The 114,538-nt window shown below is 62.1% G+C and carries 109 protein-coding genes and 4 pseudogenes (1 of these 113 cut by a window edge); 70 read left to right on the top strand and 43 right to left on the bottom strand.

The window, feature by feature from the left end:
• A partial coding sequence (locus tag NKI25_RS14485) for a hypothetical protein (RefSeq protein WP_352998637.1) occupies positions 1-586 on the top strand: 586 nt, incomplete at its 5' end.
• Positions 587-958: 372 nt separating this feature from the next.
• On the opposite strand, the pseudogene NKI25_RS14490 reads toward NKI25_RS14485, so the two are convergent.
• From NKI25_RS14490 to NKI25_RS14500, 3 genes and pseudogenes are all read right to left on the bottom strand, one after another.
• Positions 959-1,735: pseudogene (locus NKI25_RS14490) on the bottom strand (adenylate/guanylate cyclase domain-containing protein); the annotation flags it as partial.
• A gap of 395 nt (positions 1,736-2,130) precedes the next feature.
• The gene (locus NKI25_RS14495; protein ID WP_352998638.1) at positions 2,131-3,888 is read right to left on the bottom strand and encodes an adenylate/guanylate cyclase domain-containing protein; all 1,758 of its coding nucleotides are present in this window, start codon (positions 3,886-3,888) and stop codon (positions 2,131-2,133) included.
• 294 nt (positions 3,889-4,182) lie between these two features.
• Positions 4,183-5,298 (bottom strand): hypothetical protein, encoded by a 1,116-nt coding sequence (locus NKI25_RS14500; RefSeq protein WP_352592441.1) that lies wholly within the window; start codon positions 5,296-5,298, stop codon positions 4,183-4,185.
• A gap of 521 nt (positions 5,299-5,819) precedes the next feature.
• Between NKI25_RS14500 and NKI25_RS14505 the strand changes: the two genes are divergently transcribed.
• From NKI25_RS14505 to NKI25_RS14565, 13 genes are all read left to right on the top strand, one after another.
• Positions 5,820-6,947, top strand: coding sequence for a transporter substrate-binding protein (locus NKI25_RS14505; protein WP_352592444.1), 1,128 nt, complete (start codon positions 5,820-5,822; stop codon positions 6,945-6,947).
• Positions 6,944-7,546, top strand: coding sequence for an ANTAR domain-containing response regulator (locus NKI25_RS14510; RefSeq protein WP_352455770.1), 603 nt, complete (start codon positions 6,944-6,946; stop codon positions 7,544-7,546). Before NKI25_RS14505 ends, NKI25_RS14510 begins: the two co-directional genes overlap by 4 nt.
• A 19-nt stretch (positions 7,547-7,565) precedes the next feature.
• Positions 7,566-8,432, top strand: a complete 867-nt coding sequence (locus tag NKI25_RS14515) for an ABC transporter permease (RefSeq protein WP_198023515.1) — start codon at positions 7,566-7,568, stop codon at positions 8,430-8,432.
• Positions 8,429-9,349: an ABC transporter permease gene (locus NKI25_RS14520; RefSeq protein ID WP_352592449.1), complete on the top strand. Its 921-nt coding sequence runs from the start codon at positions 8,429-8,431 to the stop codon at positions 9,347-9,349. Before NKI25_RS14515 ends, NKI25_RS14520 begins: the two co-directional genes overlap by 4 nt.
• A 32-nt stretch (positions 9,350-9,381) precedes the next feature.
• The gene (locus NKI25_RS14525) at positions 9,382-11,025 is read left to right on the top strand and encodes an ABC transporter substrate-binding protein (RefSeq protein WP_352622875.1); all 1,644 of its coding nucleotides are present in this window, start codon (positions 9,382-9,384) and stop codon (positions 11,023-11,025) included.
• Positions 11,015-11,959 carry an acetamidase/formamidase family protein gene (locus tag NKI25_RS14530; RefSeq protein ID WP_352592455.1) on the top strand — a complete coding sequence of 315 codons (945 nt, stop codon included), beginning with the start codon at positions 11,015-11,017 and terminating at the stop codon, positions 11,957-11,959. The genes NKI25_RS14525 and NKI25_RS14530 overlap by 11 nt, the downstream gene beginning before the upstream one ends.
• A complete protein-coding gene (locus NKI25_RS14535; protein WP_352592458.1) occupies positions 11,956-13,752 on the top strand; it encodes an ABC transporter ATP-binding protein in 1,797 nt (598 codons plus the stop codon). The genes NKI25_RS14530 and NKI25_RS14535 overlap by 4 nt, the downstream gene beginning before the upstream one ends.
• A 204-nt stretch (positions 13,753-13,956) precedes the next feature.
• Complete coding sequence (locus NKI25_RS14540; RefSeq protein ID WP_352592460.1) at positions 13,957-14,841, top strand: dihydrodipicolinate synthase family protein; 885 nt, start codon at positions 13,957-13,959, stop codon at positions 14,839-14,841.
• Between the two features lie 39 nt (positions 14,842-14,880).
• Positions 14,881-15,540, top strand: coding sequence for a GntR family transcriptional regulator (locus NKI25_RS14545; protein WP_023674176.1), 660 nt, complete (start codon positions 14,881-14,883; stop codon positions 15,538-15,540).
• 61 nt (positions 15,541-15,601) lie between these two features.
• The gene (locus NKI25_RS14550; protein WP_023674177.1) at positions 15,602-16,939 is read left to right on the top strand and encodes an extracellular solute-binding protein; all 1,338 of its coding nucleotides are present in this window, start codon (positions 15,602-15,604) and stop codon (positions 16,937-16,939) included.
• 35 nt (positions 16,940-16,974) lie between these two features.
• On the top strand, positions 16,975-17,877 hold the full coding sequence (locus tag NKI25_RS14555) for a carbohydrate ABC transporter permease (RefSeq protein ID WP_352592669.1): 903 nt from the start codon (positions 16,975-16,977) through the stop codon (positions 17,875-17,877).
• A complete protein-coding gene (locus NKI25_RS14560; protein ID WP_352998639.1) occupies positions 17,878-18,699 on the top strand; it encodes a carbohydrate ABC transporter permease in 822 nt (273 codons plus the stop codon).
• 40 nt (positions 18,700-18,739) lie between these two features.
• On the top strand, positions 18,740-19,798 hold the full coding sequence (locus tag NKI25_RS14565) for an ABC transporter ATP-binding protein (protein WP_352592463.1): 1,059 nt from the start codon (positions 18,740-18,742) through the stop codon (positions 19,796-19,798).
• Between the two features lie 28 nt (positions 19,799-19,826).
• Here NKI25_RS14565 and NKI25_RS14570 read toward each other — a convergent pair whose 3' ends face one another.
• Both NKI25_RS14570 and NKI25_RS14575 read right to left on the bottom strand, forming a co-directional pair.
• Positions 19,827-20,900 (bottom strand): Gfo/Idh/MocA family protein, encoded by a 1,074-nt coding sequence (locus NKI25_RS14570; RefSeq protein WP_502896945.1) that lies wholly within the window; start codon positions 20,898-20,900, stop codon positions 19,827-19,829.
• Positions 20,901-20,960: 60 nt separating this feature from the next.
• Entirely contained in the window at positions 20,961-21,617 is a 657-nt protein-coding gene (locus NKI25_RS14575) for a GntR family transcriptional regulator (RefSeq protein ID WP_352592469.1), read from the bottom strand.
• 225 nt (positions 21,618-21,842) lie between these two features.
• On the opposite strand from NKI25_RS14575, the gene NKI25_RS14580 reads away from it, so the two are divergent.
• On the top strand, positions 21,843-23,000 hold the full coding sequence (locus tag NKI25_RS14580) for an LLM class flavin-dependent oxidoreductase (RefSeq protein WP_352592472.1): 1,158 nt from the start codon (positions 21,843-21,845) through the stop codon (positions 22,998-23,000).
• Complete coding sequence (locus NKI25_RS14585; protein WP_023674185.1) at positions 23,000-23,482, top strand: flavin reductase family protein; 483 nt, start codon at positions 23,000-23,002, stop codon at positions 23,480-23,482. The genes NKI25_RS14580 and NKI25_RS14585 overlap by 1 nt, the downstream gene beginning before the upstream one ends.
• On the opposite strand, the gene NKI25_RS14590 is transcribed toward NKI25_RS14585, so the two are convergent.
• Entirely contained in the window at positions 23,467-24,534 is a 1,068-nt protein-coding gene (locus tag NKI25_RS14590; RefSeq protein ID WP_352455781.1) for a LacI family DNA-binding transcriptional regulator, read from the bottom strand. The genes NKI25_RS14585 and NKI25_RS14590 overlap by 16 nt on opposite strands.
• A 110-nt stretch (positions 24,535-24,644) precedes the next feature.
• On the opposite strand from NKI25_RS14590, the gene bglB reads away from it, so the two are divergent.
• From bglB to NKI25_RS14715, 25 genes and pseudogenes are all read left to right on the top strand, one after another.
• A complete protein-coding gene (gene bglB / locus NKI25_RS14595) occupies positions 24,645-25,745 on the top strand; it encodes a beta-galactosidase BglB (protein WP_352592475.1) in 1,101 nt (366 codons plus the stop codon).
• Positions 25,742-26,575 (top strand): 5-dehydro-4-deoxy-D-glucuronate isomerase, encoded by an 834-nt coding sequence (gene kduI / locus NKI25_RS14600; protein ID WP_051406061.1) that lies wholly within the window; start codon positions 25,742-25,744, stop codon positions 26,573-26,575. Before bglB ends, kduI begins: the two co-directional genes overlap by 4 nt.
• Positions 26,572-29,091, top strand: coding sequence for a hypothetical protein (locus NKI25_RS14605; protein ID WP_502896944.1), 2,520 nt, complete (start codon positions 26,572-26,574; stop codon positions 29,089-29,091). The genes kduI and NKI25_RS14605 overlap by 4 nt, the downstream gene beginning before the upstream one ends.
• An 89-nt stretch (positions 29,092-29,180) precedes the next feature.
• On the top strand, positions 29,181-30,449 hold the full coding sequence (locus tag NKI25_RS14610) for an ABC transporter substrate-binding protein (protein WP_352786834.1): 1,269 nt from the start codon (positions 29,181-29,183) through the stop codon (positions 30,447-30,449).
• Entirely contained in the window at positions 30,446-31,468 is a 1,023-nt protein-coding gene (locus NKI25_RS14615; protein WP_502896943.1) for a carbohydrate ABC transporter permease, read from the top strand. Before NKI25_RS14610 ends, NKI25_RS14615 begins: the two co-directional genes overlap by 4 nt.
• Positions 31,465-32,517 carry a carbohydrate ABC transporter permease gene (locus NKI25_RS14620; RefSeq protein ID WP_023674192.1) on the top strand — a complete coding sequence of 351 codons (1,053 nt, stop codon included), beginning with the start codon at positions 31,465-31,467 and terminating at the stop codon, positions 32,515-32,517. The genes NKI25_RS14615 and NKI25_RS14620 overlap by 4 nt, the downstream gene beginning before the upstream one ends.
• Positions 32,518-32,524: 7 nt before the next feature.
• On the top strand, positions 32,525-33,613 hold the full coding sequence (locus NKI25_RS14625; RefSeq protein WP_352592481.1) for an ABC transporter ATP-binding protein: 1,089 nt from the start codon (positions 32,525-32,527) through the stop codon (positions 33,611-33,613).
• 248 nt (positions 33,614-33,861) lie between these two features.
• Entirely contained in the window at positions 33,862-34,560 is a 699-nt protein-coding gene (locus tag NKI25_RS14630; RefSeq protein ID WP_352592484.1) for an MFS transporter, read from the top strand.
• Positions 34,561-34,867: 307 nt separating this feature from the next.
• Positions 34,868-37,996, top strand: coding sequence for a PAS domain-containing protein (locus NKI25_RS14635; protein WP_352592487.1), 3,129 nt, complete (start codon positions 34,868-34,870; stop codon positions 37,994-37,996).
• Positions 37,997-38,370: 374 nt separating this feature from the next.
• The gene (locus NKI25_RS14640) at positions 38,371-41,205 is read left to right on the top strand and encodes a sensor histidine kinase (RefSeq protein ID WP_352592675.1); all 2,835 of its coding nucleotides are present in this window, start codon (positions 38,371-38,373) and stop codon (positions 41,203-41,205) included.
• Positions 41,205-41,846 (top strand): response regulator transcription factor, encoded by a 642-nt coding sequence (locus NKI25_RS14645; RefSeq protein ID WP_352622879.1) that lies wholly within the window; start codon positions 41,205-41,207, stop codon positions 41,844-41,846. Before NKI25_RS14640 ends, NKI25_RS14645 begins: the two co-directional genes overlap by 1 nt.
• A 2-nt stretch (positions 41,847-41,848) precedes the next feature.
• Complete coding sequence (locus NKI25_RS14650) at positions 41,849-42,238, top strand: response regulator (RefSeq protein ID WP_023716983.1); 390 nt, start codon at positions 41,849-41,851, stop codon at positions 42,236-42,238.
• Complete coding sequence (locus NKI25_RS14655; protein WP_031211078.1) at positions 42,228-42,911, top strand: response regulator transcription factor; 684 nt, start codon at positions 42,228-42,230, stop codon at positions 42,909-42,911. The genes NKI25_RS14650 and NKI25_RS14655 overlap by 11 nt, the downstream gene beginning before the upstream one ends.
• Before the next feature lie 560 nt (positions 42,912-43,471).
• Positions 43,472-44,452, top strand: coding sequence for an alpha/beta fold hydrolase (locus NKI25_RS14660; protein ID WP_502897380.1), 981 nt, complete (start codon positions 43,472-43,474; stop codon positions 44,450-44,452).
• A 50-nt stretch (positions 44,453-44,502) separates the two neighbouring features.
• Positions 44,503-44,865: a hypothetical protein gene (locus tag NKI25_RS14665; protein WP_352592493.1), complete on the top strand. Its 363-nt coding sequence runs from the start codon at positions 44,503-44,505 to the stop codon at positions 44,863-44,865.
• Between the two features lie 91 nt (positions 44,866-44,956).
• A pseudogene (locus NKI25_RS14670) lies at positions 44,957-45,717 on the top strand (glucose 1-dehydrogenase).
• A 436-nt stretch (positions 45,718-46,153) separates the two neighbouring features.
• Positions 46,154-46,945 carry an alpha/beta fold hydrolase gene (locus NKI25_RS14675; protein WP_352592496.1) on the top strand — a complete coding sequence of 264 codons (792 nt, stop codon included), beginning with the start codon at positions 46,154-46,156 and terminating at the stop codon, positions 46,943-46,945.
• A 67-nt stretch (positions 46,946-47,012) separates the two neighbouring features.
• Positions 47,013-47,771 (top strand): SDR family oxidoreductase, encoded by a 759-nt coding sequence (locus NKI25_RS14680; protein ID WP_023674205.1) that lies wholly within the window; start codon positions 47,013-47,015, stop codon positions 47,769-47,771.
• A 46-nt stretch (positions 47,772-47,817) separates the two neighbouring features.
• The gene (locus NKI25_RS14685; RefSeq protein WP_352455791.1) at positions 47,818-48,219 is read left to right on the top strand and encodes a cupin domain-containing protein; all 402 of its coding nucleotides are present in this window, start codon (positions 47,818-47,820) and stop codon (positions 48,217-48,219) included.
• A gap of 51 nt (positions 48,220-48,270) precedes the next feature.
• Complete coding sequence (locus NKI25_RS14690; protein WP_352455792.1) at positions 48,271-48,918, top strand: HD domain-containing protein; 648 nt, start codon at positions 48,271-48,273, stop codon at positions 48,916-48,918.
• A gap of 266 nt (positions 48,919-49,184) precedes the next feature.
• The gene (locus tag NKI25_RS14695) at positions 49,185-49,706 is read left to right on the top strand and encodes a carboxymuconolactone decarboxylase family protein (protein ID WP_352592499.1); all 522 of its coding nucleotides are present in this window, start codon (positions 49,185-49,187) and stop codon (positions 49,704-49,706) included.
• A gap of 137 nt (positions 49,707-49,843) precedes the next feature.
• Entirely contained in the window at positions 49,844-50,281 is a 438-nt protein-coding gene (locus tag NKI25_RS14700) for a CBS domain-containing protein (protein WP_352592502.1), read from the top strand.
• A gap of 128 nt (positions 50,282-50,409) precedes the next feature.
• Positions 50,410-51,144, top strand: a complete 735-nt coding sequence (locus NKI25_RS14705; protein ID WP_352592505.1) for a sensor histidine kinase — start codon at positions 50,410-50,412, stop codon at positions 51,142-51,144.
• A gap of 54 nt (positions 51,145-51,198) precedes the next feature.
• The gene (locus tag NKI25_RS14710; protein WP_023674211.1) at positions 51,199-51,480 is read left to right on the top strand and encodes a GNAT family N-acetyltransferase; all 282 of its coding nucleotides are present in this window, start codon (positions 51,199-51,201) and stop codon (positions 51,478-51,480) included.
• A 41-nt stretch (positions 51,481-51,521) separates the two neighbouring features.
• Positions 51,522-51,953, top strand: a complete 432-nt coding sequence (locus tag NKI25_RS14715; RefSeq protein WP_352592508.1) for a DUF1810 domain-containing protein — start codon at positions 51,522-51,524, stop codon at positions 51,951-51,953.
• A gap of 67 nt (positions 51,954-52,020) precedes the next feature.
• Here NKI25_RS14715 and NKI25_RS36445 read toward each other — a convergent pair.
• The 4 genes and pseudogenes from NKI25_RS36445 to petA all read right to left on the bottom strand — a co-directional run bounded on the left by NKI25_RS36445 (position 52,021) and on the right by petA (position 56,102).
• Positions 52,021-52,746, bottom strand: a pseudogene (locus NKI25_RS36445) (pirin family protein).
• Between the two features lie 26 nt (positions 52,747-52,772).
• Positions 52,773-54,290 carry a mechanosensitive ion channel family protein gene (locus NKI25_RS14730; protein WP_352622866.1) on the bottom strand — a complete coding sequence of 506 codons (1,518 nt, stop codon included), beginning with the start codon at positions 54,288-54,290 and terminating at the stop codon, positions 52,773-52,775.
• 23 nt (positions 54,291-54,313) lie between these two features.
• The gene (locus NKI25_RS14735) at positions 54,314-55,609 is read right to left on the bottom strand and encodes a cytochrome b (protein WP_352622865.1); all 1,296 of its coding nucleotides are present in this window, start codon (positions 55,607-55,609) and stop codon (positions 54,314-54,316) included.
• Positions 55,610-55,625: 16 nt separating this feature from the next.
• A complete protein-coding gene (gene petA / locus NKI25_RS14740; RefSeq protein WP_352592517.1) occupies positions 55,626-56,102 on the bottom strand; it encodes a ubiquinol-cytochrome c reductase iron-sulfur subunit in 477 nt (158 codons plus the stop codon).
• Positions 56,103-56,566: 464 nt separating this feature from the next.
• Here petA and NKI25_RS14745 point away from each other — a divergent pair, with 464 nt between their 5' ends.
• The 10 genes from NKI25_RS14745 to NKI25_RS14790 all read left to right on the top strand — a co-directional run bounded on the left by NKI25_RS14745 (position 56,567) and on the right by NKI25_RS14790 (position 66,664).
• On the top strand, positions 56,567-57,151 hold the full coding sequence (locus NKI25_RS14745; protein ID WP_352592520.1) for a glutathione binding-like protein: 585 nt from the start codon (positions 56,567-56,569) through the stop codon (positions 57,149-57,151).
• A 338-nt stretch (positions 57,152-57,489) separates the two neighbouring features.
• A complete protein-coding gene (locus NKI25_RS14750) occupies positions 57,490-58,545 on the top strand; it encodes an alpha/beta fold hydrolase (RefSeq protein WP_352998640.1) in 1,056 nt (351 codons plus the stop codon).
• A 182-nt stretch (positions 58,546-58,727) separates the two neighbouring features.
• Complete coding sequence (dgoD, locus tag NKI25_RS14755; RefSeq protein WP_352592526.1) at positions 58,728-59,900, top strand: galactonate dehydratase; 1,173 nt, start codon at positions 58,728-58,730, stop codon at positions 59,898-59,900.
• Between the two features lie 5 nt (positions 59,901-59,905).
• Complete coding sequence (locus NKI25_RS14760; protein ID WP_352592529.1) at positions 59,906-60,682, top strand: SDR family oxidoreductase; 777 nt, start codon at positions 59,906-59,908, stop codon at positions 60,680-60,682.
• Between the two features lie 30 nt (positions 60,683-60,712).
• A complete protein-coding gene (locus NKI25_RS14765) occupies positions 60,713-61,696 on the top strand; it encodes a substrate-binding domain-containing protein (protein ID WP_023674245.1) in 984 nt (327 codons plus the stop codon).
• Between the two features lie 97 nt (positions 61,697-61,793).
• Positions 61,794-63,314 carry a sugar ABC transporter ATP-binding protein gene (locus NKI25_RS14770; protein ID WP_352592536.1) on the top strand — a complete coding sequence of 507 codons (1,521 nt, stop codon included), beginning with the start codon at positions 61,794-61,796 and terminating at the stop codon, positions 63,312-63,314.
• Positions 63,315-63,367: 53 nt separating this feature from the next.
• Positions 63,368-64,312, top strand: coding sequence for an ABC transporter permease (locus NKI25_RS14775; protein ID WP_352592539.1), 945 nt, complete (start codon positions 63,368-63,370; stop codon positions 64,310-64,312).
• A 2-nt stretch (positions 64,313-64,314) separates the two neighbouring features.
• Positions 64,315-65,115, top strand: a complete 801-nt coding sequence (locus NKI25_RS14780; protein ID WP_245274602.1) for a FadR/GntR family transcriptional regulator — start codon at positions 64,315-64,317, stop codon at positions 65,113-65,115.
• Between the two features lie 5 nt (positions 65,116-65,120).
• Positions 65,121-65,996, top strand: a complete 876-nt coding sequence (locus NKI25_RS14785) for an aldose 1-epimerase (protein ID WP_352592545.1) — start codon at positions 65,121-65,123, stop codon at positions 65,994-65,996.
• Between the two features lie 203 nt (positions 65,997-66,199).
• Positions 66,200-66,664 (top strand): cupin domain-containing protein, encoded by a 465-nt coding sequence (locus tag NKI25_RS14790; RefSeq protein WP_352592548.1) that lies wholly within the window; start codon positions 66,200-66,202, stop codon positions 66,662-66,664.
• Between the two features lie 65 nt (positions 66,665-66,729).
• Here the strand turns inward: NKI25_RS14790 and NKI25_RS14795 are convergent, their stop codons facing one another.
• The 6 genes from NKI25_RS14795 to NKI25_RS14820 form a co-directional block, all read right to left on the bottom strand.
• Positions 66,730-67,233, bottom strand: a complete 504-nt coding sequence (locus tag NKI25_RS14795; RefSeq protein WP_352592551.1) for a sarcosine oxidase subunit gamma — start codon at positions 67,231-67,233, stop codon at positions 66,730-66,732.
• The gene (locus NKI25_RS14800) at positions 67,226-70,180 is read right to left on the bottom strand and encodes a sarcosine oxidase subunit alpha family protein (RefSeq protein WP_352592554.1); all 2,955 of its coding nucleotides are present in this window, start codon (positions 70,178-70,180) and stop codon (positions 67,226-67,228) included. Before NKI25_RS14800 ends, NKI25_RS14795 begins: the two co-directional genes overlap by 8 nt.
• Positions 70,177-70,458, bottom strand: coding sequence for a sarcosine oxidase subunit delta (locus tag NKI25_RS14805; RefSeq protein ID WP_352622860.1), 282 nt, complete (start codon positions 70,456-70,458; stop codon positions 70,177-70,179). Before NKI25_RS14805 ends, NKI25_RS14800 begins: the two co-directional genes overlap by 4 nt.
• Before the next feature lie 13 nt (positions 70,459-70,471).
• Positions 70,472-71,728: a sarcosine oxidase subunit beta family protein gene (locus NKI25_RS14810; protein ID WP_352592560.1), complete on the bottom strand. Its 1,257-nt coding sequence runs from the start codon at positions 71,726-71,728 to the stop codon at positions 70,472-70,474.
• A gap of 10 nt (positions 71,729-71,738) precedes the next feature.
• On the bottom strand, positions 71,739-72,887 hold the full coding sequence (locus NKI25_RS14815; protein ID WP_352592563.1) for a M24 family metallopeptidase: 1,149 nt from the start codon (positions 72,885-72,887) through the stop codon (positions 71,739-71,741).
• A 75-nt stretch (positions 72,888-72,962) separates the two neighbouring features.
• Complete coding sequence (locus tag NKI25_RS14820; RefSeq protein ID WP_352592566.1) at positions 72,963-74,153, bottom strand: M24 family metallopeptidase; 1,191 nt, start codon at positions 74,151-74,153, stop codon at positions 72,963-72,965.
• 237 nt (positions 74,154-74,390) lie between these two features.
• Between NKI25_RS14820 and ehuB the strand changes: the two genes are divergently transcribed.
• The 5 genes from ehuB to NKI25_RS14845 are packed head-to-tail and all read left to right on the top strand — an operon-like array spanning position 74,391 to position 78,202.
• Positions 74,391-75,260, top strand: a complete 870-nt coding sequence (ehuB, locus tag NKI25_RS14825; RefSeq protein WP_352592569.1) for an ectoine/hydroxyectoine ABC transporter substrate-binding protein EhuB — start codon at positions 74,391-74,393, stop codon at positions 75,258-75,260.
• A gap of 53 nt (positions 75,261-75,313) precedes the next feature.
• A complete protein-coding gene (gene ehuC / locus NKI25_RS14830) occupies positions 75,314-76,042 on the top strand; it encodes an ectoine/hydroxyectoine ABC transporter permease subunit EhuC (protein ID WP_352592572.1) in 729 nt (242 codons plus the stop codon).
• On the top strand, positions 76,039-76,698 hold the full coding sequence (ehuD, locus tag NKI25_RS14835; RefSeq protein ID WP_023674259.1) for an ectoine/hydroxyectoine ABC transporter permease subunit EhuD: 660 nt from the start codon (positions 76,039-76,041) through the stop codon (positions 76,696-76,698). The genes ehuC and ehuD overlap by 4 nt, the downstream gene beginning before the upstream one ends.
• Positions 76,695-77,474 carry an ectoine/hydroxyectoine ABC transporter ATP-binding protein EhuA gene (ehuA, locus tag NKI25_RS14840; protein ID WP_023717024.1) on the top strand — a complete coding sequence of 260 codons (780 nt, stop codon included), beginning with the start codon at positions 76,695-76,697 and terminating at the stop codon, positions 77,472-77,474. The genes ehuD and ehuA overlap by 4 nt, the downstream gene beginning before the upstream one ends.
• Positions 77,471-78,202: a GntR family transcriptional regulator gene (locus tag NKI25_RS14845; protein ID WP_023674261.1), complete on the top strand. Its 732-nt coding sequence runs from the start codon at positions 77,471-77,473 to the stop codon at positions 78,200-78,202. Before ehuA ends, NKI25_RS14845 begins: the two co-directional genes overlap by 4 nt.
• 124 nt (positions 78,203-78,326) lie before the next feature.
• On the opposite strand, the gene NKI25_RS14850 is transcribed toward NKI25_RS14845, so the two are convergent.
• On the bottom strand, positions 78,327-78,758 hold the full coding sequence (locus NKI25_RS14850; protein WP_352644437.1) for a VOC family protein: 432 nt from the start codon (positions 78,756-78,758) through the stop codon (positions 78,327-78,329).
• A 110-nt stretch (positions 78,759-78,868) separates the two neighbouring features.
• Positions 78,869-79,639, bottom strand: a complete 771-nt coding sequence (locus NKI25_RS14855; protein ID WP_031211106.1) for a helix-turn-helix domain-containing protein — start codon at positions 79,637-79,639, stop codon at positions 78,869-78,871.
• 290 nt (positions 79,640-79,929) lie between these two features.
• Here NKI25_RS14855 and NKI25_RS14860 point away from each other — a divergent pair, with 290 nt between their 5' ends.
• Entirely contained in the window at positions 79,930-80,292 is a 363-nt protein-coding gene (locus NKI25_RS14860; protein WP_031211108.1) for a VOC family protein, read from the top strand.
• Positions 80,289-80,654 (top strand): DoxX family protein, encoded by a 366-nt coding sequence (locus NKI25_RS14865; protein WP_023674265.1) that lies wholly within the window; start codon positions 80,289-80,291, stop codon positions 80,652-80,654. The genes NKI25_RS14860 and NKI25_RS14865 overlap by 4 nt, the downstream gene beginning before the upstream one ends.
• Before the next feature lie 374 nt (positions 80,655-81,028).
• Here the strand turns inward: NKI25_RS14865 and NKI25_RS14870 are convergent, their stop codons facing one another.
• Together NKI25_RS14870 and NKI25_RS14875 are read right to left on the bottom strand one after the other, a co-directional pair.
• A complete protein-coding gene (locus NKI25_RS14870; RefSeq protein ID WP_031211109.1) occupies positions 81,029-81,421 on the bottom strand; it encodes a GFA family protein in 393 nt (130 codons plus the stop codon).
• A gap of 167 nt (positions 81,422-81,588) precedes the next feature.
• Positions 81,589-82,437 carry a beta-keto acid cleavage family enzyme gene (locus NKI25_RS14875; RefSeq protein WP_352998641.1) on the bottom strand — a complete coding sequence of 283 codons (849 nt, stop codon included), beginning with the start codon at positions 82,435-82,437 and terminating at the stop codon, positions 81,589-81,591.
• A 96-nt stretch (positions 82,438-82,533) separates the two neighbouring features.
• Here NKI25_RS14875 and NKI25_RS14880 point away from each other — a divergent pair, with 96 nt between their 5' ends.
• The 10 genes from NKI25_RS14880 to NKI25_RS14925 all read left to right on the top strand — a co-directional run bounded on the left by NKI25_RS14880 (position 82,534) and on the right by NKI25_RS14925 (position 94,532).
• Entirely contained in the window at positions 82,534-83,439 is a 906-nt protein-coding gene (locus NKI25_RS14880) for a MurR/RpiR family transcriptional regulator (RefSeq protein ID WP_352622858.1), read from the top strand.
• Positions 83,436-84,767 carry an aspartate aminotransferase family protein gene (locus NKI25_RS14885; protein WP_352592595.1) on the top strand — a complete coding sequence of 444 codons (1,332 nt, stop codon included), beginning with the start codon at positions 83,436-83,438 and terminating at the stop codon, positions 84,765-84,767. Before NKI25_RS14880 ends, NKI25_RS14885 begins: the two co-directional genes overlap by 4 nt.
• A 95-nt stretch (positions 84,768-84,862) precedes the next feature.
• A complete protein-coding gene (locus NKI25_RS14890; protein WP_352592598.1) occupies positions 84,863-85,816 on the top strand; it encodes a TAXI family TRAP transporter solute-binding subunit in 954 nt (317 codons plus the stop codon).
• Positions 85,817-85,872: 56 nt separating this feature from the next.
• Positions 85,873-88,473, top strand: a complete 2,601-nt coding sequence (locus NKI25_RS14895) for a TRAP transporter permease (RefSeq protein WP_352622856.1) — start codon at positions 85,873-85,875, stop codon at positions 88,471-88,473.
• Between the two features lie 88 nt (positions 88,474-88,561).
• Complete coding sequence (locus NKI25_RS14900) at positions 88,562-89,467, top strand: DMT family transporter (RefSeq protein ID WP_352592604.1); 906 nt, start codon at positions 88,562-88,564, stop codon at positions 89,465-89,467.
• A 147-nt stretch (positions 89,468-89,614) separates the two neighbouring features.
• On the top strand, positions 89,615-90,334 hold the full coding sequence (locus tag NKI25_RS14905; protein ID WP_352452148.1) for a FadR/GntR family transcriptional regulator: 720 nt from the start codon (positions 89,615-89,617) through the stop codon (positions 90,332-90,334).
• A gap of 51 nt (positions 90,335-90,385) precedes the next feature.
• Positions 90,386-91,360 (top strand): sialic acid TRAP transporter substrate-binding protein SiaP, encoded by a 975-nt coding sequence (locus tag NKI25_RS14910; protein ID WP_023717039.1) that lies wholly within the window; start codon positions 90,386-90,388, stop codon positions 91,358-91,360.
• Positions 91,361-91,503: 143 nt separating this feature from the next.
• Positions 91,504-92,076, top strand: coding sequence for a TRAP transporter small permease (locus tag NKI25_RS14915; RefSeq protein ID WP_352455843.1), 573 nt, complete (start codon positions 91,504-91,506; stop codon positions 92,074-92,076).
• A gap of 3 nt (positions 92,077-92,079) precedes the next feature.
• The gene (locus NKI25_RS14920) at positions 92,080-93,486 is read left to right on the top strand and encodes a TRAP transporter large permease (protein ID WP_352622855.1); all 1,407 of its coding nucleotides are present in this window, start codon (positions 92,080-92,082) and stop codon (positions 93,484-93,486) included.
• Positions 93,483-94,532: an L-idonate 5-dehydrogenase gene (locus tag NKI25_RS14925; protein ID WP_352786855.1), complete on the top strand. Its 1,050-nt coding sequence runs from the start codon at positions 93,483-93,485 to the stop codon at positions 94,530-94,532. The genes NKI25_RS14920 and NKI25_RS14925 overlap by 4 nt, the downstream gene beginning before the upstream one ends.
• A 189-nt stretch (positions 94,533-94,721) precedes the next feature.
• On the opposite strand, the gene NKI25_RS14930 is transcribed toward NKI25_RS14925, so the two are convergent.
• The 12 genes from NKI25_RS14930 to NKI25_RS14985 form a co-directional block, all read right to left on the bottom strand.
• Positions 94,722-95,030 carry a type II toxin-antitoxin system RelE/ParE family toxin gene (locus NKI25_RS14930; protein ID WP_352592611.1) on the bottom strand — a complete coding sequence of 103 codons (309 nt, stop codon included), beginning with the start codon at positions 95,028-95,030 and terminating at the stop codon, positions 94,722-94,724.
• Entirely contained in the window at positions 95,027-95,287 is a 261-nt protein-coding gene (locus tag NKI25_RS14935) for a CopG family ribbon-helix-helix protein (protein WP_352452153.1), read from the bottom strand. Before NKI25_RS14935 ends, NKI25_RS14930 begins: the two co-directional genes overlap by 4 nt.
• Before the next feature lie 56 nt (positions 95,288-95,343).
• Positions 95,344-95,679, bottom strand: coding sequence for an ABC transporter permease family protein (locus tag NKI25_RS14940; RefSeq protein WP_352786856.1), 336 nt, complete (start codon positions 95,677-95,679; stop codon positions 95,344-95,346).
• Positions 95,680-95,738: 59 nt separating this feature from the next.
• A complete protein-coding gene (locus tag NKI25_RS14945; protein WP_352998642.1) occupies positions 95,739-97,481 on the bottom strand; it encodes a relaxase/mobilization nuclease domain-containing protein in 1,743 nt (580 codons plus the stop codon).
• Complete coding sequence (locus NKI25_RS14950) at positions 97,478-97,729, bottom strand: hypothetical protein (RefSeq protein WP_156937256.1); 252 nt, start codon at positions 97,727-97,729, stop codon at positions 97,478-97,480. Before NKI25_RS14950 ends, NKI25_RS14945 begins: the two co-directional genes overlap by 4 nt.
• Entirely contained in the window at positions 97,726-98,772 is a 1,047-nt protein-coding gene (locus NKI25_RS14955; protein WP_352592620.1) for a lytic transglycosylase domain-containing protein, read from the bottom strand. Before NKI25_RS14955 ends, NKI25_RS14950 begins: the two co-directional genes overlap by 4 nt.
• Before the next feature lie 4 nt (positions 98,773-98,776).
• A complete protein-coding gene (locus tag NKI25_RS14960) occupies positions 98,777-99,103 on the bottom strand; it encodes a DUF736 domain-containing protein (RefSeq protein ID WP_352592622.1) in 327 nt (108 codons plus the stop codon).
• A gap of 44 nt (positions 99,104-99,147) precedes the next feature.
• A complete protein-coding gene (locus NKI25_RS14965; RefSeq protein ID WP_352592625.1) occupies positions 99,148-99,708 on the bottom strand; it encodes a S26 family signal peptidase in 561 nt (186 codons plus the stop codon).
• Between the two features lie 438 nt (positions 99,709-100,146).
• Positions 100,147-100,437 carry a helix-turn-helix transcriptional regulator gene (locus tag NKI25_RS14970; RefSeq protein WP_352576619.1) on the bottom strand — a complete coding sequence of 97 codons (291 nt, stop codon included), beginning with the start codon at positions 100,435-100,437 and terminating at the stop codon, positions 100,147-100,149.
• Between the two features lie 114 nt (positions 100,438-100,551).
• Positions 100,552-101,076, bottom strand: coding sequence for a DUF2285 domain-containing protein (locus tag NKI25_RS14975; protein WP_352452158.1), 525 nt, complete (start codon positions 101,074-101,076; stop codon positions 100,552-100,554).
• A gap of 46 nt (positions 101,077-101,122) precedes the next feature.
• Positions 101,123-101,308, bottom strand: a complete 186-nt coding sequence (locus tag NKI25_RS14980; protein ID WP_352455880.1) for a transcriptional regulator domain-containing protein — start codon at positions 101,306-101,308, stop codon at positions 101,123-101,125.
• A gap of 167 nt (positions 101,309-101,475) precedes the next feature.
• A complete protein-coding gene (locus NKI25_RS14985) occupies positions 101,476-101,754 on the bottom strand; it encodes a DNA -binding domain-containing protein (protein ID WP_023674289.1) in 279 nt (92 codons plus the stop codon).
• 126 nt (positions 101,755-101,880) lie between these two features.
• On the opposite strand from NKI25_RS14985, the gene NKI25_RS14990 reads away from it, so the two are divergent.
• Entirely contained in the window at positions 101,881-102,096 is a 216-nt protein-coding gene (locus tag NKI25_RS14990) for a helix-turn-helix domain-containing protein (protein ID WP_023674290.1), read from the top strand.
• 192 nt (positions 102,097-102,288) lie between these two features.
• Here NKI25_RS14990 and NKI25_RS14995 read toward each other — a convergent pair whose 3' ends face one another.
• The 5 genes and pseudogenes from NKI25_RS14995 to NKI25_RS15015 all read right to left on the bottom strand — a co-directional run bounded on the left by NKI25_RS14995 (position 102,289) and on the right by NKI25_RS15015 (position 106,074).
• A complete protein-coding gene (locus NKI25_RS14995) occupies positions 102,289-102,618 on the bottom strand; it encodes a DUF736 domain-containing protein (protein ID WP_023674291.1) in 330 nt (109 codons plus the stop codon).
• Positions 102,619-102,813: 195 nt separating this feature from the next.
• Positions 102,814-103,053 carry a hypothetical protein gene (locus NKI25_RS15000; protein WP_352786857.1) on the bottom strand — a complete coding sequence of 80 codons (240 nt, stop codon included), beginning with the start codon at positions 103,051-103,053 and terminating at the stop codon, positions 102,814-102,816.
• Positions 103,054-103,466: 413 nt separating this feature from the next.
• Positions 103,467-104,402 (bottom strand): SLOG family protein, encoded by a 936-nt coding sequence (locus tag NKI25_RS15005; protein WP_352592630.1) that lies wholly within the window; start codon positions 104,400-104,402, stop codon positions 103,467-103,469.
• 313 nt (positions 104,403-104,715) lie between these two features.
• Positions 104,716-105,763 (bottom strand): annotated as a pseudogene (locus NKI25_RS15010) (DUF7146 domain-containing protein).
• Positions 105,763-106,074, bottom strand: coding sequence for a hypothetical protein (locus NKI25_RS15015; RefSeq protein ID WP_352592633.1), 312 nt, complete (start codon positions 106,072-106,074; stop codon positions 105,763-105,765). Before NKI25_RS15015 ends, NKI25_RS15010 begins: the two are co-directional and overlap by 1 nt.
• A gap of 958 nt (positions 106,075-107,032) precedes the next feature.
• Here NKI25_RS15015 and NKI25_RS15020 point away from each other — a divergent pair.
• Positions 107,033-108,304 (top strand): tyrosine-type recombinase/integrase, encoded by a 1,272-nt coding sequence (locus NKI25_RS15020; RefSeq protein WP_352622847.1) that lies wholly within the window; start codon positions 107,033-107,035, stop codon positions 108,302-108,304.
• Between the two features lie 546 nt (positions 108,305-108,850).
• Here the strand turns inward: NKI25_RS15020 and NKI25_RS15025 are convergent.
• The 6 genes from NKI25_RS15025 to NKI25_RS15050 form a co-directional block, all read right to left on the bottom strand.
• Positions 108,851-109,918 (bottom strand): ABC transporter ATP-binding protein, encoded by a 1,068-nt coding sequence (locus NKI25_RS15025; protein ID WP_352592639.1) that lies wholly within the window; start codon positions 109,916-109,918, stop codon positions 108,851-108,853.
• Positions 109,918-110,706, bottom strand: a complete 789-nt coding sequence (locus NKI25_RS15030; RefSeq protein WP_352622846.1) for an ABC transporter permease — start codon at positions 110,704-110,706, stop codon at positions 109,918-109,920. The genes NKI25_RS15025 and NKI25_RS15030 overlap by 1 nt, the downstream gene beginning before the upstream one ends.
• The gene (locus tag NKI25_RS15035; RefSeq protein WP_352622845.1) at positions 110,706-111,575 is read right to left on the bottom strand and encodes an ABC transporter permease; all 870 of its coding nucleotides are present in this window, start codon (positions 111,573-111,575) and stop codon (positions 110,706-110,708) included. Before NKI25_RS15035 ends, NKI25_RS15030 begins: the two co-directional genes overlap by 1 nt.
• A 67-nt stretch (positions 111,576-111,642) precedes the next feature.
• Positions 111,643-112,704 carry an ABC transporter substrate-binding protein gene (locus NKI25_RS15040; RefSeq protein WP_352592645.1) on the bottom strand — a complete coding sequence of 354 codons (1,062 nt, stop codon included), beginning with the start codon at positions 112,702-112,704 and terminating at the stop codon, positions 111,643-111,645.
• Between the two features lie 39 nt (positions 112,705-112,743).
• Positions 112,744-113,730, bottom strand: coding sequence for a PfkB family carbohydrate kinase (locus NKI25_RS15045; protein WP_352592648.1), 987 nt, complete (start codon positions 113,728-113,730; stop codon positions 112,744-112,746).
• A protein-coding gene (locus NKI25_RS15050) for an ADP-ribosylglycohydrolase family protein (RefSeq protein WP_352845221.1) crosses the window boundary here: on the bottom strand, positions 113,727-114,538 show its 3' portion. The gene runs 247 nt beyond the window's last position; 812 of the gene's 1,059 nt are visible here — the last part of the coding sequence; its start codon lies off the right edge, out of view; the stop codon is at positions 113,727-113,729. Before NKI25_RS15050 ends, NKI25_RS15045 begins: the two co-directional genes overlap by 4 nt.

The raw sequence follows: 114,538 nt of genomic DNA on the forward strand, positions 1-114,538 counted from the left end.
TCAGAAAGAGCTGGCAGATCCCATTATCTCCCGACTGGTCTGGCCAACAGACAATGTCTGCACCTACAATAACCTGGTGATCAAAAACGCCACCGCAAATCTCGTTCCCGGCACTTTTTGTGGAGGGCTCACTCTATCGGTCGGAGCGGTGGTCAATCTTGCCGCGGGAACGTATGTTATCAGGACGGGAGGGCTTTCGCTCTCCTCCGGCGCGGTTCTCGATGCAGCTGACGGTACCACCATCGTTCTACTCGACGATCAGGCCACCACCACAATGCAGGCCGGCGCCAAGCTACGCCTGACGGCGCCGACCAGCGGCCCGTGGATGGGGATCGCGCTAGCTCAAAAACCCCAAGGCGTGGAGAGAACCTCCACGCTCATTGGCGGTGGCGATACAGATCTAGGCGGTATAGTCTATCTGCCGTCACAAAAGCTTTTTCTTACAGGTGGCGGTGCATTGTCGACCGACAGTAAGCCTCGCATCTTTGTGGTCAACCGGATCGAGATGAACGGCAATGGCTCAATTTATCTTGCTGGCGCAAGTGCCTTATTGACAACGAATTCTGCAACGAGACTGATGAAATGAACTTGGCTATAGCCAGCGCAGTGTTGTGAGACAGACTGCATTTGAGGTTCGCTTGCTTCCGTGTTGGACGGATCGAGCGACTGACCCGCGGCCCGAATTGAGGTGCGCCCCTCAGCCTCGCTCGATCATGGGGACCTAAGTTTGACCTGGCTGCGCAATGGTCCGGGTGCAGACGGCGGCTGCGTGTCATGTGATTTCGGAGTGGTGAAGTAGCCGCGTTACCTACGCGCCCGGCAATTGGATGGGCAGGGGTCCTAAGAGGAAACAGGCGGCGAAATGGGGCAATGTATTTCTCTAGGGCTGCCGGTTGGTAGACCCGACGCCGCCGACGCGCATATGATTTTCCACGATCCGTGCACCGGGCACACCTGATCCCCGCCCCCGAGTCACCTTGCGGATATCCGGCGCCTTGCCCTTGTAGGCGAAAGAGGAATTCCGGGCGATCACGAAAAGGCCCGAGACCTTTGAGAGATCGGTGATGATGTCCTCCGTGATGCCGTCGGCGAAATAGCCCTGCTCCGGGTCGCCGGACATGTTGTCGAAGGGCAGGACGGCTATCGACGGCTTTGCCGGAAGCCGCGGCTGGGCTTCGACGGCAGCCTTGACGGCACCGTCCGCGCGGTTCGGCGACCAGGTCCAGATATGCACCGGGCGCTCGATGTTCTTGACCTCGTGATGGCCGCTGTCGACGAAATCGACCCCGATGCGGCCGTGCAGATGTTCGCGAACGCCATCCGAAATCGCCACGCCCCCAAGATCGGCGAGCGTCTCGAGGCGGGCGGCCACATTGACCCCGTCGCCGTAGAGATCGCTGTCGTCGACCATCACGTCGCCGAGGTTGACGCCGACGCGAAGCACGATGACGCGGTCCGGCGGCACGTTTTCGTTGGCGGCGGCCATGGCCTGCTGAAGGGCGGTGGCGCATTCGACGGCGTTGACGGCGCTGCCGAACTCGACGAACACGCCGTCGCCGGTCCGCTTGAAGACACGGCCCTGATGGCGTTTGACAAGCGGCTCCAGCACATCCTTCCACCGCGCCATGAGCTGCGTGTGCGTAGCCGTTTCGTCGCGCTCCATGAGCCGGCTGTAGCCGACCACGTCAGCGGCCAAAATGGCAGCAAGCCGGCGTCGGATGGATTCGTTGGCCATATGCAAGGGCGCCTTCCTTGCACCCATTGGTCAAACTTTACTGGCGTCTTGCTTCCAAGTCTATTCGGCTTGAAGCTGGCCTTGGTTGACATCCAGCGTTCATTGCAGTGCGCGCAAACCTCCGCTTGTGTGGCGCGTTTTCCCGTTGAAGGGACGGATCGGAATTTCCGCTCTCCACCACCCCAGCCAGCCTTTCGACGCTCGTTTCTGGCGTTCTGCGGCTCAGGTGTTTGAACCAGGGACGCGCCAGGAGCGGAAGCTTAGCAGGGGTCACGCCAGCGCCGAGTTAGCGCTACGAAGCAGACCTTCAGCCTGTGCCGGAAGCGGGGCCCGGCTTACCAAGTGGCATATCCAGGAAGCGCGTCCCCCTCCTCAGCTCGGCACCGTTTTCGGCTCTACGCTATACCTGCGCGACGAGCCCCTTCCTTAATCGCAGCGAGGGCCAGAGGATTGGTGACGGGATAGGTTCGGATGAAGTTCTCGACGGTGAACCTTGGAAACTCGACGGCAATCCGCCTGGCGATCGACTGCGCCTGCGCCGGCTCTTCGAGCAGCGCGTGACACAGGGCACGGAACATCAGAGTGACGGGAATATCCGGCGGACTTTGGCGCAGCGACGACAGACTGTCGGCATAGCGACCGGCGACGAACCGCGCCCGGGCGAGCTGCGCGTAGTACCAACTCGGAGCCTGCGGATTGAGGCGAAGCGCCCGTTCGGCAAGAGCACAGCCTTCTTCCGGATTTCCACACACGAGAGCTCGGCTTGAGGCAAGCATCGACAGCACATCGGCGTCATTGGGTGCCAGGGCCAGCGCCCGGTCGTATTCCTCTGCGGCCCCGCTGATATCGCCGCCAATGGCGCGGAGAGCGCCCATGTAAAGGCGCGTCATCGGATCGGTAGGGTCGAGCGCCAGAGCCTTTTCCACGCATTCTCGCCAGCGCTCGACCGAAGCGGCTGAATCTGGCGTGAAGGCATTGAAGGCATCGACCGCATGTGCCAATCCCAACGTCATCCAGGCCCGCGCGAAGCCGGGGTCGAGTTCCACGGCGCGGGACAGCATGCGTATGGCTTCTGCCCTCGCATCGGTCGTGAATCTGTCGTGCAGTTCCACCCCGAGTAGATAGCAGTCGTAAGCACCCAGGCTCGAGGGAGGCTTCCGCCGAGCCACCTCACGCCCGAGATTGGCGAGCTTGCCGAAAGTGCCTGCCAGGGCATTGATGACGTTCTGTGTGATGCTGTCCTGCATGAGAAAAAAATCATCGGTCGACTCGTCGAACCGCGCCGACCAAAGGTTGGCTCCGGTCCGGGTGTGGACCAGCTGCACCGCGACGCGGACACGCTGTCCGATCGCCTGGAGGGTGCCTTCCAGCAGGTAATCGGCGTTCAGTTCCCGTCCAACCGAGCGTGTGTCGCTCGCCCGTCCCCGATAGGACTGCATGGTCTGGCGCGAAATGACCGCAAGGTCGGGATAGCGCGCTAGGTCGCCGACCATGTCGGCCGACAGGCCGTCTGCCAGCCGCCTCCAGCCGTCGTCGGCGCTCAGGTTTTCGAACGGCAAAACCGCAATTACCGGCGGCTTACTGTTGTCGCCGGCAGAAAGGCCTGGTTTGGCACCGACGATCTTGCCCGCAGTAGCGGGGTCGATCAAGACACGGTACACGCGAACAGGTTCGGCGATACTTTTCATTTTCTGCACGCCGAGTGAGGCAAAGCCGATCGGCACCTTTCCCCTCACATGGTCGCAGGCGGTGGCGGAAATCGCGATTCCTCCAGGTTCCGCCAGCCCTTGCAGCCGATCGGCGATGTTCACCGCATCGCCGTGGATGTCGTCACCCTCAACCATAACATCGCCCAGATTGATGCCGATGCGGAAATCAAGCCGCCGTTCTGGCTGCGTGAGAACGTTCACCTCCGCCTTCCGTTGCTGGATTTCGACCGCGCAGCGTAGGGCGTCGACCACACTGTGGAACTCGACCAGCATCCCATCTCCCATGGTTTTCACCAGGCGACCATGGTGCGCAGCGATCCTTGGCTCGAATACTTCGTTCAGGTCGGTTCGGAAAAGCGCACGCGTACCCTCGTCGTCGATCTGGCTCAAGCGGCCATAGCCGACGACATCGGCAATCAGGACGGCTGCGAGATGACGTTCCATCCCTCAATCCTTCGCGGATTGTTACCCGCTTTCCAAGCTTACAGCAGGTCGCAGGTTGATGCCATTGCCGCCGCCCTTGAAAGACAGCTTTTCGGGTCTGTGTACCTGCTGCATGAGAGCCCGAATGTCGGACAAGGGTCAGATCGCGTCATGCGACGCTCCCAACTGGATGACGGCAAAGGGTCGAACTCGGTCGTTCAGAGTGATTGGGTTTTGACCCAAGCATTTTGCAGCCAAGTGGAACGCGGCTAAAACAAATAGATAGAGCGGGATTGAACTTGAACGCATCCCGCCTCAGCTGAAGCGGCTACCGATCAGCCGGCTCCACTGCTCGCCCGCAAGCCCGTTCAGAAAGACTTGCGAGTTCTTCATCGCGTCCAAAAGCTCTGGATCACGTGAATGTACCACCGTTGAGGCAACGGTCAGGAAAGCAATGCGTCGTCCAAGCATCGCCTCCAGAAGTGCAGGTTGAATGCGTCCGCGCAGGCCGCTGACGCCGCGCGTGGCGGCGTGATCGATCAGGCAGTCAATCACCGGGCCCGCCTGGCCGGGGAGGGCGAAGATTTGCAGCACGCGACCAATTTCATACTTTCGTGCGTAATAGGCGAAAGCGCCGACATTGGTGCCGACTGGCGACGTCACACAAACGTAGACAAGCTCGCCCAGATCCGGTTTTTGTGCCGCATCGGTCAGGATGTGGTCGAGTTGGTCTTCCGTCCATTCCGGGCGCAGGGCGAATTGAGCGGTAAACGGTTCGATGAGCCTGGCAAATGCGTGGCTGTCGATTTCGGATGTACGAAATGCTCCGTGGCCTGCCCCGTCCACCGCCACACCCGACCAGCGTCGTTCGCTGGACGTCATCCTTCTGCAGTAAAATCGGTCGACTGTACGCGCCAGCGGATTGAGCATTCGCGCAAGCGCCATGCGATTGGCGGAAAGGCTGAGCATGAAGGCCGCGGGGCGCATCACGCGGACCCAGTCAAGGCTGTATTGCGGCAGGACCACGCCGCGCAGCCGGGTCCACAATTTCACGGAAATATCGTTGGCCGTCTCGCTGAAGGAGATGTCCTGCGGACCATCCAGGTAAGCTTTCAGCAAGCGGGCGCCGGCCAGCGGGTCGTGCTCATGGTCCTCGACCATGAGCGAGCTACAGATGGCCGCGCGTAGTTGTCGGCCGTTGAACGTCATCGGCAGGACGTGGACGCCGACAAATCCGGAGACGCGACCGGCGTCGTTGACATGGACAAGCGACCGGAGGTTGTCTGCGCAACCGGGCGCATCCAGATAAAACCGTTTCATGTATTCCACGAGAGAGGCCGGCGCTTCGGTCCTCTCCTTCAACAGCACGCGCTGAAACATGTTCGCAACTGCCGGGAGGTCGGCGCCTTGCAAGGCGCGAATGACGCTCAAGCCCGGCTCCCGCCACCAAAGTCCCATCCACCGAGCTTTCGGGCCAAGGCGACGCGAGGCACGAGAACATCGGGCGCGCGTTCCAACTCGACGCCCATGAAGCCGTGCAACCTCGGCCAGTTGCGATCGCCCCGGTGACAGAACGGAGTGCTGAATTGCTGCGGCAAGGTGGAACCCTTTGCTTGACCGACGAAAAACCGGCGTCATTGCTGCTAGCAGATTCAGGTAAACCGATATTAAAGTCGTTGCTTTGAATGGTAGCGAACCGGGTTTGTCCGGCCCCATCCTGGACATCAGCAATTTTGGTTCCTGGCGGACTCTACACGACCAGCGGCATGAGTTGCGTGCTCCGCGCCGAACCGTTTCGGCTGGCCAAAGTTTCGCGTGGCGGCTCTTGACTGGGAGCGCGGGCGTAATACGGTGAGGACAAATACCGGCTCTGACCGCCGGGCGGCAAGAATGCCTCGTATGCTCTCGCCTGGCGGCGGTGGCTGCGGGGCATTGTCATTTTGAGGCATTGCTTGAAACGGCATATCGAGATCGGCATTCTCTATTCGCGGTCCGGCAACTACCAGCTGGTGTCCGAATCCTGCCGTGCGGGTGCGATGAACGCCATGGCCGACGTCAACGCCGATCCCGCTATCCCATTCGAATTCATCCCGATCGAGCGCGACCCGCAGGGCAACATCGATCGCTATGCAAGCGGCTGCGCGGACATTCTCGCCAACAGCGGCGCGCGTCACATCATTGGCTGCGTCACCTCGTGGAGCCGCAAGGAGGTCATTCCAATCCTGGAGAGGGCAGGCGGCACGCTGTGGTACGCCTGCCCGTACGAGGGCTTCGAAGCCAACGAGCATGTCGTCTACACACACGCCTGCCCCAATCAGCATCTCGTACCGCTGCTTGCCTATGTCGTGCCTCGTTTCGCCGCCGACGGCTTCCTGCTCGGTTCCAACTACATCTGGGGTTGGGAGACCAACCGCGTGGCGCGCGACCTGATTGCGGACGCTGGCGGCAAGGTGCTGGGCGAACGCTATCTGCCGCTCGGCGAGGTCGATGTTGCGCGGCTGATCGCGGAGATACAGGCGACGAGACCTGATTTCATTCTGAATAATCTCATCGGCCCTTCTTCTTATGCCTTCATCGCTGCGTATGCGGAGCTTGGCCGGCGCGACCCGCATTTCAGGCCGGAGCGTTGCCCGATCCTGTCCTGCAATCTCACGGAATGCGAATTGCCGGCGCTCAACGGGGCAGGCGATGGCCACCTTTCCGTTGGGCCCTATTTTCACGACATCTCGGGGGCGGATCGCCGTGCGGCTCCAGTGCCTTCCGTCATGCCGGCCTCATCGTTCGAGGCGGCGGCTTATGCCTCGGTGCGCATGCTCGCCGAGATCCTCACCCGCAACCCCGGTGCACAATGGACGGACCTTCCCAAGGTCTTTACCGAAACGTCATTTCGAACGCCACTGGGCGACATCGCCATCGACCCGCAAACCCAGCATGCTACCTTGCCGGTGCTAATCGGACGTATCGATGGAACATCGTTCAAAACGGTCACGCTGACGAAGGGCGTGGCACCCGATCCCTACCTTTCCCGCTATGACCGGACGGAGACGTTCGGGCGGCCACGCCTGCGGGTGGTGTCGTGAGCAAGATGGCGCGTATCCCGAACCTTGGAGGCGCTAGGGCTTTTGTCCTGCATCGTCCACATCCGACCGTGCAGGCGATCACAAGGCAATTGTCGGCCATCGGCCTTGAGGCGATTGGCTTTTGGCCGGAACTGCCGGCCGAAGCCTTGGCGGCGGACTTCGTCTTCTTCGACGTCGATCTCGGCTTTGACGAACAATTTCCGTGGAAGCCGGGCGAGGCACCGATGCCGCTAATAGCACTGATCGGCTCCGAGGCGCCGGGGCGCGTCGAATGGGCATTGTCGCACAAGGCCGATGCGCAGTTGCTGAAACCGGTCGGCAATGCCGGCGTCTATAGCGCGCTTTTGATCGCAAGGCAGAGTTTCGAGGCGCGCAAGCTTCTGGCCAGCGAGATTGCCTCGCTTCGTCAGCGGGTCGCGGAGCGCCAGACCATCGTACGCGCGGTGGAGGTCTTGTCGAAGGGCGCCGAGGACGGCCGTGCCTATGCGCAGCTCCGCTCGCTGGCGATGAGCTGGCAAATCAGTGTCGAGGAAGCCGCGCGCAGGATCGTGGCGATGACACAAGAAGAAGGCGACGATGACCAATCCGATCGCGCCTGAGCTTTCGGCCGCCGGGCGTATGCCAGCCAAGCCTCGCGCCGGCGTCTGGCGACGTCTGCTAAAACGGCCTCTCGCTTTACTCGGCCTCGGGATTATTGCCGTTGTCTTGGCCGGCGCCATTCTTGCACCGTGGCTGACAGGCTACGATCCAAACGAGCAGATGTTCGACGGGCTCACGCTTGAAGGCGCACCACTGCCGCCGGGGGCCCAATTCTGGCTGGGCACCGACCTGCTTGGCCGCGACCTGCTGACCCGTCTCCTTTTCGGCGCGCGCACGTCGCTGATCATCGGCATCGTCGCCAATGGCGTGGCGCTTCTGATCGGCACGTTGGTCGGCATCACGGCCGGCTATTTCCGCGGCTGGATCGGCAGCGCGCTTATGCGTTTCACCGATTTGATGATGGCTTTCCCGGCGCTGCTGCTCGCCATCTGCCTGGCGGCGGTGCTCCAGCCGAGCCTATGGATCGTCGCCATGGTGATCGCATTGGTGAACTGGGTGCAGACCGCCCGCGTCATCTACACCGAGACAAGTTCGCTCTCCGAGCGCGAGTTCATCGATGCCGAGCGCACCATCGGCGCAAGCGCCCCGCGCATCCTGTTTCGTCATATCCTGCCGCACCTTTTGCCGACGATCATCGTCTGGGGCACGCTCGGCATCTCGACGACGGTGCTTCTTGAAGCGACGCTCAGCTATCTCGGCATCGGCGTGCAACCGCCGACTGCTTCCTGGGGCAACATCATCTTCGAAAACCAAACCTATTTTCAGGCAGCGCCCTGGCTGGTTTTCTTTCCGGGTGCGGCGATCCTGGCGCTGGCGCTAGCCTTTAACCTGGTCGGCGATGCGCTGCGCGACATCCTCGATCCGACGCAAAGGGGGCGGGCATGATCGCCTATCTCGGCCGCCGCGTTGTCCAGTCCGTGCTCATCTTGCTCGGCGTCTCCCTGATCACCTTTGCGTTGCTCTATCTGCTGCCCGCCGATCCCGTCCGCCAGATCGCCGGCCGCAGCGCCACGCCCGAGACGGTCGAAAACATCCGCCGGCAGCTCGGCCTCGATCAGCCCTTCGTCGTCCAGTACTGGCACTATCTGATCAGTCTGCTCAGCGGCGATCTGGGGCGCTCCTACATCCAGCGCTCGGAGGTCACGGAGCTTATCGTCTCGCGGCTGCCGGCAAGCCTGCTGCTGATGCTCGGCGCAATTGCCTGCGAAGTCGTGATCGGGCTGACGATGGGCCTCATCGCCGCCGTCAAGCGTGGCACCGCCACTGACCAGTCGCTGATGGTCGCCTCCTTCGTCGGCGTCTCGGCGCCGCAATTCGTCGTCGGCCTGCTGCTGCTTTATGTGTTCGCGGTGCGGCTCGGCTGGTTCCCGATCGGCGGTTACGGCACCTGGCGTCATCTGGTGCTGCCATCGCTGACCATGGGAATTCTCGGTGCCGGCTGGTACGCCCGCATGATGCGCTCGTCGATGATCGACGTGCTGCGCCAGGATTACGTGCGTACCGCGCGTGCCAAGGGTCTTACACGCAGCGCCATTATCTTCCGGCACGCGCTGCCCAACGCCATCCTGCCGGTCATCGCCATGATCGGCATCGACATCGGCATCTTCATGGGCGGCATCGTGGTTGTCGAAAGCGTGTTCGGCTGGCCAGGCATCGGCCAGCTAGCCTGGCAGGCCATTCAGCGCATCGATATTCCGATCATCATGGGGGTCACCCTGGTTTCGGCCTTTGCCATCGTGCTCGGCAATCTCCTGGCCGACACTGTCGCACCGTTCATCGATCCACGCATCAAGCTCAGATGAAAACCAAGAAAACCAGAGAAAGGGAACATGACATGAGAAAATATCTGATATCGACCGTGGCGGCATCGGCGCTTGCGCTGGTGCTTGGCATGACAAGCGTACGCGCCGAAGACGCCGTCGATCCGAATGCCAAGCAGGGCGGCGCGATCACCATCACCTACAAGGACGACGTCGCCACGCTCGATCCGGCCATCGGCTATGACTGGCAGAACTGGTCGATGATCAAGAGCCTGTTCGACGGGCTGATGGACTACGAGCCGGGCACCACCAACCTGCGGCCCGACCTTGCCGAGAGCTACGAGATTGCGCCCGACGGCAAGACCTTCACCTTCAAGCTGCGCCACGGAGTGAAGTTCCACAATGGCCGCGAGATGACCGCCGACGACGTGAAATATTCGCTCGATCGGGTCACCAATCCAAAGACACAGAGCCCGGGCGCCGGCTTCTTCGGCTCGATCAAAGGCTATGACGACGTCGCTGCCGGCAAGGCGGAAAGCCTGGCGGGCATAACCGTCGTCGATCCCTACACGATCAAGTTCGAGCTGACCCGGCCCGACGCCACCTTCCTGCATGTCATGGCGATCAACTTCTCGCATGTCGTGCCGAAGGAAGAAGTCGAAAAATACGGTGCGGACTTCGGCAAACATCCGGTCGGAACCGGCGCCTTCAAGCTCGCCGAATGGACGCTCGGCCAGCGCGTGGTCTTCGAGCGCAACCCGGATTACTGGCACAAGGGTCTGCCGCATCTCGACAAGATCACCTTTGAGATCGGCCAGGAGCCGATCGTGGCGCTGCTGCGGCTCCAGAAAGGCGAGATCGACGTTCCCGGCGACGGCATTCCGCCGGCGAAATTCCAGGAGGTGATGGCCGATCCCGAGCAGAAGGCCCGTGTCGTCGAGGGCGGCCAGTTGCACACCGGCTATATCACCATGAATACCACCATGGCGCCCTTCGACAACGTGAAGGTGCGGCAGGCGGTCAACATGGCGATCAACAAGGACCGCATCGTCCAGCTGATCAACAACCGTGCGGTGCCGGCCAATCAGCCGTTGCCGCCGTCGATGCCCGGCTATGACAAGGCATTCAAGGGCTATCCCTATGACGTGGCCAAGGCCAAGGCCTTGCTTGCCGAGGCCGGGCATCCCGACGGATTTGACACGCAGCTGTTTGCCATGAACACCGATCCCAACCCGCGCATCGCGCAGGCCATTCAGCAGGATCTGGCGGCGGTCGGCATCAAGGCCGGCATCCAATCGCTCGCGCAGGCCAACGTCATCGCCGCCGGCGGCGACAAGGCCGGTGCGCCGATGATCTGGTCCGGCGGCATGGCCTGGATCGCCGACTTCCCCGATCCGTCGAACTTCTACGGCCCGATCCTCGGCTGCGCTGGTGCCGTCCCGGGCGGCTGGAACTGGTCGTGGTATTGCAACAAGGAGCTCGACGCCAAGGCGGCCGAAGCCGACTCCATCGTCGACCCGGCCAAGGCTGGCGACCGCGCCAAGATGTGGAGCGAGATCTACGGCAAGATCATGGAAGACGCGCCCTGGGCACCGGTCTTCAACGAGCAGCGGTTCACCATGAAATCAACCCGCATGGGTGGCGCCGACAACCTCTATGTCGACCCGGTCCACATCCCGATCAACTACGACAATGTGTATGTGACCGATGTGCAATAACTGCGACTACACCATCCACGGGCGCCACCATCATTTCGGCTGGGACAATTCCTTTGTCCCGACCGAACGGGTGGCGCCAGGGTCGACGATCGAGTTCCAGTGCCTGGACTCGTCCGGCGGGCAGCTGACGATGGAGAGCACCGTCGACGACGTTGCTTTGCTCGACTTTGCCAAGGTGAACCCGGTCACTGGGCCAATCTATGTCGACGGGGCAGAACCGGGCGATGCCCTGAAAATCACCATCGAGGCGTTCAAGCCGTCAGGCTTCGGCTGGACGGCGAACATCCCGGGATTCGGTCTGTTGGCGGATGACTTCTCTCAACCGGCACTGAATATCTGGAAGTACGACGCCGCCTCGCTCGAACCGGCGCTGTTCGGCAAGAGCGGCCGGGTGCCGCTCAAGCCCTTCGCCGGCACCATCGGCAATGCCCCGGCTGAGCCGGGTCTGCATTCGGTGGTCCCGCCGCGGCGCGTGGGCGGCAATCTGGACATCCGTGATCTCGCCGCCGGCACGGTTCTCTACCTCCCTGTGGAGGTCGCGGGCGCGTTGTTCTCGGTCGGCGACACGCACGCCGCGCAAGGCGATGGCGAGGTCTGCGGCACGGCGATCGAGAGCCCCATGAACGCCGTGCTGACGCTCGATCTGGTCAAGGATGCACGGCTGCGGACGCCGCGTTTCACAACGCCCGGTCCGGTGTCGCGGCATCTCGACGCCAAGGGCTACGAGGTGACAACCGGTATCGGGCCGGATCTGATGGACGGCGCCAGGAGCGCCGTTTCCCAGATGATCGACCTGCTCTCCGGCCGCTACGGCATGGATCCGGTAGATGCCTATATGCTCGTCTCGGTTTGCGGTGACCTGCGCATCAGCGAGATCGTCGACATGCCCAACTGGGTGGTTTCGTTCTACTTCCCCCGCTGCGTCTTTGAATGAAGGTGGAGGACATCAAACGATCCGGGCAGGCCGCCGCGGAGAGTGGCTCTGTCAGACCGGTACTCAGCGTCTCAGGTCTGAGCGTCGCCGTGCGCGGCGAGGAGGGCGAGCGCGACGTCGTTTCCGACCTGACATTCGGCCTGATGCGCGGCGAAACGCTTTGCATCGCCGGCGAGTCCGGTTCCGGCAAGTCGATGACGGCGCTGGCCATCATGGGCTTGCTGCCGCAGCCGGCGGCACGCATCGGATCAGGCTCCATCCGGCTCGGCAATCAGGATCTCGCGGCTCTCAGCGAGAGCGGCATGCGCCGCATCCGCGGCGACCGTATTGCCATGATCTTTCAGGAACCGATGACATCGCTCAATCCGGTTCTGTCCATTGGGCGGCAGCTCACGGAGGCGATCGAGGCACACACCTCGCTGTCGCGCTCCAACTCGCGGCTGAGGGCGCTCGAGGCGCTGAAGGCAGTCCGAATTCCGGATGCCGAACGGCGGCTCGAGCACTATCCGCACGAACTGTCAGGCGGCATGCGCCAGCGCGTGATGATTGCCATGGCTCTGGCCCTGAACCCGGACGTGCTGATCGCCGATGAGCCGACGACCGCCCTCGATGTTACGGTTCAGGGCGAGGTGCTGGAGCTGCTGCGCGACCTCCAGCGCGAGCACGGCACCAGCGTCATCCTGATCACGCACGACATGGGCGTCGTCGCCGAGATGGCGGACCGCGTCATCATCATGCGCGATGGCCGGATGATCGAGCAGGGCAGGGCGGCTGACATCTTCAATCGCCCGCAGGCCGACTATACACGCGAGCTTCTGGCCGCCGTGCCGCGTATCGGCGGCGGACGGACGGCCGAAGGCCGACAAGATGCCGCCAACATGCCGGCCGAGCTTGTATCTGTCAGCGATCTTCACGTCCGCTTCGACCTGCACGGCGGCTTCTTCGGCCGCGTTGACCGCAGGGTGCACGCGGTCGAAGGCGTGAGTTTCTCGATCGCGCCGCACGAAACCCTGTCGCTGGTCGGCGAATCGGGCTGCGGCAAGTCGACGACGGCCAAGGCGATCGCCGGACTAGTGCCTTTCACCGGCAGCATTTCAATCGGCGGCCACGACCTGTCGGCGCTCAGCCGCAAGGAGCGCAAGGCTGTCCGCCGCAATGTGCAGATGATCTTTCAGGATCCCTTCGCGTCCCTCGACCCGCGCATGCGGGTCGGCGATCTCGTCGCCGAGCCTCTGCTGATCCACGGCCTCGGCGACAGAGAGCAACGGCATGCCCAGATCGCCGCCCTGTTCGAACGCGTCGGCCTCTCCGCTGACCAGATGGAGCGCTATCCCCACGAATTCTCCGGCGGGCAGCGCCAGCGAATCTGCATTGCACGGGCGCTGGCGCTGCGACCAAAGCTGATCATTGCCGACGAGAGCGTCTCTGCTCTCGACGTGTCGGTGCAGGCGCGCGTGCTAAGATTGCTGAAGGAGCTGCAGCGCGAATTCGGCGTCGCATATCTCTTCATCTCGCACGACATGGCGGTGGTCGAGAACATCTCCGATCGCGTGGCGGTAATGTATCTGGGGCAGATCGTCGAGATGGGCACCCGCGACCAGATCTTCTCCAACCCGCGCCATCCTTACACAAAGCGGCTGATCGAAGCCGTTCCGGTTCCCGATCCAGGCCGGCGCCGCGCCAGGTTCGCCCGTTTGGACAGCGAAATTCCAAGCGCTGTGCGACGCATCGGTGACGAGCCCCGGAAACTCAAGCTCGAAGATGTTGGCGACGGCCACCTCGTCGCCACTTGACCGAGCTTAGGCTGCCTCGTCCAGCCAATCCCGCAGAGGCTCGGGGACAGCTGCATATGTGATGTTCGAGCGGCGGAAAATGATCGGCGATGGCGCTGCCGCGGCAGCGCCGTTCGGCGATGCCGAGTTGGCAAGATCACCCGTTTACATCTGACATGTTAGCGTGCTAACGCTACGTCCACATGGATTTCAACGGAGATCGCATTGGCTTCCCGCTTTGGTCTTTCGGTTGCCCTGACCACACCCTTCGACCCGTCGGGGCAGATAGCGCTCGCGCCGATGATCGCGCATGCCCGAGCCTGCCTTGGCGCCGGCTGCAGCAGCGCGACGCTGTTCGGCACCACCGGCGAAGGAGCCTCGGTCGGCACCGACGAGCGACGGATCGTCACCGAGGCCATGCTGGCGGCCGGTATTCCGCCACATCAGCTCGTCGCCGGAGTGCTGGTCGATGCAGCCGAAGATGCCGCCGATCAGGCCCGGCACGCTTTGCAGCGCGGCGTTCGCAACATTCTGCTCGCTCCGCCGAGCTACTTCAAGAATGTCGGCGAGGACGGGCTGTTCGGATGGTTTTCCGCCGTCTTCACCGCACTCGGTCCGCTGGCGCGCGACGTGCTGCTCTATAACATCCCCTCAGTCACCATGGTGCCGCTCCCGCTTGGGCTGATCGGCCGGCTGCGCGCCGCTTTTCCCGCTGTGGTGGCCGGGGTGAAGGATTCCGGCGGGGACTGGAGCTACAGTGAGGCGCTGCTTGAGGCGCACGGCGATCTGGTGATCCTCATCGGCGACGAACGGCATCTGGCGAGAAGCGTGCGCCGTGGCGGACAGGGCGCGATTTCCGGCATGGCTAATTTTGTTACCGGCGAAATCCGGGCAATGGTCGAAAACGGGGGCGACGACCCACGCGTCGAAGACTTCGTGCTCGAATTGCTCAAATACCCGGTCACGCCGGCGGTGAAGGTCATGGTCGCGCGCAAGACCGGCGACGAGCGCTGGCTGGCGGTCCGCCCGCCCCTAGAGGCGATCGATCCGCAGGGACAGCGGCAGCTTGCCGCTGCCTACGACAGGCTGTTTGCGACAGAGGCGGCCTGACCGACAAGGCTGGGCTGACCGACAAGGAAGCGAGCTGAAGTGGAAGACGGCAGCGAACCGATCACTCTCCGGGAGAAGGCCTATGCCAGCTTCACGCGGCATTTGCTGGCCCGCGATCTGCGGCCGGGGCAGTTCGTGTCACAGCGCGAACTGGTCGCTTTCACCGGGCTGCCGCTGGGTGCCATTCGTGAGATCGTCCCGCGCCTCGAGGCCGAGGGATTGCTGACCACCATCCCGCAGCGCGGCATGCAGATCGCGCATATCGATATCAATCTGATCCGCGAGGCGTTTCAGTTTCGGTTGTTCATGGAACGCGAGGCAGTGGCGCTATTCACGACCAGCGCTTCTGATGCCGAACTTGCCCGCATGCGGCGCGAACATGAAGAGATGCTGGCTCAAGCTCTCGGGCAGGCGCCGACGCCGGAAATGGAAGCCAAGGCCCAGAACATCGACTGGGCGATGCACGACACCTTCATCAATGCGCTCGGCAACGAGATTATCGCCAAGGCCTATCTGGTCAACTCGGTGAAAATCCGGCTGATCCACCAGGAGCGTTTCCGCATCGACGGTCGTGTGGTGCCGGTGATGCGCGAACATTTGGCGGTCATCGAAGCCATGGAGAGCCGCAATCCGCAAAAAGCGGTTGAAGCGATCAGTCTGCATATCGACAATGCGCGCCGGCTGGCGCTCCAGATCTGAGGAAATATAGCCGCGCCGCGGTTCGCGGCGCATCCACAACGACAGCAACCGGGAGGAAGAAATGTCGTCCAATCTGTTCAACCCAACCAGGAGGCAACTCCTTGCCGGAACCGCGGCGCTAACCGCTGCCGGCCTTGTGGGGCTTCGCCCCGGCTTTGCCGCAGGCGTTGACTGGAAACGCTTTGCCGGGACGACGCTTGACGTCAATCTGGTGAAAAGCCCGCGCAGCGACACCATCCTGAAATATCTCGCCGAGTTCGAGGAACTGACCGGCATCAAGGTCAATGCCGAGGCAACGCCCGAGCAGCAGCAGCGCCAGAAGACGGTGATCGAGTTGAGCTCGGGCAAGCCGAGCTTCGACGTCGTGCATCTGAGCTACCACGTGCAGAAGCGCCAGTTCGAGAAGGGTGGCTGGCTGGCCGACATCGCCGGCTATCTCGCCGATCCGTCGCTCACCGACCCGGCGCTGGTCGAAAGCGACTTCGCCGAAGCCGGCATGCTGTTTGCCAAGGACGGCCAGGGCGTGCTGCGCTCGCTACCGTTCTCGGTGGACTACTGGATCCTGTATTGGAACAAGGAGCTGTTCGAGGCCAAGGGCCTCAAATACCCAGAGACCTTCGAGCAACTGGTGGCAGCCGCCGAAGCGCTGACCGACCCCTCGACCAATACATACGGCTTCGTCGCCCGCGGGCTCAAGAACGCAAACACGCCGGTGTGGACGTCGCTGATGCTCGGCTACGACATGACGCCGCTAGATGACAAGGGCAAGCTGCGCACCGAGGCTCCCGAGGCGATCGAGGCGGCCGCGCTCTATCAAAGATTGATGACCAAGTCCGCCCCTCCGGGCGTTACCGGGTTCAACTGGGCCGAAGCACAGTCGGCCTTCCTGCAGGGCAAGATCGGCATGTGGCTCGACGGCGTGGGCTTTGCCCCGCCGATGGAAAATCCGGAAAAATCGAGGGTGGTCGGCAAGGTCGGTTACGGCGTGATGCCCAAGGGTCCCAAGGCGCATGCCTCGGGCACCTTCGGCGACGGGATTGGCGTTACCGCCGCCAGCGAGAAGAAGGAGGCTGCCTATCTGTTCTGCCAGTGGGCGGTATCGCCAACCATGGGTGCACGGCTGTTGCAGGCCGGGGCCGGCGTTCCGTTCCGCAAATCCGTGCTGGAGGATCCCAAGGTGCGTGAAGGCGTCACCATGCCGGCAAGCTGGCTTGATGCCGTGGTCGGCTCGGGCAATATCAGTCGGCTGGCACTGCCGGTCATCATCCCCGTCACGGAATTCCGCGACATTTATGGCGTGGCGTTGACCAACATGATTGCCGGCGCCGATCCAGCCGCGGAGCTGAAGAAGGCCACCGAACAGTTCCAGCCGGTTCTCGACAGGAGCGAGCAGGGCTGATGTCGGCCACCACCCCAGAACAGACCGGGGTGACGATGCCGGTTATCGACGGGAGCCAGACGATCCGGCTGGCTCCCAACTACTGGCCTTTCGTTGTCCCCGCACTCGTCGTCGTCGGCGCCGTCATCGTTTTCCCCTGGGCTTTCACCCTGTGGATGAGCGTCAATCGCTGGACGCTCGGCCAGTCGCGGAGCTTTGCCGGGATGGAAAACTATCTCCGCCTGGCCAGCGACCCACGTTTCTGGGAATCCCTTGTTCATACGTTGACCTACACTTTCCTCTCGGTTGCAGCGCCGATGCTGCTGGGCACTCTGGCCGCCCTGATCTTCGATGCCAGGTTTCCGCTGCGCGGCTTGCTACGCGGCGTCTTCGTCATGCCGATGATGGCGACACCCGTTGCCGTCGCACTGGTTTGGACAATGATGTTCCATCCTCAGCTTGGCGTGCTCAACTACCTGCTGTCGCTGGTCGGCATCCCGGCTCAGGAATGGATATTCAACGCCAACACGGTCATCCCGTCGCTGGTTGGGGTCGAGACCTGGCAGTGGACGCCGCTGGTCATGCTGATCGTGCTTGGCGGGCTGGCCTCGGTGCCGCGCGAGCCCTTCGAAAGCGCCGAGATCGACGGCGCCAATGCCTGGCAGCAATTCCGCTATCTCACTCTGCCGATGATCGCGCCGTTCCTGATGATCGCGGTCATCATCCGCACCATCGATGCGCTGAAGAGCTTCGACATCATCTACGCGATGACCCAGGGCGGGCCGGGAACGGCGTCGGAGACCATCAACATCTATCTCTACAACACCGCCTTCTCCTACTACGATATCGGCTACGGCTCGGCCATGGCCGTGGTGTTCTTCATTGTCATCGTGGCCCTGTCGTTTGTCCTGCTGATGCTGCGCCAACGCTCGCAGTGGATCGATACGGAGGGCAAATAGATGAGTTCACGGCTGCTCAACCAGATCGGTCTGTTTTTCGCTGCCCTGGTTTTCGTTTCGCCGGCGATCCTGTTCTTCCTCTGGATGATCTCGCTGTCGCTGAAATTCGAGATCGACAACGGTGCCTATCCGCCGATCCTGATCCCCGAACGCTTCGCCTGGTCGAACTATGTAAAGGTGTTCGAGGAGAACAATTTCCTGCTCTATCTCTGGAATTCGGTTCTGGTGACCGGCACGGCGACCTTGCTGGCGCTGCTGATCGGCGTACCGGCCGGCTATGGCATCGCACGGCTCAAGGCGCAACGATCGGCGGTCGTCATCATGATCGCCCGCATGACGCCTGGGCTATCCTATCTCATCCCGCTGTTTCTGCTGTTCCAATGGATCGGGATACTCGGCACGCTGTGGCCGCAGATCATCATCCATCTGGTGGTGACGGTGCCGATCGTGGTGTGGGTGATGATCGGCTATTTCGAGACCACGCCGATGGAACTGGAAGAGGCGGCCAACATCGACGGCGCCAGCTCCTGGCAGGTTTTCCGGCTGGTTGCCCTGCCCATCGCCAAGCCGGGCATCGTCGTCGCCTTCATCCTGTCCGTGATCTTCTCGTGGAACAATTTCGTCTTCGGCGTGGTGCTCGCCAGCCGTGAGACGCGCACACTCCCGGTCGCCGTCTACAACATGCTGTCCTACGAGCAGGTCAGCTGGGGGCCGCTCGCCGCGGCGGCGCTGGTGGTGACGTTGCCGGTGCTGATCCTGACCATGTTCGCGCAAAGGCAGATCGTCGCGGGGCTGACCGCCGGCGCCGTCAAGGGCGGCTGAGGGCGCGTCCTGACATCACTCTTTTTCCAGGAAAGATCCAATGGCATCGGTAACAATCAACAACGTGCAGAAGGCCTTCGGGGCCACCAAGATCATTCACGACGTCAGCGTCGACATCGCCGACGGCGAATTCGTCATCCTGGTCGGCCCGTCGGGATGCGGAAAATCGACGCTGCTGCGCATGATCGCAGGCCTTGAGACGATCTCCGGCGGGAAGATCGCCATCGGCGAGCGTATGGTCAACAATCTGCGGGCACGGGACAGGAACATCGCCATGGTGTTCCAGAATTATGCGCTCTATCCGCATATGACTGTGGCCGACAATATGGGCTTTGCCCTCAAGATCAAGAGAGCCGATCCGGCCGACACCGTTGGCCGGGTCCGGAAGGCAGCCGGCATCCTCGGCCTGGAAAAGCTGCTTGACCGCTATCCGCGCCAGCTTTCGGGCGGCCAGCGCCAGCGCGTCGCCATGGGCCGCGCGATCGTACGCGACCCACAGGTCTTCCTGTTCGACGAGCCGCTCTCCAACCTCGATGCCAAATTGCGCGTCCAGATGCGCGGCGAGATCAAGGCCCTGCACCAGCGGCTGGGTACCACGACGATCTATGTCACGCACGACCAGATCGAGGCCATGACGATGGCCGACAAGATCGTCGTGCTGCATGACGGCCTGGTCGAGCAGATCGGCGCGCCGCTGGACCTCTACGACCATCCGGCCAACCTCTTCGTTGCCGGTTTCATCGGCTCGCCCGCCATGAACTTCATCGCCGGCCGCATCGAGGAGGGCGTGTTCCGCAGCGCCGGCGGGTTGGTCCTGCCGTTGCCGGAAGGCGCCCAGCCGGCGGATACCGCAGGACGCGAACTCGTCTACGGCATTCGCCCGGAACATATCCGGGCAACCGGGCAGGGCGTGCCGGGCACGATCACGCTTCTCGAGGCGACAGGCTCGGAAATCTTCGCCAGCGTCGACTGCTCCGGTGAAGAAATCTCCTGCCTCTTCCGAGAAAGGCTTGCGCTCAAGCAAGGCGAAGGGGTGCGGATCGAGATCGACCGCGCATGTGCGCATCTGTTCGACGCAGCAACCGGTCGGCGCATCTGACTCGGTGGTCCGGTAATGCGTCGTCGGCCTAGGTCGGCAACGCGAATTCACCGGCGAGTTCGATGGCGCGGCCTTCGCGGGCCGATCTCTGGGCGGCAACACCCATGACGACGGCCCACCAGCCGTCTTGCAAGGTCACTTCCACCTTGCCTTGTCCGCGCACCGCAGCGGTGAAGCGGGCGTGCTCGAAATAGGTCGAACCGTTATGGTCGCCTGCCTCGAGCAGCCGGGGGTCGACGGGAATCTCCAGCAGTCGTGGTCCAGGCGGATTGCGCGGACTAACGATCAACTGGGGCACTGGCGCAGGGCCAAGGTGGGTCGGCCAGAAACGGCCTGGTCCGGGCACCAGACATTCGATCTTTCCGTCGCCGCCGACAGCGCAGAGTTCCTCCTGGTAGCGGCTGCCCTCGGCAAACATGCACAGTTCCAGCATGGCGCGCGCGCCGCTCGCGAAATCAACCAGCACATAGCCATGGTCAAGGATATCCGGCCTCTCACCGCCATAGCGTTCGTCGAGATGGTTTACGGCCTGTCCAGCGCTCGCCATCACGCGGACGGGGTCCGATCCGAGGATCAGCCGCATCAGGTCGAAGAAGTGGCAGCACTTCTCGACGAACGTGCCGCCGGTGTTGCGGTTGAAGCGGTTCCAGTCGCCGACCTTGGCCAGAAACGGGAAGCGGTGCTCGCGGATCGTCAGCATGCGGATGCCGCCGGTGGCGTGGCGCGCCTGCTCGACGAATAGGGCGACGGGGGGCATATAGCGATATTCCATAGCCACCCAGACGAGCGGAAGCCGAGCTTTCAACGCCGCGATCAGCCCCTCGTCGGCGCCCTCGGTGAAGAGCGGCTTTTCCACCAGTACCGGCAGTGGTCGAAGCGCGGCGATCTGCTCCATCTGACCGAGGTGCTGGTGGTTGGGGCTGGCGATCAAGACGCAGTCCACCTCATCCATGGCCAGCAGTTCGGCGATCGATGCCGCCGATCGCGCGCCCGACGCCGTCGCCAGCGACGCCGCCAACATGCCGGGGTCCGGCTCGACGATCGCGGCCACATGCGCGTCGGGCAACAGAGCGATATTGCGGATATGCTCGCGGCCCATCATGCCGCAGCCGATGATGCCGTAGCCGATCGATGATCTGGTCACGCTGCGTCTTCCTCCGGCCTATCTGAAACGCGTGACGTACCGCGCCGCGCCCGGATCGAACCAGCTGCGGGAATATTCCGCGCTGGCGCCGTCGCCAGCCCAGGCGATACGTTCTATGAACCCCACGACCGTCCCCGGCGGTGGCCTGAATTCGAGCGGGGCCCAGTCCGGCGCGGGTGCGACGGCAACATGGTCTTCGGCGCGAACGATCGAAAAGCCGAGCGCGAGCCGGTAGTGGAGATAGAGGGATTCCGACAAATCCTCGCGCTTGAGCCGCTCGGCGCGGCTGACGTCCAGCCAGATCTCCTCGACCGCGGCCGGCTCGCCGTCGAGCCGCCGCAGCCGGCGTATACGGTGGGCTTCGCCGGCGCTGCCGAATTGCGGCATGTCGGCGGGCTTGCGCAGTCGCTCGACGGACAGCACGTCGGCGCTCGGCAGGCCGCCGCCGCCGATACGCTCCAGGCGAAAGAAAGCATAGACCCCGAGCAGGTCGCCGCGCGCCCGCACATAGTTACCCGAGCCCTGGATGCGGTCGAGAAGGCCCTTTTCGGTCAAATCTGCCAGCGCCCGCCTGAGCGTGCCGACGGCAATCCCGAGGCTCGCGGCCATCTCGCGCTCGGGCGGCAGCCGCGCCCCGTCGGCCAGCCGTCCGGCCGCGATTTCGCGGATCAGCATTTCGCTGGTCTGCAAGTGCACAGGCAAGGGCCCGCGCATCTGGCTGGATCGGTGGCCGGGGTCCGCCCTTGTCAAATGCATCCGGTGTCCAATCGCATCCCGGTTTCGGGTTTGGCTCAAATTGATCCAGTATTGATCTACACCAAAACGAATGCTAAGCAAGCCCTATTCGCAGCTCCGGACCTCTTTGAAGAATGGCCCGGGCTTCTTTTTTGAAGAGTGGCAATGAGCATCGTCCCAATCACCTCGCCGGATCTCGATGCAGCCGAAGTCTCGTGGTTCGCCGCACTCTGCTCGGACGACTATCGCTATCTCGGTGTGCCGCACGGCGCGTTGCGCTCGAGCTGGGCGCATTGCTCCGAGATCGTGAAGACGTCCGAGGAACTAGGTTTCCGCAACATCTTGTGTCCGTCGTCCTATCAGGTCGGCCAAGACACGCTGAGCTTCGTAGCCGGCTGCGCGCCGATCACCTCGAAGATCAATCTGCTCGCCGCTGTGCGCTGCGGCGAGATGCAGCCGATCATGCTGGCGCGCACGATTGCGACGCTGGATCACATGCTGGAAGGCCGGCTGACGGTGAACATCATTTCGTCTGACTTTCCGGGCGAGACGGCCGACAGCGCCTACCGTTATCAGCGTTCGCGCGAGGTTGTGCAGATCCTGCGCCAGGCCTGGACCAGGGACAGCATCGATTTCGAGGGCGAGGTCTATCGCTACAAAGGACTCTCGACGGCGCCAGCGAAGCCCTATCAGCAAAATGGCGGCCCGCTGCTCTATTTCGGCGGTTATTCGCCCGACGCGCTCGAGCTTTGCGCCGAACAGTGCGATGTCTACCTGATGTGGCCGGAAACCAGGGAGGAACTTGCCGGCCGCATGAAGGCCGTCCACGAACGCGCCGAGCGCCATGGGCGGACGCTCGACTACGGCCTGCGCGTCCACATGATCGTGCGCGATACCGAGGCCGAGGCAAAGGAATATGCCCGGGAGCTGGTTTCGAAGCTGGACGACGAGCAGGGCAGGGCGATCCGCGAGCGCGCGCTCGACGCCCGATCGCTCGGCGTATCGCACCAAGCCAGGAACCGCCAGATCGCCGATGCCGAAGGCTATGTCGAGCCGCATCTGTGGACGGGCGTCGGGCGGGCGCGCTCTGGTTGCGGCGCGGCGCTCGTGGGCTCGGCCGATCAGGTTCTGTCGGAAATCGAGACGTATATGAAGATGGGGATCCGCGCCTTCATCTTTTCCGGCTACCCGCATCTCCACGAGGCGCGTCATTTCGGCACCAAGGTGCTGCCCCAGCTCAAGACATGCTCGCTCCCGCACGCCTATGGCCGTGTGCCGGAACGGACCCCGGCGACACCATTGGGAACGGGGGAGCGTCGCTGATGGAGCATGTCGTGTGCGATCCACGCCTTTTGCGCAATGCCTTCGGGCGCTTCGCCACCGGCGTCACGGTCGTCACCACCGGCACGGCCGACGGCCCGGTCGCAATCACTGCCAACAGCTTCTCATCCGTGTCGCTCGATCCGCCGCTGGTGCTCTGGTCGATCGGCCGCCACTCGCGCCGGTTCGAAGCCTTCGCCAATTCCGCGCACTACGCCATTCACGTGCTGGCGGAAGATCAAATCGATCTGTGCTGGCGTTTTTCGAAGTCGGGGACGGACTTTGCCGATCTTGACCTGTCGTGGAGCGAGCACGGCGTGCCATTGCTGCCGCGCGCACTGGCGCGGTTCGAATGCAGCGTCGCCGACCGCTTCCCGGCTGGCGACCATATGATCCTGCTTGGACGTGTCCTTGAACTGCAGACGCAAGAGGGTTTGCCGCTGCTCTTTGCTGGCGGCAAGTCGCGCGCTCAAGAGGCCAGTTGATGACCGCCGGCGCCGCTTCGGGCTGGTGCCGTCGACTGGCGCACCACGAGATTGCAGGCAAGTTCGACGCGACGCGGCGGCGACCCCGAATGGGCCATATCGTCGAGCAGCAGGCTAAGCGCCGCCGATCCGATCTCGCGCATGGGAATGTGCATCGCCGTCAGCGGCGGGTTGCAGAAGGCAGCGAGCGGCAAGTCGTCCATACCGACCACGGACACATCGCCAGGCACCGAATATCCGGCCTCCTGGACGCCGGCGATGGCACCAAACGCCAAGCTGTCGCCGGCCGTCAGCACGGCGGTGAAATCGAGGCCACGGGCCGCGATGCGCTCGGTCACGGCCCTGCTCGCAAGTTCCGGCAGCCAGTCCTGCACCTCAACCACGAAGTCGTCGAAGCCGGCAATTCCGGCTGTGATCAGCGCGTCGCGCCAACCTTCGTAGCGCCGCTCGATCGTGCGCCGGCCACGCCGCATCAGGAACAGGATGCGGCGGTGGCCGAGGCCGATCAGATGCTGCGCCGCAAGCATGGCGGCAGAGCGATTGCAGGGCGTCACGCTCGAATGGCGCATCGAGGGATCGTCGCCGTTGACGAGCACGATCGGCTTGGCGAATCCGGCTGTCAGCGTCAGCACATCGTCATCGTCCAGCGTCAGAAACAGGCAGCCGGCGACGCTGTCGTCGCGCTCGGATTCACGCAGCAGCGCGATTTCGTCCTCGGGCGCCGAAACCGGCCGGGTCACGAGTTCGACGCCCAGCAACCGGGCGCGCTCGTTGAGTCCATCAAGGACATGGTAGGTGAACTGATTGCGGGCACTGTCCACCATTGCCACGCTGCTTGCGGCCAGGATGACCTTGCGGCCGGCAACCGAGGCGGGAATGGCATAGTTCATCGACTTCGCCGTTTCGATGATCCTGGTGCGAAGCTCGTCCCTCACGCCGCCGACGCCGCTCAGCGCACGGGAGGCGGTGCTGACCGACACGCCGCAACGCGCCGCTATCTCTTCAAGTCGAATGCGGCGGCTGGGGCGGCCGCGCTTGCCCTGGATATTCATCCGCTCCGTCACCTCCGGCAAAGTCATCCGATTAATGCAAAAAATTTTCAGATTGCGCAAGAAAAATGGCTGTGAAACAGTTCCGATGAAGCGGGAGAACGGGAGGAGTGATGCCGCTATCGGCCGAACGCCTGAATTCCGTGCTTGCCAGCCTTGTGGCCGGCATGACCGGCTTGCGTCATGACGGGCGGTTCCATGAGCCGAATCTCGACGGCACGCCGGGCGACTATGTCAGCTTCGACAGCTGGGAATGGCCGCAAGGCGTCGGGCTCTACGGGCTGATTCGGCTGTGGGCGCAGACCGGCGACGATCGGCTGCTGCAGACGATCGAGGCCTGGTACGACCGACGCATCGCTGCCGGTCTCCCTGCGATGAACGTCAACACCACCGCGCCCCTTTTGGCGCTAAGCGAATTGTGGCGGCGCCGGCGCCAGCCGCGCTTCGAGCCGGTGCTGCGCGAATGGGCCGAGCGGGTGGCCACCGCCTTGCCACGGACGCCCGAAGGCGGTTTCCAGCATGATGTTTCGGACCGGGTCAACGACGACGAATTGTGGGACGACACGCTGTTCATGGTGGCGCTGTTCCTCGCATCCTACGGCCAGGCTGCCGGCCAGCGTCGCTTCGTCGAGGAAGCAGAAAGGCAATTCCTGGTCCACGCCCGTTATCTCGCTGACCCGGCATCAGGGCTGTGGTTTCACGGCTGGACGTTCGCGGGACGGCACAATTTCGCCCGCGCGCGTTGGGCGAGAGGCAATGCCTGGATTACCGTCGGCATCCTGGAACTGGTGGAGTTCGCCGAAATTGCACCTTCGGTCCGGGCCTATCTGCTCGGCGTGCTGGACACGCAGATCAACGCCCTGCTCGAGGTGCAGGCAGGTTCGGGCGCATGGCACACTCTGCTCGACGACCCGACATCTTACGAGGAGATTTCCGCCACGGCCGGCTTCGGTTACGGGTTGATGAAGGCCGCGCGGCTCGGAATCGGCTCGACAGAGTGCCGTGCCGCCGGCCTCCGCGCCTTGGAAGCCGTGGTAGCCAACATCGATGACAAAGGTGTGGTGGCGAACGTGTCCTATGGCACACGCATGGGCGCCGACCTGCAGTTCTATCGCGATATACCCATCCATCCGACGGGCTACGGGCAGGCGCTGGCCATTCTGTGCCTGACCGAAGGGGCGCGTCATCTGCAGTCGAAGGTGGAGGCGGCATGATGCGGACGCTCTATGGCGCGTCGCCGGGCGATATTGCCGGCATGGACACGGACCGGCTGAGGGCCGAGTTCCTCGTCGACGGCTTGTTCCGGCCTGGCGCGATCGAATTCGTCTACACCCATGTCGACCGCATGATCGTCGGTGGCGCGGTGCCGCTGGCCAACCCGCTGGCATTCGGCGACGGGGCCGAAGTCGGCACCCCGCTCTTCTTTGACGCGCGCGAGATGGGCATCGCCAATCTCGGCGGCAATGGCACGGTCGCGGTGGACGGCCGGCGCTTTCACGTGGCTAACCGCGACATCGTCTATGTCGGACGCGGAGCGCGTGAGGTGACGCTGGAGAGCGACGATCCGGAGAGGCCGGCACGCTTCTACATGAACTCGGTGCCGGCTGGCGCCGATATTGCGCACCGTCTCATCGTCAGCAGCGAAGCCAGGCCGCTTGTGCTCGGCGAGGAGGCCCGTGCGAACAGGCGCACGCTGCGTATGTACATCCATCCCGAAGTGGCCCCGTCCTGCCTCTTGCTGATGGGGATCACCGACCTCGCGCCGGGCAGTGTGTGGAACACCATGCCGCCGCATCTGCATGAGCGGCGCATGGAAGCTTATTGCTATTTCGACCTCGCCGAGGCCGACCGTGTAATCCATCTGATGGGCCGGCCAGACAAGACGCGCCACCTGATGGTCGCTGACGGCGACGTCGTCCTGTCGCCTGCCTGGTCTATCCATATGGGTGCCGGCACCGGCCCTTATGCCTTCGTCTGGGGCATGACCGGCGAGAACCAGGCCTACACCGATGTCGATCCAGTTGCCGTGAAGGATTTGCGATGAGCGAGGCCGCGCAAAGCGTTCGGACGGATTTTACGCTGCGCCGGCCGCTCATGGCGGGGCAGCCAATCGTCTATTGGCGGCTCGGGTCTATCGCCGAGCAACGCTACGACGTGGCCGACCAGCCCATGCAAGGCGAGATGGATCCCTTCTTCTTCCTGACCAAGCACAAGAATTTCATTCCCCACGAATATCCGTGCCGCACGCAGTTCGCAGCGGAACGACGCGGCAAGCGACCACAGGTCAGCGCCGAATTCGGCGCCGAGCGCATCTGGCTGCCCTTCGCCTCGCCGCGCATCGACCTATCGGGCTTCTGGTTCCGGCCGACGGTGCTTGGAACCTGGGCCGAGACCACCATCGAGGCTGCCTCGACTGGCGAGGCGCTGGTGCGGCTGCGCACATGCGGCGGCGCCACACTCTTTGCCAATGGCGAGGAAGCCGGCTGGATGGCGCCCTACGGCCGCAATCTGGAAAGTGCCGAGCACTTCAAGATCGCGCTGCGGGCCGGCCGTAACGACATTCGCGTGTGGTTCGACGATCTCGCCGAGCGCGACGCCCGCTACTATTTCCAGCTCGATTATCTATCCGGTCCGGCTGCTTCGGTGGCACTGCGGATCGAAGTCGAGAGCGGCGTTGCCGATGCGATAGAAGCAGCCCTTGACGACATGCATTTCGACCGTCCCGCCTATGACGGCGGCGAGGTGGCGCTCGTCACCGGGGTGGCCCTGCCGCGCGACGCGCAAGTCGAGATCGAGATCGAAGGCGATTTCATGTCGATCGAGACGCCGGTGCGCTTCGCCTTCGATCTGCCGGCGGGCCAGACGCGGCTGCCGATCGCCGATACCGAGCAGCTGCCGGCCGACTTTCGCCATTTCAAGGTGGCGCTGACGGTCGCAGACCATGCCGTATCGCGTGTCTTCGGCGTCGAGATATGCCACACGCGCCGTCAGGGCGATGCGCCGGAAACGCTTACCGCGCGTATAGATGAAGCCCTGCGCGAGGTCGCCGGTCACGCCGAGGCCGATACGGTGCGCGCGCTGGCGCGCCTGGCGATCGGACAGCAGGGCGCCGAGACCGACGCCATGATCTCCGGCACGCTGCCGGCGATCGAGGATTGTCACGATTGCGCCGACTTCATCCTGGTGCCGCTGCTGTGGTGCCGCAAGGCCTATGGCGATCGGCTGGAAGCGAGCCTGCGCGCGCGCGTCGACAACGCCATCCTCGGCTATCGCTACTGGATGGACGAGCCCGGCAATGATGTGCAGTGGTACTTCTCCGAGAACCACGCGCTGCTCTTCCACACCGCCGCCTATATTGCCGGGGGCCTGTTGCCTGATGTGCGGTTCGTGCGGTCGGGCCGCCTTGGCCGCGAACAGTCCGCGGTTGGAGCAGCGCGTGTACGCGCCTGGCTCGACCATTTCGAGGCATGGGAGATGGCCGAGTTCAACTCGGCGCCTTATTTCCCGATCGACCTCAAGGGCCTGTGCGCGCTCTACGCGCTGGCCCCGGACAAGGACATCGCCGAACGTGCCGGCAAGGCAATCATACGCCTGCTTGAACTCGTCGCCCGCTCGGCGCATCGCGGCATCCTCACCGGGGCGCAGGGCCGCTCCTATGAGCACACGCTGCGCGCCGCGTGTTCCCTGGAATTATCCGGCATCTGCCGCATGCTTTGGGGCAAGGGCAACTACGGCATGCGCTTTCACGCGCTGCCGCAGCTGGCACTCTGCCTGCGGGATCACGATTTGAGCGTTCCGGACGGGTTGGCAGCCATTGCTTCCCTCACCGACGATACGGCGTGGGAATGGACTTTTGCGCAGGGACAAAATCGCTTCGCGCGGCTCTACCACTACAAGACGCGCGACCATGCGATGGGCAGCGCCGCTGGCTACCGCTGGAACCAATGGGGTTATCAGGAGACCGTCATTCACGCCCGGCTGGGCAAGAATCCGGATGCGCAGATCTGGATCAACCACCCCGGCGAAGTGCTGCAGTCGGGATATGGCAGACCATCATATTGGGGTGGCTCAGGCACGTTGCCCCGCCTTCACCAATACCGCGACCTCGCCGTCGTCAGCTTCTCCTGCTCGGATGAACAGCCCGACTTCACGCACGCCTGGTTTCCCGTACGTGCCTTCGATGCCGTGCAAGTGGGTGGCGATCGGGCGTTCGCGCAATCGGGCGACGCCTTCGTCATGCTGAAGACGGATGTTCCGCTCACGCAGGTAGTGGCCGGCCCGACGGCCGGCAACGAGTTGCGGGCGGCGGGACGCAGGACGACATGGATCATTCGCCTCGGTGACCGGAATGCCAATCGGCCGGCCCTCGACGCCTGGACTGCCGTTTTTGGGGACCTGTCGGTGCGGTCGGGTCCCGACGGCGAGTTGATCGTCGAGGATCCGGAATACGGCACGGTGCATTTCCTCGCCGACGCAAGGATCGTGGCTGAGGGACGTACACTCGATCCGGCCAACTGGACCGTGCGCGGTGAGGCGATGCGCATGAAGCACAGAGAGTAGGGAGGAGATCGGCTGCGACGCTCAAGAGGAGGAGGGCGTAGCAGGCTTGAACCATCGGGGCGCCGCCCCGCTAAAGGAGGAGACGAAGCATGAATAAGACCCGCACTTTGCTGGCCGCGCTATCGGTCAGCCTGCTCGCATCGACCAGCGCGTTTGCCGGCGACGTGCGCATCATGTGGTATTCGGACGGTGTCGAGGGCGATGTCATCCAGGACATTCTGAACCGCTTCATGAAGGACAATCCCGACATCCACGTCACGCTCGACAACGTCGCCTACAAGGTGATCCAGGAGCAGTTGCCCATCCAGCTCGAAGCCGGCCAGGGTCCGGACATCGCCCGCGTCACAAACATCAAGGAGCTTGCCCAGCACTGGCTCGATCTCAGGCCACTGGTGGCCGATCCGAAATATTGGGAGGACAATTTCGCTGACACGCTGGACTGGATGCGCCCCGACGGCTCCAACGCCATCCCGGGTTTCATGACCCAGCTCACGCTCACCGGCGGCTTCGCCAACAAGACGCTGTTCGAACAGGCCGGCGTGCCGCTGCCCGGTGACAAGGCGACCTGGGACGACTGGATCAACGCCGCCGCCGAGGTGGCGAAGAGCCAGCAGCTTCCGGCTGCCTTCGCCATCGACCGTTCCGGTCACCGCATTTCGGGCCCGAATGTCTCCTTCGGAGCGAACTATATCGGCCCCGATGGCATGCCGGCGAAAGTGGACGACGGCACCAAGGCTTTCGTCGGCGGGCTCGTCGACTGGACCGCCAAGGGCCTGATGCTGAAGGATACCTGGGTTTCGGCGGCAGGCTCGACCTATCGCGCGGCCGCCGACGACTTCATCAACGCCCAGATCCCGTTTTATTATTCGGGCAGCTGGCAGGTCGCCAATCTATCGACCAAGATCGGCGATAGTTTCGACTGGGTGGCGACCGGTTCGCCTTGCGGTACCGCAGGCTGTTCGGGCGTGAAGGGCGGCGCGGCGCTGGTCGCCATCAAATACACGAAGAATCCCAAGGACGTCGCCAAGGTCATGGATTATCTAGCCCGTGAAGACGTGGTAAAAGAGTTCAGCGAGCGCACACTGTTTCTGCCCGCGCACAAGGGCGTCGTAGACAAGGGCGGGCTGAAATGGGTCTCGGCCGACAAGAACGTCGGTCCGGCGCTCGACAAGTTCGTCAAGGCGGCGGGTGAAACCCTGCCGGCGGCCGATGCGCTGCCGCCGTGGAAGTGGGCCAACGCTTACTTCGCCGCGCTGGTGACGCGCGTCAGCCAGGTGATGGCCGGCGAGCTCAGCCTCGACGATGCCTGGGGCAGGATCGACCAGGATATCGCCGACAAGGTTGCCGAGGCGAAGTGACCGCCGCCGCGACACTGAAGGCATGGATTGGCGCCGCCCTCGCGGCGCCGGTCGTGTGGCTGGCGTCGATCGTCAACGTGCCGCTGAAGTTCTGGCAGCGAGCGACGGGCACCGGCGGCATGGCCGCGTTCTTCCTCGCCCCAAACATGGCGATCTTCGGCATTTTCGTCCTGGTGCCGATGATCATCAACTTTTTCTATTCGGCCACGTCGGGAACGGCCTACTTCCTGCAGGACCGAACCTATGTTGGGCTCGAGCAATATCAGCGCCTGCTCGATTGCGGCAACTACCTGGACACTGCCACTTGCCACGAGGATCTCTTCTGGAAGGCCGTGCACAATACCGGCCTGTTCGTCGTCGTGCAGGTGGCGCTGATGACGGTCGTGTCGATGGCGACAGCGTTGATCCTCAACCGCGAGATCGTCGGGCGCAGCTTCTGGCGCGCGGTGTTCTTCTTTCCGGTGCTGCTGTCGCCCGTCGTCACCGGCCTGATCTGGCGTTGGATCCTGCAGCGCCAGGGCCTGCTCAACCTGATCGTCCATGATCTGGGCGGCGAGCCGCACAATTGGCTGACAGACCGTTTCTGGGCTTTCACCGCCGCGGTCAGCGTTTCGGTTTGGGCACATATGGGCTTCTATACGCTGATCTTGCTTGCCGGATTGCAGGCGATCCCGCGCGACCTTTACGAAGCGGCCGAGATGGACGGCACGAAGCCGGCGCGGGTGTTCTGGCGCATCACGCTGCCGCTGCTGATGCCGAATCTGCTTGTCGTCATCGTACTGGCGCTGATCCGCGCTGTGCAGATCTTCGACGAAGTCTATGTGCTGACGGGTGGAGGGCCGGGAACCTCGACCCTCTATATCACGCAGTACATCTATGAGATCGGCTTCGCCTCCCTGCTGCGCAACCCGGGGCTGGCTTCGGCGGCTTCGATCCTGATGGGGTTGGTGCTGGTCGTGCTCACCTTGGTTCAGCTGCAGGTTGGACGCCGGGGTGAGCGGAAAGGAGCCCGCGAATGAGCGGCGTGATGACATTCCTGACCCGCCGGCGCGGCGGTCGCGGCTGGCACTGGACGGATATCGTGAGCTGGCTGTGGCTGCTCGGCGGCGTTGTCATCATGTTCGGCCCGGCCGTCTGGCTGGTGGGTTCGTCATTCAAGACGCCGGCACAGCTCGCCGAGTTCCCGCCGACCATAATGCCTTATGTCAGCCAACACGCGAGGGTCGAAGGCTACGACAAGCCGCTGACCCTCTACAGGGTGAAGTTGCCGGATGGTTCGACCAAGGTGCTGGCCGAGGTGCGGCGCATCGGCATCGTGGCGCAAATGGTGGATCCGCAGGCGCCGAACGATATCGTGAAGGTCAACATCGCCGACCGGCAGCCGGTGCGCGAAATCGGCTTCGCGACGGAGAATTACACCGAGCCCTTCGTCCATTTCGACTTCCTGCGCTATCTGCGCAATTCGGTTTTTGTGACGGCAATGGCAACGCTGATCACGCTGCTCACCAATTCGATGGCCGCCTTCGCCTTGTCGAAATACAAGTTCCGCGGTCGCGATCTGACGATGCTTGTGATCGTCGGTACGCTGATGGTGCCGCTGTCGGTCATCCTGGTGCCGCTCTATTCGGTTGTGGGCGCCGTCGGACTGCTCGATTCGCTGTGGGGCGTGATCTTGCCGACCGTGGCGACGCCAACCGGCGTCTTCCTGCTGCGCCAATATATGCTGACTATCCCCGACGAGCTGCTCGATGCGGCGCGCATGGACAACGCTTCCGAATGGCAGATCTACTGGCGCATCGTATTGCCGCTTGCAGCACCGGCGCTCGCCGTGCTGGCGATCTTCTCGGTCGTCTGGCGCTGGAACGACTTTCTGTGGCCGCTGGTGGTGCTGTCGCGCAAGGAACTCTACACACTCCAGGTCGGCCTCAACACCTATGCCGGCCAGCTAAACGTGCAGTGGCACTACATCCTGGCGATGACCGTGGTGACGATGATCCCCGTCGTCCTCGTCTTCGTCTTCCTGCAGCGTTACATCACTTCCGGCATTGCCGGCACCGGGCTGAAGTGAGGATGTCATGGGACGGATAACGCTGACCAACATTGATCGCGCTTACGGCAAGATGAAGATCTTGCACGGTATCAACCTCGACGTCGGTGACGGCGAGATGCTGGTCCTCGTCGGCCCGTCGGGTTGCGGCAAGTCCACGCTGCTGCGGTTGATTGCCGGGCTCGATCGGCCGACCGACGGCAAGGTCGAGATCGACGGGGTCGACGTCACCAACGTTTCGGCCGCGCAACGCGGTCTGGCGATGGTGTTCCAGTCTTACGCGCTCTACCCGCACATGAGCGTGCGCCAGAACCTCGCCTTCGGGCTTGAAAACATTCGTATGCCGAAGGCCGAGATCGACGCGCGGATCACGGAAGCGACGCGCATGCTGGAAATTGCTCCCTATCTAGACCGCCGGCCCGGTCAATTGTCGGGCGGCCAGAAGCAGCGCGTGGCGATCGGCCGTGCGGTGGTGCGCAATCCGACCGCCTTTCTGCTCGATGAACCGCTGTCCAACCTCGATGCCGAACTGCGCATCACCATGCGCGCTGAACTGGCGGGCCTGCACCGGCGGCTGGCAACCACGATGGTCTACGTCACCCATGACCAGATCGAGGCGATGACGCTGGCGGACCGCATCGTGGTCATGCGCTCGGGGCGGATCGAACAGGTCGGCCGGCCGCTCGATCTCTACAACGCGCCGGCCAACCTGTTCGTCGCCGGCTTCATCGGCGCGCCGCGGATGAACCTGCTGCCGGTGAAGGTGCGTTCGGCAAGCGGCGCCGAGGTGCGTGTCGAAGGTCCAGGCGGGCTGTCGGCCTCGATCGCCGCCGACGGGGTCGCGCTGAAACCGGGAGACGACGCGACGCTTGGCATCCGGCCACACGACATCCAACTTTCGAATGGCAGCAAGGGATCGGTGGAAGCGCGGGTAACGCTGGCCGAGGCGTTGGGACCGGAAACCGTTGTCCACGCCACCATTGCCGGCGACGGCAAACTTATCGCCGTTCTCAAGCAGCAGGGCGTTGAAACGCAAGGGCCGCCGATCAACCTCGCTCTGCCGCCGGAGCGCATGCATCTCTTCGATGCCGCCGGGCTGCGTGTCGCACCGCGTTAGCCGGCGGCAAGATAGCGGGTTGCTTTTCATGAACCGTCGCAACTGCGCACAGCGAACGCGTTGCGCGCTTGTCAAAATAGGTGAACGTTAAGACAACCGAACGCTTCAAGAGGGCGCCCTCTGCGATCATTGCTGCCAGGGTCTTCGGCAATACGGAGGTTCGCGCCGGCACGTTCGCGCGCCTGAATCCGGCTGACTGATAATACGACCTGTGCTGAGGTTCAGTACGAACTACCGATCAGGTTCTGTTGTCCGGCTTCGTCATCCAAAGGACCGGGATGCGCCCGATCACGCTTGCGCCATTTGGCATTCTGCTCTTCGCAGGCGCGATGTGGCTGCTGTCCGCTTCGACGAGCGGTAGCGGATCACCGGACCTGACCCTTGCTCTGCTGCTGCGAGGATTCGGCCTCGGCCTTCTGTTCGTGGCACTGACGCTGGTTACGCTGCAGGGCCTTGCCGCCAATGCGCTGCCGTTTGGCATCGGGCTATTCAACTTCGGCAAGCAGGTGGGCGGTCTGACCGGCACAGCCCTCTTGCAAACGTATATTGATCACCAGAATGTCCACAACCGGACGATACTGGCGTCCCACCTCGTCAATGGAGATCCAGCCGTAGACCAGCGCTTGAAAGCAACTGCGAACGCTCTGGCGAACAGTGTCGACAGCACTGCGGCGACAAAGGCCGCCCTGCCGCTGCTGCAGCGCGCGCTTGAGAAGCAGGTCGCCACGATCTCGTTCGACGAAGCTTTCTTCGCGCTCGTCCTGCTGTTCGCGGTCGCTGCGCCCTGTCTCATTCTGTCTCATTGTCGCCAAACAATTGCTCGGCCGCCAAGCCGCTCCGCAGAACTAAAACCGCGTCCACGCCCTATACTTTGGAACAGATGTATTGGTCGGGAGAGCCATCCAGATTATCTCATGAGCCGTGTTAACCGGACGAGACAGGGATGACGAATGCAGAGGTTTTTCCGGCTTCACTCTGCAGCCGACGAAGAGGCAGCCGAGCGTCTTACCTGTCCGGCTCGTATTCCCAGTGGTAGGTGTTGATGCATCGATCCGCGTCGCTCCTCGCGCGAGGCCATCGTTAGGGCCCCCCGTAGCGGCGATATCTCCGCGCAATGCATGGATTTCCATGAGATGCAGCCGAGGCATGGCGGAACTAGATTTAGGCGGTGAGTTCGCCTGTCCAGATATTGAAAACAAGTGCTATATCAAGCGCTGACCGTCCCCAGGCTTTTTTGTCCGACAGGAGAAGCCAATGACAGCAGCGTCCAACTCACTTGGCGAAATCGATCCCGAAGCAACGCTTGCGCTGCAAATCATCGAGAGCATGCCCGGCCACGCGTGGGCAGCCGATGCCGCCGGAAGATTCACCTATCTCAGCCCAAACACCCTGGCGTTCCTCGGCAACACGCATGAGGGTCTCAACACTTCCGAAGACGACGATGAGTTCGGCTGGCGTCGAGCCGTCCATCCCGACGATTATGATCCTGTAGCCGCCAGATGGCGGCATTGCCTCGAAACCGGCGATCCCTATGATACCGAGCATCGCCTGCGGCGCGCCGATGGCGTCTATCGCTGGTTTCGAAGCTCAGGACGACCATTTCGCGATAGCCAGGGGCGCATCGTTCAATGGTACGGCACGACAATAGACATTGAGGACCAGAAGCGGGCCGAGTCAGCATTGCGTGACCGGGAGCGGGAACTCTCGCAGCTCGTGGACATGGTCCCGAGTCACATCTGGCGGCTCGATCCCGACGGCGAGCCGATCTTCTTCAATGGGCGCATGGTCGACTTTCTCGGCCTCGATGTAGCGGATCTGGACCGACCGGGCATGAGCCGGCTGGCGGTGATGATACAGGCCGCCGTTCATCCGGACGACGCGGCAGCATTCGGCGATGCACTCCGTGGTTGCTTCGCTACCGGTGCGAGCTTCGCGATGCGCTATCGCCTGCGCCGTGCCGATGGCGTCTATCGCTGGATGTCGAGCCGGGCGGAGCCGATGCGCGATGACGCTGGCCGCATCGTCCAGTGGTACGGCCTCTGTCACGACATAGACGATCAGATGCACACCGAAGCGGCGTTGCGGCAGAGCGAGCAGCAACTTCAGCACATGATCGACGCGGTGCCGGTCCGCATCTGGAGTGTGATGCCGACCGGCGGGCCGGTCTACTTCAACAAGCGATACCAGGACCATTTCCGCTCCGTTATCGCGAACTTTGATGTGCTCGGCGAGCCGGGCATCGAAACGTTGCTGCACGAGGTGATTCATCCCGAAGATGCGCCCGAGGTGCAGCGCACGTTGTTGAGGTGTTTCGAAACTGGCGGCGGCTCCGCGATGCGGTTTCGCTGGCGCGAAAAAGACGGCACCTATCGCTGGGCTGAGTGTAGGGTCGAGCCGCGACGCGATGACGACGGAACGGTAGTGCAGTGGTACGGGGTTTCTCTCGACATCGACGATGAGGTGCGCGCGCAGGCGGCGTTGCGCAAAAGTGAGCGGCGCCTTCAGCAGCTGATCGACACCGTGCCCGCTTTGATCTGGAGTACGACACGGGAAGGGACGCCTTCCTACGTCAACAAACGGTTCACCGATGTAACCGGGGCCACGCTCCACGACATCACCGCCCCGGACGGCTCGCCGTCGCTGAGCGTGATCCATCCAGACGATATCGACACCGCACGGCAGGCGATCCGCCATTCATTCGCAACGGGCGTGCCTTACGTTCAGAGATATCGCCAGAGGCGGGCCGACGGCGGCTATCGCTGGACCGAGACTCGCGCCGAGCCGCTGCGCGACGAAGATGGCAGCATTCTCCAATGGTACGGCGTGAGCGTCGACATCCATGACCTGGTGACCACGCAAGCCGCGTTGCACGACCGGGAACGAGAGCTCTCGCAACTCGTCAACATGGTTCCGAGCTACCTCTGGCGGCTGTCTCCCAACGGTGAGCCGACCTTCTTCAACAAGCGCCTGATAGATTTTCTCGGCCTGGACATAGCGGACGCGGAAAAGCCGGACACGAGCCGGCTGGCGGCCTTCATTGCCACCGTCGTCCATCCCGACGATGCAGCCAGCCTGAGGGAAGCACTCGACAGCTGCTTTGCCACCGGCGAGCGATTCTTCATGAAGTATCGCCTGCGCCGTGCCGATGGCGTTTATCGTTGGATGGAGGGCCGTGCGGAGCCACTGCGGGACCAGGGTGGACGCATCGTCCAATGGTACGGCCTTACGCACGACATCGACGATCAGCTGCGCGTCGAAGAGGCGCTGCGCGAGAGAGAACGGGCTCTCTGGCAGCTAGTTGAAACGCTGCCGGCAATGATCGATTGCGCCGCGCCGGATGGCGAACCGATATATCGCAGCCAGCAGCTCCGCGAATTCCTCGGATACAATCTTGAGGAATTGGACGAAGCGGGAAAGTCCCGGCTGGCTGGCACACTCGACGCCGGTGTTCATCCCGACGACCTGACAGGTGTCAAAGAGAGATATGCCGATTGTCTGTCCACAGGCGAGCCGTATGCGCGACGGCACCGTCTGCGGCGCTTCGATGGTGAATATCGCTGGGTCGAGACGCGCGCCGCGCCGATGCGCAACGCTGAAGGCGCCATCGTGCAGTGGAACGTTATCTGCCTCGACATCGAAAATGAGATGCGGACACAAGAGGAGCTTCGGCTGGCACAAGAGAGACTTGCGCGTGCGAGCCAGGCGGCGAGCCTTGCCGAACTCTCCGCATCCATCGCTCATGAGGTGAACCAGCCGCTGGCCGCCATCGTCGCCAACTCCAACGCATGCCACCGTTGGCTGTCCGCCGAGCCCCCGAACGTCGAGCGCGCGAAGATCACGGCCGAGCGTATCATCCGCGATGCCAACTCGGCGGCGGATGTCGTCAGCCGCATCCGTGCCTTGTTCAGACCTTCGCTTGAAATGAGAACCAGCACACCGATCCCCAGCGTCGTTGCCGAAGCACGTGACCTTATGGCCGAGGAAGCCATGCGGCGTCGCGTTCGGATGGACATCGACGTCGAAAGCAACCTTCCGCTGGTTGCGTTCGATCGCGTCCAGATCCAGCAGGTCCTGGTCAATCTCATTCGCAACGGCATGGAGGCGATGGACACCACGGCGGGCGACAAGGTTCTCGGAATGCGCGTGCGCCGGATAGAGGACACGATCCAGACCGAGGTCCGCGACCGAGGCCCGGGTATCGAACGTCCTAACAAGATATTCGAGCCGTTCTTTACAACGAAAGGGAACGGAATGGGCATGGGGCTCGCGATCTCCCGTTCGATCATCGAGTCTCACGGCGGACGCCTTTGGGCGGAGAATAGCGTGCCGCGTGGGGCGACATTCATCTTCACCCTCCCGGTTGAAGCGAAAGCTGCGCAATAACTGGCGGCGCTCAGTAAGCGCTTGGTTTTTTCGGCTCTCGGTGAAGGGGCGCCGCCGCCCCGTGCAATGCATGGATTTCCATGAGGTGCGGTTGGGGCGTGGCGGGATTAGGGTGGCGACGTGAGTCCGTCAGCCCAGTCCAGCTATCAAGAGCAAGTGCCACACGAAGCGCCGACAATCTCCAGAGTTTGTTTGTCCGTCAGGGGCACCCGATGACGACAGCGCCCGACTTACTTGGCGAGACCGATTCCAGCGCAACGCTCGCGTTAACGCATGACTTGGACCGATCCGGACCGGGAAGTGGCCGACCTTTCGCGACGAATGAACCGGGCCTGATTCGCGGCAACCTGATTAGCGATCTTGAAAGAGGCGGGTTGTCGCGCGTCTGGTCGCACCGTCCCCAATTCTTGCATCTGGGGCTTTTTATTACGGCCTATGTCCTGGGCTGCGGCTTCGCCCAGTCGCTCGCAATCATACCTGGAACAGGGATTTCCATTTGGCCTCCGAGCGGGCTTTTCATCGCTACGCTTGTCTTCGCCTCCAGGTATAGCTGGCCGTGGTGGGTGCTGGGGGGCTGTCTGGCAGAACTGTTCAGCAACTTCTTGTGGTTCCACACTCCGCTGCCCGCGGCCTTCCTGATCTTTGCCGGCAACGCTCTTGAAGCGGTGGCCGGCGCATGGCTTGTGAACCAGACCTGCAAGCGCCCAGTTCGGCTGGAAACGTTGCGGGACGTTCTCGCATTCGTCGCACTGGCCGCTGGAGTTGCGCCAGTTGCAAGCGCGACGGTGGGAAGTGCGGCGCTTTCGTGGTTTGGCATACAATCGCAAACCTTTGCGACGGCTTGGCCGCTGTGGTGGATCGGAGACGCGACGGGAGTCCTGATCGTAGCGCCACTGGCGCTGGTCGTGTTCCAGAACTGGCGCGGCAAGGCGCAGCTCTCGGCAGCGCGATGGATGGAAGCTTGCGTCCTGGGGCTGATCTTTCTTGGTATCGCCGCCCTTTCCTTGAGCGGCTATCTGCCCTTCGCCTACATCATCATGCCGCCTCTTCTTTGGGCCGCGGTGCGCTTTGAGTTCCGAGGCGCCGCCGTAGCATTGACCGTTCTCGCTCTGATCACGGCGGTATTCACGATATCCGGCGCCAGCCAATTTGCCGGCGATCCCGAGTCCCAGAAGCACAACCAGATCATGCTGCAGCTTTTTCTGGCCATCTCGGCATTTTCGGCGCTCGTCGTGGCCGCCATTTCCAGGCAGCATCAGGCGGCGGTGCTCACTTTGCGCCAAAGTGTGGAGACCTTGCGGGAGCGGGAGCGAGAACTCTCGTTGCTGGTCGAAATGATCCCCGCTCACATCGCCCGTATGGCGCCCAACGGCGAACCAACCTTCTTCAGCAAGCGCACGACAGACTATATCGGCCTCAACGACATCGCGGGCTGGGACAAGCCGGGCACGAGCCGCCTGGCGACCGTAGTCGCGGCAGCCGTCCATCCCGACGATGGACCCAGGATGAGAGAATGGCTCAGCCGCTCCCTCGCCACCGGCGAACCCTATCCCATAAGGTATCGCCTGCGTCGCGCTGACGGTGTCTACCGCTGGAGGGAGGGCCGCGCCGAGCCGCTGCGGAACCAGAGTGGGGCGATCGTGCAATGGTACACGGCCAGCATCGACATCGACGATGAGGTGCGCGCGCAGGAGGCATTACGCGACCGGGAGCGGGAGCTCTCGCAGCTTGTCGACATGGTTCCGAGCCACGTTTGGCGCCTGACGCCGGACGGCGAGCCGACCTTTTTCAACAAGCGAATGGTCGACTTTCTCGGCCTTGACGTAACGGATTTGGACAAACAGGGCATCGGCCGGCTGGCGGCGATGATAGCGGCCACCGTCCATCCGGACGACGCAGCAGCATTCGGCGATACGCTCAGTCACTGCCTTGCTACCGGCGAGCGCTTCTCCATGAGGTATCGCCTGCGCCGCGCCGATGGCGTCTATCACTGGATGTCGAGCCGGGCAGAGCCGATGCGCGATCACGCTGGCCTGATCGTGCAGTGGTACGGCCTCTGTCACGACATAGACGATCAGATGCAAGCCGAAGAGGCGCTGCGGCGGAGCGAATTGCAGCTTCAGCAGATGATCGACGCTGTGCCGGTCCGCATTTGGAGCGCGATGCCGACCGGCGGGCCGGTCTACTTCAACAAGCGATACCAGGACCATTTCCGCGCCGTCATCGCCAATTTCGAAACACTCGGAGAGCCGCGCATCGAGGAATTGCTGCAAGAACTGGTTCATCCCGAAGATGCTCCCGAGGTGCTGCGCACGTTGCTGAGCTGTTTCGAAACAGGCGGCGGTTCCGCGATGCGGTTTCGCTGGCGCGAAACAGATGGCTATCGCTGGGCGGAGTGCAGGGTCGAGCCGCGGCGTGATGAAGACGGCGCGGTTGTGCAATGGTACGGGGTTTCCCTCGACATCGACGAAGAGGTGCGCGCCCAGGAAGCGCTGCGACAAGCCTCCGACAAACTCGCGCAAGCCACTCAGGCTGCAAGTCTCGCCGAGCTTTCCGCTTCGATCGCGCACGAGGTGAATCAGCCGCTGGCCGCGATCGTCGCCAATTCCCATGCATGCCACCGTTGGCTGTCCGCCGCCCCTCCGAACGTCGAACGCGCGAAGATTACGGCCGAGCGCATAATCCGGGACGCCAATTCGGCGGCGGACGTCGTCGGCCGCATTCGCGCGCTGTTCAAGCAATCCACCGAGACGAGGACCAATGCGACGCTCAGCAGTGTCATCGCAGAGGCACGCGACCTCGTGACCGAGGAAGCGATGCGGCGGGGCGTTCGCATCAGCGTTGATGTCGGAAGCGACATTCCGCTAGTCGCGTTCGATCGCGTCCAAATCCAGCAGGTTCTGGTCAATCTCATCCGCAACGGCATGGAGGCGATGGACTCTGGTGCGGATGACGGAGTTATCAGCATCCGCGTGCGCCATATCGGGGATGTTGTCCGGACCGAAGTCAGAGATCGCGGCCGGGGCGTCGAGTTTCCCGACCGGATATTCGAACCGTTCTTTACCACGAAAGAGCAAGGGATGGGCATGGGACTGGCGATCTGCCGTTCGATCATCGAGTCGCACAGCGGGCGTTTATGGGTCGAGAAGAACGAACCACGTGGAGCGACGTTTATCTTCACGTTGCCGATTGAAGCGAAAGCGGCGTGATGACGACGGACGGCCAAATTGTCTTCATCGTAGATGACGATGAACGCATCCGGGAGGCGCTCAGTGAGCTGCTGGCCGCACATGGCATGCGTGCCGTAGCGTTCGGATCGGCGGGCGATTATATCCGCGCTGACAAGCCGGACGTCCCTGCCTGCCTCATCCTCGATATCGAGTTGCCGGATATTAACGGCCTCGATCTGCAGCGGCAGATTGCCGAGGGCGATCATCCGCCGATCGTTTTCCTGACGGGACATGGCGATATCCCGTCCTCGGTGCGTGCGATCAAGCACGGCGCCGTGGATTTCCTGACCAAGCCCTTCAGCGATGCAGACCTCATGGCCGCAATCCATGCGGCGATTGCCCAGGATCGGGTACAGCGATCGGAGCGCGCCGAGCTGGGTGTGTTGAAGCAACGTTATCTCGAGCTGACGCCGCGCGAACGTGAGGTGCTACCGCTGGTGGTCAGCGGCTTGCTCAACAAGCAGGCCGCCGCTGAACTGGGGATCAGCGAAGTTACGCTGGAAATTCATAGAAGGAACGTCATGCAGAAGATGGTCGCGGCGTCGCTCGCCGACCTAGTGCGCATCGCCGAGCGATTGGGAATACCGATCACGCACTCGCGCCGGGCAGGGGGTAACTGAGGGTGAGCAAGCGGAGGCCTGTCGTGGCGATTGTCGACGATGACCCAAGACTGCTCGAGTCGCTGGAGGACCTTCTGGAGTCCGCCGGGTATGTGGCCCGCAGCTTCTCGTCGGCGGGGGCGTTGCTGGTCAGCGGCCTGTCTGGATTGGACATGCTTATCACCGACATCGGGATGCCCGGCATGGACGGCTTTGAACTTCGTGACTTGGTCAAGAAGGCGCGTCCGGACCTGCCTGTGTTCCTGATCACGGGCCGCCACGAGATAGTGGATCAGCACCGCGCCAAGGGCATTGGCGGGCTTTTCCGCAAGCCGTTCGATGGCCAGGCACTGCTTGCGGCGATCGGCGACGCTTTACGCAACCCAGAAACGGAGGCTAAACATGAGAGTTGACCAATTGCCCTTACCGAGATCGACGCCATCATCACAGCAGCGAAGGGCTGAAGCCGAGCAGCCGCTGGTCATTATTGTCGATGATGATGCCTCTGTTCGGGAGGCGCTGTCTGAATTGATCCTGTCGGCGGGTTTCCTGCCGGTGTGCTTTACCTCAACCCGTGAATTGCTTGACGCCGACGTGTTGGAGAGCCCCGGCTGCTTGATCCTCGACGTGCGCATGCCGGGCACGAGCGGTCTCGATCTGCAGCACCATCTTGCGAAAAACGGCAACCCCAAACCCATCATCTTCCTGACCGGGCATGGCGACATCCCGATGACTGTCCAGGCGATGAAGGCCGGCGCCGTGGACTTTCTCACCAAACCGGTGCGGGATCAGACGCTGCTTGACGCTGTGATCGCCGGCATTGCGGTGGATGCCAAACGGCGGGCGGATGCCGTGATCGTCAAGCGCAATATCGAGCGCGTCGAGACGCTGACGCCGCGCGAGCGCGAGGTCCTGCGTGAAGTGGCGCGCGGACGCCTCAACAAGCAGATCGCCTTCGACCTCGGCATCAGTGAAGTGACGGTCAAGCTTCACCGCGGCAATGTCATGCGCAAGATGGAAGCCGCTTCCATCGGTGAGCTGATCCGGGCGTGGGAAACGCTGCCCGCGCCGATGCGCGAGGTCTAGAATTTGGCACAAGCCGATCCATGCCCATCCAATAGGATCGCCCGGCCCGCCCGGCCATTTCAGGTGCTTTCTCAGCGCGCCCAGGCCTTCCTGCCTGTTGGTACGCTCGTGCTGCTGCGGGTGATCCTGATGTACATCGGTGGTCCTGTTGGGTGTTTCGCGGCAAGGCCCGCGCCAAACATCGGTTACCACTGAGCGGCGCTCTTTGGCAGCGCCAGTCTGACCGACAAACTCGCAACATTTCATGCAACAGCAACTGACGCCGGCCGTGCCGCGTCGGTCCCCGCGCCGCTACCCAAGCCTAAATTGACGTGTGTCTATAAGAGCTTGCCTTAGCCCGGCCCTATCTTCGGCGTGCCTGCCCTGCACTTTGGCATCGTATGACAGATGCTTCCGTAGAGTAGGTTCGCGGCCCGGATCGGTGCATCCTGTTCCTCGCAAGCCATCACGACCGTCGCGTTTCTACCGCTCCTCGCTCGCTCCTCCCCGAACGCGACCGCACAGGCCGACTCGACGGTCGTGATGGTGAGCAGGATGTTCAAAGCACATGGATGGACATGATGAACAAAGACGGACTTTTCTCCGTCGGCGGATCTCGCCGCGATGTCTTGTTGGCAGGCCTGATCTCTACGGTTGCCGCCGGACTGCCCCGCGCTGCTTCGGCAACGAGCCGAAAACAAAACCTTCCCTCTTCCCCCTCAATCAAAGGAACCAAGACGATGAGCACCATCACGACCAAGGATGGCACCGAAATCTACTACAAGGATTGGGGCAAGGGTCCTGTCGTCACGTTCTCGCACGGCTGGCCGCTGAATTCCGACGCCTGGGACGGCCAGATGCTCTTTCTTGCCCATAACGGCTTTCGCGTCGTTGCGCATGACCGGCGCGGCCATGGCCGATCGAGCCAGGCCACGTCCGGCAACGACATGAACGGCTATGCGGACGATCTTGCAGCCGTGATCGAGGCGCTGGATCTCCGGGACGCCACGCTGGTCGGCCATTCCACCGGAGGAGGCGAGGTTGCTCGCTATATCGGACGGCACGGGACGAAGCGGGTGGCCAAGGCTGTTCTTATCGCCGCTGTTCCGCCGATCATGGTGAAAACGCCGGCCAATCCGGAAGGTCTGCCAATCGAGGTATTCGACGGCATAAGGGCTGGCCTCGTCAAGGATCGTTCGCAGTACTACCGGGACCTCGCACCGTTGTTTTATGGCGCGAACAGGCCGGACGCCAAGGTTTCCCAGGGGACTCTGGATCAGTTCTGGCTCTGGAGCATGCAGGCGGGTCTCGTGAACGCGTACGAAAGCGTCAAGGCGTTCTCCGAGACCGATTTTACCGAGGACCTCAAGAAGTTCGACGTACCAACCCTCGTCCTGCATGGCGAAGACGATCAGATCGTCCCCGTCAAGGACTCGGCAGTCAAGTCGGCCCGATTGATCAAAGGCGCAAAGGATATCTATTACCCCGGCGCGCCCCACGGGATCACGGCCACACACCAGGATCAGGTCAATGCTGATCTGCTCGCCTTCATCAAAGGATAGCACGCCCTCAGTCACGACCGCATGTTGTCCGCAATTCCTTGGAGCCGCCGATGACCACCTTTGGCAATATTTCGCGCGCCCTGAACCGCATTTCGGGTGGCGCGCCAGGTCAAACCTTGTGCGCTCGCATAGCCGAGCGGTGGCCTGAATGCTGGTTCTGTCGGCTCATGTCCCGGATTGTGGAACCGAACCACTGCGCCATCGAGCTGGAGCGCTGGCAGAGGCGCGAAACATATGCTGCGCCACGGCTGCCGCTCGGGCAACTGCGCCTGTGCAGCGCGGAGGCGATCGCCGGCGTTCGACACTACGTCGCGCTGTCGGGGGTCGCCGCCGCGCGCTTGTTCTGCCTTGAAGGCCAAAGCGCTCTGCAAGACGTCAAACTGGCTAAGCGCCCGGAGTTTATCAATCGGTAGCCGTTTGCGATTGCCGCTCATTTTGGCGGTCTCAATTCGGCGTGAAATTTTCTTGGCCAGCAGTTGCGACTATCGCAGCAGCACCGGCACTATTTTTCGAAGGCAGGAACGACATGGGCGTACTCTCGGGGTGGTCACCGGCGGAAACAGCGGGATCGGACTATCGGCTGCAAAAGTCTTTGCGGCCGAGGGCGCGCAAGTCGTCATTACCGGCCGCCGGCGGCAGGCGGTCGAGGAAGCGGTCGCACAGATCGGGGCAGGCGCGCTGGGCATTCAGGGAAATGTGGCCGACGTGTCGCACCATGACGAGGTAGCGCAACAGATCCGCCAGAGGTTCGGGGCGCTCGACATCTATATGGCGAACGCCGGCATAAACACCATCACGCACTCGGCCGACGTCTCCGAGGCAGAATATGATGCGCAATTTGCCGTCAATACGCGAGGCGTCTTCTTCGCGTCCAGAAGCTGATTCCGATCATGCGGAATGGCGGCGCAATCATCCTCACAGGCTCGCTGGCCAGCGAGAAGGTTCTGGACGGTCATGCTGTTTACGCGGGCTCGAAGGCGGCCATAAATGCCTTTGCGCGCGCTTGGGCGATCGAACTGAAGTCTCGCGGCATCCGGGTCAACGTGCTCAGCCCAGGTCCGGTGGATACGGCTATTCTCGATAAGCTAGGCATACCGTTTGAGCAGCGCGGGCTGTTTGAAAAGGCGATGGCGGAGGCAATACCCCTGGGCCGGATGGGGCAGCCGGAAGAGCTGGCAAAAGCCGCCCTGTTCCTTGCCTCGGACGCGAGCAGTTTCGTCACGGGCATCAATCTGCGGGTCGACGGCGGGATGGCAGTGCTCTGAGCCACGACTGCGATGTCGCGCCAATAGACTGGCGAATAACGCCGGTCCGGCTGTTTGACCCATACCAAGGCATTTGGCGATGCGGGCCGAAGGCCAGGAACTATGTCGTTGACGAGAGGAGGCTTTGCCGCCGTGTTCGATCCGGCCGGCTCACCAGCGCTCAACGGATCGACCGCGCCAGGCTCTCGCCACGGCGGCAGCGGCGTCTTGCAAACACAACTCTCTGGCCGCGCGCCCTCAGTGTCTGTTCCGGCGACCGCCGCCAATGCACACCCCGCATAGATACCTCAATCATGCTGCAGGGCACCTGATCTCCCTGGTGACCTACCCTGCACCTTGGCATTGTATGACAGACCCTTCCGCACAATAGGTTGGCGGGCCGCGTCGGCGCATTCTCCTGAGCATTGGTCACCACAGGCCACACGGGAGAAAGCAAATGCGAAACATAACTCGAGTCCTGGCCCTCACCGCAGCGCTTGCCGCGTCGGGCGGCGGGATGGCGCAGGCCGCGAATTCTCAGCCCAAGCCGACGATCGTACTGGTGCACGGCGCCTTCGCGGAATCGTCGAGCTGGGATGCAGTCATCACCAAGCTCAGCAAAGACGGTTATGTAGCGATAGCCGCAGCTAATCCGCTCCGCGGCGTTGCCAGCGATGCGAAAGCAGTCTCAGCCATCGTCCGGTCGGTTTCCGGGCCGGTCGTGCTGGTGGGGCATTCCTACGGCGGGCCTGTCATCACCGAGGCCGCCAATGGCAATCCCAATGTGAAGGCATTGGTCTACGTGGCAGGTTTCGCGCCGGATACCGGCGAATCGAGCCTTACGTTGTCCAGCATGTTTCCCGGCAGCACCTTGGGGAGCGCGCTTGCTCCAGTCGCGTTGCCGGACGGCGGACAAGACCTCTTCATCGAGCCGGCCAAGTTCCGCGCCCAGTTCGCCGCCGACGTTCCGCAAGAGCAGACTTTGCTGATGGCTGCCACTCAACGCCCTGTTGCGCAGGCGGCTCTGGCTGAAGCCTCGGGCGTCGCCTCATGGAAGACGCTGCCGTCCTACATGATCTACGGCTCGGATGACCGGAACATCCCGGCAGCCGTCATGAGCTTCATGGCCAAGCGTGCGCATGCGGTAAAGACCGTCGTCATCGAGGGTGCGTCCCATGCGCTCATGGTTTCGCATCCCGACGAGGTCACGTCACTCATCGAGGATGCTGCTGCATCGGTCAGTCAGTAGCAGGCCGGAAACGCCCAGCATCCGATCGAGCAACGAAAAATAGACACGCAACACCAGGAGACCAGACATGAAGATCGTCGTCATCGGCGGAACCGGGCTGATCGGTTCAAAGACCGTGGAGAGACTGCGAAACAAAGGACACGACGTGCTTGCGGCGTCGCCGAATTCGGGCGTCAACACCGTTACGGGAGAGGGTCTGGCGGCCGCGCTTGCCGGTGCGCAGGTCGTCGTCGACCTCGCGAACTCGCCGTCGTTCGAGGAAAAGGCTGCCCTGGAGTTCTTCGAGGCATCCGGGCGTAATCTTTTTGCCGCCGAAACGGCCGCCGGCGTCCGTCATCACGTGGCGCTGTCGGTCGTCGGTACCGACCGGCTGCAGGGCATGGGCTATTTCCGCGGCAAGTTGCTTCAGGAAAAGCTGATCAGGGAGTCCGGAATTCCCTACACCATCGTTCACGCCACTCAATTCTTCGAATTCACCGCCGCCATCGCAAACACGGGCGCCGTCGGGGATACCATTCATATGTCGCCGGCCTACTTCCAACCCATGGCGGCTGATAATGTTGCCGATGCGATGGCGGACGTCGCGCTTGCCGCGCCGTTGAACGGCATGATCGAAATTGCCGGCCCGGAGCGTGTCCGCATGAGCGAACTTGTCGAGCGCTTCCTGAAGGCCACCAACGACCCGCGCAAAGTCGTCCCGGATCCCGGCGCGCTCTACTACGGCCAAGTGGCAATCGACGATCGAACGCTGGTGCCCGGCGAGAACGCGCGCATCGGCGCCGTGCGTTTCGATGATTGGCTCAGCCGATACACACCACCGAAGTAAGTAATCATCGGATAGGCCCGCCATTCGCACAACAAGGAGACCAGACATGATCAAAACACTTCTCTGCGCCGCGCTCACCTCCGCTTCCGTCACCGCAGCAATGGCCAATGACGCCGCCAACGTAAAGCTTGTCTACGACCAGGCTCTTCCAAACGTGCCCGGCAAGAGCATGAAAGCCGTGCTCGTCGAGTACGCGCCTGGGGGTACGTCGCCGGCTCATACCCATCCCAAATCCGCGTTCATCTATGCCACGGTCCTGGAGGGGGCGATCCGAAGCCAGGTCAACGACGGGCCGGTGAAGACTTATCGCGCCGGCGAGAGTTTCTCGGAATTCCCTGGCGACCGTCATGCCGTCAGCGAAAACGCCAGCAAGACGGAAGGCGCTCGTCTGCTTGCTATTTTCGTCGTCGACACCAGCGAGACGGAACTTACGACGAACGCGAAATGAAATCGTAGCCCCCGGGACCATCGGGGCGTACGCGAAGGGACGGTCAGTGACATGAATTCGATCGCCATCCGCACACTTGCGGGGATTTTGGTCCCCGATACTCCGCTTGTTGGCCGAGCGATCGAACATGCCCGCCAGCGATGTGAACCCTACCTGTTCAACCACGTGGTCCGATCCTGGCTTTTCGCGGCCCGGATCGGACAGATTCAGAATATCCAGCACGACGCGGAGGTTGTTGCCGTTGCAACCCTGTTGCATGACGTCACGCTCAATGAGGACTTCGCCGGGCCGCGCCGTTTCGAAGTGGAAGGCGCCGATCTTGCCCGCACCTTCGTTCGGGAGGGCGGCTTCGACGAGCGGCGCGCCCAATTGATCTGGGACAGCGTCGCCCTCAACTCGACGCCGTCAATCGGCCTCTACAAGGAGGCTGAGGTGGCGCTTTGCACAGCCGGCATCTGTCTCGATGTCGTCGGCTTGCAATACAGCCTCATTTCGTCAGCCGAGATTGCAAAGATCATCGGTGAGTTTCCACGCCTCCAAATGAAGCGACGGATGACGCGATGCTTTTGCCATATCGCAGAGGTCAGGCCGGAAACCACCTACGACAACTTTGCCCGGGACTTCGGCGAGCGCTTTGTTTCAGGCTACAAGGCGACTTCGGCAGTTGATCTTGTGATGAACGCTCCCTTCGAAGAGTGAACGCAGTTTCGATCCAGGTTCTATCGACACCGGTCGGTTCAGCCTCGCCCTTCAAGTGACCCAAACGCTGTGCGCCCGTCGCATGCCTGCGCCAAAGCGAATTGCCGAGGGCAGCGGTCAGGTGCCAATTTCCACCTCCTATACTTCGGTTTAGGCGCCCCAACCCAATCGAGTGGCAATACATATCATCGGCACGATAGCAACAGTTCGTCTCACCGGTCATCCTTACGCTGCAATGGATTGCAAACACCTCAAGGAGATAAGTAATGAATATTGCAGCGTCACCGGTCGCTCCGAAAGGAAAAGCCGTCGCCCAACGCGCGAGTTATGCCGAGCAGTCGCCGGAACTTCTGAAGAAATTTATTGAATTTCTTGGTGCGACGCGAGAGGGGTCGATCGAAGAACCGATCCGCGACCTTGTTGCAGTCCGAGCCGCGCAGGTGAACGGGTGCACCTTCTGCCTTGATATGCACGTCAAACAGGCGAAGATTCATGGCGAGCGCGAACTGCGCCTTTACCACCTGGCAGCCTGGCGGGATTCGACCTTGTTCGTTCCTCGCGAGCGTGCAGCCCTGGCATGGACGGAAGTCTTGACCAAGCTGCCCGAGCAGGGTGTCCCCGACGAGATCTACGATCGGGTCAGGTCACAGCTTTCCGAGAAGGAAATTTCCGATCTGACCTTCGTTGTCATGGCGGTCAATTCTTGGAACCGTCTGAACATCGGCTTCAAACCCGTCCCGGGCTCGGGGGATGCGAAGTTTGGCCTGAGCAAAGCAGCACTGAGCTAATCTTTGGAACGGGTCAGAATGGCGCTTGTTTGCGCGCCATTCTGACCGGCCAGGCGAAGGCGCCGAGCTCGGCGACCAACACTGGAACCGATCTCAGCCTCCCGGCCGCGGCCGCGAGGCGCTCTCAGGAGGGCGTCATGCGCATTGACAGTCTGCATCCAGTAATATCGGCCCGTCTCATGGTGATTGATGTCGACGCTCCACTCCGCAGTGCAGCACTCTCACTTTCCGGGCCCGCAATAGGCCTGGTCGTGGTGTGCCACGGCAGTGGGGAGGCGGCAGGCGTGCTGAGCAAGTCCGACCTTGTCCGCCATCTGGCGAATTCAGGGCCAACAGAAGCGCCGATTGCGGCATTGATGAGCACGTCCATCGTGTCCTGTGGTCCCGATGACGACCTTCATTCAGTCTGGCAGACCATGGCCGCGCAAGGCCTTCAGAATGTGCCGGTGCTAGGGGCTGACTCGAAACCGCTAGGCGTCCTCGATATCCGTGATGCGATGAAGGCGCTTTTCAAACAAGAGGAACTGCAGGAACGGCTGCTTGCCAACTACATCAGCGGGATCGGCTATCAATAGAGCTTGGTCTATCGTTTGGATATACAGAAGTATGTATCGGAGGCGTCTTAGATATAATTGACAATAAATGCCGTAAATTATAGCGTATTGAAGCAAATGGGTGTCGACTGAGCCAACGGGGTTATGAAATGTTTCGTCCGGACATAAAAGAAGATGTCTTCGACGGCCCGCCCGATGGTCTTGGAAGTGGTATGTCCGTGCAAATGTCGACGGCCGGCATCGTCCATGACCTCGGCAATCTCATTCAGGTCGCCTCGTCGGCGTTGAACCACCTGGCCCGCGATCCGAGCATCCAAGCGACTCCGGCGCTTGGGCCTGTAATTGCCGGCGCCAAAACGGCTTTGGAACGGGCTGGGGACCTTGTCCGGCAAACCATCAGCCTGGCTCGAGAGAGCCACGCGGAAATCGAATACACAAACGTAGATGCTTGCCTGGCTGAGATCGAAACCCTCGTGCGGAGCGCCTTGGATGCCAATTTCGGTCTTGAGCTTCGGGTTGGGTCCGACCTGCCTTTGGTGAGATGCGATCGCTTTGGGTTGCAAAATGCGGTTCTGAACCTTCTGTTCAACGCGCGCGATGCAATGCCTGACGGCGGTTTCATCTCGATCGATGCCGGCTTGGCCTCTGAAAGCTCTACCGCCGGTCAGGTAGATATCCGTGTCGCGGATAACGGTATCGGGATGACCAGCGAGACAATGGTCTGCGCCTTCGATCCGTTCTTCACCACCAAAAGCGAAGGCCTCGGCGGCGTCGGTTTGCCGATGGTGAAGCGCTTTGTCGAGCAGTCAGGCGGAAGCATCGACCTTCAGAGCACGCTCGGGGCAGGCACGACCGTCACTCTGCGGTTGCCTGCGGTGCGATAGCGGCCGGCCAATCTCCCCCCGGTGACAGACGTGACATACAATCGAGAGATAGAGATGGATGCACAAGTCGTTGAAAACGTCCAACAGCACCGTTTCGAGTTGCCGATCGCCGGCGATATGTTTGCGGCGGCCTACTATCGGCTCGAGGGCGGGCAGGTCGCGCTGATACACACCGAAGTCCCGTCGGAATTTTCCGGACAAGGGATCGCGTCGCGATTGGCCCAAGGGACCTTCGAACTGCTCCGCAAAACCGGCCGTAAAGCGATCTTGAAATGTCCCTTCATGAGCCGCTTTTTCGCCAAGCACCCGGACTATGCAGATGTCGTCGACGGCTAGTCAGGGCACCAATGTTGAGGGTTTCCCAAGGATCTATCCAAATGCCTGACGAGTATGATTTGCAGAGGTTCGTCAGCGCACAGGATCCGGTCTACGACGACGCGCTGGCCATTCTACGTCGAGGGATGATGTGCACTCCCTATATGGAGTTCATCTTCCCAAGGTTGGCCACCAGGCGAAGCGGTACTGCGCCTGAGCCATATGCAATCACATCGCTCGACGAAGCCAGCGCCTATCTGTCATTTCCGATCCTTGGAGGCCGTTATCGGGAATGCGTTGGCACCCTGCAGCGGCTCTCCGGCCTAAGCGCTCGCGCTGTCTTCGGTGACGTTGATGCGAAGAAGTTGCACGCGTCCCTGACGCTGTTTTCCGAAGCAAGCAACGACGAGTTCCTCCTCGAGACAATCTTCGACGTCTGGTTCGACGGTTTGCTCGATGAGGAAACGATGAACGATCTCTACTTGATGTCGTAGTGGTCTGCCTGCGCCACCCGGCGTCAAGCTGTCGCGGCGCTGAGGTCACCATCCGCTGCCTTATCCCTCACATGCTGCCATCCGGCAGAGGCATGAGCTCGTGCTCTCCCGGCACGCCGGGGAAGCGGCGTTCGCGCCAATCCGCCTTTGCCTGCTCGATCCGTTCGGCTGAAGAGGAGACGAAGTTACAATAGATATGACGTGGCTCGGCCAGGGGCTCACCTCCTATCAGCATCAGTCTCGCCGCATGGAAGGCAGGCGCCTGGAGCACAATCTCAACGCCGCGCGCCAGAGCTACTAATTCGGCTCATGAAACGTACCGAGCTGGCCGACAATTCCAACCTCACCGGCGACGATGTAGATCGCACGCTCACGGTGTTCGGGTTTCACCTGGTAGCGCGCACCGCTCGTGAGCACAATTTCGGCATAGACCATGTCGGAGAACGTCCGGTGGCGTGCGCTCGGAATGAACGATGCCCGACCCGGCCGTCATCCAGTTGGCCTCGCCAGGACGGATGGTCTGCACTTTACCCAAATTGTCGCGATGGACGATCTCGCCATCGATCAGGTAGGTCACGGCCGCAACGCCGATATGCGGATGCGGTCCCATATCGAAACCGTGACCTGCGTCGAACATAGCGGGGCCGAAATGGTCGAACAGGATGAAGGGCCCGATCATCAGGCGATTCGAGGACGGCAATACGCGCCTTATCTTCAGTCCGTCCGCAAAATCACGGATAGCCGGCTGGATGAGTGTATCGATGCCTGTGATATCGCTTTGGCGGATGGTCATGGATCTCTGTCCTTCTGCATGCCTTATCAGCCAGGTGCTCGAACGCGCTTGAACGGAGCGGCGCGAAAGACTGTCTGAATGGCTTTGAGGAGCGCGAATTTGGAGCCCGCGTGGTGCTGTCCGGCGATGCCGCTTTCATTAAGAGCCGACACCCTCATCGACAGGATCGCGGCAAGATCTTCGGCCATTTCGGGCCTGTCGTGCAGCAGCGGCGCAAAGTTTTCCTGGTCTATCTCGTAAACCGTGATGGGGGTCATTGCCCGCAAACTTGACATCTCGCCAATGCCGGCGAGCAAGCCGGTCTCGCCGAAGAAATCGCCAGGTGCAAGCCGGCCGATCTCCTGCAGTTGATCATCGCCCTCGCCAATTTGCCGGACGATGACTCCCGTCCGTACGATCATAAGCGACGGCAGCATCTCTCCCTGTCGTGCGATGATTTCGCCCTTATGGTAGGTGCGAACCGAGGCCGCTTTGGCGAGCGACTCCTGCTCGGTATCCGTTAGCGCCGAGAATACCGGTATGGAATTGATGAGTTCGATCGGGGTGAAGCCATGGGAGGCCGCCATCTCGTGGCCCGGCCGGTTGGTCATGGCAATCGAGCCCGAAAATGGCTCCGCCAGCAGCATGCCGGTCGACTTTGAATGGCGATAAATGAGATCGAAGATTTCGTTCCGAGCGGCACTTCGCTGGTCGATACTTGCGACGCGAAAAAACAACTCGATCTCGATAGCTGCGGCATCCAGGCTTCTGATGGTGACCGAAGGCGAAGGCTCCTGGAGGATTGAATTGCAGCTCAGCAAGACAGTGCGCATGAGCTCTACGATGATCGCCGGCGTCTTCGTTGGCGCCACCTTGACGGTTACGGCAAGTCCATGGCTCTCGTCCGGACCGCTTAGATTTGTTACCCCGATCTTGGCGAGAAGGCTGTTTGGCAGCGCCACGACATTGTGGGTCGGGGTCAGAAGTTGGGTCGACCGCCAGTTGGTCTCGACAACGCGGCCTTCGGTTCCGTCGCCTAGAATGATCCAGTTTCCAAGCACGTAAGGGCGGCCGAGGTTAAGCGCGATCGCCGAAAATACGTCACCAAGCGTATTCTGGAGCGCCAGTCCCAGGATGACGGCAAACACGCCCGACGTGGCAATGAGCGTTCCGACCGGCACTGCAAAGACAAACGCCAGGATCGACAGGAACATTCCAGCGTAGACGACACCGACCACGACGTCCTGCAGGAGACGTGCCTCGCGCGGCTTTCGCTCGAAGACGAGATAGATACGGACAAATCCGATTAGCGCCCAGGCAAGGTGAACCCACCAGAGCAGCTTGACCGAGCCGATGAGGATCGCTCCTCCGGTTGTCTCGTTGTCCCCTGCGGTCTCGTATGGCACGACGCGCAGGTCGAGAACCATGGCCGACATGGCGAGGAAAAAGCCGAGTTGGACGACCAGCTTCGCATTGGCGAAGCGTCTGGGGATGAGGGACCAAACGACGATCCCGGCGAGGCCGAGCAACACGATGTAGACCAGAGGAGAGTTCCACCAGCTCATGAACGATCCCCGCGATGCCAAGTTCAATGTTTGGTCTCCGGCCCGGCGATCGGGCCTCTGCCGCTGGCCTTGTCTTTTTCAAGAACTGCTTCGGTGATCGAATTCGGCAGCCGTCGCGGCTTTTCGATCAGCCCGAGCACCGGCATGGCGATAATGAAGAACGCAAAATAGTAAAGCGTCGCCAGTTGGGACATGACGACGTATGCGCCTTCCGCCGGCCGGGAGCCGAGCCAGCCGAGAAAGAGGGCATTGGCAACGAACAGCCAGAAGAGCACCCTGTACCAGGGCCGATAGACCGCCGAGCGCACCTTCGAGGTGTCGAGCCACGGCACCAGGAACAGCACCGCGATCGAGCCGAACATCGCGAGCACGCCGCCGAGCTTGGAATCGATGGGCCCGATATTGAAGGTGATGGCCCGCAGGATCGCGTAAAACGGCAGGAAGTACCATTCCGGGACGATGTGGGCCGGCGTCTTCAGCGGATTGGCGATGCTGCTATTGTCGGGATGGCCGAGGTAGTTCGGCAGGTAGAAAACGAAATAGGCGAAGAAGAACAGGAACACGAGGATGCCGAAGGCATCTTTGACGGTGGCATAGGGCGTGAAGTCCACGACATCAGTTTTCGATTTGACCTCGATGCCGGTCGGATTGTTCTGGCCGACGACGTGAAGCGCCCAGATATGCAAGGTCACCACGCCCGCAAGCACAAATGGCAGCAGGTAATGCAGCGCAAAGAAGCGGTTCAGCGTCGGATTGTCGACCGCGAACCCGCCGAGCAAAAGCTGCTGGAGCCAGTCGCCGATCAGTGGGACGGCGGTGAAGAAGTTGGTGATGACAGTAGCGCCCCAGAACGACATCTGTCCCCAAGGCAGCACGTAGCCCATGAAGGCCGTCGCCATCATCAGCAGGAGGTTGGTGCAACCGAGCACCCACAGCAGCTCACGCGGCGCCTTGTACGAACCATAGTAGAGCCCGCGGCAGATGTGGAGGTAGACGGCAATGAAGAAGAACGACGCGCCGTTGGAATGGAGGTAGCGCAGCAGCCAGCCCGAATTCACGTCGCGCATGATCTGCTCGACCGAGTTGAAGGCCAGCCCCGTATCAGGGGCGTAATGCATCGCCAGCACGATGCCGGTCAGGATCTGTGAAACCAGCATGATCGTGAGAATACCGCCGAACGTATAGGCGTAGTTCAGGTTGCGCGGCACCGGATAGACGATGAAGCTGTCATAGACCAGCCGCGGCAGCGGCAGGCGGGCATCGAACCAACGTTCGATTCTGGTTTTGGGCGTATAGGTCGAGTGTTTGTCGCCGCTCATCGAAATGCCCCCTGCCTCAGCCGATACGGATCTTGGTGTCGGAAATGAACTGGAACACCGGCACCGCCATGTTCTCCGGCGCCGGCCCCTTCCGGACGCGGCCGGCGGTGTCGTATTGCGAACCATGGCAGGGGCAGAACCAGCCGTCGAAATCGCCTTCCTGACCATGCGGGATGCAGCCGAGATGGGTGCAGACCTGGATCATCACCACCCAGGCTTCCTTGCCCGGCATAGTTCGATTGGCGTCGGTTGCCGGCGCATCGGCCGGCAGGTTGGCGTTGCGGGCAATTGGATCCTTGAGCTCGGCGAGACTGACTGCCTGGCCGTCCTTCCTCTCTTTTTCGGTGCGGTTGCGCACGACCACCGGCTTGCCGTGCCAGTCGACGATCAGCGACGTTCCCGGCGTCAGCGAGGAGACGTCGACCTCGATCGCGGCGGGCGCTTCGACGCGCAATGTGTGCTCGGCTGTGGGGGTTTCGGAAAGGTCGGCCATGATGGCGACTCCTATTGTTGGAAGCTGCGTCATCGCGTTGGTGGCAATCGAGCAAAAGCAGGCCACGGCTTTCGCCTTTCCAGTCTGCTCACGTCGCGTGAAATATGCCGGCCGTGGCCGGGTGTGAGCCATCGTGCCAACGGCACGTGCGTCCAATACTTTCGTTTAGGATTTCCTGAGCGAAGGACTGGCAGGGCTGGCGATGATGCCATCATGGAAGGTTCTGGATTCCTCCAGATAAACGTTGGCCACTGAGCTGGCATACGCCCCGGCATTGCGCACGGCGATCCCGAACTTCAGCCCGACCATACCTCGGCATAGGCACGCCTGGCTGTCGGTGTCGTAGTCGTCGTCTCCGCCAAGTGCGAGTTTCTGGAGCGGTTGTCTCGCGTGGCGCGGGGCAGGTTTTCCGCCGGGCGACGACCAATTGCGGGATTCAATCGGGTTTAGAAAAGGGAAAAGCGGTGAAACTCTACTACAGCCCTCTCGCCTGCAGCCTGGCGGACCACATCGCTCTGGAAGAGGCCGGTGTTCCCTTCGAGCGCGAAAGTGTGAACCTCAAGACCAAACGGACAGGCTCCGGGGATGATTTCACTACCGTCACGCGCAAGGGCTACGTTCCAGCCCTCGTGCTGGATAGCGGCGAAACGCTGACGGAAAATATCGCCGTCCTCGACTGGATTGCGTCGCAATACCCGCCACTGGGAGTGGCGGGGCCGTTGGGCCGTACCCGCCTTCTCGAAGCGCTGACCTACGTCTCAACTGAAATACACCGAAGCTTCAAGCCGATGTGGCACCAAAGCAGCGATGCCGAAAAGGCCAAGGCGAGCGCGACGATTACGAGCCAACTCGAGTTCTTCGCTGACGGGCTCGAGACCGACTATCTGTTCGGCGACAAACCCAGCGTCGCGGATTTTTATCTTTTCGTGATGCTGCTTTGGGCGGCCCGCTTCCACGTCCCTGTTCCCGCGCCTTTGCAAGCCCTTCGCGTCCGAATGGCTGCCCGACCGGCCGTGCGCATCGCAATGGATCGTGAGGGCCTCGTCTGAAGCCGAGGGCGACTTCGAGCATAAGATCAGATGCAACATATCCTCTCGCCCAAACAGAAGATCAGGAGTCATTCTCATGCTGCCGTTCCTGCGGATGCTACATCCAGCCGCTTCCAAGCGCGGGGATGGCCTACGTCTCGAATTTCTCCGGAGGGAAATCGAGGAAACGCTGGACCTTACCGACGTTCAGTCAGAGCTCGCCGCACTGCCCCCTGGCCGAGTGGTTGCAATACTGGATTCGCCGCAGTCACCGTCGAAATAAGCGCAATATTTCCTGTCGGCCGATGCAGCGGCCGGTCTAGTTGTTCCCGCTTGTTGGTCATCATAGAGGCTTCATCATGAATGCGAGTAAGGCTCCCGACACGGTCGATCATCGCCGCCGGCGCATTGTCGGTGCGACAGCAATGACGTTCGCCGCCACCGAACTCGGCTTGAGCGCGCCGGCAGCCACTTGGATGGTCGAGGCGAGGGCGTCCGCGACGCAAGCCAGGCCGGAATCATTCGGCTCGCTCAGACAGGTCAATGCCGAAAAACTGAGCGTCGGATATGCGGAGCTGGGGCCTGCCGAAGGTGCTCCAGTGATCCTGCTTCATGGCTGGCCCTATGACATTCACACCTACACCGACGTCGCTCCTCTGCTTGCCGCAAAGGGGTACCGCGTGATTGTGCCCTACCTGCGCGGCTACGGCACTACGCGATTCCTGTCGGACGAGACGATGCGCAATGGCCAGCAGTCGGCGCTCGCCGCGGATACGATCGCCCTGATGGATGCGCTGGGGATCGAAAAGGCCACGATCGCCGGCTGCGACTGGGGCGCCCGAACGGCCAATGTCGTTGCCGCGCTCTGGCCTGAGCGTTGCAAGGCGATCGTCTCGGTGAGCGGCTATCTCATCGGAAATCAGCAGGTCGGCATGGTGCCGCTGGCACCGGAGGCGGAGCTTCAATGGTGGTATCAGTATTACTTCGCCACGGATCGCGGCCGCGCCGGCTACGAGAAATACACGCGCGATTTCGCCAAACTCATCTGGCAACTCGCTTCGCCGCAGTGGAATTTCGACGATGAAATCTTCCAGCGCAGCGCCGCAGCCTTGGACAACCCGGATCACGTCAGCATCGTCATTCACAATTTCCGCTGGAGGCTCGGCCTGGCACAGGGCGAGCCGGAATATGACGGTCTGGAAAACCGGCTGGCCGAAGCTCCCGTGATCACAGTGCCGACCATTACCCTTGAGGGTGATGCCAATGGCGCACCCCATCCCGACAGCAGTTCCTACGCCAAGAAATTCTCGGGCAGATACACGCACCGGATCATCACCGGCGGTATCGGCCACAACTTGCCTCAAGAAAGCCCGCAAGCCTTTGCCCAGGCTGTCATCGACGTTGACGAATACTGATCAGGCAAGCTGAGTGAGCTGCTGATGCCTGCGCTGGATGGGCGGCGAGGACATGATGGTTGCGAGCTGAACATCGAGGCGCGGCCTTGCTCCACATCGACGTTGCGCTTGACTCGTCCATATTATCCATAATAAATCATACATATCGCCTTCAAAAAAAGGCGGCAGGTCTGGGAGGACCAATGAAAATTACGGCCATCAAGGCGCGCGTCTGCAATGCGGAAATGCGCAACTGGGTTTTCGTCCGGGTCGAAACCGACGAGCCCGGGCTGTTTGGCTGGGGTGAGGCAACGCTGGAATGGAAGACCCGAGCCGTCGTTGGGGCGCTTCAGGACCTTGAGGCCCTGCTCATCGGGCAGGATCCGCGCAACGTGGAGCAGTGCTACCAGATACTTACGCGCCACGGATTTTGGCGTCTTGGCGTCGAGGGAATGTCTGCCGTCAGCGGCATTGAGATCGCGCTCTGGGACATCCTGGGCAAATCATTGGGAGTCCCCGTCTGGCGCCTTCTGGGCGGACAGGTTCGCGACTATCTGCGCACCTACACGCATCTCGGCCTCGGAGACATGAAGGCGGTCTATGAGACCGGATCCGCGGACGCGATCGTGGAACGCGGACGCATCGTGACGCAGGCAGGCTACGACGCTGTCAAGGTCGTCTGCATTCCCTACACCCACTACGTATCGCCTGCGAAAGCCGTTGATTCTGTCGCCAACATGGTTGGCTCACTTCGCGAGGCCATAGGTCCGGACATCGGCATCATGGTCGATTTCCATGGACGCCCTGCATCCGTTAACGCTGCGATGGATTACCTCAAGGCAATCGAGCCGGCCCGCATCATGTTCGCGGAAGAACCCGTGCCGCCCGAAGATGTTGCCGGACTGGCGCATATCACGGCGCGATCGGCCGTGCCGATCGCTTCCGGCGAGCGGCTGATCGGACGTCGCGAATTCACGCACTCGATCGCAGCCCGTGCCTTCAACATTGCCCAGCCTGATATCTGCCACACTGGCGGTCTGCTGGAGACAAAGAAGATCGCGGCCATGGCGGAAACGGCAGGCATCGGCCTTGCGCCGCACAACCCGCTCGGTCCGATCGCTGGCGTCGCTGCTCTTCACTTCGGCATATCGACGCCAAACGTCGTCATTCAGGAGGAGATGTCCGGTGCCGTCGCCTGGTACGACGAGGTCGTTACCTGGCCAATTCGGCGTAAACCAGGCCGCTGGGACTTGCCCGAACTGCCGGGCCTTGGCGTCACCGTCAATGAGGACGTGATCGCGCGTCACCCCTTTGAGCAGGAAGTGCTGCATGCCCGCAATGCCGTCATGCCGGACGGCACCGTGGTTGACTGGTGAATGCAATGGCAGGCCGGCTGCAAGGAAAGGTCGCAATCGTCACGGGCGCCGGCCAAGGCATAGGTGCCGCCACCGCCCGGGCTTTTGCGATGCATGGGGCAAAGACCGTCATTGCTGAACTGAATGCGGCAAGCGGGAAAGCGGTCGCCGACAAATTGCGGGCCCAGGGCGCGGACGCCCTGTTCATCGAGACGGACGTCACCGACGCATCCGCAGTCGCGGACATGATCGCGCGGACGATCACGGCCTATGGCGGCGTCGACGTTCTCGTCAACAATGCCGGCGCCAACGTCTTCTACGAACCATTGATGATGCCGGATGAGGAATGGGAGCGCTGCCTCAAGCTCGACCTCCAGGCCGCGTGGTTCTGCGCCAAGGCGGTTTTGCCGACGATGCTGGCGAAGGGCTCGGGGTCCATCGTCAACATAGCGAGCTGTCACGCCTTCCAGATCATTCCCCATACGTTCCCGTATCCGGTCGCCAAGCATGCACTTTTGGGCCTGACCCGTTCGCTGGCCATCGAATATGCCGCACGCGGTATCCGGGTGAACGCGATCGCCCCCGGCTATATCGAGACGCCAATCGCGGAAGCCTACTGGAACACATTCCCGAACCCCGCCGAGGAGAAGCGGCGAGCCTACGACCTCCATCCGCCCAAGCGAATTGGCCGGCCGGACGAGGTTGCAATGACGGCGGTTTTCCTCGCTTCGGACGAAGCGCCGTTCATAAATGCCGAGACGATCACCATCGATGGTGGGCGCTCGGTTCTCTACCACGACTAGCAACCACCATTGAGCTCAGGGAGGATCTTCATGAAAACCACAACAAAGGCTTTGGCGACATTTGCGGTACTGGCTGCCGGACTGATGAGTGGCGCAGCAAGCGCAGACGACATCAAGATCGGCTACATCAACAAGATGGGAGACCATCCATGGTTTGTCGCCGAAGTCGGCGGCGCCAAGAAAGCGGCTGAGGCGGCAGGGGCCGCGTTCGTGTCGCAGGACGTTCAGTTCGACGCCAATTTGACGATCACGACCTTCGATACGATGGTCGGCGATGGCGTGAAAGGCATCGCCATCGTCGTCCCCGACAAGGCGCTGGGACCGGTCATCGCTGAGAAAGCAAAGGCCGCAAAAATTCCCTTGGTGGCGGTGGACGACGATATCTACTACCAGGATGGCACCCAGGTCCCCTATGTCGGCATGAATGCTTACAATATCGGTGCGCGGGTGGGCGAAGAGCTTGCCAAGCTCTACAAGGCTGAAGGCTGGGCGGGCAAAGAGGTGCGCATCGCCTCGATCGAGGACCGCAAGGCCGATACCTGCATGCAGCGCAACAAGGGCGCGGAAGAAGCGTTCCTGAAGGCGGTGCCCGATTTCAAGCCGGGCAGCATCGTTCGCGTCCCCTACGACAATACGATGGTCAACGCCATCGATGTGATGACCACCACATTGACGGCCAATCCCAGCGTCACGAACTGGATATTCTATTCATGCAACGATGACGGCGTGCTGGGTGGTGCGCGAGCACTGGAGAATGCCGGCTATTCCGCAGACCAGGGCATGGGGATCGGCATCGACGGCAGCCGCGCCTGCGATGCCTTCGGATCCGGAAAGCCCTCGGCGTTCCGTGGTACGATGTGGCTCAATTCGGAAAATCATGGCGCGCTGGCGGTGAAGATTCTCTTGGCCTCCATCAAGGACGGAACCAAGCTTCCCGTTCAATCCTTCACTGACCCGGAATACATCACCGCCGACAATTTTGCGTCGGACTACAAAGCGAAGCTCTGCCACTGAACCAGATATGCGTCATGCGCCGCAGTGCGCATGACGCTCTTTGGGCCGGCAGTTCGTCGGCGGGCACACGGGATCGATCCTCGGGAGTGAGCTTTTGATGCAATCGGATTTCTTCTCGCTCGACAGGATATCGAAGCGCTTCGGCGTCGTGCAGGCGCTCGACAATGTCTCGATTGCCTTTCGGCCAGGAGAGGTGCTTGCCCTGGTTGGCGAGAATGGCGCCGGCAAGTCGACAATGATGCGAATTCTCGAGGGCGTGTTCGCACCGGACACCGGCACCGTGCTGCATGGCTCCACGCCGATCGTTTTCAGCGAACCGCGCGACAGCCACAGAGCCGGAATACGGGTCATCCATCAGGAGCCGGAGATCGTTCCGAACCTGACCGTGGCCGAGAACATTTTCGTCGGCGAACTGCCGCGGCTGGCAGGCGTCCTGCTCGACTGGCACAAGCTCGAGGACCAGACCGATAAGGTGCTTGCGACCTTCGGCATGCAGCAGGATATGCGGCCGCGGCAACTTTGCAGCACGCTCGGTCCGGCACAGCGTCAGATGATCGAAATCATGCGCGCCATACGTGCCGGCGGCCGGCTGATCGCATTTGATGAGCCGACCTCGTCACTGACCGACGACGAAGCGCGCCGTCTGTTTTCAGTAATTCGCCGGCTGCGCGGCGAGGGCACTTCGATCGTCTACATCTCTCACAGGCTGAACGAGGTCATCGACCTTGCGGATCGCATTGTCGTCTTGCGGGACGGCCGGCTGGTCGATGATTCCCCCGCTGCCGGTGCCAGCGAGCAGACCATAGCCAAGCTCATGGTGGGCCGCGACATCGCCGATCTGTTTACGCGCGAGATGTGGCAATCGGGGCAACCGTTGCTGGAGGTGACAGGCCTGACCACCGACCACGTCACCGATGTGAGCCTCAAGGTCCGCCGCGGCGAGGTGCTCGGCATTGCCGGCCTTATGGGTGCGGGTCGATCCGAACTGGCAAAGGCGATTGTCGGCTATGATAGGCGCGTCGACGGAACCATAACGATGAATGGTGCGCCCGTTGGCCCTAACAGCCCGCATGCAGCGATCGTGGCCGGTATCGGCTTTGCCCCGGAAGACCGCAAGCACGAGGCGCTGCTGTTGTTCCGAAGCATTCTTGATAACGCCTCGCTTTGCGTGCCCGACAGAACGTCGACCTTCGGCTTCTTCAACCGGCGCAAGGCACTGGAGATCGTCTCACCGCTTGCAGCAAAGATGTCGATCAAGGCGCCCAACCTCGACGAACAGGTTTCGAAATTATCGGGTGGCAACCAACAGAAGGTCGTTCTCGCGCGTTGGCTTGCGCGGCAGCCGATGCTTCTCATCCTCGACGAGCCGACCCGCGGCATCGACATCGGCGCCAAGGCGGAAATCTATCGCCTGATCGACGAACTCGCCGCCAGCGGCATCGGCATAATCCTGATTTCCTCGGAAATGCCGGAACTGATCGGGCTGGCTGACAGGGTGCTTGTTATGGCTGGAGGCCGGATCACGGCCGAACTTTCCCGCCCTGACATCGACGAGGCCACGATCCTGAGACATGCCATGCCTCAATCTGCAGCATCGCTTGGAGGACAAATTCAGTGAACAGCCTTGAGCTCAGGACAGCAACAACGCAAACCGGCAAAAGGCGCGCTTCCTTGCGCATCGCAGAGCGCATCGGCATTCACAACATAAGCCTTCTTGTTGCTCTCGCCATTCTCGTGCTCATTTTCGGCACCCTGAGAGGCGACGTGTTCTTCTCCAGCCGAAACCTGCTGAACATCGGTCTAGGCATTACCATCCTGGGCGTTCTGGCGATGAGCCAGACCGTGGTTATTGTCGCCGGAGGGCTCGATATTGCCGTCGGCGCAATTGTCGGTCTGACCACAGTATCGACGGCAATGGCCATCCAGGCCACCGGATCACCCGCCGCGGGCATTCTTGCCGGCCTGGTCCTGGGCGGTCTTGCCGGCCTCGTGAACGGCATCATCATCACCTATGGGCGGGTCAACGCTGTCATCGCGACTCTCGGTACGATGGCGATCTTCCGCGGCATCGCGTTCATCATGTCCGATGGGCAATCGATCGCGATTTTCAGCGACACTTTCCGCTTCATCGGGATCGGACGAATCCTCGGCCTGCCTCTGCTGATCTGGATTCTCTTGCTGACCGCGATCGTGTTCCATCTCTTCCTTGCCCGCTCGATCGTTGGCCGCAACATCTATGCCCTGGGCGGCAATCCCGTTGTCGCACGCTTCTCCGGCATCAACATCAACCGCTACCGCGTCGGCATCTATATCATGAGTGGAGTGGCGGCCGGATTGGCCGGGATTCTGTTGGCTGCCCGTACCGGCTCCGGGCAGCCAGTATCCGGATCCCAAGGCCTGGAACTCGAGGCCATCACAGCGGCCGTTCTGGGTGGCTGCGCCTTGCAGGGCGGCAAGGGCACGATCGTCGGCGCACTGCTGGGCGTCGCGATCATTGGCGTCCTCAACAACGGAATGATACTGACGTCCGTGCCAACCTTCTATCAGTTGCTTGCCAAGGGCTCGCTGCTGATACTTGCTGTGGTAATTGCCGAGTACCACTTGAACAGGACATGACGATGGACGCGGCGATCGCTTCGACTGGCCAAGGCAAGCAGGACATTCCTGCCGCAGATGGCACCACGTCATCGCTCAAGGATCGCATCGCACGCGATCTCGGACAGCGCATCCTCGCCGGCTCCTACGCCCAGCACTCCGTCCTGCCGACGGAAGCCGAACTTTGCGTTATCTACGGGGCGAGCCGCACCGCGCTTCGCGATGCTCTTCTGACGCTTTCGGCGAAAGGATTGATCGAGGCACGCAAGCGGGCCGGGACGCGTGTGCGCGTGTCGAGTGAATGGAACAGGCTGGATGCTCAGGTTCTGGAATGGATGCGCGATATCGAGCCCGATCTCGATTTCGTCCGCGGATTGATCGAGGCGCGGCTGGTCATTGAACCCGCTGCCGCCCAACTTGCGGCCAAGATGGCGACGTCAGGCGATCTCGCAGTCATCGAAGCGGCCTATGAAGCCATGCGCATTGCTCCGCAGGACGATCTCGCTGCGTGTCTCGATGCCGACGTCAGGTTTCATACCGCCATCCTTCGTGCCAGCCGCAACCCGGTGTTCGCCAATCTCGGCAATATGCTTGCGGCCGCCCTCAGCTTCTCCTTCCGCTTGACCACATCGGCCACCGCTAATTACCAGCAGACGCTGAGCGCGCATGGCGACGTGCTGGAGGCAATCCGGATGCGCAGGGCCGACGATGCACACGATCAGATGAAGGCGCTCATCGGGATCGCGTCGAACGACCTTCTTGCAGTGGCTCGCAAAGGCCGCCATCAACAGCCGATCGCCGCTGCCAAGGCCGATACCGTCTGAAGCGGATGGTCGGGACGATCAAGATCAGAAGCGGAGACCTGTCTGCTGAAATCGTCCCATCGCTTGGGGCAGGTCTTGCGAGGTTCGACTATGGGCGCGTGCCGCTCTTCAGGCCTTGGCCAAACGGCGGGAGCAGCAAACCGTTCGACCTTGCCTGCAACCTGCTTTTGCCATGGTCAAATCGCATCTCGGGCGGCGGCTTCATATTCGAGTCCAAATTCCACGAACTGCCTGCCAACGTCGCAGGCGAACCATTTCCAGTTCACGGCAATGGATTTTCGAGCGCGTGGAACGTCGACAGTCTGACGCAGGACAAAGCGAAGCTATCGCTCATCAGCAACGGACCCGGCCCATATCGATATCGCGCCGAGGTGAGCTACGCGCTGGCCGGGCAGGGGCTCGAGCTGAAGCTTCGCATCGTCAATCAGGCGCCGGTCAGGCTCCCGTTCGGGCTTGGCATCCATCCATGGTTCCCAAGAACGGCACGGACCACGCTTCATGCGCCGGCCTCGCAGGTTTGTCTCGAACTGCCCAGCCATCTCCCTGAACGGTTTGTCGATATCAAAACTCGTCCCGACTGGGATTTCGGCGCCCCGGCCGTATTGCCGAACGGATGGATAAACGATCTGTTTGCCGGTTGGAACGGCGTCGCTACCATATCGTGGCCGGAGCACAGTTGCAGCCTGCGGATTGAAGCTTCATCGCCCTTGAATTTCTACCTGGTCTATTCGCCATCGGACGAGAGCGACTTCTTCTGTTTTGAACCGGTCAGTCATACTGTCGATGCTCACAATCGTGGTTCGATCGACAAATGGAATGGACTGTCGGTGCTTGGGCCTGGCGAGAGCCTGGCAGCCCGTTGCAGCTTTGCCGTCAGTTAGGCGGACCTCTGCGGCGCCCTCGAATTGGCGGATGTCGGCCAGCATGTCCGGTGAGAACGAAGCCGGCTTTTCGTCCAAACGGAGCTTGGGAAGAGGGAACTCCGGCGACAGGGAACCCGTGAGCCAGGTCGACGTTTGCCGGATGTCGCTGCGCAGCTCGTCTGCTTGAGGGCCCACCAAATGTGCCTGGCAGGATTGGATCAATGACGGATGTTGAACCAAAAGAATTCGTGCTCGCAGGCATCGTCATGAAGCGACTGGTCTCCGGCGAACAGACGGGAGGCTTGTTGAGTCTCTTCGAAAACAGAAGCGACGGGCACACGAAAACGCCAATCCATGTTCATGCGAATGACGACGAGACGGTCTACGTCATCGAAGGGCACTTGACCGCAATTGTGGACGGCGAGGTCCGAACGCTCTCGCCCGGCGAGAGCATGTTTTTGAAGCGCGGCATCCCGCACCAGCTCATGAATCCCGGCAATCAGCCCGTTCGCTATATCCTGATAGACACGCCAAGTGTGTTCGAGCAGTTTCTCGCCGAAGGTGGCCATGAACGCAGCAAGGGAGAGGTGGTCGGGCCGCCGACGCCTGCCGATATCGAGCGGCTCAAAGTAGCCGCGCCGAAGTTTGGGATTACGCTTCTGCAGGACTGGCCGGCAAGAGAGTAGATGGCTTCGTGATGGCGGCTTGGATCGCCGCTAAAGCCGGCCCTTGCCCGAGGAACCGGTATTGGCTAGCCGCCGGCAAGCCAATCCGAGAGGCTGCGGGCAAAACTTCGCGGCACGATGAGTTCGCACGCGGTCTCGCCGGTGCGCAGGAAGAGCACGGGCACGTGATGGAAGGATGTTTGCACGGCGCGGCCCGGAGCGGCGGCCGGCGCGTGCCAGTTGACGGCAATGCATCCGGACAGAAGCCTTGCGATACCAGGGCCGGCCATTTTCAAACGAACACGACCTTCGCCGAGGGGAACCGAACAGCCGAGGTCGGGGTCGACGGCAAGCGCGGGCGCTTGCGCGCTCTCATCGAGAACCAGCCAGAGGCGGCGAGGTGCAACGCGGACGACGAGTAGACCTTTGTGGCGAACCGTCTCTCCAACCGAGGTGGGAAGTTTCGTGTTGAGCGACGCCGAGACGCTCTTTTCGAATTGTCTCAGTGTCGCGTCCCAGCCCTCGATCTGGATAAGCGGACAATCCGCCACGGACAGGCTGAAATCCCGAGAAGAGGTCAAGCTAGCCATGCAGCCGTTCTCCCTGCGGATCGATGAATACCGGCGAGACAACGCGGGCGCGAACCGTTTCGGCCTTCATCGGATAGACCGCCACGACCTCGCTTCCTTCTGCCGCGACATCACCGGCAAGCAGAGCCAACCCGACATAATGGCCGCGTTCGGAGCTGAAAGTGACGGAGGTGACACGACCGCGCCCATGGCCATGGGGTTTCTCATCCGGCAGGAACAGGATGGCGCCGCCGCGCAGGCGTTTTCCGTCCTCGATGCATTCCAGTCCGACCAGACGCTGCCGGTTGGGCGCCCGGAGGGCAGGGCGCCGTCGCAGGACGTCGCCGACGAAGCCGCTGCGCTTGCCGGCCATGCGGCCGAGGCCGAGATCGTCGAGCGTCGTGCGCCCATCGATCTCCGGTCCGGCGACATGGCCCTTTTCGACCCGCAGCGCGCCAAGCGCCTCGACACCGTAAGGCTTCAGGTCGAAGGGTCTGCCGGCTTCGAGCATGCGGCTCCAGAGCTGTTCACCGGCAGTGGCGCCGACATAGATTTCGTAAGCGCGCTCGCCGGAATAACTGAGACGCAGGATGCGGAGCGCACGGCCCTCCCATTCGCTTTCGAGTAGCCCCATATGCGAAAGCGCCTCCTCGGAAACGTCGAGAGCGGGAAACGCTGCATTCAGGATCGCGCGGCTGTTAGGCCCGGCAACCGACATCGCCGCCCAGTCGTCGCTGACCGAAGTGACGGTCACGCGCAAATCCGGCCAGGCCGTGTCGAGCAGGAATTCGAGACGCGACAGCACATCGGCGGCCTTGGCGGTCGAAGTGGTCATGAAGAATCGGTTTTCCGCTAGCCGCGTCGTGGTGCCGTCGTCGAAGACAATGCCGTCGTCGCGCAGCATGACGCCGTAGCGGGCGCGGCCTACCGCCAGCTTGGCAAAGCCGTTGGCGTAGACGCGATCGAGGAAGATTGCCGCATCCGAGCCCTGGACATCGATCTTGCCGAGCGTGGAGATGTCCATCAGCCCCGCGGCCTGGCGCACATTCCGCATTTCGGCGACATAGGCGTCGTTCACGTGGCGCCCCGACTGCCGGTAGAAATAGGGCCGCATCCAGAGCCCGACCTCGAGCATCTCGGCGCCGTTCGCCATGTGCCAATCGTGCATCGGCGTGCGGCGGATCGGCTTGAAATGATGGCCGATGGCGCGCCCGGCAAGCGCCCCGATGGCAACCGGCGTATAGGGCGGGCGGAAGGTCGTGGTGCCGGTCTCAGGAATCGTTGCGTTGCGCAGCGCTGCCATCGCGGCAAGTGCGGGAAAATTGCTGGTCTTGCCCTGGTCGGTGCCCATGCCGAGCGTGGTGTAGCGCTTCAGGTGCTCGACCGATTCATAGCCCTCGCGATGGGCGAGCCCGATATCCCCAGTTGTCACATCCATCTGGAAATCGACGAAGGCTTTTTCACGTCCGACCGAAGGGGCTTCGCGAAGTAGCGTCGTAGCGGTCTCGCCGAGATCGAGTTTGGACGGAGCGGGCACCGGCGCCGACTTGCCGCAGTAGGCTGCCGCTTCGATGCCGGCGCGATGGCCGTCCTCGACGGCAGCGGCGGTCGCATAGGCTCCTATCATTGCGCCGGCGCCGAACTGGCTGGCTGAAAAGACGCCCGGCACGAAGCCGTCAATGTCGTCGCGATAGACAGGTTTGACACCGAGGTGTGAGGTGAGATGCACGGTTGGCGACCAGCCGCCGGAGATGCAGACCAGGTCACAGGCGGCCGAGGATTGTCCCTCCGGTCCATTGAGCGTTACGCGCCTGACGGCATGGCCGCCGTGCAGGTCGACGATGCGCGTTGCGGCCCGCACCACCACGCCGAGCCGTGCGGCTTCCGCGGCAAGTGCTGCGGGCGGGACGGCGCGCAGATCGGCAACCGTCACCTCCGCGCCGGCTGCGGCATAGTCGAAGGCGGTGCGCCAGGCACCGTCATTGGTGGTGGCGACAATGATTTTCTTGCCCGGCAGGACGGCGAAACGATTGAGATAGGTCCGGGCGGCCGAGGCAAGCATGACGCCGGGCCGGTCATTGTTCGAGAACACCATCGGCCGCTCGATGGCGCCGGTGGCGAAAACAATCGAGCGGGCGCGCAGCATAGTGACCGTTTGGCGGGCCTCGCCATTCGGCTTCTGATCGGTTGGATCGCGCTGTTTGACCAGTCCAAGGACATTGCCGTCATAGCTGCCGAAAGCGGTCGTCCGCTTCATCAGCGCGACGGTTTCGAAGTCCTCCAACTCGGCCTCGGCCTGCCTCAGCCATGCGGCCGCTGCGCTGTCGGACGGTTCCGCCAAAAGCTGGCCGCCAAGCAGAAAATCTTGCTCGATCAGCGCGACCCGCGCGCCGGCTGCGGCGGCTGTCCGCGCCGCCGACAGTCCCGCCGGGCCGCCGCCGACGATGGCGACATCGGCAAAGGCATGACGAACCTCATAGCGGTCGGGATCGGGGTCGGTGCCGGCCCTGCCCAGGCCGGCCGCCTTGCGGATGAAATGTTCGTAGAACATCCAGGCGCGGCGCGTCGGGCCCATGAAGGTCTTGTAGTAGAAGCCGGCGGACAGAAACGGTGCCAACAGTCCGTTGACGCTTTGCACGTCGAAGGCAAGCGACGGCCAGCGGTTCTGACTCTCCACGACCATGCCGTCGGCGAGTTCCAGCGTCGTCGCCGGCAGGTTCGGCTCGCGCCTGCCGGCGCTCCCGAGCGTAACCAGCGCATTCGGCTCTTCGGGCCCGGCGGAAAAAATGCCACGCGGGCGATGATATTTGAAGCTGCGACCAACCAGCGCGACGCCGTTGGCGAGCAGCGCCGAGGCAAGTGTGTCGCCGCGATACCCAGCCAGCTTGCGGCCGTCGAAGGTGAAATTGACCGGCACCTCGCGACTGATACGGCCACCCACTGGCAGGCGTTTGCGGTTCGAACTCATGCCGGTTGTTTCCTGACGGTCGATTTCCTGGCGAAGTCGACGGATGCGATCGCGTGGTTGCGGGTGTCGCGTTCGACCACCAGCCATTGCCGGCAACCGGTCACGTGCTGCCAGAATTCGCGATGCTGGCCGGCCGGGTTTTTCCTGACGTAGACATAACGGTACCAGGCCTCAGGATCGGGATCGTCATGGGCCGGACGCGTGACCGAGGCATCGCCGCCATAGCGGAATTCGTCATGGTCGCGCGGGCCGCAGCAGGGGCATTCGATGCGCAGCATTTTGTCCCGCCTCTTATTGCAGCCAGGCGGAAGGGCCGACTCCGGCCTCATCGAGCGTGTGGCCGGCGCGGAAACGATCGAGCCCGTAGGCCGCGATCAAGGGATGCGGCTTGCCGGTGGCGATCGTGTGGGCGAAGCACCAGCCGGAAGCCGGCGTCGCCTTGAAGCCGCCATAGCACCAGCCGCCATTGAGATAGAGGCCGTCGATCGGCGTCGGGCAGATGATCGGGCTGGCATCGGGGGTCATGTCCATGACGCCGCCCCAGTGGCGCAGCAGGCGGACGCGCGAAATGCACGGCATCAATGCAATCGCCGCCTCCGCCACCTCGCGAACGACGCCGAGATTGCCGCGCTGGGCGTATGAATTGTAGCCGTCGAGATTGCCGCCGAAGACCAACCCGCCCTTGTCGGACTGGCTGACGTAGAAATGGTCGGCGCCGTAAGCGACGACGTGATCTACCAGCGGCTTCAGCGGTTCGGTGACAAAGGCTTGCAGGACGTGGCTTTCGATCGGCAGTTCAAGGCCGGCCTTGGCACCGAGCACGGATGTATGACCGGCAACAGCGAGGCCGACCTTGCCGGCGCCGATCCGGCCTTTCGTCGTTTCGACGCCGACGATACTGTCGCGGTCGCGGAGGAAGCCGGTCACTTCGCAGTTCTGGATGATGTCGACGCCATGGCCGTCGGCGGCGCGCGCATAGCCCCAGGCGACGGCGTCGTGGCGCGCCGTGCCCGCCCGGCCCTGGAAAATAGCGCCATGGATCGGGAAGCGGGCGGTGTCGGAAAAGTCGAGATAAGGCACCAGCCGGCGCACGTCTTCCCGGTCGAGGATATCGGCATCGATGCCGTTCAGCCGCATGACATTGGCGCGGTGGCTGAAGCCGTCGAGCTGATCGGCCGAATGCGCTGTGACGAGCTGGCCGCGCTGCGAGAACATGACGTTGAAGTTCAGCGCCCGCGACATGCCCTCCCAAAGCTTCATCGAGAATTCGTAGAACTGGGTATTGCCGTCGAGCAGGTAGTTGGAGCGGATGACGGTGGTGTTGCGGCCGACATTGCCGCCGCCGACATAACCCTTTTCGAGCACGGCGACGTTACGGATGCCGTGGTTCTCGGCGAGGTAGAAGGCGGTGGCGAGGCCGTGTCCGCCGCCGCCAATAACGATCACGTCATAGGACGATTTTGGCTCCGCTGCCCGCCAGGCGCGCTGCCAATTCTTCTGGCCGGACAGCGCGTTGCGTAAGATCCAAAATGCCGAGTAGCGCGCCATGTGTGCAGGCCTATCGAACGATCGGGCCGGCCGGCGTGCGGGTAAGCACTTCGGCGCCCGCATCGGTCAACAGCACCGTGTTGGAAACGAAGTCATCGCCGCGACCGGTGCCCATCAGCCATGACAGGATGTGGAAGCTCATCCCGGTCTCGATCTCGAGGTCGGAATCGTGCCTCAAGCCCGTCACCGAATTGCCGCCGGTCCATGATGGCGGCTGGCCGGCGCCGACCAGGTAACCGCAGTGATGGCGGCGATAGTGGGAAAGACCGGACTCGTCGACGACAGCCTGCCAGGCGGCGTAGACATCGCGCGCCTTGGCGCCCGGCCGCAACGCCTCGACGACCGCGTTGAACGCCTTGGCGGTCACTTCCGCCATTGCGGCGTCTTCGTCGCTGATGTGGCCGATGCGAACGAGCCGGCCGAGCGGGGCGTGGTAGCGCGAGATGCACCCGGACAATTCGACAAAGACCGGCTCGCCCTTGCGGTAGATCCCGTCGCCCCAGGTCGTGTGCTCTTCACCCAGGCGCGCGGCTGGGCGGATGAACGGTCCGAAGCCCGGCGCATGACCGCCTGCGCGGATCATTGCCGCAACACATTGGGCGGCGACCTCCTGTTCGGAAGCGCCATCGGAGATCGCGGCGATCGCGGCACCGGCGGCGGCGTCCGTCACCTTGGCGGCTCGACGCATCAGCGCCTGTTCCTCGGCGCTCTTCACCCACCGCATCTTGTCGATCAGACCGGAGACATCGCTCCATTTGGCGTCCGCCTGCGTCTGGAACGCAACGGCAAGCCCATGGCTGAGGCCAGCCGTCCAGTATTCGAGGCCGATCCGCTTGCCGGACAGGCCGAGCTCCACAAGTACCCGCGCGGCAAGCTCGGCCGCCGTTTCGCTGTCGGAATGGCCACGGAATTCCGCTGCCTTCACCTGCTTCTCGATCGTCACCTTCTCCATCGAGCGGGTGACCAGAACAGGTTTTCCCCGGAGCGGGACGATCAGCAGGTGAGGGGCAAAATACCCCCAGTGATCGAGCCCGGTGAGATAGAAGACGTTCTCCGGCGAGGCGAAGACCGCCGCATCGAGCTCGCGCTCAACCAGTGCAGTACGGACCTTTGCCAGGCGGCCGGCGATTTCGGCTTCGGAAAACGGATTGCGGTCCATCGGGCGTCCTCGTGCTTGTTGCCGGGTTGGTGGCGGGCATGGTTCTTTTCGGCAGCCGGTTTCCCGGCCACCATGTCAGTCGATGACGATGAGTTCGCGCGCCACATCGCAGAGGCGTTCGCCGCCGCGTTCCGTGACGACGAACGATTCCGAGATGGCGATGCCGAAATCGTCGAGCCAGACGCCGGCCATGAAATGGAAGCACATCCCAGGCTGCATCTCGGTGGTGTCGCCGGGACGAAGGCTTGCGGTGCGTTCACCCCAATCGGGCGGGTATGCGAGCCCGACCGGATAGCCGACGCGGCTTTCCTTCTTCAGCCCGTTCTTCCTCAACACTGCCTGCCAGGCGGCTTCCACCTCCTCGGCGGTGTAGCCGGGGCGCGCCTTCTCGAGGCCAGCGTCGACGCCCTCGACGATCGCCTTGGCCATGTCGAGGATGGCTTGCGGCGGCTTTCCGAAATGTACCGTCCGGGTCAGCGCCGCATGATAGCGGCGGCGCACGCCGGCGATCTCCAGAATGGCGAGGCCGCTGTCCGGCAGCGGCGCGTCGGACCACGTCAGATGCGGCGTGCTGGTGCCCTCGCCAACGGGCATCAGCGGACAGATCGCGGCATAGTCGCCGCCCGCTCCGGGCACCCCCATGATCTGCGCGTGATAGATTTCGGCAATGACATGGTTCTGAGGCACACCGGGCCGCATTTTCTCGATGGCGCGGTTCATGGCATGCGTGCAGATCGCACCCGCCTCGCGGATCAGCACCAGCTCGGCCTCGGATTTGACCAGCCGCGCCCAGTTGACGAGATCGTGGTTGTTGGCGAAGTGCGCGTCGGGCAGCCCTTGGACCAGATGGGCGTGGCAGCGCGCCGTATAATAATGCGCGTCCATCTCGACGCCGATGCGGGCTTTTCCCCAACCACGCGACCGGATCAGTTGGGCGAGTTCGTCATAAGGGTGCTCGACGGGCTGTTGCACCAGCCGTTCCGAGAACGGCATGATGTTTTTCTCCGGCAGGCCGGTGGTTAGGCGTGCGCTCTTGGCATCCTGCGACCTACCGAACCAGATCGGCCGGTCCTCCTCCAGATGGACGAGCACGCACTGCGGAACGTAGAACGACCATCCGTCATAGCCGGTCAGCCAGCACATGTTGGCGGGATCCTGACAAACGATGAGATCGAAGCCGGCTTTTTGCATACGTGTCTTCACGCCGGCGAGGCGCTGCCCATACTCCGCTTGCGTGAATGTCCCGAAGCCGTTCGCGGTCGCCACCGAAATCCTGCCTTCCAGGTACGCCGTTTGCCTTTTGTAAATGGCAACTAGGCCAAATTGTGCACAACTCGACGTCAATTTGCTGGCTAACTGCGAATTGTCGCCGAATTTTCATGGTTTTTATATCTCTGCTTGCGAAATGTCTAGGGCAGTTGTATACGTCTGATCAAGCAGGCGTCGACCTCGAAGAAGGCCGCGCCCTGGGAACCATCCACAGTTGTCCAATGGGAGAAAAGCATGCTCAAATCATCGATATCGCGCCGTATGGTCGTGAAGGCGGCTGCCTGCATCGCGCTCGCCGCGACGTCATTGACGTCGTTGTCCGCTCACGCGGAAACCACCCTCGAACGGGCCAAGAAGGACGGCTACATCCGCGTCGGTTTCGCCAACGAGGCGCCGTTCGGTTACGCCACGCCAGACGGCAAGCTGACCGGCGAGGCCCCTGAAGTCGCCAAGGCGGTGCTCGCCAAGATGGGCATATCGCAGGTCGACGGTGTTTTGACCGAATTCGGCTCGCTCATTCCGGGTCTCAAGGCCGGCCGCTTCGACATCATCGCCGCCGGCATGTTCATCACTCCGAAGCGCTGCGCCGAGATCAACTACTCCGAGCCGTCCTACGGCATCGGCGAGGCTATGCTGGTGGCAAAAAGCAATCCGAAAGGCATCAAGGATTTTTCCAGCATCAAGGACAATCCGGATCTCAAGCTTGCCGTGATGGCCGGCGCCGTTGAAGGCGGCTTCGCCAAGGAAGCGGGCGTTGCCGATGGGCAGATCGTCTCCTTGCCTGACCAGTCCAGCCTGGTCGCCGCCGTCCAGTCGGGCCGCGCCGACGCTGCCGCGCTGACCGCTCTTTCGATCGCCGACATGGCCAAGAAAGCCGACGGTGTCGAATCGACCAAGCCCTTCGGCGAGGTTGCCGGCAAGTCGGTGAAAGGCCATGGCGGCTTCGGCTTCCGCAAGGAAGACACCGACCTGCAGGAGGCGTTCAACGCCGAACTGAAGAAGTTCCTCGGTTCGCCGGAGCATATCGCGCTGGTCGAGCCACTCGGCTTCGGCAAGGACTATCTCCCCAACAAGACCACCGCAGAGCTCTGCGCGGGCAAATAGGCTCCCAACTGCTGGCGGCGCGAAAGCGCCGCCCTTTTCCTTCGGGGAATCGCATGGGTATCCGTACGCTCGTTGCCATGCTGGTCATCGCGCTTGTCGTGATCGGTGCCTTGGCAACACAGGAATCATATCAAGTGTTTATGCCGGGGCTGCTGCAAGGCGCGGTCCTGACAATCGAGATCGCCGTCCTCGGCAGCCTGCTCGCAATTATCATGGGCGTGCTTGCAGCACTTGCAAGGATGTATGGCCCGACGCCGCTCAGATGGCTGGCCACGGTTTACGTCGAGATCTTCCGCGGAACGTCGGCACTGGTGCAATTGTTCTGGCTGTTTTTCGTGCTCCCGCAATTCGGCGTCACGATCAACGCGTTCGTGGTGGCGGTGCTCGCGCTCGGCCTGAATGTCGGCGCTTACGGATCGGAGTGCGTGCGCGGCGCGATCCAGTCCGTCGCCCGCGGCCAGTGGGAAGCGTGTACTGCATTGAACATGAGCCGCCCGCAGATGTTGCGTCGGATCATCCTGCCGCAGGCCTTTGTCGCGATGATCCCACCCTGGGGCAATCTGTTCATCGAGCTTCTGAAATCGACGGCGCTGGTCTCGCTGATCACGCTTTCGGATCTCGCCTTCAAGGCGCAGCAAATGAACCAGAACACGTTCAAGACCATTCCGATCTTCACCCTCGTTCTTTTGATGTACCTGGCAATGTCGCTGGTTGTGACCATCGGCATGCGGCTTCTTGAAAGGCGGGCGTCGCTCGGACTGGCGCGGGGGAAGGCGGCATGATCTGGGATTGGGGATTTGCCCTGGAAATCCTGCCGGTGCTTGCCCGCGCCGCCGTCATTTCCATCGAGGCGACGCTGATCGGCTTTGCACTTGCCGCCTCGCTCGGTCTGGTGCTGGCGGTCGTCCGCATCGCCGTGCCATGGACCAGCTGGACGATTTCGGTGCTGGTCGAGCTGATCCGCTCGACCCCGCTGCTTATCCAGATATTCTTTCTCTATTTCGTCTTTCCGAAATTCGGTGTCGTGCTCGACGCTTTCACCGCCGGGGTGCTGGCCATCGGCATCCACTACGCCGCCTATTGCTCCGAGGTCTATCGCGCCGGTTTCGACAACATCCATCGCGGCCAGTGGGAAGCTTCGATCGCGCTCAATCTCTCGTCCTGGACGACGTTCCGCGACATCATCATTCCGCAGGCGATCCCGCCGATCGTTCCGGCGCTCGGCAATTATCTGGTGGCCTTGTTCAAGGAAACGCCGTTGCTTTCCGCAATCGCCGTGATGGAACTGATGCAGACCGCCAAGATCATCGGCTCCGAAACGTTCCGCTACACCGAGCCGATCACGCTGGTCGGCCTGTTTTTCCTTGCCATGAGCCTGGTTTCGGCGGCGCTCATCCGCTCCCTCGAAGGGCTGCTCAACCGGAGGACCACCCGATGACTGAACAACCGATGGTCCGCTTCGACAATGTATCGAAACGCTACGGCACGTTAACCGTTCTCGACGGGCTCAATCTCGAAATAGCGCGCGGCGAAAAAGTCTCGGTCATCGGTCCGTCGGGTTCGGGCAAGACGACGGTGCTGCGCATGCTGATGACGCTGGAGACGATCAATGACGGCGTCATCTGGGTCGAAGGCGAGCCGCTGACCCATATGGAGAGGAACGGCAAGCTTGTTCCCGCCGATCTCGCCCACATCCGCAAGATCCGCGCCAAGATCGGCATGGTGTTCCAGTCGTTCAACCTGTTTCCGCATATGACGGCGATGCAGAACTGCATAGAGGCGCCGATAACGGTGCTCGGAATGAAGCGGGCGGACGCCGAGGCAAGAGCGGCCGAGCTGCTGGAGCTGGTCGGTCTGGCCCAGAAGAAGGACCACTATCCATCACAGCTTTCCGGCGGCCAGCAGCAGCGCGTCGCCATCGCCAGGGCGCTGGCCATGCGGCCCAAGATCATGCTGTTCGACGAGGTGACGTCGGCGCTCGACCCGGAGCTTGTCGGCGAAGTGCTGCAGGTGATAAGGCAAATCGGGCGCGAGCATGATCTCACCATGCTGATGGTCACCCATCAGATGGGCTTCGCCAAGGAGTTTTCCGACCGCGTTTGTTTCTTCTATCAAGGCAAGATCTGCGAGCAGGGACCGCCAAGCGAACTGTTTGGTGCTCCCAAGAACGAGCGGACACGGCAATTCCTGCACGCTGTCCTGGAGGCTGGGTGACGATCGAGACAGAGGCCAAGCCGCCCACGACGGTGACCGCCGCGCCGCCGCGCCCGCTCTCCGCGCGAGAGCGGTTCGAGCGCATCTACCGGATATTGCGCGACCGCATCTGCCTGCTCGATTATGCGCCGGGAAGCCACCTGTCCGAGGAAGAACTTGCCCAGGAATTCGAGATCAGCCGCACGCCGGTCCGGCGCGTGCTGGCGCGCCTTGAATCCGAGGGTCTGGTTCAATCCGTCCACGGCGTCGGCACGATCGTCACCGACGTCGACATCGAGGAATTGCAGCAGGTCTATCATCTGCGCCTGGAGCTGGCGCTCCTCGTCGGCAAGCTTTCGCCGATCCCGCGCACGGCGGACGACCTCGACCGGATACGGGCGCTCATCGCGCGCTGCGATTCCGATATACTCAATCCCGACCAGCGCGCTTTCCTGCGCCTCAACATGGATTTTTTCTACGAGCTCACGGCGATGACCGGCAACCAGCCACTGCGCGAGATCAGCGAGCGCCTGTATTTTCAGGTCGCGCGCGTCGTCCTGAAGCTGATGCCGCAATTGGGCCTTGTCGAGGAATTCACCGCGTTCCGCCGCGAAATGGAAGAGGTCCTTGCCGCCGCTGAGATCGGCGACTGGGAGTCCATCGGGCACATAAGGCGGGCGCATATCTCAATGAGCTTCCGCCGCATGATGCGTCACGCAGGCGAGGCGAATCTGGATAGAGCTACATAATCAGCGCTTAAGATTGTGCCGGTGGCCTGCCGTCGAACTTGCCTAGTTGCCAGGGAAAGCATGCCGCCCGCCCGGTGCCGACAGAATTTGCCAGCACCGGCGAGACTGCAGGCCCGCGCCGCCCTTAAAGAGGATTCTCACTCGGTATGTTGGCGGGGTTCCAGACGACCTCCCACAGGTGTCCGTTCGGGTCGCGGAAATATCCGGCGTACCCACCAAAGAATGTGTCCCGGGCAGGCTTGATGATCTCGGCTCCGGCGCGGGCGGCCTCATCCATCACTTGATCGACTTCTTCGCGGCGCACAACGTTGTGTCCGATCGTGAACGAGGTCGAGCTGATCGGCGCCTTGGGGAGGCCGGTGTCGTAGGCGAGGTCGTCCTGCGCCCAGATCGCGAGCTTCAACCCGCCGGACAGCGTGAAGAACGCGACGGCGCCATGCTCGAACTCGCGGCCGATGATCCCTTCCGTCGGCAAGCCGAGACCGTCGCGGTAGAATGCGAGAGAACTCTCGAGGTCGGCGACAGCGATAGTCAAAACCGAAATGCGCGGTTTCATGGCAGTCTCCTCTGGTTGTCGGAGACACCAGGATAAAGTCGGGCGACAATGAAGACTTGAACAAAACGGCCAACAGCGCGCCGCCAAGTCGAAGGACGCGCCGAGAGGTTTCACCCGTTCTGCAGCAGCCGATGAATCTGTCGCGGGGTGCTTCCTGTCAGGCGTCGGCTCTCGCGGACAAGATGCGCCTGGTCGGAATAGCCCGCCTCGGCTGCCAGGATGGCCGTAGCGCTGTTCGATTGGCTCGAAAGCCGCAGAAAGCGCTGGTAGCGGAGGATACGGTCGAGCGTCTTGGGGCCATAGCCGAAGCTCTCGTCGAAGCGCCGGCGCAACGTCCTTTCGCTCATCTCGAGCGCGCGCATCAACCAGGGGATGAGAGGCGCGTCGGGTGGCGGCCCGCGCTCAATCAAGCGATATGCCGCCTGCATGGGAACGTCTGTCGCGTGGGAGGCCGCCTCCTCGGCGACGACCTGTTGGAGCGAGCAGGCCAGATCCTCGAGATTGTCACCAGCGCGCACGCGGCTGGCGAGGCGCCGGGCTCGCGCTCCCCATAAATCGTCGAGCGACAGCCTCTGGCCGACAAGCTCGATTTGCGGCACGCCGAGCCATGCCGCCGCCGTGGCAGGATGAAAGCGCAAGCCGATCACGATCTCGTCTGCCGCCAGAACCTCGGTCTGCGGCTCCTTGTCAGGGCCAGCAATTCGGAAGCTGCCTCCGATCCATTGCAGATCGATCGTTGCGTCGGGCATGATGACGATCGGCGGTGAGCCCGCCGGGTCCATTCGATGCACCCACACCGAAGCAAAGCTCCCGCGAAGCCGCGCCGACGCTGGACGTTGCTCAAATGAACCCGTTGCCTGCGCTGGGACGGGATCGCTCATCTCGCTCCTCTTCGGACTACCGGCGGTGAACCTACGACGCAGTGGCTGCGCCCGCCGTCGCTCGAGACAAGAATCTGCACGACCGACAACGTCTGCCAATCGAGAACGGTTGCAAGAATCGGTTGTTTTCTTCCGGCCGGAAGGAAGAGGGCAGGTGAGGGGTGATGCTACGTGCATCGCCATCGGCAGCGCCGTGTGCGGCTCATACGTCGATGGCCGTTTCGTTCAATCCGGCAAGCGAGATGCGTGCTTATCTTTCGGCGTCGTACATCACACGAGAGGTATGCGTCATGAGCAACAACAACGATCAACGGATCGACTACGTCGAATTCAACGTGAAAGACATTCAGCGGTCACGCGACTTCTACGGAAAGGCCTTCGGCTGGACCTTCACTGACTACGGCCCGCAATATTGCGAGTTCAACGACGGGCGCTTGTCAGGTGGCTTTGCCGCTGGCCCAGCGAGGTCCGGAGGAGGCCCGCTCGTCATCCTCTATGCAGATGATTTGCCGGGAACGGTCAAGCGGGTCGAGCAGGCGGGAGGCAAGATCGTCAGGCCGATCTATGGATTCCCGGGCGGCAGGCGCTTCCATTTCGCGGACCCGGATGGTTACGAGCTTGCGGTTTACACCGAGGACGGCAGCAAGGAATGATCGCGTTCTTCCACCACCTCGGATTGGTTTTGCTCGGCTGCGTCTTTATCTGGGCGGGCGCCGAGCATTTCCTCAGGTTCCGGGCGGTTGCAGCGTCCCTGGCCGAGCGGGGCTTTCCTGCTCCCAGGCCTCTTCTCGCGGCCGGATCGGTGCTTGAGATTGCAGGTGGCTTTTGCTTAGCAACGGGCCTTGGTGGACCGTTTCCCGCCGCGACCTTGGCCGCATTCACCATTGCGGCGTCGTTCATGGCGCTCAACTTCTGGCGCTACAGCGGCGATGAACGCGAAGCGCTTCGTACCGGCTTCACCATCAATGTCGCCGTCTTGGGCGGGTTGATTGTCGCCGCGACCACTAGCCTGTGATCATCGTTTCGAGGCGGCGGGCCACTGGACCACGACAGTGCCATTCCACGACGCTGCGCTGCTTGGGCATTTCGTTGATGGCTTCCGCAAGGCCGATCTTCCGGCGTGACCTCCTAAACGGCCAGCATTGAACGCGGCGCTCTGTACAAAGCCTACGTCAGGATCGCGACGATGAATCCCATCCCCTGCGATCCTCCTCTAAGGTACGGCGCCTTGGCTGTCACGGGTCACCTTAGGCGCTCACGAATGCCTATGGGGCAATGTGGATGAAGGCAGCGCACCTTGTAAGCGTGCAAGTTCACATTTTAGCGGCGCGAGAAGGCGGCCTCATCCGTGTTCTGATGTCGTTGCCTCCTCGGCAGCGTTCGTGCGACCTATTCCTCAAAGCGACCCGTGGCGTCACGATCGCGCTCGTATCGTCTGGTGAGCGGAAACGGCGGCAACCAGGCCTCGCGACGGATGATCCAGCTTTCGTAGGTTGGCATCAGCTGGTCAGGCGCATCCAGCGACCCCAGGTTTACTTCGATTTCGTCTGCGGTGCGTCCGAAAATGGAGGAGCCGCAGCGGGGACAGAAAAACCGCCCGGCATAGTCGCGTGTTTCGCCGTCGATCGTCACCGCATCCTCAGGAAAAATCGCGGAAGCGTGAAAAAGGGCGCCATGATGCTTGCGGCAGTCAAGACAGTGACAAAGGCCGACCCGGTATGGGCGCCCCGACGCGATAATTCGGACGTTGCCGCACAGGCAACCGCCGGTGAATCGGTCCATGCTGCGTCTCCTCCAAAATCAAGCGGCCGGAATGGTTACAACGACCGGCACTGTTGTTGCAATCGCCGCGCCGCGGGCGGGGACACGTCGTTCTTCCGTGGCGATGACATTGCAGCCGCCTCTCTATGCCTTGCGCGAGCTTGCCGCCGAAAATAGGCTTTGGTTTGTCATATGGAACGAAACGGCGCGTTCCATTGAGCCGCCAACTCGGCGGCCGAGGCGATCTTGACACCGCAGTCGGCGAGTATGCGTGCGACGGTCGCTACCAGTTCGGCGTTGGACGAGGCTATGCTGCCGTCCGGAAGGAAAAGATTGTTTTCGAAGCCGACCCGGACATGGCCGCCAAGCAACGCGGCGGCGGTCACGCACGCCGCTTCGTTGCGGCCGAAGGCGCAGACGCTCCAATGGTCGAAGCGCGGCATGTTCGCCGCAAGGAATGGCAAGAGATCGGCAGGAACGGACGTCTGTCCCGGCGTGTAGCGGCCCAGCACGTAGAGAACCGGTATGCTTGCCCAGGGGATCAGTCCGCGCTGCTGCATGTCCGAAAGCCTGACAGCCTCCTCGGGCGAATAGAGGATGATCTGCGGCGCCACACGCTCCTTATGCAGCCAGGCCATGAAGCGCGCGAAGGCGGGTTCCGATCCGGCATCTGGAACGATTTCGCGAAGCGCCAGGGAGACCGCTTGCGGCTTCACATCTTGTACGACGGCCATCTGTTGGACCGGCGAATAGATACCGAGCGCTTCGGAAGTGATCTGAATTAACAGCCGGTCACCGGCAGCACCGCGGATGGCCGCGATTGCCTGGCGGTAGGCGTCGGCGTCGAGCAGATGGTTGCCGCTTCTGTCGCGGACATGAACGTGGATCATAGCCGCACCGGCATCGGCGCATTCCGCGGCCGTCCGCGCCAGCTCGGCCGGTGTGAGCGGAATCGCCGGATGGTCGGCCTTGCTGCGACGCCCCCCGTTCGGCGCGACGGCTATGGCGATGCGGCCGAGACCAGTGGCCGGCTTCATGGAGACGGTTTTCGGGCGATAAGAGTCATATGAATCAATCTTTGACCATATTGAAACAGACGTTGCAATCGCCGGTCTGGCGAGCTAGCAATATCCATGGACCAGGGAGAGCTTGCTGGACAGATCATCAGTGCCTTCGACGGCATGTCGGCGCAGCTTCGGTCCGCCGCGCGGTATGTCCTTGATAAACCGTATGATGTCGCGCTGTTGTCCATGCGCGAGCAGGCCCGGCACGCAGGAGTGCAGCCGGCGACGATGACGCGGCTGGCCCAGCATCTCGGCCTTGATGGCTACGAGACCGTACGCGATATTTACGCCGCCGCGATCCGGGACGGCGAAATCGGTTTCGCCGGCAAGGCGGGCCTCCAGGTGGCCAGCCAAAAGCTCAAGGGCGACCACGCGCTGGCGGCCGATATTCTGGATTCGATTTCCAGCCAGCTTTCCCATCTGGCCGAAGGTAGGTCGATCGACCGTCTGGTCGAGACGGCCAGGGCGCTGAGTGCGGCAAGGCGCGTCTATTGCCTCGGCCTGCGCTCAAGCCACGCAGTCGCCTGGCATCTGCATTACATCCTGTCGCTGATCGGCGAGAAGTCGGTGCTGCTGCACGGCATCGGCGGAACCGATGGCGACGCTCTGGCCCATGCGACCAAGGACGACGTGCTGATCGCCGCCAGCGTCCTGCCCTACACGCGCTTCACCATCGAGCTTGTCGAGTACGCTGCCGGCCGCGGCGTACCGGTCATTGCGATCACCGACAGCGGGGTAGCGCCCTTGGCGCTGCTTGGCGATCACCTAGTCGTCGTGCCGACCGGCAGCCCGTCCTTTTTCCACACCATGACGCCAGCTTTCATCGTTGCTGAGATCCTCGGTGCTCTTGTCGCAGGGCAGGCAGGCGAGGGCGCTGTTGAGTCCCTGCGACGTTTCGATGAGCAGGGCGCCGCTCTCAAGACCCATCTGAACCAACGTCCGCCGAAGAAAATGCCCATGAGGGACCGTCGATGACACACATTCTTCATCGAATCATCCACTCGATGCTGCCGGTCGCCATTCGCGGCCAAGGCATCGAACTGTTCGATGCCGAGGGCAAGTCCTATTTCGACGCGTCGGGCGGCGCGGCCGTGTCCTGTCTCGGCCACGGCCATCCCGACGTGATCGCTGCACTGCACACCCAGCTTGACCGCATCGCCTACGCCCACACCAGCTTCTTCACCACCGAGGTGGCGGAGCGCTTGGCGGATCGGCTGGTCGAGGACGCGCCGAAAGGCTTGGACCACGTCTATCTAGTCAGCGGCGGCTCGGAGGCGGTCGAGGCCGCGCTCAAGATGGCCAGGCAATATTTTGTCGAGAAAGGCGAGCCGCAACGGCGCCATCTCATCGCACGCCGGCAGAGCTATCACGGCAATACGCTCGGCGCTCTCGCCACCGGCGGCAACGAGTGGCGGCGCGCCCAGTTCAGGCCGTTGCTGATCGAGACCCACCATATCGACCCCTGTTACGCCTATCGCTATCAAAAGCATGGCGAAAGCGACGAAGCCTATGCGGCGCGCGCCGCCCAGCAGCTCGAAGACAAGATCCTCGAACTCGGCGCGGACGAGGTCATCGCCTTCGTCGCCGAGCCGGTGGTGGGTGCCACGCTCGGCGCGGTGCCGCCGGTCGCGGACTACTTCAAGCACATTCGCGCGATTTGCGACCGCTACGGCGTGCTGCTCATTCTCGACGAGGTGATGTGCGGCATGGGCCGTACCGGCACGCTGCATGCGTGCGAGCAGGACGGCATCGCTCCCGACCTGCTGACCATCGCCAAGGGACTCGGCGGTGGCTACCAGCCGATTGGCGCGGTGCTGCTCGGCCGGCATATCTTCGACGCCTTTGCCCAAGGCTCGGGCTTCTTCCAGCATGGGCATACCTATATGGGCCATCCAATGGCGGCGGCGGCCGGCCTTGCCGTGCAGGAGGTCATCCGGCGTGACGGTCTGCTCGACAACGTCAGCGCAATGGGCGCGCAGCTGGACGAACGCCTGCACCACCGCTTCGATAACCACCATAACGTCGGCGACATTCGCGGGCGGGGTCTATTTAGGGGAATCGAGCTGGTGGTTGATCGCGCCAGCAAGGAACCATTCGACCAGAGGCTTGAACTCAACGCCCGCATCAAGCGCGAAGCAATGGCCCGCGGCCTAATGATTTATCCGATGGCCGGGACGATTGACGGCGTGCGGGGCGTTCATGTGCTTGTGGCGCCGCCTTTCATTATTTCCAAACAGGATATCGATCGGATCGTCGAACGGCTCGGTGAGGCCATCGACGCTGCGATCGCTTCAGCGGCCTGACCCGCACGACGCGGACCGCCTCAACCCAGTTCCAACGCGTCATCGGCGACGGGGCCGGGACAACCACCAGAGAGGTAGCAACCATGTTTAATTCAATGAAAACCCTGATCGGCGCGGCGGCCTGCATGCTGCTGGCGCTGCCATCCGTCGCTGCCGAGCAGCACTTCGTCACGGTCGGCACCGGCGGGGTCACCGGCGTCTACTACGCTGTTGGCGGCGCCATTTGCCGACTGATGAACAAGGACCGGCAGAAAACCGGCATCCGATGCTCGACGGAGTCGACCGGCGGTTCGGTCTTCAACGTCAACTCCATCCAGACCGGCGACCTCGATTTCGGCTTGACCCAATCGGACGTCCAGTACCAGGCCTATGAGGGGACCGGAAATTTCGACGGCAAGTCGTTCAAGGATCTGCGCGCCGTGTTCTCCGTCCATCCCGAGCCGTTTACCGTGCTAGCGCGGCCGGACGCCGGCGTCACCAAATTCGAGGACTTCAAAGGCAAACGCTTCAACGTCGGCAATCCCGGGTCAGGCACCCGCTCGTCCATGGAGGAGTTGCTCAAGCAGATGGGCTGGACGCTCGGCGATTTCTCGCTTGCCGCGGAGCTGAAGGCGGACGAGCAGGGCAGCGCGCTGTGCGACAACAAGATCGACGGTTTCTTCTACGGCGTCGGTCATCCTTCCGCCGCGATCCAGGATCCGACCACGGCCTGTGGCGCCAAACTCATCCCGCTGACCGGTCCGGCAGTGGACGCGCTGTTGGCAGCTCATCCGTACTATTCAGTCGCCACCATCAAGGGCGGCATGTACGCCAACAATCCGGACGACGTGACGACATTCGGCGTCCGCGCGACAGTGGTGACGAATGCCAGCACGCCCGATGAGGTGGTCTACGAACTGGTGAAGTCGGTCTTCGAAAATTTCGACGACTTCAAGAAACTGCATCCGGCTTTCGCCAATCTCGATCCCAAGGAGATGATCAAGACCGGTCTGTCGGCGCCAATGCATCCGGGCGCGGAGCGCTATTACAAGGAGAAGGGCTGGCTCTGAGGCCTTCAATGCGAGGCGCCACAGGCGCCTCGCATCGCAAATAATTGTGGGGAACGATGACAGATCAAAGCCAGCGGGCGGCAGGGCCTGACCAACCCGTTATCGGCATTGACAAGCTTAGCGAGATCGTCGCCGAAGCCGACACCGGTGGGCGCAAGCCGACCGGCCGCACCGCGAAGCTGATCCTCGGCGTATCGCTGGCATGGTCGCTGTTCCAGCTCTGGTATGCCTCGCCCCTTCCGTTCATGCTCAATTTTGGTGTCGTCAGCGACGGCATCGCCCGCTCCATCCATCTGGCCTTCGCCCTGTTTCTGGCGATGCTGACGTTTCCGGCCTTCAAGACCTCGTCGCGCAGCCGGGTGCCGCTGCCCGACTGGGTGCTAGGCATCGCCGGGGCGGCGTCCGCCCTCTATCTGTTGGTCTTTTACAGCGATATCGCCCATCGGCCGGGCCTTCCTACTACGGCTGACCTGGTCGTCTCGATCGCCGGCGTCCTCATCCTGCTCGAGGCCGCCCGTCGCGCCGTCGGGCCTGCTATCACCGTCATCGCGGCGATCATGCTGATCTATATCTTCGCCGGGCCTCACCTACCTGGCCTGCTCGGCCACAAGGGCGCGACGTTATCGCGCGCAGCCTCGCAGATGTGGCTGACGTCGGAGGGGGTCTTCGGTGTTGCCCTCGGTGTGTCCACCAACGTCGTCTTCATGTTCGTTCTGTTCGGAACATTGCTGGAGCGCGCCGGCGCCGGCGGCTTTTTCATCCAGCTTGCCTTCTCGCTGCTCGGCAAATACCGCGGCGGTCCGGCCAAGGCCGGTGTCGTGGCTTCCGGCCTGACCGGCATGATTTCCGGGTCGTCGATCGCCAATGTCGTGACCACCGGAACCTTCACCATCCCGCTGATGCGCCGGGTCGGATATTCTGCGGTGAAGGCGGGCGCCATCGAATGCGCGGCCGGCGTCAATGGTCAGCTGATGCCTCCGGTGATGGGCGCCGCCGCGTTCTTGATCGCGGAATATGTCGGCATCTCCTATGCCGAGGTGGTCAAGCACGCCTTCTATCCGGCGCTGCTGACCTACGGCTCGCTGTTCTACATCGTCGATATCGAGGCGATGAAGACGGGGATGAAGGGCCTGCCGTCACGCAGCACGCACTCCGCATTTCAGGGCGCGCTGCGCGGGCTGATGGGCGTATGCGGTTTCATCATCCTCGCAGGGCTTGTCTATTACGGCATTGGCTGGACGAAGATCGTTTTGGGCGCGGCCGCGACCTGGATGATCACTGCCGCGCTGATCGCCGTTTACATCGGCCTTGTCGCCTACCGGGCGCGTTATCCCGACCTGCCGCTGGAGGATCTGGAGGGCGAGATCGTCAGGATTCCCCACTTCGGCGAGACGGCGCGCACCGGCCTGCATTTTCTGCTGCCTGTGATCCTGCTGATCTGGTGCCTGATGGTGGAGGAGTTGTCGCCCGGCCTGTCGGCATTCTGGGGCGCTGTCGCCCTTATGGCGCTGATCGTCACGCAGCGGCCGCTCACCGCCTTTTTCCGCAAGGACCGCGCGCTGGCGCAGCATTGGCTTCACGGTTTCGACGATCTGGTCGGTGGGCTGTCCGCCGCCGCACGCAACATGACGACGGTCGGCATCGCCACTGCGACGGCCGGCATCATCGTCGGCACGGTTCTGCTCACGGGCATCGGGCTGGTAATGACCGAGCTGGTCGAATTCATCTCGGGCGGCAGCTTCATCGTCATGCTTTTGTTCACCGCGGTGATCTGCATCATTCTCGGCATGGGCATGCCGACCACCGCAAGCTATGTCGTCGTCGCCACCTTGATGGCGCCGGTCATCGTCGATTTGGCGGCGCAGAACGATCTCGCTGTGCCGCTGGTCGCCGTCCATATGTTCGTTTTCTATTTCGGGCTGATGGCGGACGTGACGCCGCCAGTGGGCCTGGCGGCTTATGCTGCTGCGGCAATTTCCGGCGCCGACCCGGTGAAGACCGGAATTCAGGGTTTCAAATACGAGATCCGTACCGGTCTCTTGCCGTTCATCTTCATCTTCAACACCGGGCTGCTGATGATCGATCTCGAAGGTCCGTTCGACTTCGTCGCGATGGTCGTGACATCGACACTGGCCATGGTCTCGTTTGTTGCAGCGACGCAGAATTGGATGCTCGTGCGCAACCGCTGGTACGAGACGATTGCGTTGCTTGTGGCCTGTTTCATCTTGTTCAGGCCGGGATTATTGCTCGATCAGGTGAGCGAACCGTATCGGGCAGTACCTGCCTCCCAACTCAGCCGTATCGTCGACGAGACAGCCGAGGGGGGCGCAGTTCGCTTGCGCCTGACGACACTGAACCTCAACGGCGATGAGATATCGAAGCTGGTACGTCTACAACTCGGGCCTGCAAATTCATCGGCAGAACGCCTGAAGGCCGCGGGCCTGGACGTCAGTGCGCTTGGCGATAGCATGACGATCGGCGTGGTGCGGCTGGGCAGCCAGGCGGCCAAATTCGGCCTGCAGCCCGGCGACGAAATCAACCAGGTGCTAGTCCCTGCGGAACGGACGTCGCGCTATTGGTTCGCCATTCCGGCTCTGCTGTTGCTCGGTCTCGTCGTCTGGGGCCAGAAGCGGCGAAGGCGGGCGGTTGGTCTGTAAACGTCTTGTGAGCGGAAGCGTCTTGGCCAGCATGTCGGTAACCAGAGAACCAAACGACGCCCCGGAGCCGGCTAACGCGGAAATGCGCATGGCGACGCGCGACCGCCCCTTCGAACCCGTCGACTACGGGCTTTACGCGCTGACGGTCATTGCCTGGAGCGCATCGTGGTTCGCGATCGAGCTTCAGGTCGGCAGCGGCGTGTCGAACGAGGTCAATCTGGTTTGGCGCTTCGCCATCGCCACGCTGCTGATGTTTGCCTGGGCAGGTTTTTCCGGCCGGCGGCTCCGCTTTTCGATCACCGATCATCTGCGCTTTGCAGTGCTCGGCATCCTCATCTTCTCGTCGAACTTCCTGTTTTTCTATTACGGCGCCGGCTATCTCGTCAGCGGCTTGCTCTCGGTCGTCTTCTCGCTCGCCTCGGTAATCAACATGCTGCTCGGTGCCTTGGTCATCGGCGAGCGCCCGGCGCCGCGCATTCTCGCCGGCGGCCTCATCGGCTTCGCTGGCATAGCGCTGATGTTCTTTCCCGAAATCGCCGCCAACGGGCTTTCCGGCGGCACGTTGGTGGGCCTTCTTCTGTGCCTCTGCGGCACGCTGAGCTTCTGCGTCGGCAATCTCGTCTCCGTCGCAAACCAGCGCCGCGGCCTGCCGCTCGTTTCAACGAGCGCCTGGGGCATGCTTTATGGCACTCTGTGGTCGACGTTCCTGGCCTTGCTGCTTGGTGAGCCGTTCGTGTTCGCGACGACCGCCTCTTTTATCGGCTCGCTGGTCTTCCTCGCCGTCATATCGACCGTCGTGGCTTTCGCTGCCTACCTGACGCTGCTCGGACGCATTGGCGGCGCCCGCGCCGGCTATGCGACCGTCATATTTCCCGTCTTTGCGCTTTTGATCTCCACGGCGCTGGAAGGCTATGCCTGGACCGCTTACGCGATCGCCGGGCTCGTCCTCGTCGCCGCCGGGAACGTCCTGGTCATTCGCGGGGGACGGCGCTGACGCATGGAATGCTTGCGCAATGCCGCCGAGTTCCGGTTGTGCGGGCCGCGGTTCTATCGAGCTTGACTCTCCGCATCCTCTGTCTAAGCTGCGGTCAATGGGTCAGACCAATGTACCAGGGTTGGCCCGGGAGGGAACTAAACGCGCATGCCGATCCAGGCCGTTGAACCTCGCCGGCTATACCGACAGGTCGCCGATCAGCTCAGGCAGCTGATCGATGCCGGCGAGTTTTCCGTCGGCGACCGTCTGCCGACCGAGCGGGATCTGGCCGACCAGCTCGGAATTTCCCGCCCGACGGTCCGTGAAGCGTTGATAGCGTTGGAGGTCGAAGGCCGCATACGCATCCGAGTCGGCTCGGGTATCTACGTCACCGATCCGCCGAGCGCCGCCGCCTCCGAACCCGAAGTCGAGGAAGGCCCGTTCGAGCTGTTGCGCGCGCGCGAATTCGTCGAAGGCGCGATCGCCGCCGAAGCGGCCCTCCATGTCCGGCCTGCAGATATCGAACGGCTCGACGACGTGCTGCGCCGGATGGAGGCCATGCGTCACCCCAACAAGATGACCATTGCGCTCGACCGGGAATTCCACACCGCTGTCGCCGGCATTCTCGAGAACGCGGTGCTGGTGCGCTTCATCGGCGAGCTTTTCGACCAGCGCATGAACCCGTACTTCGAACGCCTGTCGATCTATTTCGAGACCAGCGATTCCTGGCAGGTCGCGGCAAAGGAACATCGTGCCGTGCGCGATGCAATTGCCGCGCGCGACCCCGAGCGGGCCAAGGCCGCCATGCAGCAGCATCTGCGCCAGTCGCAAATCAGATTCTCACGCAATTTCGATGAGAGAGCCGCAGCCAAGGAGGTTGCGGAATAGCAGTTGGCCGGGGGGAGATCCGGCCGTCAAGTTCAACCAGGGAGGAATTAGATGCTGAGAAAATACGCAGTTCTGCTCGGTGCGATCGCCGCAATTGCCATACCCATGGCGTCGGCCTCGGCGGAAACGGTCCTGAAATGGGCACATGTCTACGAGACGACGGAGCCCTTCCACACCGAATCCGTGTGGGCTGCCGACGAGATCAAGAAGCGCACCCAGGGCCGCTACGCCATCGACGTCTATCCGGCCTCGCAGCTTGGCAAGGAAGCAGACATCAACCAGGGCCTGATGCTCGGCACCGTCGATATCATCATTTCCGGATCGAGCTTCGCGGCGCGCGAATATCCACCCATCGGCGTCACCTATTTCCCATACACTTTCCGCGATGCCGACCATCTGCTGAAATACACCAAAAGCGACGTCTACAAGGCCCTGACCAAGGGCTATGAGGACAAGACCGGCAATCATATCGCCGCCACCACCTATTACGGCACGCGGCAGACCACCTCGAACCGGCCGATCGCCAAGTGCTCCGACATGCAGGGCCTGAAGATGCGCGTTCCCGACGTGCCGGCCTATCTGGCCATGCCGCGTGCCTGCGGCGCCAACACGGCGCCGATTGCCTTCGCCGAGGTCTATCTGGCCCTGCAGAACGGCACCGTGGAGGCCCAGGAGAACCCGCTGACCACCATCGAGGCGAAGAAATTCTACGAGGTGCAGAAGAACATCGTGCTCACTGGCCATATAGTCGATCATCTCAACACCATCATATCGGCGTCGCGCTGGGCCTCGCTTTCCGATGAGGACAAGAAGATCTTCACCGAGGTGATGCAGGAGGCTGCCGCCCGCGCCACGGCAAAGATCGTCGCCCGCGAAAAGGAACTGGTGCAGGTATTCAAGGACCGCGGCATCAGCGTAACCGATGTCGACCGTGCCGACTTCGAGAAGAATGTGCTGGAGAAGGTCACCTTCGAGGAGTTCGGCTACAACAAGGCCGATTGGGAAGCGATCCGCGCTATCAAGTAGAGCATCGGAAACCCGATGCTCAATCAAGAGGATAGGGCGGCAATCGGAATCGCCGCTTTAACCTGCCCATCCGTCCGGCTTCAAATTGCGCCGGACGGCCTTTTCAATCCTTGACGACCCACCAGCTTCGGGAGCCCGCGCCGATGGCCGAGGAACACCACACCGAGATCACCGTCGAAGAGATCGCGCACGCCTTCGAGGAGGTGCCGGTACACGTCGACCTGTCGGACCACGGCATCGAGGACTGGATCACGCTTGCCGTTTTCTGGGGCATGGTCGTGTGTGTCTTCCTGCAGTTCTTCACCCGCTATGCGCTGAACAACAGCCTTGCCTGGACCGAGGAGATCGCCATCAACGCGCTCGTCGTCGTCGTTTTTCTGGGTGCCGCCATGTGCGTGCGCCTTTCGCGCCATATCCATGTCGACGTGCTTTACCACTATCTGCCGGAGCGCGTCGGCCGCTGGCTGGCGCTCGCCGTCGATGTTATCCGCATCGCATTCTTCGCCTACGGATCTTGGCTGATGTGGCGCTACGTCACGATCGTGGCGCATGAGCGCATGGTCACCGTCAACCTGCCGCGGCGCTGGTTCTTCTACGCCGTACTGGCCGGGTTCGTGCTGATGCTTCTGCGCTCGATCCAGGTCTTCATCGGCAATTACAGGCGCGGCTATTCGGTGCTCGAGCGTCCTGGTGCGTTCGAGACGGCGGGGGTCTGAGCGATGCTGCTTCTGGTAGGGGGCTTTCTTGTCCTGATGCTCATCGGCGTGCCGGTCGCCGTTTCGATGGCGGCCGCGTCGATCCTTTACCTCGTCATCTACGGCGTCGCGCCCGATATCATCGCGGCCCAGCGCATGATCGCCGGGGTGGAGAGCTTTCCGCTGCTCGCCGTTCCGTTCTTCATCCTGGCCGGCAACCTCATGAACATCGCCGGCGTCACCGGGCGCATCTATTCCTTCGCCCTTGCCCTGGTCGGCTGGATGAAAGGCGGCCTGGCGCAGGTCAACATCATCGGATCGGTGATCTTTTCCGGCATGTCGGGCACCGCGCTCGCCGACGCTGCCGGCATTGGCACCATCGAGATCAAGGCGATGAAGGACCACGGCTATCCGATCGACGCCGCGGTCGGGGTTACCGCCGCTTCAGCCACGCTCGGACCGATCTTCCCGCCTTCGCTGCCCTTCGTCATCTACGGCATGATGGCCAATGTCTCTATTGGCGCGCTGTTCATGGCCGGCATCCTGCCCGGCGTGGTCATGACCGTGCTGATGATGATCACGGTCGCCATCTTCGCCTACAGGCGCGGCTGGGGCTCCGACACATCCTTCGAGCTTCGGCGGCTGGCCGAAGCGGCGGGCGAGGTGCTGGTGGTGGCTGCCTTTCCGATTGGCTGCTATGTGCTGGTGCAGCTTGGCCTGTCGATCAATATCGCGGTCGGCATAGCGCTGCTGGTGCTGATCGTGGCGGACTGGTATTTCGATTTCTCTGCGGTCATGGCGCTGATGACGCCGGTCATCCTGATCGGTGGCATGACGATGGGCTGGTTCACGCCGACCGAAGCGGCGATGGCGGCTGTGATCTGGTCGCTTTTCCTCGGGCTGGTGCGCTACCGCACGATGACGCTGCGTTTGCTTGCCAAGGCCAGCTTCGACACCATCGAAACGACCGCCTCGGTGCTGTTCATCGTTACCGCCGCATCGATCTTCGCCTGGCTGCTCACCGTCAGCCAGGCAGCACAGCTGTTTTCGAACTTCATCTTCGCGCTCACCGAAAACAAGTGGGTCTTCCTGATCCTGGTCAACATCCTGATGCTGGTGGTCGGCTGCTTCCTCGATACGATCGCCGCGATCACGATTCTGGTGCCGATCCTGCTGCCGGTCGCTGCCGTCTACGGCATCAACCCTGTGCATTTCGGGCTGATCATGACGCTCAATCTGATGATCGGGCTTTTGCACCCGCCGCTCGGCATGGTGCTCTTTGTGCTGTCGCGCGTCGCCAAGCTCTCGGTCGAGCGCACCACCATGGCGATCCTGCCGTGGCTGGTGCCGCTGATCGTGGCGCTGCTTCTGATCACCTTCATACCCGCCATTACGCTCTGGCTGCCGACCGAGATGGAACTGATCCGGTGAGTGGCCAGGTGATTGCCGCGACGCTGTTCGGCCCGCAGGACCTTCGCGTCGTGGAGCATCCGCTCGAACCGCTGGCACCAGGCATGGTGCGTGTGCGCTTCGGGGCAGGGGGCATCTGCGGCTCCGACCTGCATTATTTCCGCCATGCCCGTACCGGTGACTTCGTCGTCACCTCGCCGCTTGTCCTCGGCCACGAGATCTCGGGCGAAATCGTCGAGATCAACGGCGCCGCGCCCGGCCTGGGCGTCGGCGACCATGTCGCGGTCAATCCGTCGCGCTGGTGCGGGCATTGCGCGCGATGCCTGGAGGGGCGGGCCAATCTCTGCGAAAACATCTACTTCATGGGCTCGGCATCGAAGACACCGCATATGCAGGGCGGCTTCGTCAGTCTGTTCGACGCCACGCCCGCGCAATGTTTCAAGGTTCCACTTGATGTGGCCTACCAGGCGGCGGCACTTGCCGAACCACTGGCGGTGAGCCTGCACGCCGCCGCGCGGGCGGGCGACATCAGGGGCCGCAACGTCATCCTGTTCGGTGCCGGCCCCATCGGTCTCTTGACCATGCTCGCGGCCAGGCTTGCCGGCTGCGCTGAACTGACCGTCGTCGATATCGCCGCCGCGCCGCTCGCCTTCGCCCGCAGTTTGGGCGCCGACAGGACGATCGACCTTTCCGGCGGCGACGCCGAACTCCAGGCGCTTGCTGCCGGCGGTTCGCTTGATGTGGCGTTCGAGATTTCAGGCACTGCCGCCGGCCTTGCCGCGGCGATCGCCAGTGTCCGGCGCGGCGGCACGGTGGTCCAGGTCGGCAATCTTCCCGGTGGCCAGATCCCGCTGCCGGCCAATGCGGTGATGGCCAAGGAGATCGACCTCAAAGGCACATTCCGCTTCGGCACGGAGTTCGGCCGGGCGGTCGATTTCATCGTGTCGGGGGAGGTGGACGTCCTGAAGCTGATGACAGCGGAGCGCACGCTTTCTTGCGCCCCCGATGCCTTCCGACTTGCCGCCGACCGTTCACAGAGTGTCAAGGTCGTGCTGACCGCGGACTGAATCGTGGTTTTTGCCAGATCGTTAGCAGCCATAACTCATTGCGAACGGACGAAACTCAGAACGTGCTCGACGTATATGCTCCCACCCAGGTCTCCGGTTAAACTCGGGAGCAATACCCGGCAGCTTGCTGTCAAAATTGTTGGCAGCAAATCCGCTCGCGATTAAAGCCCCTTCGTCGCGAGATCTCGCTCAGTTCGGCCATTCCTCGTCCTGCCAACCGCGCGCTGCGTGGATCACCCGCAAAATTGAAATGCTTTCCCGGCCGCCCTTGGCGGTCACGGCGTAAGCGATGATGTAGGGCAGGCGACTCAAAGGCTTTTCATAGGTGCCGGATACACGGCCGGGTCGCCCGGTTGCCATTTCCCCAAGCGCGGCCCCTGCTTCCAGAATCCGGTCTGCGACCAGGCGCGCAGCGCGCGGATTATCCTGCGAGATATAGGCGATCTGTTCCTTGATGTCGTCCAGCGCACCGCGAGACCACTGAACGGCTCGCGTCACACCTTGCGGCCCGTGCCTGCATCAATCGCGGCATAAATTTCTGCCATGGCCTTATCATGAGACACGATGCGCCCAGCTTCGACATCAGCAAGGCCGCGCTTGATACCTTCAATGATTTCAAGCTCGCGATCGACATACGCTGCGACGGCTTCACCTGCGAGGAACGACTTGCTACGCCGGGTGTCGGTTGCGATCCGGTCGAGCTTTTCCTTTACATCGGGACTGACGCGAATTGTCATAGTGGTGCTAGCGGCCATAGCGGTGTCCTGTGTTGATCTGTGTACACCTTAGCACAGAGCGCCGCGCTGGTCCATTATCCCTTGACCGCCGAGCCGACGATCGAATCCACGAAGAAGCGCTGCAGGAAGGCGAAGAGCATCAATGGCGGCAGCACGGCGAGCGTGGCGCCGGCCATGACCAGTCCTGTATTGAGGGCGCCTCTGTTGTAGCTGAGCAGGCGGCTGAGGCTAATGACGATCGGATAATCCTCTGCATTGCCCTGCAAAACTGTCAGCGGCCACAGATAGCTGTTCCAATGATAGACGAAGGCAAACAGCGCCAGTGCCGCGATCGCGGGCGCCAGACTGAATCGAGGATGCGCAAAGTCCCTGTTTTGCGAGGCAATCGGCGCTTCACTGCGCGGGTACAAATAGAATGTGCGACCGTGCTGGCTTCCCAGCATCAGGATAGAGCATACGCCTGTAACCTTCATAGCCCGATGCCGCGCTTCTTTCCCAGGTTCCAATCCACGCCCCCCGTATCCGAGCACACGATCCCGATGACTTGATTACCCAATCGCTTTTCGAGCGACGGCGACCAGGGCACGAGCTTGAATTCGAGCCCATTGTCGATCATCGCGAGCCGGCCTGAAGCCAGCGAGAAACGCCGCCGGTAAATCCCAGCCACATGATCGCCGTTGGCAGCCTTCGTGAATGAGAGGCCCGTCTCGGCGGCGAGGCGGGCACCGAGCGATTCCACCTCATGATCGTGTAGAGTATCGATCAGATTGCGCACAAGAATGACGCGCTGTCCCTCGCGCCTGGCCAGATCGCGGCTGACAAGGTGGTCGACCCGATCTTGCAGTGCCTGTCTTACGTCCCTGCCAAAGCCGCCGTCACCGAATTCGGCAGGCTCGCGTGCAACGAGTTGGCGATCGAGCCAAGTCGCGCCGGAAGCATGGACCTGCTGTTCGATTGAGAGGTCGGAGCGGACCGCGAGCGTGACCCGGCCACCGCCATTTGCACTCGCATCGCGGCACAACTCCACGACCGAGCCCGGGTCGGAGTCTCCGGCCGCATCAGGGTCATGGAAGCGAATGTGGTGCGTGCGTCCATCAATGCCATCGACGATGGCATAGGCCGCGCCGCGCCGTTCGTCATCAAGGCCGCGTTCGAGCAGTCGGCCGATCACGGGCGCATCAATCTTTTCGGCGGCCAGCACATAGTCGGCCGTCCCTTTTTCTAGCCCATGCACAGTGAGGCTGCGGTGCATGCGCTTGATGATGTCGCCGCGTTCACCGAGGGCGCGCAAAGTGGCCTCGGCCTCTTCGACCACCATCCACTGGCCGGGACGGATCTCGTTCGCGAGGCCCAGGCTTTCCAGTTGCCGCAGCCGGCCGACTTTGAGCCCCAGGAACTCGTCGGGCCGGCGATCAGGGTGTGGCGCGAGATCAATGATACCATGACGGTCGGCGTCACGAACAAGCTGGGGATCGAGCTGCGTCCAGCGCTCAGTGTCGACCTGGTGCTCGATGGCCTGGCGGATGTCGAGGTCCGTGCGGAGCCCAAGCGTCTGGGTGAGAATGTCGCTCGCCCGATCGCGCATGCCCTGGCGGATGTAGTCGCGCGAGATGACAAGGCTCTCGCCATCGTCGGCAACGCCGCGAACGAGGATGTGAACGTGCGGATGTTCGGTGTTCCAGTGATCGACGGCTATCCAGTCGAGCCTCGTGCCGAGGTCGCGCTCCATGTCGACCATCAGGTCACAAGCGAAGTTCTTGAGGTCGCCGAGCTCCATTGCATCCTCCGGCGAAACGATGAAACGGAAGTGATGCCGATCATCCTTGCAGCGGTCGCAGAAGGCGTCATGATCTGCATCTTTGGTGTCGGGACCGAACATCCTCGCCTTCTCACCATCACGTGTAACACCTTCGCGGCGAAGATATTTGAGATGGGTGGCGAGTGGCGCAGACCCTCTGAACTGCCGTACCACACGGGTCTTGACGACGGCGCCGCGTGAGCTGTCAGAGATGAGGCGACTGGCGCGGATGCTCGCTGACCGGCCGCGGCCAAACGTTGAAGCTCGCGGGGAGGTGATCCGACCCTCGCGTGTAAGGTGCCCGCCGGCGCGCTGTGTGGCCGCAAGAGCCTGGAAGATGAAGGGTCGTGCGCGCTGGCCGGCGCGGGAGCGGATGCGACCGGGGCGGACGCGAAAGCTATCGTCACGCTTCATGCTAGACGGCCACGAGGTGCGGTTTCCATTGAAAGACTGAAAAATTGGGAATAGCGCACATCGCTGATTGTGCCAGCACATTGCGAAATGAGACGAAAATCGTAAGGAAAACAATCGGCCGAACCGAGCCGCACCTCGCGGCCCTTTATCCTGCCAATCTCTCTGTTCTCATCCACAGCCAACCCTTCCGCCGCAATTTCCGCGACGGAACAGGCCGGAATGCAATTGAGGAGGAACGTGGCGATCATCGCGATATGGCTAAAGAGGGTTGAGCGAATAGGCCGGAAACAGCGTGGTTCGATTGGAAATCGGTTTCACCCGGCCGTGGCTCGATCGCGGTCAGGTCCGCAACAGGATTGCCCATTGGCGACCGCATTGCGGACGAATGAATCGCCGCAAAGATCGTCTCGCCATAACCATTGCCATCCGATGCAGTGGCGTTCCGAATGTCATGGGGATGCGCAAAGATCGTTGGACGGAGAGAGCTGGCTCTGCCCCTTCCTTGCCGCGCGCGCCGCGGACTGAGAACTGCACCATCGAGCAGCGGCGCGAGTTTCCTGACGTAGTCGACCGTCTCGCGTGGCAGCGGACGGCCGGTTAAGAGATGTTCCGTGTACCGACCAGGACCGGCATTGTAAGCGGCAAGAAAGCCGCTGCGCCCGAAGCTGTCGAGCATTTCGCGAAGATATGCTGCACCTGCAAGAATGTTGTCACGCGGTTGATAGGGATCGTCACCGAGACGGTATTTGATGCGCAGTTCTTCCCACGTCGCCGGCATGATCTGCATCAAGCCCATTGCGCCCTTGCTTGAAAGCGCACGAACATCGCCGACGCTCTCAACATGCATGACGCCGCGCAGCAACCGCTCTGGAATGGCGAAGCGTTTTGACGCTTCCCGGATATGCTGCGACCACGGGCCAGCCGACAAGATCGTCGACTCGGAGTGCGCCGGCCGTTCACCAGCAGAGGAAGCCGCTGCACCAGTTTCGGGCGCCACGAAGCCGAGCATGACACATGCGGCAAACGTCGTCATGCCTCTGTGGGCTGCATCCCGCAGACCGCAGAACCGATGCGCTGCCAGCCTGCGACGGTGTTCGCTTCCGTTAAGGGCAGGGGCTTGCCAATCGAACCGGCTTTGCCAAAACTGTGATGAAATCGGCGTCCGCAGCCACAAGCAAGTGTCCGGCCCCCTCTGGGCTGCCTCGCGGGCGGTCAGATCGAAGGGTTTGACCGGCGCGCAATGGATCAAAAGGGTTGGCGAGAAAGATTCGTCGAAGGGCTCCAGAAGCATCTGTTCAGCCTCGCCCGTCGCGCTTCGATGATCGGTTCCAGTGCAGGCTCCAGACGTTGTTCTCTGCATCGGACCGGAACAGCTTGGCGCGGATCGGCTGCGTAAAGGACGGGTCGTCAATTGAGACGGAGAGGTAATCCCCAGCCTTGTCTCCAGCGCGGTCCCAAGCCGCACCGACCGCCATCCCTTCGCAATAGATCAGATGGTCGGGCGCGTTTTCGGTTTTGGATTTCTCGGCAGGCAGGATGGCAATCTTCGCCTCGATTGTTAGCGTGGAGAGATTGCCGAAGAAGCCGTCATCGTTGCGCGTGAAGGTTCCGATCTGGGTCATTGCAGTGCTCCTTTCTGAGTGTTAGTGCGCGTCGAGCCAAGCCGTCACGGCTCGCTAGCGAGGGGATCGTTGGTGATATCCAGCACCGGAGTGGTGCGCTCCGTGGTCCAGACGGGAACCGCGCGGCCAACTATCGATGAGAGCGGGAGCGGGCCGAAATAGCGGCTGTCAAAACTGTCGGCTGCACCCAGGTTCATAAGGAAGACGTCGGCCTCTGCAATGTCGCGGCAGCCCTGCCAGATGGGCAGGGGTCGACCGCGACTGTCACGCTCGCGCGCATGTCCATACGTCTTGCCGTTGACGATGATGGTTGTGCCTTGGCGACAGACGGTTGCGCCCCCGAGTGCCAAAATACGCTTCAGGAGCGGCACATTTTTCGGCAGATACCCGCGTCTTGCCATGAAGGCCGCCAAGGGCTCGGGCGGCATGATGACGGCGATATTGGCAATACCGATTTTGTCGGCCGGCTGGACGCGATAGAGCCCGACGGGGATGCTCCCCGATGCGTTCCAGATGGATATCGGCGGATGGCTAATCCATGCCGGCGCCGCGGCGAGCACTGCGCCGCCAACCATGGTGGCGATGATCTTTGTGCGCTTGCTCATGACTCGATCCCGGGGCGCAGCAGGCAAGCTTTAAGACGCTTGCCCGTGTATGGACTCGGCTGCTCGCGTGCGGCTATCCGGCTGTGGACGTGCCGCCGTTTACGCGGCGACATGAAGGTCAGGGTTTGCTGCTGTTTCGCCGCTACCAGGCGGCGCGGTTGCAATCTCCTGGCTTGCGCGTGGATGTTTTGCGACACAGCCCAGACCAGGATGGCAGCGATTCCAAATCGTTGCCATGCCGTGCACACTTGCCGCCTCAACGCAGGTCGCGCGCATGAGAGTGGATCGGTGTCAGGCGGCGGGATTTCACCAATAAGACGAGCTGCCGCGCCACGACGTCCTCCGTGCCGCGTGGAGGGAAGCCGGATGAGGGGACATGAGGCAGCGCAAATTGCTGCTGAACGGTCTCGCGATACTGCATTTTCGGTGCGCCACAGATCAGGAGCTGCGGTCGCGTCTGCCGACATAGGCGGGCGCGCGGGCTGCATGGGGTTTTGCCGGCGGAACATAGGTCGCGTTGACATCGCTGGTGGAGGTGCGTGCCCCCAGCTCTATCCAGGCGTGCAGGTCGTTGATGTCGTAGAGAACGCGCCCGCCGACCTTTCGGTATTTTGGGCCGGTGCCGTAGGTCCGGTGCTTTTCGAGTGTGCGGGCGCAGAGCCCGACGATGGGTGCTGCCTCCTTCGTGCGCAAATACTTTTGGGGCGCGTCCGCGGGACCCTTCGACATCGCTCGATCTCCATTCGGTTCTGCTGTCGTCCTGGCCTGCCGGGACGCGCGAAGTGGACCATGATCGAAATCAGGAAAGGCGAGGGAGGGCAAAGATTGGGGGGCGCGTTTTTGCTACCCCGAAGAAGGACTTCGGCGGCCGGACTTTTCGCTACGGTTGTGGGGGTAGAAGAGAAGATCGCGATAGCCGCCGGCGACTAAAAAAGCTGCACGGCGTAAGATAGCTCGGACCTTGTGGCGGAGATGATGATCACGCCAATCTCGCGGCACAATCGGCTCCTGCGAAAACAGCACCTCCGCGAGCTGACGATAGGTTGCACCCGTGCGGTGACCATCATGTGCGCGTAAATTGAGGATATGCCTGGTCTTGGTCTGTTGCGGCAGCGCGCCGTAAGATGGACTGGCTGCCCGGCCGTTCAGTGCGCGCCAGAACCGGCGCGCTGCATCGAGCCGCGTCTCGAATGCAGCGTCGAGCGGCAGAAGGATAGCGTTGAATTCACCGGCGCGGTCGTCAGCGACGAGATGACTTTTCCCAATTAAGGTAGACCAAATAATGTGAAGGCCTTCGTCCTGCGGCCAAACGCTGGCTCCGGCAAGGCTGGAAGGTCGAACTGTTTGATGGGATGCAGATACCCGCATGACCCGGAGCACGCGCGGCGAGGCCTGTTCTGTCCAGATGATATTGTCAGCTTTCGGAAGTCCGGCACCGGCAGTTTTGAAATCGCGCGCCCCAACGGGCGGCGAGATCGGGCTGACCGGCAGGTTCTCCAGAACCAGCGAATTGCGATGCAAGCTGGCTGCACTCTGCCACGAATTCGTCATTCCGGATCAGATACTCGGCAGCGAACTCCGTAGCCTGGTAGCTGCACATGTGTGAATACGCCGCCGGATCGGTCCAATCGCCTTGCACTGTTCCTGTCCTCTCCGCGTACCCGGATGTGAGGCGTCGGCGTCAACATTCAGGGGCATAAGGAAGTTGGATAGTTTGAGAGTCGGCAAACCATTATGCCGATTCAGCAAAATGGAGCGCCGGCCGCGTCAGTGCGGAGCGCCGCCAGCGAGAAGATATCGGTAGCCGCTGGTCGTCATCCATCGCGCGCGGGCAAGATGGGTCTCCCAGGACCGGAACGCTCGTTCCGGCTCCTGCTCCGGGTCTATATGCAAGACGATCCTGGCCACCTCTCGCCAATCGGCATCTTCCGCTGCCGCGTCAAGCAGGCGAATGTAGGTGAGCAGACGCTCCTCGTCATAGCCGGTCAGGACCGGGGCATCCGGCGCAATGTCGGCGACATCAGGATCGAGCAGCGGTTTAAGCATTGTATTTGACCGTTCATATTTCGATCGCGATCTCGAAGGAGCCGTCCTTTAGATCGAGCACCAATCATAGCGAATAGGAACGATCATTCCTAGAACGATAGTTCCCTTTCTGGTCCCTAATCCGTCATGAATCTCAAGGAGATCATGGCGGCCAACATGCGTCGTCTGCGCCATGACCAGAACGTGACGCAGGAGGAACTGGCCGCCCGCTCTGGACTGAGCATGCGTTACGTCGGATCGATCGAGCGCGCTCGGGTCTCGGCCAGCATCAGTGTTCTTGGGAGGATCGCAACTGCGCTGAATGTGGACCCATGCGAGTTGATCAGAAAATCGGCACCGTGAGTTGACGCGGGAAACACCGCCAATTTTCGATGATCGGCGAGGCAACATGCAGGAATGAAGTCTCCAGTCGCGAACACGACAGGTAGTCGCCCCAAGTCCGACGGAGCTCGTTGCGCAGCGACTGCGCTCACCTTGTCGTGAAAAGGAGGACGGCCCCGCCCTGTTCGTCCGGGCGGAGCCTTGGTCGGGGCCTTACTCCGCGTTGCGGCGGCCGTTGGGGCGCGACCAGATGAGGCTGTAGCCTTCGCCTTCCTCATCGTTGAAGAGGTTCGCGTAGATCGGAGCAGTGAAGCTCGGATCGTCCAGCTTCACGCCGAGATAGTCGCGGCCGTCATTGGAGCGCTTGGACCATGCGGCGCCGATCTCGACCCGCCCGACGAAGACACGGTGGCTGGGGGCGCTGTCGCCAGAGCGGTTGGTCTCGGGCACGACGCGGACGTTCTTGGTCTGGAGCGAGAGGGTGACGATTTCGCCGGTGAACTCGTTGTTGCCGGTCCTCTTGAAGGTTCCGATTATCGCCATGAGTTTTCTCCTTGAACTCTGTTTCGAGCCCGCACCATTGCGGCCTCGATGGCGATCCGCGGGCCGGAGGCGATCGACGCCGCATCGCTTGCGACCGCAGCGCCAGCGGAGGATGGCAGCCAAGCGACTTTGTTGTTTGGCGAGGAATGACGGCGCAGCCGGCAGGGGAAGAAAGTCGATCGGCGCCATTGCGGCTTAGGCGATCGAGGCGCAGCCGACCTTCGGCCAGATCAGCCCATTAAAGAGGCCGTTTGGAGCGGCCCACCAGATAGAGACATCAACGGAGAACCTGGCGATACCGTCGCTGGCGAAATCCCGGCTACGACGATCACCGGCCTCGATGCTCCTCTGTACAGGCATCGCGAAGTCGCAAGCTGTTGTCGGCACCGCGCTTAAGGCACGCACGTGATGGTTCAAGTCACGGCTGACGTGCATCACCGGATATCCGCTATCTTTGGAACGAGACGGCACGCCGTCGTGGATTCGAACTGTGCGTCGCGCGATGCCGTGCCAGCGACAACGTTAACAATGCGACGGCCGGTCAGAAAAAAACATCCTGCCCGCGCCGGTTGTTCGGTGAATTCGCCCAGATCCAGCCCCTGTTCGGTTGAACGGGCGTCGTTATTCGCAGCTGTGATGCCAGCTGCGACGCAGCTGAAACGTTGACGGCAAGCGTGACGGCGTCGCGCGCCTTTGCTAGGGCGCGGACTGAGTATCGCAAAAGACGGGCGGCGCCGGGCGGAGATCCGGCATCCCGGGCCAAGCACTCCAGCGAACTGCAAATACAGTACACGCTGCCCGACCGCGGCCGTATCGTACAATCGAAAAAAGGGTAGGGCGGGCAGCGCTTACGCGCCGCCTCCCTTGGGGCGGAAGTCGAGGACTGGGATGCCGAGCTTCTTTGCCTTGTCTGCAAGATTGTCCTGAATTCCGGTCCCGGGAAAGACGATGACGCCTATCGGCAGCGCCTCCAGCATTGCGTCATTGCGCTTGAACGGGGCGGCTTTGGCATGCTTTGTCCAATCAGGGGCAAAGCCGATTTGGGGTACCTTGCGATGGTCTGCCCAACAGGAGGCGATCTTTTCGCCACCCTTCGGCGATTTCCCGTGCATCAATACCATGTCGGGATGCCTGGCGTGGACCTGGTCGAGTTTGGCCCAGATCAGCTGGTGGTCATTGAAGTCGAGCCCAGCGGTGAAGGCGATTTTCGGGCCAGGTGGCAGAAGGACTTCCTGCGAGGCGCGTTTCTTGGCGCTGAGAAAATCGCGGCTGTCGATGAGCGCAGAGGTCATGTTGCGATGGTTGACCATCGATCCGCTGCGCGGTCGCCAACTCGATCCGGTGTGGCGCTCGTAGTGCTCCGCGGCCTGATCACGCATCAGTTCGAAGGCGCTTTGGCGTTCGATCAGCGTCTGCCCTTCGGCCGTCAGGCGTTCCAGCTCGACCGATTTCACTTCGCTGCCGTCCTGCTCACGCTGGCTGCGGCGTTGCGCCTGCTCGTTGTGATCGAGTTCGCGCTCGATCCGATCTGCGGCGCGGTGAAAGATGTTGACGGTCGACCACAGAAGATCGTCGAGATCGGGCTCGAGGCGAGTGTCTTGCAGTGCCACGATGAGGGCGTCGAAGATGTCGGCCATCGCGCCGGCGACGCAGTGGCCCTCTGGAAGCGGTCGAGGATCAGGCTCATCCACGAAGGGACGGTAGCCATAGAGCTGGAGTTCGGTGAGGACGTGGTCGATGGGTGAAGACGAGTGCTGTGGTTCGTAGTCGTCATGCTCGCTCATTGGATGCTCCGCCGGTTGGACCGCGACCCTCGCGGCCTTCATGGCGACGGAAGCCGGCGGACGGGACGGACCTGCACCCGCAGCGAAGCGAAGGGCCGGAGTGTCAGCGGAGGAGGGTGAAGGCCGGCTATTTTGCTTCGCGATGGAAAGCGCTCCCTTGGGGAGCGCGCCGGAAAATAGTCGGCCGGAGACATTGCGGGTCCGGGTCGTTTGCTGGCCGATCGCCCTCTGGAAGGCCCGCAGGCGCGGTTCTCTTCGACTTCAGGAGCATCCAAGTGATGCAAGCGACAGCGGACAGGCTGTTCGTTCCGAGTTATCCCGCCACTGCCATGAAACGGGCGATGTCCTGGGGGGCGAGCTGAACACGGACTGCTGCTCGAACGGCATCCACGCCTAGCGTACAGAGATCTTCGTTGAGGTCCCCAAGTGCCGGCGAGAGCACGACCGGCTCGATCCCGGCAGCATTCGCTCTTTCGATCAAGATGTCACGCACGCCGTTACCGGCTGGATCGGCGTCGCGCACGATGTAGAGCCGTCTCAGTGTGGGGGGGAACAGCATGGCAGCAAGATGGGCGGCCGAGAGTGCCGCTGCCATGGCCATATCGGGCAGGATGCACCGAAGCGACAAGACGGTCTCGATGCCTTCGCCGCCCGCCATGACGTCGCCCGGCGGGCCAAAGCGGAACCGCGTGACCGAGAAGATCGCCCATCGCGCGCCTCGGCGTACCGACCGGTGCCTTGCCCCTGCCGGAAGGATCAAGCCATGTGCGATGTACGCCAGTCAAATGGCCGTCGAGATCGGTGACGGAAGCGATCATCGCCGGCCAGGTCTCAGTCGGCGCTTGTTCGTCGGGCCGGTAGTAGCAGCGCGGGTGAAAACGCAGACTTCCGGTCCCGTGCAAAGCGGCAATACTGCGGTTGTGCAGATACGCCTCTACGACCGTACCCGCAATCGGCTGCGACATCGCAAATAGCCGACGCGCTTTCTCCGACATTTCCGACGGCGCGGCCAGCAACTTCGACCGGATTGATGTCTGCTCTGGTTCGGGATGGGGTAGGCCGAGAAACGTTATTGCCTCATGGGCAACGTCCCTGAAGTCGCTCAAGCCGCGGCTTTCGCGGATGATATCGAGAAGATCGCCATACTCCCCGGTCGCCGCGTCAGTCCATTTGCCGGCTGCGCGCTTTCCGCTCTGCGAGCCGACGAGCCGCACGAACATCGAGCGACCCGGCGTGTTTCGGACATCGCCAACAAGCCAGTAGCGTCCCTCGCGATGTCCGCTCGAAAGATAGTGGCGACAAACCGCTTCGGCCTGTCGGCCCAGGCGGTGGGCCAGTTCGGACGCATCGTGTCGGGGCATCATGCATCCTCCCGCGTGTCGATGCGCTGATAGCGCTCCAGCAGCTTGCCCAGAATTGCGGGTTCGGGCGCCTGTGGCTCAGTGGGACTGGCCGACCCTGCGCGAATCTCGACGGCAAGGCGCTCGATGCAACCACTGGTCGTCTTGCGCACGATGAGGTGCGAGTGGGTCGTCACTTCAGCTACGAGGTCAGGTAGGTCCTCGATCCAGATGTCAGCCTTGACGCGGACCTGGGACATGGAGAACTCCACGTTCTTGAAGGCAATGTCTCGCGAGGACAGAAGGGTAATTTTCTGAGGGGTAGTCGCCATCGGGATGTACTCCGAGACGGGCAGTCGAGAGCCTCTCTCTCGACCTTCAAACTCGTCATGGAGATCCCGGCACTCCTCGTCCTCTTGTGCTTGGCAGCCAACCGAGGTTGTCGCGGGGTAGCAACTCAGTGACGGCGTTCCTGTTTACAAACGCGGCTGCAACATACAAACGTGCAGCAGTAGCGATTAAGGACCACAGCGCGGCGATGAACGACGAGCGGGGCCGGTCGCCCCATTGGAAGCATCTGCGTTCTTCATCACGCCTTCGGCGCTGTGGCGTGCGACACCGAGGGCATGCGGCTGAGTTCGAGAGCGAACAGAGCGCTTTTTGCGACGGGAAATCGATTTGGACGTGGTTGGTCATCACGGGCGGCCTGCCGCTAATCGTCGCCAGCAATGACGCTGCCAGCCAAGAAGCGAAGGAGATACTCCGCTGCCCTGCTCGCCTGAAGGCGGCGCGGCGCGCGCGGGCGTTGCGACGCAATAGGCCCTGCCGGCAGTATTGATACTGAAACGACGGTCGGATCCCTTTAGGAGTGTGTCTGGCCGGACTGGAAGCAGAGGCCAGCCATAGACTTGTTGCGCAACCACTCCGATTGACAGGTCGAAGGCGCCTCTTCGCCGCAGCACCTCCGGCGGGCGGTTTTCGCAGCCGGTTTTTTGGAGAAGAGTTCTCCGGCAGGACCATGTCCAGAACGGCGAGACAGGACGGAGTGCTCAACGAGGTCGGCGAACAGCTCGGACCTAAGAACTGCTGAGGACTTCTTATGAAAATCCCCGACCAATTCGACGAGACCACACCACTGCGCGTCGAAATCGCTGCGCGAATTGCCTTTCCCGACGGCTCGATGAGCGCAGCAGGCCTACGCAAGGAACGTGACGCCGGTCGACTTGAAACGGAGCTAATCGCCGGAAAGGAATACGTGAGCTTGATGGCAATCGCGAGGATGAGGGAACTATGCCGCGGACGTCGAAAGGGCCACGCCTGGTATGGCGTGACGAAAGCTGGAAAAAAGATGGAACGCGCCGAAACAAAGCTGGATGGTTTATCCGCGATGGATCCAGCTTCATCAGCGCTGGCGGCGGCGAAAAAGGCCGTCCAGGAACTGAAGCTGAAAAGGCGCTCGCCGCCTACATCGGAAGCAAATACCACCGAGCGCGGGGAGCCGAGGACGTCTTAATTGCCGATGTGGTCAACCTCTACCTTAAAGAGGTTGCACCGAAGCACGCGACACCAGAAGAGACGGCGGCTCGGCTGGACAAGGTCCTTGATTACTTCGGGGAAAAAACTCTCGCCGCCATCAATGGCAAACTCTGCCGCGAGTACATTGCGTCGCGCCCCACCGAAGCCGCGGCGCGCCGCCAACTCGAGGATCTTCGTGCCGCCATCAACTACTACCGCAAGGAGGGTTATACAACCGCCGCACCGGTCATCACCCTGCCAGACAAGGCCGCCGCCCGCGAACGCTGGTTGACCCGCAGTGAGGCGGCCGCACTGATCTGGGCAGCTTGGCGTATGAAGCAGACATGGAAGGGCCAAGAGAGCGGCCGGCGCACTGGGCGACATCTCGCGCGCTTCATCCTCGTCGCACTTTATACAGGAACGCGCTCGGCCGCAATCTGCGGTGCCGCCATGCGCCCAACGAAAGGGCGCGGTCATGTGGACCTAGACCGCGGTATCTTCTATCGCGGTGCCACCGGCACAAGGAAGACCAAGAAGCGCCAACCCCCTGTACCGTTGCCCGAGCGGCTGCTGGCGCACCTCCGGCGCTGGGCGCGCACTGATCTTCACATCGAGACCAAATCGGGCGGCAAAAGTGCGAACATCGGTCGCAAGATATCGCAGGATTTTGTCGTGGAATGGAATGGAAAGCCGGTGCAGTCGATAGACAAGAGCTTCAAGACGGCGCGCGAAATCGCCGGCCTAGGGCCCGACGTTACTCCGCACGTGTTCCGCCACACCGCGGCGACTTGGATGATGCAGGCCGGCACCGATATGTGGCAGGCTGCGGGCTTTCTTGGCATTACAGTGGATGTCCTGATCGAAACTTACGGCCATCATCATCCTAATTTCTTGGCAGACGCGGCCGAGAAGATCACGAAGAAGCCAGTTTTCTCCAAGTCGCCGCAAACCGTTCCGAGTATAACTCAAATCACAAGGCACAAACGCGGTGTGCTCATCCCACAGGTTTCCCACAGAAACGGCGAAAGGAAACGCGACCAGTCGTGAGCGAACGTGGCGAAGGAGCCCAGGAACAATAACGACTTGCTGGTAAATCTACATCGTTCGGGACGATGGGATCGCACGTTCAAAGCTGCCATCCGCACCCCGCTCAAAGGTCTACTCCGGCTCCCCAGGGCGCGTGCTCGCAGCCGTGCCTTGGATCGGTTTGCCGGGTCCCGAAAGCGACATTGAATGTGGGAGGATTAGAGGCAAAGATCGTGATGCCTGGCTTGACGGAGGCTTGTCTTCGAGGCCAATGAATCGCACCTGGCCAAATCTCAAAACAGCAGCAAACGGCGCACTAGCCGCAAGCCCGGCGCACGGCTTCTGAGTGAAACTATCAATCGGCAAGACCTTGGCGATGCCAACCATGTCGTTGTCCATCCCATTGCCGGGATCGGTTGCTCCGGGCCGCAAGACCACCAAAAAATTGCGATGGTCTCGTAGGGGGGACGTATCGGCGTTTCTGGCGCGGACCTCAACCAGGAGGTCGCAATCTTTTGCCATCACAAAAGCCCCATCTGAGTCGGTCAGTGGTGTATCTCTGGCCTGCTACCCCGCGACGATCAAGACGGTGCTTTCCGGCGACCAACGCAGCACGACATCCTGACCTTCCGCCAGCCTGACAGCGCCGGTGTTCTGCACAATCACCTTGAGCGTCTGGCCAGCACGCTCGACAAAGTAGGTGCTGCTATTTCCGGCGAAGATGCGCTTCGATACCTGGCCTCGCAGCAGATTCCCGTTGGCCGTATCCGGAGCCTCGGCATCGGTGAAGATGCGGATGCGTTCGGGCCGCACGGCGCAGCTTGCCTTGGCCCCAGCGGCAAGCTTGGTACCGGAGCCGACGGCAATCGCTGTGCCGTCCGGCAGCCGGATGCCGTTGCCCGTGCTGTCGCCGCGAAGGATGTTGGCGTCGCCCAGGAAGGTAGCGGCAAACTCACTCGTCGGCCGATCGTAGATCTCCTCGGGCGGGCCTTCCTGCACCAGCTTGCCATCGCGCAGAATGCCGATACGGTCGCTCATCGTCAGCGCTTCTTCCTGATCGTGGGTGACGAAGATGGTGGTGATGCCGATCTCGCGCTGGATGCGCTTGAGCTCGATCTGCATGTCGACCCGCAGCGCCTTGTCCAACGCCCCGAGCGGCTCGTCGAGCAACAACACGCGCGGCCGGATGACGATCGCGCGAGCGAGCGCCACCCGTTGGCGCTGGCCGCCGGACAGCTGGTGCGGCCGTCGGCCGCCGAGCCTGCTGAGCTGCACGAGGTCGAGTGCTCGCTGCACCTCGCTGGCAATCACCGCCTTTTGCTCGCCGCGCACCGACAAGCCGAAGGCGATATTGTCGGAGACGCTCATATTGGGAAACAGGGCGTAGTTCTGGAACACCATGCCGATGCGCCGTTTTTCGACCGGCACCCGTTCGACGCTCTCACCACCTATGGTGATGCGACCGGAATCGGGAAAGTCGAAGCCCGCGATTTGTCGCAGCAGCGTGGTCTTGCCGCTGCCTGACGGCCCGAGCAGGGCATAGAAGCCGCCATCGGCGAAATCGATAGACACATCGTCCAGCGCCTTGTGGGCACCGAAAGCGCGCGACACGTTCGCTACTTGGACGCCAGCCATTACTTCTCTCCGCCGAATTTGAAGAAGCGCGCCGTCAGCAGCATCAGTGCCATCGACACGACAATGATGATCGTCGAGACCGCATTGATCTCGGGGGTGAATCCCTTGCGGATCGCGGCGTAGATTTCGACCGGCAGCGTCGTCTGGCCGGGCGTCGACAAGAAGTAGGATACGACGAACTGGTCGAAGGACACGGCGAAGGCGAACAGCCCGCCGGCAATGACGCCCGGCATGATCCAGGGCAGCGTGACGCGGTTCGTCAACTGCCATTGATTGGCGCCGAGCGAGCGCGCCGCCTCTTCCAGCTCGTGCGCGAAGGTCTGCAGTCGGGCCGACACGACGACAATGACGTAGGGAAGTGCAAGCGCGACGTGGCCAAGCAGGATAGCGAACAGGCCGCGCCCAATGCCGACGCCGAAGAAGAAGATCAACATCGCCGTGCCGGTTATCAGCCACGGAATGGCGATTGGCGGAAACAGCAGCGCCTGCAGGAATTTCTTGCCGCGAAACTCATAGCGGTAGAGCGCAAGTGACGCCGCCGAGCCAAGCACGACGCAGATGATGGTAGTGATGACTGCGATTTCGACACTGTTCCAGGTGGCTGAGATAAGCTGGTCGTTCTGCCACAGCGAGACATACCATTCCGTCGTCCATTCGAACGGCAGCTGGTAGAAGGGCGAAACGTTGAAAGACATTAGCGCCATGATGATGATGGGCACATAGAGGAAGGCGAGCAATAGCCAGATGTAGAGGCGGCCGAGCCATTCGAGAACACGTGTCGTCGCCATCACGTAGCCCTCCGCAGCACCGGCGAGGCAACCGCCAGGATGACCAGCACGACGGCCAACAGGATAAAGGAGAGCGCAGCACCCAGCGGCCAGTTGAACACGGCGACGAACTGGTCCTCGATGACAGTGCCGTAAAAGGTGCCGGTACGGCCGCCGAGGATGCGCGGTTCCATGAACGAACCAACAACCGGGACGAAGACGAGCGCTGCGCCCGCCACCAGCCCCGGCATCGACAGCGGAATGATGACTCGATTCAGCACCTGCAGCCGCGAGGCGCCGAGCGAGCGCCCGGCCTCGATCAGCGAGTCATCGATGGCCTGCAGGGTCAAGTAGCACGTCAGCACCATGTAAGGCACGTAGGAGTGCACCAGCCCGATGATGACGGCCGGATAGGAATAGATAAGATCAATGTTGATCTTGAACGGCAGGACGGCGTTGAGCGCAGTGTCGAGGATGCCGCCTTCACGCAGCACCATCGCCCAGGAGAAGATGCGCACCAGCCCGTTCGACCAGAACGGCAGGATGACGAGCAGGAAAATCGCCTCTCGGCTGCGGCCTTTCAGCACCTTAGCCAGCACATAAGCGGCGGGATAACCGATGACGATGCACCACAGCGTCACCTCGAGGCCGAGGCGCAGCGAGGCCAAAAGCAATGTCAGATAAAGGCTTTGTGAAAAAAAGGCGGCATAGTTTTCGAGCGTGAACGCCCACGGCTTTCCCGACAGCGGCAGGTCGGTCATGAAGGAGAAGAAGACCATGGCTGAGAGCGGCAGGAAGATCGCAACCGTCAGCCAGAGATAGGCAGGCGCCAGCAGCGGCAAGGCCGATCTCAATCCGCTGCGCGACGCGGCCGCAACCTGTGCTGCCATGACATCCTCCTCCCAGGATGGGAAGCATCAGCCGACATGGATGGTCGGCTGATCCCGGCTTCTGCTGTTACTTCACGTCGACCTTGAGCTGCTGCCAGAGCGACAGATAGGTTTCGCGCTGGGCGTCTGTGATCGGCGCCTGGAACTGAATGCGCTTGGCGACTGCCGGGTCACCCATCACCTTGCGGTTGAACGCATCGCCGGGAAGTGCTTCTACAGCCTTGGTGTTGGCGGATACCGGGGCTCCGACCTTGGTGACCCATTCGACATAGAACTTCGGGTCGATCATGTAGTTGATGAAGGCCTCGGCGCCGGCGACATTCTTGGAACCGACCGGAATGGAGAAGGCGTCGAGCCAGGCGACAGCGCCCTCCTGCGGGATCACGAGCGAGACCGGCAGCTTGAAATGGGTCTTGGCGCGGTCGGCCGAGCCGCTCCAATAGGTGCCGATGTCGATCTGGTTAGAGGCAGCCATCTGGTTCCAGTCGTTTTCCGAGCTCCAGAACGTCTTGATCTGCGGCATCAGCGAGGTGAGCTTCGCCTTGACCGCCTCGATATCCTTGATGTCGTTGATGTTCTGGCCGGTGGCAATGGCGCCGAACTGAACCGCCTCGACGGCATCATCACGGATGGTGACGCGGCCCTTGTGAGCGGGATCCCACATTTCGGCGATGCTCGTCGGCGGCTTGTCGAAGGATTTTTCATTGATGGCGAGCGCCGTCAGGCCCCAGACCCACGGCACGCCATAGACCTTGCCGTCATGGACGAGCATCGGCGATCCGGCCTTGTCCTTGCTGATGTCGGGAAAGTTCGGCAGCTTGGACGTGTCGATCGGCTGGATCAGCTTTTCCGCCATCGCCTGGTCGTTGAAGGCGGCGTTGATCATGACGACATCGTAAAGGCCGGGATTGGTCCTGAGCTTGGTCAGCATCTCCTGTTCGGAATTGAAAAAATCGTTGACGACCTTGCTGCCGGTCGCCTTCTCAAAGGCTTCGATGGCCCACGGCTCGTCGGCGCCGTAGCCCTTCCAGTTGAGTACGTGCACCTCGTCGGCCTTGGCGGCAAATGCGAGTGCGGAGGTGAAGACGGCGGTCGCCGTCAGCAGGGCAGTCAAGTCGGGCATGCGCATGTTCGTTCCTCTCTGTGTTTGCCCGCTTCCCGGGCTTTGTCAGGCTGTCGGGCGTTTGGCCTCTTGCTTCCGGCCATGGAGGCCGATCGGCGGACCGCCGGCATGGCTTAGGAATGTCTGGATCTCGTGGTCGGTCGGCGCTGATGAACCACCGTGGCGGGTGACGGAAATGGCCGCCGCCGCATTGGCGTAGCGCGCTGCTTCAAAAGGCGGCGCGCCGCGCGCCAGCGCACTGACGAAAGCGCCGATATGGGTGTCGCCGGCGCCATTGGTGTCGATGGCGTCGACCTCGAAGCCGGCACTCGTTTGCGCCGAGCCATCGGCCAGCCGTATGTGGCAGCCTTTCGCTCCGGCGCGAATAACGACGCCGACGGCCTTCGGGGAGTGGTCGCTAAGAAGCCGTGACGCGAGTGTCTCGACGTCGCCCGGACCGGCAATCGCGGCCGCTTCCATCCTGTTGCAGCTCAACCAGGTGGTGCGGGCGAGTATCCGAGGCAGGATAGGGCGGGGAATGTCGACGACGACAGGTGTCGGGTCGAGGACAAGCGGTGTGTCGGCCGGAAGTGCCTCGATCCAGTCGACAAGCGCGTCTCGGCTTCCCGGATAGCTAAGCGTATAGCCGGAGGTGAACACCCAATCCCCCGGGGCGACCGAGACGGGCGCCATCATGTCAAGGCTGAGCAAGCTCTCCGCACCAGGCCACGAGACGAAGGTGCGCTCGGCATCGCTGCTGATCATGGCGACGCAATTGCCGCTGTCCATGATGGGCGATGGCGTCGTCAGTGTCTCGATCCCCTCGCTGGCTAAGGCCGCGCGCAGGAAGTCGCCGTTGGGTCCGCTGCCGAGCTGGCCGCCGAACACCACCTTCATGCCGGTGCGGCTGGCCGCGACCATCATGTTGAAGCCGCCGCCGGCGACTTGCGTATAGCTCGACGCCGTCTTCTCCGTACCCGGCGCCGGCAAGGCGTCGATGCGGTAGACATAGTCGACCACCGCGCTGCCGACATGGACGACACGCCCACTCATATCGCCGCATCCTTGCCGGGACCCGTCCTGTCGGCACGGCGCTTGGATATACGGGCCGCAACAAGGTCGGCGGTGAGCGCGCCAACCGCCGCAATGTCGATGCCCTTGAGGTCTGCAATGCGGTTCTGAGGCAGTCGGGAAAAGCCGGTGCAGGCGCCGGCCATGCCGGTCGCGATGGCGCCGATCGTATCGGTGTCGCCACCGAGATTGGCACTGATGACCGCCGCTTGCCAGGGATCATCGCCGGCGACTTCCAGCACGGCGAATGCAGCCGGAACGGACTCCTGACTGGCGACGCCGGTGCCGACCAGATCGGTGATCAGCCGGATCGCGTCCTTCGTCGCCTTGCCGCGCACAAGCTCCTGCGCCCACCCAATGCGGGCGGCAATGTCACCGCCGGTCACCCAATAGCCGAGTGCTGCTCCGCACCTCGCCGCGGCGATGGCGCTGTCGGAAGCGGCGCGCCAGTCGCCGCCGGCGACGCCGCAGCTGACGGCCGCCGCAACGGCGGCTGCGGCCGCAATGGCAACCGAGGTGTTGTGCGTGGCCCGGCAGGTCTCGGCAACTTTGGCGACCAGCGCGTCCAGCGGCTCTGGCGGCATCATGATGCCGACCGGCGCAATGCGCATGGCCGCACCATTTGTGTCGCCGCTGCGCCCCGCTTCCTCGGCCGGCACGCCATTGTTGATGGCGTCGATGGCGCGTTTGGTCGATGGTCCCAGCAGATCGTAGCTGCCGCGCGCTTTGACGTCGCGCTCCCAGTCGAGCAGCGCGTTGACCCACCGCGCATGATCGAAGCGGTTACCGG

The sequence above is a fragment of the Mesorhizobium sp. M0808 genome, assembly GCF_040320025.1.
Classification (GTDB): Bacteria; Pseudomonadota; Alphaproteobacteria; order Rhizobiales; family Rhizobiaceae; genus Mesorhizobium.

Excerpts from the sequence above, each read along its gene's own strand:
- NKI25_RS14885 (WP_352592595.1), top strand. The coding sequence starts at position 83,436 with ATGACACACATTCTTCATCGAATCATCCACTCGATGCTGCCGGTCGCC.
- NKI25_RS15040 (WP_352592645.1), bottom strand. The coding sequence starts at position 112,704 with ATGCGCATGCCCGACTTGACTGCCCTGCTGACGGCGACCGCCGTCTTC.
- NKI25_RS14520 (WP_352592449.1), top strand. The coding sequence starts at position 8,429 with ATGATCGCCTATCTCGGCCGCCGCGTTGTCCAGTCCGTGCTCATCTTG.
- ehuB (WP_352592569.1), top strand. The coding sequence starts at position 74,391 with ATGCTCAAATCATCGATATCGCGCCGTATGGTCGTGAAGGCGGCTGCC.
- NKI25_RS15020 (WP_352622847.1), top strand. The coding sequence starts at position 107,033 with ATGCCGCGGACGTCGAAAGGGCCACGCCTGGTATGGCGTGACGAAAGC.
- NKI25_RS14960 (WP_352592622.1), bottom strand. The coding sequence starts at position 99,103 with ATGACCCAGATCGGAACCTTCACGCGCAACGATGACGGCTTCTTCGGC.
- NKI25_RS14620 (WP_023674192.1), top strand. The coding sequence starts at position 31,465 with ATGAGCGGCGTGATGACATTCCTGACCCGCCGGCGCGGCGGTCGCGGC.
- NKI25_RS14935 (WP_352452153.1), bottom strand. The coding sequence starts at position 95,287 with ATGGCCGCTAGCACCACTATGACAATTCGCGTCAGTCCCGATGTAAAG.
- NKI25_RS14915 (WP_352455843.1), top strand. The coding sequence starts at position 91,504 with ATGGCCGAGGAACACCACACCGAGATCACCGTCGAAGAGATCGCGCAC.
- NKI25_RS15035 (WP_352622845.1), bottom strand. The coding sequence starts at position 111,575 with ATGGCAGCACAGGTTGCGGCCGCGTCGCGCAGCGGATTGAGATCGGCC.
- NKI25_RS14795 (WP_352592551.1), bottom strand. The coding sequence starts at position 67,233 with ATGGCTAGCTTGACCTCTTCTCGGGATTTCAGCCTGTCCGTGGCGGAT.
- NKI25_RS14955 (WP_352592620.1), bottom strand. The coding sequence starts at position 98,772 with ATGCTTCTGGAGCCCTTCGACGAATCTTTCTCGCCAACCCTTTTGATC.
- NKI25_RS14605 (WP_502896944.1), top strand. The coding sequence starts at position 26,572 with ATGAGCGAGGCCGCGCAAAGCGTTCGGACGGATTTTACGCTGCGCCGG.
- NKI25_RS14765 (WP_023674245.1), top strand. The coding sequence starts at position 60,713 with ATGAAAACCACAACAAAGGCTTTGGCGACATTTGCGGTACTGGCTGCC.
- NKI25_RS14800 (WP_352592554.1), bottom strand. The coding sequence starts at position 70,180 with ATGAGTTCGAACCGCAAACGCCTGCCAGTGGGTGGCCGTATCAGTCGC.
- NKI25_RS14495 (WP_352998638.1), bottom strand. The coding sequence starts at position 3,888 with ATGGAACGTCATCTCGCAGCCGTCCTGATTGCCGATGTCGTCGGCTAT.
- NKI25_RS14920 (WP_352622855.1), top strand. The coding sequence starts at position 92,080 with ATGCTGCTTCTGGTAGGGGGCTTTCTTGTCCTGATGCTCATCGGCGTG.
- ehuA (WP_023717024.1), top strand. The coding sequence starts at position 76,695 with ATGACTGAACAACCGATGGTCCGCTTCGACAATGTATCGAAACGCTAC.
- NKI25_RS14865 (WP_023674265.1), top strand. The coding sequence starts at position 80,289 with ATGATCGCGTTCTTCCACCACCTCGGATTGGTTTTGCTCGGCTGCGTC.
- NKI25_RS14570 (WP_502896945.1), bottom strand. The coding sequence starts at position 20,900 with ATGATGGGCCGCGAGCATATCCGCAATATCGCTCTGTTGCCCGACGCG.
- NKI25_RS15015 (WP_352592633.1), bottom strand. The coding sequence starts at position 106,074 with ATGGCGACTACCCCTCAGAAAATTACCCTTCTGTCCTCGCGAGACATT.
- NKI25_RS14685 (WP_352455791.1), top strand. The coding sequence starts at position 47,818 with ATGATCAAAACACTTCTCTGCGCCGCGCTCACCTCCGCTTCCGTCACC.
- NKI25_RS14850 (WP_352644437.1), bottom strand. The coding sequence starts at position 78,758 with ATGAAACCGCGCATTTCGGTTTTGACTATCGCTGTCGCCGACCTCGAG.
- NKI25_RS14515 (WP_198023515.1), top strand. The coding sequence starts at position 7,566 with ATGCCAGCCAAGCCTCGCGCCGGCGTCTGGCGACGTCTGCTAAAACGG.
- NKI25_RS14785 (WP_352592545.1), top strand. The coding sequence starts at position 65,121 with ATGGTCGGGACGATCAAGATCAGAAGCGGAGACCTGTCTGCTGAAATC.
- ehuD (WP_023674259.1), top strand. The coding sequence starts at position 76,039 with ATGATCTGGGATTGGGGATTTGCCCTGGAAATCCTGCCGGTGCTTGCC.
- NKI25_RS15030 (WP_352622846.1), bottom strand. The coding sequence starts at position 110,706 with ATGGCGACGACACGTGTTCTCGAATGGCTCGGCCGCCTCTACATCTGG.
- NKI25_RS14550 (WP_023674177.1), top strand. The coding sequence starts at position 15,602 with ATGTCGTCCAATCTGTTCAACCCAACCAGGAGGCAACTCCTTGCCGGA.
- NKI25_RS14860 (WP_031211108.1), top strand. The coding sequence starts at position 79,930 with ATGAGCAACAACAACGATCAACGGATCGACTACGTCGAATTCAACGTG.
- NKI25_RS14590 (WP_352455781.1), bottom strand. The coding sequence starts at position 24,534 with ATGAATATCCAGGGCAAGCGCGGCCGCCCCAGCCGCCGCATTCGACTT.
- NKI25_RS14580 (WP_352592472.1), top strand. The coding sequence starts at position 21,843 with ATGAGCATCGTCCCAATCACCTCGCCGGATCTCGATGCAGCCGAAGTC.
- NKI25_RS14770 (WP_352592536.1), top strand. The coding sequence starts at position 61,794 with ATGCAATCGGATTTCTTCTCGCTCGACAGGATATCGAAGCGCTTCGGC.
- NKI25_RS14990 (WP_023674290.1), top strand. The coding sequence starts at position 101,881 with ATGAATCTCAAGGAGATCATGGCGGCCAACATGCGTCGTCTGCGCCAT.
- NKI25_RS14700 (WP_352592502.1), top strand. The coding sequence starts at position 49,844 with ATGCGCATTGACAGTCTGCATCCAGTAATATCGGCCCGTCTCATGGTG.
- NKI25_RS14560 (WP_352998639.1), top strand. The coding sequence starts at position 17,878 with ATGAGTTCACGGCTGCTCAACCAGATCGGTCTGTTTTTCGCTGCCCTG.
- NKI25_RS14635 (WP_352592487.1), top strand. The coding sequence starts at position 34,868 with ATGACAGCAGCGTCCAACTCACTTGGCGAAATCGATCCCGAAGCAACG.
- NKI25_RS14665 (WP_352592493.1), top strand. The coding sequence starts at position 44,503 with ATGACCACCTTTGGCAATATTTCGCGCGCCCTGAACCGCATTTCGGGT.
- NKI25_RS14695 (WP_352592499.1), top strand. The coding sequence starts at position 49,185 with ATGAATATTGCAGCGTCACCGGTCGCTCCGAAAGGAAAAGCCGTCGCC.
- NKI25_RS14680 (WP_023674205.1), top strand. The coding sequence starts at position 47,013 with ATGAAGATCGTCGTCATCGGCGGAACCGGGCTGATCGGTTCAAAGACC.
- NKI25_RS14525 (WP_352622875.1), top strand. The coding sequence starts at position 9,382 with ATGAGAAAATATCTGATATCGACCGTGGCGGCATCGGCGCTTGCGCTG.
- NKI25_RS14870 (WP_031211109.1), bottom strand. The coding sequence starts at position 81,421 with ATGGACCGATTCACCGGCGGTTGCCTGTGCGGCAACGTCCGAATTATC.
- dgoD (WP_352592526.1), top strand. The coding sequence starts at position 58,728 with ATGAAAATTACGGCCATCAAGGCGCGCGTCTGCAATGCGGAAATGCGC.
- NKI25_RS14810 (WP_352592560.1), bottom strand. The coding sequence starts at position 71,728 with ATGGCGCGCTACTCGGCATTTTGGATCTTACGCAACGCGCTGTCCGGC.
- NKI25_RS14805 (WP_352622860.1), bottom strand. The coding sequence starts at position 70,458 with ATGCTGCGCATCGAATGCCCCTGCTGCGGCCCGCGCGACCATGACGAA.
- NKI25_RS14690 (WP_352455792.1), top strand. The coding sequence starts at position 48,271 with ATGAATTCGATCGCCATCCGCACACTTGCGGGGATTTTGGTCCCCGAT.
- NKI25_RS14585 (WP_023674185.1), top strand. The coding sequence starts at position 23,000 with ATGGAGCATGTCGTGTGCGATCCACGCCTTTTGCGCAATGCCTTCGGG.
- NKI25_RS14610 (WP_352786834.1), top strand. The coding sequence starts at position 29,181 with ATGAATAAGACCCGCACTTTGCTGGCCGCGCTATCGGTCAGCCTGCTC.
- NKI25_RS14555 (WP_352592669.1), top strand. The coding sequence starts at position 16,975 with ATGCCGGTTATCGACGGGAGCCAGACGATCCGGCTGGCTCCCAACTAC.
- NKI25_RS15005 (WP_352592630.1), bottom strand. The coding sequence starts at position 104,402 with ATGAGCGAGCATGACGACTACGAACCACAGCACTCGTCTTCACCCATC.
- NKI25_RS14980 (WP_352455880.1), bottom strand. The coding sequence starts at position 101,308 with ATGTGCAGCTACCAGGCTACGGAGTTCGCTGCCGAGTATCTGATCCGG.
- NKI25_RS14895 (WP_352622856.1), top strand. The coding sequence starts at position 85,873 with ATGACAGATCAAAGCCAGCGGGCGGCAGGGCCTGACCAACCCGTTATC.
- kduI (WP_051406061.1), top strand. The coding sequence starts at position 25,742 with ATGATGCGGACGCTCTATGGCGCGTCGCCGGGCGATATTGCCGGCATG.
- NKI25_RS14705 (WP_352592505.1), top strand. The coding sequence starts at position 50,410 with ATGTTTCGTCCGGACATAAAAGAAGATGTCTTCGACGGCCCGCCCGAT.
- petA (WP_352592517.1), bottom strand. The coding sequence starts at position 56,102 with ATGGCCGACCTTTCCGAAACCCCCACAGCCGAGCACACATTGCGCGTC.
- NKI25_RS14715 (WP_352592508.1), top strand. The coding sequence starts at position 51,522 with ATGCCTGACGAGTATGATTTGCAGAGGTTCGTCAGCGCACAGGATCCG.
- NKI25_RS14900 (WP_352592604.1), top strand. The coding sequence starts at position 88,562 with ATGGCGACGCGCGACCGCCCCTTCGAACCCGTCGACTACGGGCTTTAC.
- NKI25_RS14535 (WP_352592458.1), top strand. The coding sequence starts at position 11,956 with ATGAAGGTGGAGGACATCAAACGATCCGGGCAGGCCGCCGCGGAGAGT.
- NKI25_RS14875 (WP_352998641.1), bottom strand. The coding sequence starts at position 82,437 with ATGAAGCCGGCCACTGGTCTCGGCCGCATCGCCATAGCCGTCGCGCCG.
- NKI25_RS14905 (WP_352452148.1), top strand. The coding sequence starts at position 89,615 with ATGCCGATCCAGGCCGTTGAACCTCGCCGGCTATACCGACAGGTCGCC.
- ehuC (WP_352592572.1), top strand. The coding sequence starts at position 75,314 with ATGGGTATCCGTACGCTCGTTGCCATGCTGGTCATCGCGCTTGTCGTG.
- bglB (WP_352592475.1), top strand. The coding sequence starts at position 24,645 with ATGCCGCTATCGGCCGAACGCCTGAATTCCGTGCTTGCCAGCCTTGTG.
- NKI25_RS14950 (WP_156937256.1), bottom strand. The coding sequence starts at position 97,729 with ATGATCGCCACGTTCCTCCTCAATTGCATTCCGGCCTGTTCCGTCGCG.
- NKI25_RS14575 (WP_352592469.1), bottom strand. The coding sequence starts at position 21,617 with ATGCTGATCCGCGAAATCGCGGCCGGACGGCTGGCCGACGGGGCGCGG.
- NKI25_RS14760 (WP_352592529.1), top strand. The coding sequence starts at position 59,906 with ATGGCAGGCCGGCTGCAAGGAAAGGTCGCAATCGTCACGGGCGCCGGC.
- NKI25_RS14985 (WP_023674289.1), bottom strand. The coding sequence starts at position 101,754 with ATGCTTAAACCGCTGCTCGATCCTGATGTCGCCGACATTGCGCCGGAT.
- NKI25_RS15045 (WP_352592648.1), bottom strand. The coding sequence starts at position 113,730 with ATGAGTGGGCGTGTCGTCCATGTCGGCAGCGCGGTGGTCGACTATGTC.
- NKI25_RS14710 (WP_023674211.1), top strand. The coding sequence starts at position 51,199 with ATGGATGCACAAGTCGTTGAAAACGTCCAACAGCACCGTTTCGAGTTG.
- NKI25_RS14750 (WP_352998640.1), top strand. The coding sequence starts at position 57,490 with ATGAATGCGAGTAAGGCTCCCGACACGGTCGATCATCGCCGCCGGCGC.
- NKI25_RS14855 (WP_031211106.1), bottom strand. The coding sequence starts at position 79,639 with ATGAGCGATCCCGTCCCAGCGCAGGCAACGGGTTCATTTGAGCAACGT.
- NKI25_RS15000 (WP_352786857.1), bottom strand. The coding sequence starts at position 103,053 with ATGCACGTCAGCCGTGACTTGAACCATCACGTGCGTGCCTTAAGCGCG.
- NKI25_RS14910 (WP_023717039.1), top strand. The coding sequence starts at position 90,386 with ATGCTGAGAAAATACGCAGTTCTGCTCGGTGCGATCGCCGCAATTGCC.
- NKI25_RS14730 (WP_352622866.1), bottom strand. The coding sequence starts at position 54,290 with ATGAGCTGGTGGAACTCTCCTCTGGTCTACATCGTGTTGCTCGGCCTC.
- NKI25_RS14565 (WP_352592463.1), top strand. The coding sequence starts at position 18,740 with ATGGCATCGGTAACAATCAACAACGTGCAGAAGGCCTTCGGGGCCACC.
- NKI25_RS15025 (WP_352592639.1), bottom strand. The coding sequence starts at position 109,918 with ATGGCTGGCGTCCAAGTAGCGAACGTGTCGCGCGCTTTCGGTGCCCAC.
- NKI25_RS14945 (WP_352998642.1), bottom strand. The coding sequence starts at position 97,481 with ATGAAGCGTGACGATAGCTTTCGCGTCCGCCCCGGTCGCATCCGCTCC.
- NKI25_RS14995 (WP_023674291.1), bottom strand. The coding sequence starts at position 102,618 with ATGGCGATAATCGGAACCTTCAAGAGGACCGGCAACAACGAGTTCACC.
- NKI25_RS14815 (WP_352592563.1), bottom strand. The coding sequence starts at position 72,887 with ATGGACCGCAATCCGTTTTCCGAAGCCGAAATCGCCGGCCGCCTGGCA.
- NKI25_RS14645 (WP_352622879.1), top strand. The coding sequence starts at position 41,205 with ATGACGACGGACGGCCAAATTGTCTTCATCGTAGATGACGATGAACGC.
- NKI25_RS14880 (WP_352622858.1), top strand. The coding sequence starts at position 82,534 with ATGGACCAGGGAGAGCTTGCTGGACAGATCATCAGTGCCTTCGACGGC.
- NKI25_RS14655 (WP_031211078.1), top strand. The coding sequence starts at position 42,228 with ATGAGAGTTGACCAATTGCCCTTACCGAGATCGACGCCATCATCACAG.
- NKI25_RS14890 (WP_352592598.1), top strand. The coding sequence starts at position 84,863 with ATGAAAACCCTGATCGGCGCGGCGGCCTGCATGCTGCTGGCGCTGCCA.
- NKI25_RS14625 (WP_352592481.1), top strand. The coding sequence starts at position 32,525 with ATGGGACGGATAACGCTGACCAACATTGATCGCGCTTACGGCAAGATG.
- NKI25_RS14530 (WP_352592455.1), top strand. The coding sequence starts at position 11,015 with ATGTGCAATAACTGCGACTACACCATCCACGGGCGCCACCATCATTTC.
- NKI25_RS14965 (WP_352592625.1), bottom strand. The coding sequence starts at position 99,708 with ATGAGCAAGCGCACAAAGATCATCGCCACCATGGTTGGCGGCGCAGTG.
- NKI25_RS14780 (WP_245274602.1), top strand. The coding sequence starts at position 64,315 with ATGGACGCGGCGATCGCTTCGACTGGCCAAGGCAAGCAGGACATTCCT.
- NKI25_RS14790 (WP_352592548.1), top strand. The coding sequence starts at position 66,200 with ATGACGGATGTTGAACCAAAAGAATTCGTGCTCGCAGGCATCGTCATG.
- NKI25_RS14675 (WP_352592496.1), top strand. The coding sequence starts at position 46,154 with ATGCGAAACATAACTCGAGTCCTGGCCCTCACCGCAGCGCTTGCCGCG.
- NKI25_RS14975 (WP_352452158.1), bottom strand. The coding sequence starts at position 101,076 with ATGCGGGTATCTGCATCCCATCAAACAGTTCGACCTTCCAGCCTTGCC.
- NKI25_RS14660 (WP_502897380.1), top strand. The coding sequence starts at position 43,472 with ATGAACAAAGACGGACTTTTCTCCGTCGGCGGATCTCGCCGCGATGTC.
- NKI25_RS14970 (WP_352576619.1), bottom strand. The coding sequence starts at position 100,437 with ATGTCGAAGGGTCCCGCGGACGCGCCCCAAAAGTATTTGCGCACGAAG.
- NKI25_RS14735 (WP_352622865.1), bottom strand. The coding sequence starts at position 55,609 with ATGAGCGGCGACAAACACTCGACCTATACGCCCAAAACCAGAATCGAA.